The sequence below is a fragment of the Chryseobacterium sp. HNCC26DJ238 genome, from assembly GCF_057180465.1.
Map to the genome: position 1 here is coordinate 115343 of NZ_JBXUGI010000001.1, position 115343 is coordinate 230685.

107 protein-coding genes (2 of these 107 running past the window's edge) are annotated in these 115343 nt (G+C 36.6%); 62 read left to right on the top strand and 45 right to left on the bottom strand.

Going from position 1 to position 115343, the window contains the following annotated elements:
* The 4 genes in view from AC2A07_RS00505 to AC2A07_RS00520 are tightly spaced (at most 28 nt apart) and all read left to right on the top strand, a layout consistent with a single transcriptional unit that may run on beyond the window.
* On the top strand, window positions 1-636 hold the final stretch of the coding sequence (locus AC2A07_RS00505; protein WP_484048732.1) for an exopolysaccharide biosynthesis polyprenyl glycosylphosphotransferase. The gene continues 735 nt to the left of window position 1, outside the view; only the last 636 of its 1371 coding nucleotides appear in the window; its start codon lies beyond the left edge, outside the window; it ends in the stop codon at window positions 634-636.
* 28 nt (window positions 637-664) lie between these two features.
* The gene (locus AC2A07_RS00510; RefSeq protein WP_484048733.1) at window positions 665-1417 is read left to right on the top strand and encodes an MlaE family ABC transporter permease; all 753 of its coding nucleotides are present in this window, start codon (window positions 665-667) and stop codon (window positions 1415-1417) included.
* The gene (locus AC2A07_RS00515) at window positions 1417-2235 is read left to right on the top strand and encodes an ABC transporter ATP-binding protein (protein ID WP_162088067.1); all 819 of its coding nucleotides are present in this window, start codon (window positions 1417-1419) and stop codon (window positions 2233-2235) included. The genes AC2A07_RS00510 and AC2A07_RS00515 overlap by 1 nt, the downstream gene beginning before the upstream one ends.
* Complete coding sequence (locus AC2A07_RS00520; RefSeq protein ID WP_484048734.1) at window positions 2219-2857, top strand: outer membrane beta-barrel protein; 639 nt, start codon at window positions 2219-2221, stop codon at window positions 2855-2857. Before AC2A07_RS00515 ends, AC2A07_RS00520 begins: the two co-directional genes overlap by 17 nt.
* 37 nt (window positions 2858-2894) lie before the next feature.
* Here the strand turns inward: AC2A07_RS00520 and AC2A07_RS00525 are convergent, their stop codons facing one another.
* Both AC2A07_RS00525 and AC2A07_RS00530 read right to left on the bottom strand, forming a co-directional pair.
* Window positions 2895-3209 (bottom strand): hypothetical protein, encoded by a 315-nt coding sequence (locus AC2A07_RS00525; RefSeq protein ID WP_484048735.1) that lies wholly within the window; start codon window positions 3207-3209, stop codon window positions 2895-2897.
* Window positions 3210-3263: 54 nt separating this feature from the next.
* Window positions 3264-4070: a M48 family metallopeptidase gene (locus AC2A07_RS00530; protein ID WP_484048736.1), complete on the bottom strand. Its 807-nt coding sequence runs from the start codon at window positions 4068-4070 to the stop codon at window positions 3264-3266.
* A 105-nt stretch (window positions 4071-4175) separates the two neighbouring features.
* Between AC2A07_RS00530 and AC2A07_RS00535 the strand changes: the two genes are divergently transcribed.
* On the top strand, window positions 4176-4724 hold the full coding sequence (locus tag AC2A07_RS00535; RefSeq protein ID WP_484048737.1) for a DUF4251 domain-containing protein: 549 nt from the start codon (window positions 4176-4178) through the stop codon (window positions 4722-4724).
* On the opposite strand, the gene meaB is transcribed toward AC2A07_RS00535, so the two are convergent.
* Window positions 4725-5708 carry a methylmalonyl Co-A mutase-associated GTPase MeaB gene (meaB, locus tag AC2A07_RS00540; RefSeq protein WP_484048738.1) on the bottom strand — a complete coding sequence of 328 codons (984 nt, stop codon included), beginning with the start codon at window positions 5706-5708 and terminating at the stop codon, window positions 4725-4727. It abuts the gene before it with no gap.
* A 180-nt stretch (window positions 5709-5888) separates the two neighbouring features.
* Between meaB and AC2A07_RS00545 the strand changes: the two genes are divergently transcribed.
* A complete protein-coding gene (locus AC2A07_RS00545) occupies window positions 5889-6182 on the top strand; it encodes a c-type cytochrome (RefSeq protein ID WP_484048739.1) in 294 nt (97 codons plus the stop codon).
* A 390-nt stretch (window positions 6183-6572) separates the two neighbouring features.
* Here the strand turns inward: AC2A07_RS00545 and AC2A07_RS00550 are convergent, their stop codons facing one another.
* From AC2A07_RS00550 to scpA, 5 genes are all read right to left on the bottom strand, one after another.
* On the bottom strand, window positions 6573-7085 hold the full coding sequence (locus AC2A07_RS00550; protein ID WP_484048740.1) for a hypothetical protein: 513 nt from the start codon (window positions 7083-7085) through the stop codon (window positions 6573-6575).
* Window positions 7072-7770 carry a peptide chain release factor H gene (prfH, locus tag AC2A07_RS00555; RefSeq protein WP_484048741.1) on the bottom strand — a complete coding sequence of 233 codons (699 nt, stop codon included), beginning with the start codon at window positions 7768-7770 and terminating at the stop codon, window positions 7072-7074. Before prfH ends, AC2A07_RS00550 begins: the two co-directional genes overlap by 14 nt.
* A 70-nt stretch (window positions 7771-7840) precedes the next feature.
* Window positions 7841-9232, bottom strand: a complete 1392-nt coding sequence (locus AC2A07_RS00560; RefSeq protein WP_484048742.1) for an RtcB family protein — start codon at window positions 9230-9232, stop codon at window positions 7841-7843.
* A gap of 553 nt (window positions 9233-9785) precedes the next feature.
* Window positions 9786-10295: a hypothetical protein gene (locus AC2A07_RS00565; protein ID WP_484048743.1), complete on the bottom strand. Its 510-nt coding sequence runs from the start codon at window positions 10293-10295 to the stop codon at window positions 9786-9788.
* A 107-nt stretch (window positions 10296-10402) separates the two neighbouring features.
* Window positions 10403-12532: a methylmalonyl-CoA mutase gene (scpA, locus tag AC2A07_RS00570; RefSeq protein ID WP_484048744.1), complete on the bottom strand. Its 2130-nt coding sequence runs from the start codon at window positions 12530-12532 to the stop codon at window positions 10403-10405.
* A 305-nt stretch (window positions 12533-12837) separates the two neighbouring features.
* Between scpA and AC2A07_RS00575 the strand changes: the two genes are divergently transcribed.
* The 3 genes from AC2A07_RS00575 to fabF all read left to right on the top strand — a co-directional run bounded on the left by AC2A07_RS00575 (window position 12838) and on the right by fabF (window position 15248).
* Complete coding sequence (locus AC2A07_RS00575) at window positions 12838-13443, top strand: TetR/AcrR family transcriptional regulator (RefSeq protein ID WP_484048745.1); 606 nt, start codon at window positions 12838-12840, stop codon at window positions 13441-13443.
* The gene (locus tag AC2A07_RS00580) at window positions 13440-13865 is read left to right on the top strand and encodes a PaaI family thioesterase (protein WP_484048746.1); all 426 of its coding nucleotides are present in this window, start codon (window positions 13440-13442) and stop codon (window positions 13863-13865) included. Before AC2A07_RS00575 ends, AC2A07_RS00580 begins: the two co-directional genes overlap by 4 nt.
* 141 nt (window positions 13866-14006) lie before the next feature.
* On the top strand, window positions 14007-15248 hold the full coding sequence (fabF, locus tag AC2A07_RS00585) for a beta-ketoacyl-ACP synthase II (RefSeq protein ID WP_484048747.1): 1242 nt from the start codon (window positions 14007-14009) through the stop codon (window positions 15246-15248).
* Window positions 15249-15332: 84 nt separating this feature from the next.
* On the opposite strand, the gene AC2A07_RS00590 is transcribed toward fabF, so the two are convergent.
* The 3 genes from AC2A07_RS00590 to msrB all read right to left on the bottom strand — a co-directional run bounded on the left by AC2A07_RS00590 (window position 15333) and on the right by msrB (window position 17100).
* Window positions 15333-15713, bottom strand: coding sequence for a cupin domain-containing protein (locus AC2A07_RS00590; RefSeq protein WP_484048748.1), 381 nt, complete (start codon window positions 15711-15713; stop codon window positions 15333-15335).
* 16 nt (window positions 15714-15729) lie between these two features.
* Entirely contained in the window at window positions 15730-16488 is a 759-nt protein-coding gene (locus AC2A07_RS00595; RefSeq protein WP_484048749.1) for a murein L,D-transpeptidase catalytic domain family protein, read from the bottom strand.
* Window positions 16489-16614: 126 nt separating this feature from the next.
* Window positions 16615-17100, bottom strand: a complete 486-nt coding sequence (gene msrB, locus AC2A07_RS00600) for a peptide-methionine (R)-S-oxide reductase MsrB (RefSeq protein ID WP_484048923.1) — start codon at window positions 17098-17100, stop codon at window positions 16615-16617.
* A 143-nt stretch (window positions 17101-17243) separates the two neighbouring features.
* Here msrB and AC2A07_RS00605 point away from each other — a divergent pair, with 143 nt between their 5' ends.
* Entirely contained in the window at window positions 17244-18488 is a 1245-nt protein-coding gene (locus AC2A07_RS00605) for a DUF445 domain-containing protein (protein ID WP_484048750.1), read from the top strand.
* A 70-nt stretch (window positions 18489-18558) separates the two neighbouring features.
* Here AC2A07_RS00605 and AC2A07_RS00610 read toward each other — a convergent pair whose 3' ends face one another.
* The 3 genes from AC2A07_RS00610 to AC2A07_RS00620 all read right to left on the bottom strand — a co-directional run bounded on the left by AC2A07_RS00610 (window position 18559) and on the right by AC2A07_RS00620 (window position 21462).
* Window positions 18559-19596 (bottom strand): quinone-dependent dihydroorotate dehydrogenase, encoded by a 1038-nt coding sequence (locus AC2A07_RS00610; protein WP_484048751.1) that lies wholly within the window; start codon window positions 19594-19596, stop codon window positions 18559-18561.
* A 93-nt stretch (window positions 19597-19689) separates the two neighbouring features.
* Entirely contained in the window at window positions 19690-20385 is a 696-nt protein-coding gene (locus AC2A07_RS00615; RefSeq protein WP_484048752.1) for a pseudouridine synthase, read from the bottom strand.
* Between the two features lie 75 nt (window positions 20386-20460).
* Window positions 20461-21462: an alpha/beta hydrolase gene (locus tag AC2A07_RS00620; RefSeq protein WP_484048753.1), complete on the bottom strand. Its 1002-nt coding sequence runs from the start codon at window positions 21460-21462 to the stop codon at window positions 20461-20463.
* A gap of 319 nt (window positions 21463-21781) precedes the next feature.
* On the opposite strand from AC2A07_RS00620, the gene AC2A07_RS00625 reads away from it, so the two are divergent.
* Together AC2A07_RS00625 and AC2A07_RS00630 are read left to right on the top strand one after the other, a co-directional pair.
* Entirely contained in the window at window positions 21782-23323 is a 1542-nt protein-coding gene (locus AC2A07_RS00625) for a glycine--tRNA ligase (RefSeq protein WP_314493104.1), read from the top strand.
* Between the two features lie 276 nt (window positions 23324-23599).
* Entirely contained in the window at window positions 23600-25129 is a 1530-nt protein-coding gene (locus AC2A07_RS00630; RefSeq protein ID WP_484048754.1) for a hypothetical protein, read from the top strand.
* 119 nt (window positions 25130-25248) lie between these two features.
* Here AC2A07_RS00630 and AC2A07_RS00635 read toward each other — a convergent pair whose 3' ends face one another.
* On the bottom strand, window positions 25249-26547 hold the full coding sequence (locus tag AC2A07_RS00635) for a M48 family metalloprotease (protein ID WP_484048755.1): 1299 nt from the start codon (window positions 26545-26547) through the stop codon (window positions 25249-25251).
* A 91-nt stretch (window positions 26548-26638) separates the two neighbouring features.
* On the opposite strand from AC2A07_RS00635, the gene AC2A07_RS00640 reads away from it, so the two are divergent.
* Window positions 26639-27772: a serine hydrolase domain-containing protein gene (locus AC2A07_RS00640; protein ID WP_484048756.1), complete on the top strand. Its 1134-nt coding sequence runs from the start codon at window positions 26639-26641 to the stop codon at window positions 27770-27772.
* Between the two features lie 16 nt (window positions 27773-27788).
* On the opposite strand, the gene AC2A07_RS00645 is transcribed toward AC2A07_RS00640, so the two are convergent.
* Window positions 27789-30854, bottom strand: a complete 3066-nt coding sequence (locus tag AC2A07_RS00645) for a DNA polymerase III subunit alpha (protein WP_484048757.1) — start codon at window positions 30852-30854, stop codon at window positions 27789-27791.
* Window positions 30855-30873: 19 nt separating this feature from the next.
* Complete coding sequence (gene dinB / locus AC2A07_RS00650; protein WP_314493117.1) at window positions 30874-32022, bottom strand: DNA polymerase IV; 1149 nt, start codon at window positions 32020-32022, stop codon at window positions 30874-30876.
* A gap of 61 nt (window positions 32023-32083) precedes the next feature.
* Between dinB and AC2A07_RS00655 the strand changes: the two genes are divergently transcribed.
* The 8 genes from AC2A07_RS00655 (at window position 32084) to AC2A07_RS00690 (ending at window position 39193) form a co-directional block, all read left to right on the top strand.
* Window positions 32084-32848 carry an XRE family transcriptional regulator gene (locus tag AC2A07_RS00655; protein ID WP_484048758.1) on the top strand — a complete coding sequence of 255 codons (765 nt, stop codon included), beginning with the start codon at window positions 32084-32086 and terminating at the stop codon, window positions 32846-32848.
* 569 nt (window positions 32849-33417) lie between these two features.
* Window positions 33418-33918, top strand: coding sequence for a M15 family metallopeptidase (locus AC2A07_RS00660; protein WP_484048759.1), 501 nt, complete (start codon window positions 33418-33420; stop codon window positions 33916-33918).
* 87 nt (window positions 33919-34005) lie between these two features.
* Window positions 34006-35043: a patatin-like phospholipase family protein gene (locus AC2A07_RS00665; RefSeq protein ID WP_484048760.1), complete on the top strand. Its 1038-nt coding sequence runs from the start codon at window positions 34006-34008 to the stop codon at window positions 35041-35043.
* Between the two features lie 232 nt (window positions 35044-35275).
* Complete coding sequence (locus AC2A07_RS00670) at window positions 35276-35446, top strand: hypothetical protein (protein WP_484048761.1); 171 nt, start codon at window positions 35276-35278, stop codon at window positions 35444-35446.
* A gap of 1059 nt (window positions 35447-36505) precedes the next feature.
* The gene (locus AC2A07_RS00675; protein ID WP_484048762.1) at window positions 36506-37444 is read left to right on the top strand and encodes a helix-turn-helix transcriptional regulator; all 939 of its coding nucleotides are present in this window, start codon (window positions 36506-36508) and stop codon (window positions 37442-37444) included.
* A 25-nt stretch (window positions 37445-37469) separates the two neighbouring features.
* The gene (locus tag AC2A07_RS00680) at window positions 37470-38084 is read left to right on the top strand and encodes an energy transducer TonB (protein WP_484048763.1); all 615 of its coding nucleotides are present in this window, start codon (window positions 37470-37472) and stop codon (window positions 38082-38084) included.
* A gap of 56 nt (window positions 38085-38140) precedes the next feature.
* Window positions 38141-38707, top strand: a complete 567-nt coding sequence (locus AC2A07_RS00685) for a hypothetical protein (RefSeq protein ID WP_484048764.1) — start codon at window positions 38141-38143, stop codon at window positions 38705-38707.
* 54 nt (window positions 38708-38761) lie between these two features.
* Window positions 38762-39193, top strand: a complete 432-nt coding sequence (locus AC2A07_RS00690; RefSeq protein ID WP_484048765.1) for a nucleoside deaminase — start codon at window positions 38762-38764, stop codon at window positions 39191-39193.
* 28 nt (window positions 39194-39221) lie between these two features.
* On the opposite strand, the gene AC2A07_RS00695 is transcribed toward AC2A07_RS00690, so the two are convergent.
* Window positions 39222-39980, bottom strand: a complete 759-nt coding sequence (locus tag AC2A07_RS00695; protein WP_314493150.1) for a type III pantothenate kinase — start codon at window positions 39978-39980, stop codon at window positions 39222-39224.
* Window positions 39981-40346, bottom strand: coding sequence for a helix-turn-helix domain-containing protein (locus AC2A07_RS00700; RefSeq protein ID WP_484048766.1), 366 nt, complete (start codon window positions 40344-40346; stop codon window positions 39981-39983).
* Between the two features lie 122 nt (window positions 40347-40468).
* Between AC2A07_RS00700 and AC2A07_RS00705 the strand changes: the two genes are divergently transcribed.
* From AC2A07_RS00705 to AC2A07_RS00720, 4 genes are all read left to right on the top strand, one after another.
* Complete coding sequence (locus AC2A07_RS00705) at window positions 40469-42403, top strand: hypothetical protein (protein ID WP_484048767.1); 1935 nt, start codon at window positions 40469-40471, stop codon at window positions 42401-42403.
* 438 nt (window positions 42404-42841) lie between these two features.
* Window positions 42842-43582, top strand: coding sequence for a hypothetical protein (locus tag AC2A07_RS00710; RefSeq protein ID WP_484048768.1), 741 nt, complete (start codon window positions 42842-42844; stop codon window positions 43580-43582).
* 467 nt (window positions 43583-44049) lie between these two features.
* Window positions 44050-44322: a hypothetical protein gene (locus AC2A07_RS00715; RefSeq protein WP_484048769.1), complete on the top strand. Its 273-nt coding sequence runs from the start codon at window positions 44050-44052 to the stop codon at window positions 44320-44322.
* Between the two features lie 241 nt (window positions 44323-44563).
* On the top strand, window positions 44564-45334 hold the full coding sequence (locus AC2A07_RS00720; RefSeq protein WP_484048770.1) for a M23 family metallopeptidase: 771 nt from the start codon (window positions 44564-44566) through the stop codon (window positions 45332-45334).
* A gap of 220 nt (window positions 45335-45554) precedes the next feature.
* On the opposite strand, the gene AC2A07_RS00725 is transcribed toward AC2A07_RS00720, so the two are convergent.
* Window positions 45555-47396 (bottom strand): M1 family metallopeptidase, encoded by a 1842-nt coding sequence (locus tag AC2A07_RS00725; protein WP_484048771.1) that lies wholly within the window; start codon window positions 47394-47396, stop codon window positions 45555-45557.
* Window positions 47397-47578: 182 nt separating this feature from the next.
* On the opposite strand from AC2A07_RS00725, the gene AC2A07_RS00730 reads away from it, so the two are divergent.
* On the top strand, window positions 47579-48247 hold the full coding sequence (locus AC2A07_RS00730) for a hypothetical protein (RefSeq protein ID WP_484048772.1): 669 nt from the start codon (window positions 47579-47581) through the stop codon (window positions 48245-48247).
* Window positions 48248-48306: 59 nt separating this feature from the next.
* On the opposite strand, the gene AC2A07_RS00735 is transcribed toward AC2A07_RS00730, so the two are convergent.
* From AC2A07_RS00735 to AC2A07_RS00745, 3 genes are all read right to left on the bottom strand, one after another.
* Window positions 48307-48789, bottom strand: a complete 483-nt coding sequence (locus AC2A07_RS00735; RefSeq protein ID WP_484048773.1) for a DUF1572 domain-containing protein — start codon at window positions 48787-48789, stop codon at window positions 48307-48309.
* Between the two features lie 156 nt (window positions 48790-48945).
* Window positions 48946-50637 (bottom strand): DUF6909 family protein, encoded by a 1692-nt coding sequence (locus AC2A07_RS00740; protein WP_484048774.1) that lies wholly within the window; start codon window positions 50635-50637, stop codon window positions 48946-48948.
* A 244-nt stretch (window positions 50638-50881) separates the two neighbouring features.
* On the bottom strand, window positions 50882-53290 hold the full coding sequence (locus AC2A07_RS00745) for a toxin-antitoxin system YwqK family antitoxin (protein WP_484048775.1): 2409 nt from the start codon (window positions 53288-53290) through the stop codon (window positions 50882-50884).
* A gap of 216 nt (window positions 53291-53506) precedes the next feature.
* Between AC2A07_RS00745 and AC2A07_RS00750 the strand changes: the two genes are divergently transcribed.
* Both AC2A07_RS00750 and AC2A07_RS00755 read left to right on the top strand, forming a co-directional pair.
* Window positions 53507-55702, top strand: coding sequence for a glutamine synthetase III family protein (locus AC2A07_RS00750; protein ID WP_484048776.1), 2196 nt, complete (start codon window positions 53507-53509; stop codon window positions 55700-55702).
* A gap of 336 nt (window positions 55703-56038) precedes the next feature.
* A complete protein-coding gene (locus tag AC2A07_RS00755; protein ID WP_314493170.1) occupies window positions 56039-56728 on the top strand; it encodes a C40 family peptidase in 690 nt (229 codons plus the stop codon).
* A gap of 293 nt (window positions 56729-57021) precedes the next feature.
* Here AC2A07_RS00755 and AC2A07_RS00760 read toward each other — a convergent pair whose 3' ends face one another.
* The 6 genes from AC2A07_RS00760 to AC2A07_RS00785 form a co-directional block, all read right to left on the bottom strand.
* On the bottom strand, window positions 57022-57603 hold the full coding sequence (locus tag AC2A07_RS00760; RefSeq protein ID WP_484048777.1) for a pentapeptide repeat-containing protein: 582 nt from the start codon (window positions 57601-57603) through the stop codon (window positions 57022-57024).
* Window positions 57604-57730: 127 nt separating this feature from the next.
* Window positions 57731-58978: a rod shape-determining protein RodA gene (rodA, locus tag AC2A07_RS00765; protein WP_484048778.1), complete on the bottom strand. Its 1248-nt coding sequence runs from the start codon at window positions 58976-58978 to the stop codon at window positions 57731-57733.
* The gene (locus AC2A07_RS00770; protein ID WP_484048779.1) at window positions 58975-60999 is read right to left on the bottom strand and encodes a penicillin-binding transpeptidase domain-containing protein; all 2025 of its coding nucleotides are present in this window, start codon (window positions 60997-60999) and stop codon (window positions 58975-58977) included. The genes rodA and AC2A07_RS00770 overlap by 4 nt, the downstream gene beginning before the upstream one ends.
* Window positions 60996-61502, bottom strand: coding sequence for a rod shape-determining protein MreD (locus tag AC2A07_RS00775; RefSeq protein WP_314493178.1), 507 nt, complete (start codon window positions 61500-61502; stop codon window positions 60996-60998). The genes AC2A07_RS00770 and AC2A07_RS00775 overlap by 4 nt, the downstream gene beginning before the upstream one ends.
* Window positions 61495-62349 carry a rod shape-determining protein MreC gene (gene mreC, locus AC2A07_RS00780; protein ID WP_314493180.1) on the bottom strand — a complete coding sequence of 285 codons (855 nt, stop codon included), beginning with the start codon at window positions 62347-62349 and terminating at the stop codon, window positions 61495-61497. Before mreC ends, AC2A07_RS00775 begins: the two co-directional genes overlap by 8 nt.
* 28 nt (window positions 62350-62377) lie before the next feature.
* On the bottom strand, window positions 62378-63403 hold the full coding sequence (locus tag AC2A07_RS00785; RefSeq protein WP_314493182.1) for a rod shape-determining protein MreB: 1026 nt from the start codon (window positions 63401-63403) through the stop codon (window positions 62378-62380).
* A gap of 226 nt (window positions 63404-63629) precedes the next feature.
* Between AC2A07_RS00785 and hemA the strand changes: the two genes are divergently transcribed.
* From hemA to hemE, 6 genes are read left to right on the top strand one after another with little or no spacing between them, the layout of a single operon-like run.
* Window positions 63630-64904, top strand: coding sequence for a glutamyl-tRNA reductase (gene hemA, locus AC2A07_RS00790; protein ID WP_484048780.1), 1275 nt, complete (start codon window positions 63630-63632; stop codon window positions 64902-64904).
* Entirely contained in the window at window positions 64891-65799 is a 909-nt protein-coding gene (hemC, locus tag AC2A07_RS00795; RefSeq protein WP_314493186.1) for a hydroxymethylbilane synthase, read from the top strand. The genes hemA and hemC overlap by 14 nt, the downstream gene beginning before the upstream one ends.
* A gap of 44 nt (window positions 65800-65843) precedes the next feature.
* The gene (locus tag AC2A07_RS00800; RefSeq protein WP_314493189.1) at window positions 65844-66425 is read left to right on the top strand and encodes a DUF1287 domain-containing protein; all 582 of its coding nucleotides are present in this window, start codon (window positions 65844-65846) and stop codon (window positions 66423-66425) included.
* A 6-nt stretch (window positions 66426-66431) separates the two neighbouring features.
* On the top strand, window positions 66432-67094 hold the full coding sequence (locus AC2A07_RS00805) for a peptidoglycan recognition protein family protein (RefSeq protein WP_484048781.1): 663 nt from the start codon (window positions 66432-66434) through the stop codon (window positions 67092-67094).
* 53 nt (window positions 67095-67147) lie between these two features.
* Window positions 67148-67828: a uroporphyrinogen-III synthase gene (locus tag AC2A07_RS00810; protein WP_484048782.1), complete on the top strand. Its 681-nt coding sequence runs from the start codon at window positions 67148-67150 to the stop codon at window positions 67826-67828.
* A gap of 46 nt (window positions 67829-67874) precedes the next feature.
* Complete coding sequence (gene hemE, locus AC2A07_RS00815; protein ID WP_484048783.1) at window positions 67875-68906, top strand: uroporphyrinogen decarboxylase; 1032 nt, start codon at window positions 67875-67877, stop codon at window positions 68904-68906.
* 140 nt (window positions 68907-69046) lie between these two features.
* Here hemE and AC2A07_RS00820 read toward each other — a convergent pair whose 3' ends face one another.
* The 6 genes from AC2A07_RS00820 to AC2A07_RS00845 form a co-directional block, all read right to left on the bottom strand.
* Entirely contained in the window at window positions 69047-69679 is a 633-nt protein-coding gene (locus tag AC2A07_RS00820) for a nitroreductase family protein (protein WP_314493202.1), read from the bottom strand.
* Between the two features lie 115 nt (window positions 69680-69794).
* A complete protein-coding gene (locus AC2A07_RS00825; RefSeq protein ID WP_314493205.1) occupies window positions 69795-71015 on the bottom strand; it encodes a SufS family cysteine desulfurase in 1221 nt (406 codons plus the stop codon).
* 217 nt (window positions 71016-71232) lie between these two features.
* Window positions 71233-71874, bottom strand: a complete 642-nt coding sequence (locus AC2A07_RS00830; protein ID WP_314493208.1) for a 50S ribosomal protein L25/general stress protein Ctc — start codon at window positions 71872-71874, stop codon at window positions 71233-71235.
* Between the two features lie 55 nt (window positions 71875-71929).
* Complete coding sequence (locus tag AC2A07_RS00835) at window positions 71930-72868, bottom strand: ribose-phosphate diphosphokinase (protein WP_314493210.1); 939 nt, start codon at window positions 72866-72868, stop codon at window positions 71930-71932.
* 84 nt (window positions 72869-72952) lie between these two features.
* Window positions 72953-74389: a G-D-S-L family lipolytic protein gene (locus AC2A07_RS00840; protein WP_484048784.1), complete on the bottom strand. Its 1437-nt coding sequence runs from the start codon at window positions 74387-74389 to the stop codon at window positions 72953-72955.
* 10 nt (window positions 74390-74399) lie between these two features.
* Window positions 74400-75638: an OmpP1/FadL family transporter gene (locus AC2A07_RS00845; protein WP_314493215.1), complete on the bottom strand. Its 1239-nt coding sequence runs from the start codon at window positions 75636-75638 to the stop codon at window positions 74400-74402.
* A 360-nt stretch (window positions 75639-75998) separates the two neighbouring features.
* On the opposite strand from AC2A07_RS00845, the gene AC2A07_RS00850 reads away from it, so the two are divergent.
* From AC2A07_RS00850 to AC2A07_RS00875, 6 genes are all read left to right on the top strand, one after another.
* On the top strand, window positions 75999-77432 hold the full coding sequence (locus tag AC2A07_RS00850) for a PSP1 domain-containing protein (protein WP_484048785.1): 1434 nt from the start codon (window positions 75999-76001) through the stop codon (window positions 77430-77432).
* Window positions 77425-77886: a gliding motility lipoprotein GldH gene (locus tag AC2A07_RS00855; protein ID WP_484048786.1), complete on the top strand. Its 462-nt coding sequence runs from the start codon at window positions 77425-77427 to the stop codon at window positions 77884-77886. The genes AC2A07_RS00850 and AC2A07_RS00855 overlap by 8 nt, the downstream gene beginning before the upstream one ends.
* A gap of 6 nt (window positions 77887-77892) precedes the next feature.
* Window positions 77893-80274, top strand: a complete 2382-nt coding sequence (locus tag AC2A07_RS00860) for a penicillin-binding protein 1A (protein ID WP_484048787.1) — start codon at window positions 77893-77895, stop codon at window positions 80272-80274.
* A 75-nt stretch (window positions 80275-80349) separates the two neighbouring features.
* A complete protein-coding gene (locus tag AC2A07_RS00865; RefSeq protein WP_484048788.1) occupies window positions 80350-81891 on the top strand; it encodes a protein adenylyltransferase SelO in 1542 nt (513 codons plus the stop codon).
* An 89-nt stretch (window positions 81892-81980) separates the two neighbouring features.
* On the top strand, window positions 81981-83279 hold the full coding sequence (locus AC2A07_RS00870) for a T9SS type A sorting domain-containing protein (protein ID WP_484048789.1): 1299 nt from the start codon (window positions 81981-81983) through the stop codon (window positions 83277-83279).
* A 78-nt stretch (window positions 83280-83357) separates the two neighbouring features.
* Entirely contained in the window at window positions 83358-84632 is a 1275-nt protein-coding gene (locus AC2A07_RS00875; protein ID WP_484048790.1) for a DUF6080 domain-containing protein, read from the top strand.
* Window positions 84633-84688: 56 nt separating this feature from the next.
* Here AC2A07_RS00875 and AC2A07_RS00880 read toward each other — a convergent pair whose 3' ends face one another.
* Window positions 84689-85219 carry an SPOR domain-containing protein gene (locus tag AC2A07_RS00880; RefSeq protein ID WP_484048791.1) on the bottom strand — a complete coding sequence of 177 codons (531 nt, stop codon included), beginning with the start codon at window positions 85217-85219 and terminating at the stop codon, window positions 84689-84691.
* Between the two features lie 183 nt (window positions 85220-85402).
* On the opposite strand from AC2A07_RS00880, the gene AC2A07_RS00885 reads away from it, so the two are divergent.
* The 11 genes from AC2A07_RS00885 to ribH all read left to right on the top strand — a co-directional run bounded on the left by AC2A07_RS00885 (window position 85403) and on the right by ribH (window position 98059).
* On the top strand, window positions 85403-86758 hold the full coding sequence (locus tag AC2A07_RS00885) for a c-type cytochrome (RefSeq protein WP_484048792.1): 1356 nt from the start codon (window positions 85403-85405) through the stop codon (window positions 86756-86758).
* 23 nt (window positions 86759-86781) lie between these two features.
* Window positions 86782-89826 carry a TAT-variant-translocated molybdopterin oxidoreductase gene (locus AC2A07_RS00890; protein ID WP_484048793.1) on the top strand — a complete coding sequence of 1015 codons (3045 nt, stop codon included), beginning with the start codon at window positions 86782-86784 and terminating at the stop codon, window positions 89824-89826.
* Between the two features lie 25 nt (window positions 89827-89851).
* Entirely contained in the window at window positions 89852-91249 is a 1398-nt protein-coding gene (nrfD, locus tag AC2A07_RS00895) for an NrfD/PsrC family molybdoenzyme membrane anchor subunit (RefSeq protein WP_314493241.1), read from the top strand.
* Window positions 91236-91757 (top strand): DUF3341 domain-containing protein, encoded by a 522-nt coding sequence (locus tag AC2A07_RS00900; RefSeq protein ID WP_047443227.1) that lies wholly within the window; start codon window positions 91236-91238, stop codon window positions 91755-91757. Before nrfD ends, AC2A07_RS00900 begins: the two co-directional genes overlap by 14 nt.
* Complete coding sequence (locus AC2A07_RS00905; protein WP_484048794.1) at window positions 91750-92436, top strand: c-type cytochrome; 687 nt, start codon at window positions 91750-91752, stop codon at window positions 92434-92436. Before AC2A07_RS00900 ends, AC2A07_RS00905 begins: the two co-directional genes overlap by 8 nt.
* 8 nt (window positions 92437-92444) lie before the next feature.
* Window positions 92445-93776 (top strand): quinol:cytochrome C oxidoreductase, encoded by a 1332-nt coding sequence (locus AC2A07_RS00910; RefSeq protein WP_484048795.1) that lies wholly within the window; start codon window positions 92445-92447, stop codon window positions 93774-93776.
* Between the two features lie 118 nt (window positions 93777-93894).
* Window positions 93895-94911, top strand: coding sequence for a hypothetical protein (locus AC2A07_RS00915; protein ID WP_484048796.1), 1017 nt, complete (start codon window positions 93895-93897; stop codon window positions 94909-94911).
* A gap of 51 nt (window positions 94912-94962) precedes the next feature.
* Window positions 94963-96156: a hypothetical protein gene (locus tag AC2A07_RS00920; protein WP_484048797.1), complete on the top strand. Its 1194-nt coding sequence runs from the start codon at window positions 94963-94965 to the stop codon at window positions 96154-96156.
* A gap of 3 nt (window positions 96157-96159) precedes the next feature.
* Complete coding sequence (locus AC2A07_RS00925; RefSeq protein WP_484048798.1) at window positions 96160-96696, top strand: adenine phosphoribosyltransferase; 537 nt, start codon at window positions 96160-96162, stop codon at window positions 96694-96696.
* Between the two features lie 135 nt (window positions 96697-96831).
* Window positions 96832-97539, top strand: coding sequence for a tetratricopeptide repeat protein (locus AC2A07_RS00930; RefSeq protein ID WP_314493257.1), 708 nt, complete (start codon window positions 96832-96834; stop codon window positions 97537-97539).
* A gap of 4 nt (window positions 97540-97543) precedes the next feature.
* A complete protein-coding gene (gene ribH, locus AC2A07_RS00935) occupies window positions 97544-98059 on the top strand; it encodes a 6,7-dimethyl-8-ribityllumazine synthase (protein ID WP_484048799.1) in 516 nt (171 codons plus the stop codon).
* 31 nt (window positions 98060-98090) lie between these two features.
* Here the strand turns inward: ribH and AC2A07_RS00940 are convergent, their stop codons facing one another.
* The 3 genes from AC2A07_RS00940 to AC2A07_RS00950 all read right to left on the bottom strand — a co-directional run bounded on the left by AC2A07_RS00940 (window position 98091) and on the right by AC2A07_RS00950 (window position 100020).
* Window positions 98091-99251 (bottom strand): glutathionylspermidine synthase family protein, encoded by a 1161-nt coding sequence (locus AC2A07_RS00940; protein ID WP_484048800.1) that lies wholly within the window; start codon window positions 99249-99251, stop codon window positions 98091-98093.
* A gap of 110 nt (window positions 99252-99361) precedes the next feature.
* Window positions 99362-99694, bottom strand: coding sequence for a hypothetical protein (locus AC2A07_RS00945; protein WP_484048801.1), 333 nt, complete (start codon window positions 99692-99694; stop codon window positions 99362-99364).
* Window positions 99694-100020, bottom strand: coding sequence for a hypothetical protein (locus AC2A07_RS00950; protein WP_484048802.1), 327 nt, complete (start codon window positions 100018-100020; stop codon window positions 99694-99696). Before AC2A07_RS00950 ends, AC2A07_RS00945 begins: the two co-directional genes overlap by 1 nt.
* A gap of 66 nt (window positions 100021-100086) precedes the next feature.
* Between AC2A07_RS00950 and ypfJ the strand changes: the two genes are divergently transcribed.
* Complete coding sequence (gene ypfJ, locus AC2A07_RS00955; protein WP_484048803.1) at window positions 100087-100941, top strand: KPN_02809 family neutral zinc metallopeptidase; 855 nt, start codon at window positions 100087-100089, stop codon at window positions 100939-100941.
* Between the two features lie 43 nt (window positions 100942-100984).
* Here ypfJ and AC2A07_RS00960 read toward each other — a convergent pair whose 3' ends face one another.
* On the bottom strand, window positions 100985-101818 hold the full coding sequence (locus AC2A07_RS00960; RefSeq protein ID WP_484048804.1) for a GLPGLI family protein: 834 nt from the start codon (window positions 101816-101818) through the stop codon (window positions 100985-100987).
* A 144-nt stretch (window positions 101819-101962) separates the two neighbouring features.
* On the opposite strand from AC2A07_RS00960, the gene AC2A07_RS00965 reads away from it, so the two are divergent.
* The 6 genes from AC2A07_RS00965 (at window position 101963) to sufD (ending at window position 106822) form a co-directional block, all read left to right on the top strand.
* Window positions 101963-102292, top strand: a complete 330-nt coding sequence (locus tag AC2A07_RS00965; RefSeq protein WP_314493271.1) for an iron-sulfur cluster assembly accessory protein — start codon at window positions 101963-101965, stop codon at window positions 102290-102292.
* Between the two features lie 433 nt (window positions 102293-102725).
* Complete coding sequence (sufB, locus tag AC2A07_RS00970) at window positions 102726-104174, top strand: Fe-S cluster assembly protein SufB (protein ID WP_314493273.1); 1449 nt, start codon at window positions 102726-102728, stop codon at window positions 104172-104174.
* Window positions 104175-104204: 30 nt separating this feature from the next.
* On the top strand, window positions 104205-104402 hold the full coding sequence (locus AC2A07_RS00975; protein WP_484048805.1) for a DUF2683 family protein: 198 nt from the start codon (window positions 104205-104207) through the stop codon (window positions 104400-104402).
* Window positions 104393-104665: a Txe/YoeB family addiction module toxin gene (locus AC2A07_RS00980; protein WP_484048806.1), complete on the top strand. Its 273-nt coding sequence runs from the start codon at window positions 104393-104395 to the stop codon at window positions 104663-104665. The genes AC2A07_RS00975 and AC2A07_RS00980 overlap by 10 nt, the downstream gene beginning before the upstream one ends.
* A gap of 4 nt (window positions 104666-104669) precedes the next feature.
* Window positions 104670-105413: a Fe-S cluster assembly ATPase SufC gene (gene sufC, locus AC2A07_RS00985; RefSeq protein ID WP_314493277.1), complete on the top strand. Its 744-nt coding sequence runs from the start codon at window positions 104670-104672 to the stop codon at window positions 105411-105413.
* Between the two features lie 101 nt (window positions 105414-105514).
* Window positions 105515-106822 carry a Fe-S cluster assembly protein SufD gene (sufD, locus tag AC2A07_RS00990; protein ID WP_314493279.1) on the top strand — a complete coding sequence of 436 codons (1308 nt, stop codon included), beginning with the start codon at window positions 105515-105517 and terminating at the stop codon, window positions 106820-106822.
* A gap of 71 nt (window positions 106823-106893) precedes the next feature.
* Here sufD and AC2A07_RS00995 read toward each other — a convergent pair whose 3' ends face one another.
* Window positions 106894-107826 (bottom strand): DUF3078 domain-containing protein, encoded by a 933-nt coding sequence (locus tag AC2A07_RS00995; protein WP_484048807.1) that lies wholly within the window; start codon window positions 107824-107826, stop codon window positions 106894-106896.
* Window positions 107827-108041: 215 nt separating this feature from the next.
* Here AC2A07_RS00995 and AC2A07_RS01000 point away from each other — a divergent pair, with 215 nt between their 5' ends.
* The 3 genes from AC2A07_RS01000 to gdhA all read left to right on the top strand — a co-directional run bounded on the left by AC2A07_RS01000 (window position 108042) and on the right by gdhA (window position 111505).
* Window positions 108042-108815: a rhomboid family intramembrane serine protease gene (locus AC2A07_RS01000; protein ID WP_484048808.1), complete on the top strand. Its 774-nt coding sequence runs from the start codon at window positions 108042-108044 to the stop codon at window positions 108813-108815.
* A gap of 29 nt (window positions 108816-108844) precedes the next feature.
* The gene (gene dprA / locus AC2A07_RS01005; protein ID WP_484048809.1) at window positions 108845-109954 is read left to right on the top strand and encodes a DNA-processing protein DprA; all 1110 of its coding nucleotides are present in this window, start codon (window positions 108845-108847) and stop codon (window positions 109952-109954) included.
* Window positions 109955-110146: 192 nt separating this feature from the next.
* Complete coding sequence (gene gdhA / locus AC2A07_RS01010) at window positions 110147-111505, top strand: NADP-specific glutamate dehydrogenase (protein ID WP_484048810.1); 1359 nt, start codon at window positions 110147-110149, stop codon at window positions 111503-111505.
* A 346-nt stretch (window positions 111506-111851) separates the two neighbouring features.
* Here gdhA and AC2A07_RS01015 read toward each other — a convergent pair whose 3' ends face one another.
* The gene (locus AC2A07_RS01015) at window positions 111852-112346 is read right to left on the bottom strand and encodes a YkgJ family cysteine cluster protein (protein ID WP_484048811.1); all 495 of its coding nucleotides are present in this window, start codon (window positions 112344-112346) and stop codon (window positions 111852-111854) included.
* Between the two features lie 248 nt (window positions 112347-112594).
* On the opposite strand from AC2A07_RS01015, the gene AC2A07_RS01020 reads away from it, so the two are divergent.
* The gene (locus AC2A07_RS01020) at window positions 112595-112975 is read left to right on the top strand and encodes a globin domain-containing protein (RefSeq protein WP_314493287.1); all 381 of its coding nucleotides are present in this window, start codon (window positions 112595-112597) and stop codon (window positions 112973-112975) included.
* 39 nt (window positions 112976-113014) lie between these two features.
* On the opposite strand, the gene AC2A07_RS01025 is transcribed toward AC2A07_RS01020, so the two are convergent.
* The 3 genes from AC2A07_RS01025 to AC2A07_RS01035 all read right to left on the bottom strand — a co-directional run.
* Complete coding sequence (locus AC2A07_RS01025; protein WP_484048812.1) at window positions 113015-114085, bottom strand: calcium:cation antiporter; 1071 nt, start codon at window positions 114083-114085, stop codon at window positions 113015-113017.
* 65 nt (window positions 114086-114150) lie between these two features.
* Window positions 114151-114489 (bottom strand): DUF6122 family protein, encoded by a 339-nt coding sequence (locus AC2A07_RS01030; RefSeq protein ID WP_484048813.1) that lies wholly within the window; start codon window positions 114487-114489, stop codon window positions 114151-114153.
* Between the two features lie 4 nt (window positions 114490-114493).
* A protein-coding gene (locus AC2A07_RS01035; RefSeq protein WP_484048814.1) for a hypothetical protein crosses the window boundary here: on the bottom strand, window positions 114494-115343 show its 3' portion. 386 nt of this gene lie beyond the right edge of the window; the window shows 850 of its 1236 coding nt (coding positions 387-1236); its start codon lies off the right edge, out of view — the gene reads right to left on this strand; its stop codon occupies window positions 114494-114496.

Genomic DNA, 115343 nt, shown 5'->3' on the forward strand with positions numbered 1-115343 from the left:
CTTGTCTTAAACCAGACAAGATATCCTTTAGATCATTATTCAAATTTTTTAGTGAAAAGAACTTTTGATATCATATTTTCAATATTGGTCTTAGTTTTGATTTGTTCATGGTTGTTTCCACTCATTGCATTTTTTATTAAAAAAGATTCAAAAGGGCCTGTTTTTTTTATTCAGAAAAGATATGGATTTCATGAAGAGGTTTTTAGCTGCATTAAATTCAGAACCATGGTTGTCAATGATGATTCAGCCATAAAAACGACTAGTGACAATGATCAACGTATCACCAAGATAGGAAAATTCCTGAGGAGAACAAGCCTTGATGAATTGCCACAGTTTATAAACGTTTTGAAAGGCGAAATGTCAGTAGCAGGACCCCGTCCTCACATGCTGGCAGTAGACAACTATTATAAACCGAAAATCGGGAGATATACATTGAGAAGCCTTGTCAATCCGGGCATTACGGGTTTGGCACAAATAAACGGTCTGCGTGGAGATGCCGGTAACGTAGAAGTGGAGATGAACAAAAGAATACTGGCTGATGCCTTTTATGTGAGAAACTGGAGTTTTTCAATGGACATCGTAATCATTTTAAAAACCATTATCCTGATAATTGGTGGCGATAAAAACGCCAGATAAATAAATAAAAATAGTCTAATTTAGCAGCATGTTAAAAAAGTTTTTTACAGCCATAGGAGAATACATGATTCTTATTGGTAAATCTCTTCAAAAACCTCAGAAAATGAGAGTTTTCTGGAAGCTTTTCATGAGAGAAATCAATGATCTGGGCGTCAATTCATTTGGTTTGGTGATCTTCACTTCTATCTTTGTAGGTGCTGTAGTGGCCATTCAGATGTTTAATAATTTCGACGCTTCTTCCTTTCCAATTCCAACCTCATTTGTAGGATATGCAACAAAAGCAGTGTTGGTTCTTGAGTTTGCCCCTACGATTATCAGTTTGATTCTTGCAGGAAAAGTAGGCTCATACATTGCATCAACAATTGGAACCATGCGGGTTTCCGAACAAATTGATGCTTTGGATATTATGGGGGTTAACTCACCTAATTTTTTGATTTTACCTAAGATTATCGCATGTCTTATTTTCAACCCTATATTGATAGCACTCAGTATTGTTTTTGGCATCGGTGGTGGCTACATTGCAGGAATCCTTACCGGTAACTGGACTACTGCAGACTATATTACCGGTATACAGATGTATATGCCCAACCTTTTCATCTATTATGCATTTGCCAAAACTATTGTTTTTGCATTTGTTATCGCTACCGTCCCTTCATATTTCGGATATTTTGTCAATGGAGGTTCACTGGAAGTGGGTAGAGCAAGTACACAGGCAGTGGTTTGGACGATGGTATTTATTATTATTTCTGAATTAATTTTAACACAATTAATATTAAGCTGATGATTGAGGTAAAAGATCTTAAAAAAAGTTTTGGTGATGTTGAAGTGCTTAAAGGAATTTCAACAACTTTTGAAAAAGGAAAAACAAATCTTATCATCGGACAGAGTGGATCAGGTAAAACCGTTTTCCTGAAAAGTTTATTAAATGTATACCAGCCCTCTTCAGGTGAGATTCTGTTTGACGGAAGGGATATCAATGTAATGAACCGTGAAGAAAAGCAGCAGTTACGTTCAGAAATCGGCACTTTATTCCAGGGAAGTGCATTATTTGATTCACTGACTGTAGAAGAGAATATCATGTTCCCGCTTGATATGTTTACCAATTTAACCTTCAGAGAAAAGAAGCGAAGAGTCTTTGAGGTAATCGGCCGGGTACATCTGGATAAAGCCAACAGAAAGTTTCCTTCAGAAATTTCAGGTGGTATGCAGAAACGTGTTGCGATTGCCAGAGCTATTGTTAACCATCCGAAGTATCTTTTCTGTGATGAGCCCAACTCAGGGTTGGACCCCTATACTTCCAATGTAATCGACGACCTTTTACTTGAAATCACTAAGGAATATAATACAACAACTATTATCAACACCCATGATATGAATTCTGTGATGACGATCGGAGAAAAAATTGTTTATTTAAGATTGGGAATCAAAGAGTGGGAAGGAAATAAAGACATTCTGATTACAGCAGGCAATAAAAATTTGATTGATTTCGTTTATTCATCAGAATTATTCAAGGAACTAAGGGAGTATTTGCTTGAAAATAATAAAACAACAATAGAAAATACAATTACTAAAATTGACGACAATGAAAAAGATAATTAGTATCGCATTATTAAGTTTTTCAGTTATTGCTTCAGCACAAATTTCTCTTGCAGCCAAAGCTAATGTTCTGATCCCTACAAGCTCAGCATCATGGAAAAACCTTAGGACTGCTGCTACGAATGCTGTAGAGCAAAAAGGCAAGAATATTACAGGTTTCAATGCAGGTCTTTCTTTGAAAATTGATTTGCCTACGAGGCTATTCCTGATGCCTGAAATCTATTATACCAATTTCAGCAATGAAGTAACGGTGGCTAACGACATCAATGCAAACCAGACGACCATCAAGGCAAAGAGCAGCAGGGTTGACATTCCTGTTTTGGTAGGGGTAAGTCTTTTAGGTGATTTATTAAGTGCGTATGCCGGACCTGTTGGAAGTTTTAACCTTTCCAAAAGTGATAATTTTGGCAGTTTTGTGCAAAAAGTTGATGCAAAAGAATTTACGGTAGGATATCAGCTGGGTTTCCAGAGTGAAATTAAGAAAGTAATTATTTCTGCAAAATATGAAGGTGCTTTTTCCAAAGACCAGAGAAAATTCATTAACAGTGTTGCAGGATCTGATCAGCAAATTGATTATGATAACAGATCAAGCTTATTTATGCTTGGTTTAGGATATAAATTTTAATAACATCTTTCTTTCAATACAACAAAAAATCCTCAAATTAAATTTGAGGATTTTTATTTTGATATTCTCCGGGTTCTGTCTGTCTTTGTGCCAGAACTGCGGCCTGCTTTTCTAATTCTTCTTTATCTTTCTGAAGCTGTTTAAGCTCTTTTCTCTGCTGTTCCGCCTTGATAGCAGAACCTTTGCTTACGTAACCTATCATTCCACCGATAATCAGTCCGATTCCAATTCCTGCCATTACTCCCATTACGTGAGAGATTGTAATTCTTTCAACCGTAAAATCAGTTGTAAGATAAAATAGCAATGCTGATACTGCCAAAAGTATAAGTCCGGTTATTGAGATACCTTTCATAAGAGTCAATTTTTGATTACTGATTGTTATTTAAAATAGATACAAAGATCTGAATTAGATCTTTCCTCCTGCAGCTCTGTAATATTCTAAAGCCTTTGGTAAGTCTTTCTGAATATCAGCAATTCTTGTTCCCGGGCTTGGGTGGGTAGATAAAAATTCCGGCTGTCTTGCTCCTGAAGAACTTGCTTCCATTCTGCTCCAGAAAGGTATTGCCTGTCTTGGGTCATATCCGGCCATTGCCATCAGGTTTAATCCCATTTCATCAGCTTCAGATTCCTGAGTTCTTCCGTACTTAAGCAATGCTACCTGAGATCCGATAGGATATACTTTCTGAAAAACACTAGCCCATTGAGCATTGGAGATAGAACTTCCTAAAATCGCCCCTCCATATTGTGCTACCATAGACTGAGAAATCCTCTCATTCCCATGACCCGCTAAAGCGTGAGAAACTTCATGCCCCATTACTACGGCAAGACCTGTCTGGTCTTTGGTAATAGGCAAAATTCCGGTATAAACAGCTACTTTTCCTCCCGGCATACACCATGCATTGATTTGGCTATCCTGCAACAGGTTAAATTCCCATTGATAATTAGCTAAATCAGCACCTCTTCCTATACTGGTATAGTATCTTTCCGCAGCACTCTTAATTTTCTGACCAACACTTTTAACCATTTGTGCCTGAGAACCGGTAACCACTTTAGATTCTTTCAAAGTCTGCTGATATTGCTGTAAAGATGATGTCTGTATCTGAGAATTTAATGAGCCTATCTGAAAAGACTGTCTTCCCGTCATTGGATTTGTTGTACAGGCTACTAAAGCTATTGCTGTTGCCCCTATTCCAAAAAATTGTATAATTTTCATTGTTGTGCGTATTATAGATTCAACATTACAATTTCTATTCCAAAACAATACCGGTCTAAAGATTTGCATAGATTTTGCTTCACTATAAGACTAATATAAAGTGTAATGCAAAATTATCTTAAAATAATCTCCCTTCTTACTCTGGCCTTTATTTTCCAGAACTGTTCCGCTCAAAGTTCTAATGATTCTCAAATAGTGAATGCTTTGGTAAACTCTGAAGAATTTACCTTTCACGCTCAGAGAGCTAACCCAATGAACTATGATGTCATCAATACGCTGAATTCAATTCCCAATAATCCTTCTACAAGAATTTTGCAACTGGACAGTGAGGGCTATGTGATAGAATTACGAAAAGGAAAACTAGAAGTTGTACTTCCCTATTTCGGAAGAGCATTTACTTCCACTTATGGAAGTAATGATAACAGTTACAGATTTACCTCTAAAGATTATACTGTTACCAAATCTCAAAGTAAAAAGGGGAACTGGATATTTCTGATTAAGCCGAATGATGTAAAAAATGTGTCAGATATCAATATTGAAGTTTACAAAAATGGAAAAGCATTTACTTCCATAAGAAGTAATGACAGACAGCCAATTACTTATGATGGATATATTTCGAAGAATGATGCGCTGAAAGAAAAAAATGCTGAATAATCAGTCTTTATAAAAAAACTTCTCAACAAATAACTTTGCTTCAGTACTTGGATTGGAAATCAGGTCTGAAGCATTTTTTTTGTGACGGAAATAGGCTTCTTCTAGAGATTGATCTCGTTTCATCATATTCAGAATATACTCCTGAACCCAATACTCATATCGTTTTTCTGACTGTTGTTTTCTTATCAGATCAAAGCGTTCAGTCTTTTGCTTCAATTCAATAAAATCTTTGATCTTTTGATATACCTCATCCAGGCCCTGATTTTTAAGTGCAGATCCCAGTAATACGGGAACCTTCCAGTCTTTTTCTCTTGACGGCAGAAAATCTAAGGCACGTTTAAGTTCAAGCCTTGTATTTTTAGCTTTCTGCAGATTGTTTTCTTCCACTTTATTAATAAAAATCACATCAACCATTTCCATGATTCCTCGTTTTATTCCCTGAAGTTCATCACCGCCTCCGGTAATTTTCAGGAATACGAAAACGTCGGTAATATCCGAGACCAATACTTCGGACTGTCCTACCCCAACTGTTTCAATTAAAATATAATCATATCCCGCGGCTTCACAGATCATCATCGTTTCAAACGTAGTATTGGCGACCCCACCTAAAAATCCTGAACTGGGAGAAGGCCGGATAAACGCATTTTCTTCTTTTGCCAATTCCTCCATCCTTGTCTTATCACCTAAAATACTCCCCTTATTAATTGCAGAACTGGGATCGATTGCTAAAACCGCTACTTTTTTACCGTTTGCAATAACCATTCTTCCAAAATTTTCTATAAAGGTTGATTTTCCTGCTCCGGGGACACCGGTGATTCCGACACGGATAGATTTTCCGGTAAAGGGCATTACTTCTTTCAGTAAATCCTCAGCCTGATTGCGATGATCGGGTTTTTTACTTTCAACTAATGTAATCGCTTTTGCAATCAGACGTTTATCGCCTGATTTTATTCCGTTCATTAATGTTTCAGTTGAAAATCCCATCTGATTATTTCTTTTTTAAGGCCAGATATATCCGTTAAATTTCATTCATTCAAAAATATAAAAATAACCTGCAAAATCCATTACCGGGTGGTATTAATTTTAATGCTTCTAAATTAAAACGGATACGGCTGATCAGGTCTAAAAAGCATTATTTTTGTTTAAACAATTTTAAAAAATAATATGAAGAGTCTCTTTGCAGCAGCAACATTCATCCTGATTTCAGCAGTTTCCTGTGCTCCAAAATCTATTCCCACAGCAGAAACTCCGAAATCTGCAACGAGTACCGCTGAACAGATCGCTCAGGGAAAGACGATCTACGAAAGTTCCTGCAACAGATGTCACAAATTATATGATCCCACCCAGTTTACTTCTGTACAGTGGGTTGGAATCATGAATGCAATGGCTCCAAAAGCAAAACTTACTGATGAACAGCATCAATGGGTATATGATTATGTGGTTTCTGTTAAAAAATAATAACCCTTAAAAAAAACAAAATATTATGAAAGGTTTAGTTTTAAGTATGATCACAGGTTCAGTTTTTTTTAGTATCCTGCGGTCCAAAGAGTGTAGCAGTATCAGGACCTAAGTACACTACATCAGAACAACTGGCTCAGGGTCGCACGGTGTTCGAAAACTCCTGTAACAGATGTCACAAATTACCCGATCCGGAAAAACATGACGATCAGGAGTGGATTAAAACCCTGAGCAGAATGGCACCAAAGGCCAAACTGACTGACGAGCAGCATCAGATGGTCTATGATTATCTGATTTCGGTAAATAAAAAGTAAATTTTAAGCAAAGCCTGTATGATCGGAAGTGAGTACACTTCATTTATTCAATTATAACGTGAGTAAAAAAGGAGACTTAATCAGTCTCCTTTCTGCTTTTAGATTTCACCTTTGGCATCTTTGATTTTATAAATTTCCTCCGTTCTTTTACGATATCAAGGCTGTGCGATGTAAAGCAATATTTCTCTGCCTCTTTCAGAAAGTTTAAAGCATTGGAAAAACTTCTTCTTTTCTCGGAAAGCAGCGATCTGTAAAACCATATTGTCGCTTTATCAATACCCTTAATTTTCAGGGAATAGCTGATCAATTTTTCAGCTTCGTGAAAATCTTCATTATCCAGAAGACATTTGATATAATATTTGGGAGTATTGAGATTGGTTACATCACATTGCATGGCTTCCTCGAAATACAGTTTTGCTTTTTCATAATCGATAAGCATTTCACTGTAAATTCTTCCCATAAGACATAAACTGTCGGAATCTTCCGGGTCATAAGAAAGTGCATAATTCCAGGCTTCCAGACAATCCGGTAAGCTGTAGGGATAATTATCCAGAGCTTCAAAATAGTATTTACTTTTAGTTAGTGTCATTTTTGTAATTTTTTAATTCGTTTTTCAGTTGATTTCTCTCTTTCCTGAAAGATTTTTCCTGATAATTCTTTTTAAAATCTGTTCCTGAAAAGCTGCGAACAGTATTTCCTCTCTGCACATTCAGATGATTATTCCAGGTTTCCTGCATTCTCTTTTCTAATTGATGAATATAAAATTCCATCACTTTTTCTTTAAGTCTGGCTATTGAAAGTTTTTTATTCTCAAGCTGTGAACGAGTATCCTGTACGAAAACACTCTGTCCCGTTTTTAAATAAGTTGCGCGAACGGCAGTATTCACTTTATTTACATTTTGTCCGCCACTTCCCTGACTTCTTGCCGTCTTAAACTGGATTTCTTTTTCATTAAAATCGACTTTCTCCAAACCTTCAAGTTCGAAAATACCGATAAACCAATTACTTCTTTTGTGAAGTTTTCTGAATGTGCTTTTCCCTGTCCAGAGAATGCTTCCGACCCAGGTTTTCAAAAATTCACTGATATCTTTTCCTTTTAAAAGTAAAGTTGCAGATTTCAAAGTAAGGTTTTCATCACCATTTTCCCTGTGGATGATTTCGAAATCAATTTTATTCTGTTTCGCTTCCTCAAGGAAAACCTTCAGAACTTTGGCAACTACCCACTGACATTCTAAAGGCCCCTTTCCTGAGGTGATCTGTATTATTTTGTCCATTGTTTTATTTATTAATTGCTGACAGTTGATCGCTGCAAGAAAATCAAACAACGATAACCTGTCAATCATTTTATTTATCCATCCTTACAATCCGAGGCTGGAAAGTTCCGAGAATATCAACCAGTTCGCTTTGAGCACTCATCACTTCATTGATGTCTTTATATGCCATTGGTGCTTCTTCTGCATTTCCGCCCATCAGGATGACATTTTTTAATTTCAGTTCTTTCTTAATGTCATTTTGTGTAAATCGGTTTCTGCATTCTCCTCTTGAAAAGGCTCTGCCGGCTCCGTGTGAAGCTGAATGCAACGAATCAGGATTTCCTTTTCCACGGACGATGAAACCTTTTGCCGTCATCGAACCGGGGATTATACCTAATTCATTTTGATTGGCAGGCGTTGCACCCTTCCTGTGAACAATCATCTCTTTTCCATGATGTATTTCTTTCCAGGCAAAGTTGTGATGATTTTCAATGCTGGCTTTAACTCTTCCTCCAACTGCTTTAACCAGTCTTCGGTGAATATCGTCGTGACAGGCCGAAGCATAGTCACCAGCAAGATTCATTGCTGTCCAGTATTCTGATCCGAGGTGTGTATCCAAATCCAGCCACGCAAAGTTTTGAGCTTCTTTTGGCAAAGGGCACTGTGCGGTCGCCACTCTCGAATAGTACTGCGCGATTTCTGCGCCTAACCCACGGGATCCGCTGTGTGAAAGAATTCCGAGGTATTTGCCTTTTTGAAGTCCGATCTGCTGATCTTCTTCCGTAATTTCAACTTCACCGAATTCCACAAAATGATTTCCACCCCCGGAACTCCCCATCTGTTTAATCGCTTTTCCTTTTAATCTTCTCAACACCGGAATGAGATCGAATGTATCCCTGTCGAAAATTTCATGCCCGACGTGAGATTTATGCGTTTCGTACATTCCGAATTTTGTATGTTCGGCAAGCGCTTTTTCATATTTATCCTTTGCTCCGTCAAGATATGAAATCGGTGTATCCAATATACTGAGGCTCATTCTACAGCCAATATCCATTCCCACTCCGTACGGAATCACAGCATTTTCTACTGCTAAAACACCGCCGATCGGAAGTCCGTAACCGCTGTGTGCATCAGGCATCAGAGCTCCCTGTAATGAGATCGGAAGTTTCAAAGCCGTATACAGCTGATTTTTTGCTTCATCCGAAATAATACTTCCGAAAATCTGAAACGGTGCCCTGTTTGTGCTAAGCATTCTTTTTTCTGTTTTGCGGGATGAAAGCAGGGCTTCAGCAATTTGTCCGAAAGTCAGATCTTTCTCATAATTTTCCGGATTAACCTGAATATCCTTCAAGAGGGCTTTCACATAATGAATATTTTTAGTGGCAAAATTTCTCTTCATCACCTCCAAAGCAATATTAACGCTTTGATTATTCGGATATCCCAATTTTAATATATCTTTTCCTTTTAATTTTAAATTTCCCATTGTTTTTTAATAACATGTTAATTATCAGACACAGCATGTCAGACATTACTGCATCGAATGTTTTTTCAACTCATTTTAAGTTGTTTTTGTTGACATCACAGGTCTTAGAAACCTGTGAGCCGATTATAGAAGTTATCCCAGATGCGATTACAGCGTCTTCTTTTTTTACACAGTCCAGAAAGAGTGGTGACAAAAAAAGATACAGCACTGACTTTGCGCAATATATACTGCATGCCGGATGAAACTCCTAAAGAAAAGATTTCGGGAAAATTGTTTTGAGTTTAAGGTATTGTACAACAAAAAACCCGAAATCTTACGACTTCGGGTTTTGATATTTCATTATACTGTTATTCTAAGAATGTACCAAACCACGAAGCCTCGCCTTTGCAAAAGGCAAACCTACTGATGAATGTTGATTGTATCTGAACATTGCTTCGCTGTTTTTAATGGTTAAACTTGATCTGAGCTGCAAATATATAAAAAATTTCTTTTGAAATATTTTTTTTAAATAAAAAAGTCTGAGATAATATGCTCAGACTGTATGATATAGATTCTAATCCTTAGAACCAAGGCCGTCCATAGTGTCACCCATCCCTTTACTGGTAGGACTGTAGACTCTTTCATTATCTAAAAAGTAAACATCATGTTTGGCTTTAGCAATTATACCGTCGTAAACATCCTGAGGCAAGCCTGCTGCCTGTGCATCAGACTGTGATTCTGTATGCTCAGAAGTTTTTTTCTTAACCTCAACAGCACCTTTACTGTAAAGTATATTTTTCGCTTTTTGTGCATTATCTATATCCGAAGCATAAACCACTACGTTTGTCTTACCTGCGCTTTCTCTGCTGTAGGCGTCTAACATTTCATTGTCACTCACGAAAACATGATCCCAGAAACTTTTAGTTTTTTCGTCTTCAGTATAATCTCCGATTACTGAATCGTCTTCAAATTTTGAGGTTGAGATGATGATATCCGAACTATTGAATCCCTGATTCTGAAGTTCATTTTTGATTTCTTCTGTGTCTGTATTTGCCGGAAATACTGAAATTACTGTATATGCCATACTATTTTATTTTTGGTTTCCTTATACAGTACAAAAGCTGTGCAAAAATAAATTTCACTTTATATATTAACTTAAATTTAAATTAAGTTTTTTATAAAACATATTTTTTACTGTCCCATCCCGTTTAAAAATCTGTTTAATATATCTACTGCACATTTCGGAAGATTAGTTCCGGGACCGAAAATAAAATCTGCACCGTTTGCATACAGAAATTCGTAGTCCTGCTGTGGAATAACCCCTCCGACAACTATAGTAATATCTTCTGCTCCGAGTTTTTTTAATTCTTCAACAACCTGTGGAACCAGGGTTTTGTGACCTGCTGCCAGTGAAGATACTCCTAAAATATGGATATCATTTTCCACTGCCTGTTTTGCCACTTCTTCCGGAGTCTGGAACAGAGGGGCAACATCAACGTCAAATCCCATGTCAGCGAAAGCAGTTGCCACCACTTTTGCACCACGGTCATGCCCGTCCTGCCCCATTTTTGCCACCATAATCCTCGGTCGTCTGCCTTCTTCCTCCTCAAATTTCTGAGTGAGCTGAAGTGCCTTGCCAAAATATTCGTTTTTCCCTGCATTCATTGCGTAAACTCCCTGTATGGTTCTGATATTTGCCTTATAGCGTCCGAAGGTTTCTTCCATTGCATCACTCATTTCACCTAAAGTTACCCTTCTGCGGGCGGCTTCAATACATAATGCCAGTAGATTTCCGTTTCCTGTTTTTGCAGATTCCCGGATTTCATCAAGAACTTCTTCAACGGACGCGGCGTTTCTTTCAGACTTTATTTTTTCTAACCGTTCGATTTGTTTTCTCCGGACTTCTGTGTTATCAATATCTAAAATATCAATGGGAGTCTGCTTTAAACTTGATTTAAATGAATTAACTCCGATAATAAATTCTTCACCGCTGTCGATTTTAGCCTGTTTCTTTGCAGCCGCCTCTTCAATTCTCATTTTTGGAATTCCGGCTTCGATCGCTTTGGTCATTCCCCCTTCTTTTTCAACCTCATCGATGAATTTCATCGCTTCTTCGATCATCTGTTGAGTAAGACTTTCGACCAGAGTACTTCCTCCCATCGGATCCACAACGTCACATATTCCGCTTTCCTGTTGGAGAATAATCTGTGTGTTTCTGGCAATTTTTGCAGAATAATCAGTTGGAAGAGCAATGGCTTCATCCAATGCATTGGTATGTAAAGACTGTGTACCCCCTAAAGCTGAAGACAGTGCTTCAATGGCAGTTCTTGTAATATTATTAAAAGGCTCCTGCTCTGTCAATGACCATCCAGACGTCTGTGAGTGTGTTCTTAATGCCAGTGATTTCGGATTCTGAGGATCAAACTGTTTTAATAGTGTAGCCCAGATATATCTGGCAGCGCGCATTTTGGCGATTTCCATAAAATGATTCATCCCAATCGCCCAGAAAAATGATAATCTCGGCGCAAAGTCATCCACTTTCATCCCTGCTTTGATCCCTGTTCTTACATATTCAAGCCCATCCGCCAGGGTATAAGCCATTTCCAATACCGGTGTTGCTCCTGCTTCCTGCATATGGTAACCCGAAATAGAAATTGAATTGAATTTCGGGATATTTTCAGAAGTATATTCAAAAATATCGGCAATGATTTTCATAGAGGGCGTGGGCGGATAAATATAGGTATTCCGCACCATGAATTCTTTTAAAATATCATTCTGAATGGTTCCTGAAAGGAGATCCTGCGAAACTCCCTGTTCTTCTGCAGCAACAATATAAAATGACAGGATAGGAAGCACCGCTCCGTTCATCGTCATGGATACAGAAATCTGATCAAGAGGAATCTCATTGAATAAGATCTTCATATCCTCAACGGAATCAATAGCAACACCCGCTTTTCCTACATCACCTACTACTCTTGCATGATCAGAGTCATATCCCCGGTGTGTTGCCAGATCAAAAGCTACTGAAAGCCCTTTCTGTCCCGCTGCCAGATTTCTTCTGTAAAAGGCATTAGATTCTTCTGCGGTAGAAAATCCTGCATACTGACGGACAGTCCACGGCTTCTGAACGTACATTGTAGAATAAGGGCCTCTCAGGAAAGGTTCAATTCCCGGCGATCCGTTACTGATGTTCTTATCTTTAATATCTTCTGAGGAATATTTAGATTTCAGTTCGAGGCCGTCTTTCTCAAACTGATAGATCTCAAGATGTTTTTCGGATATGGTAAATTGGGGATTTTTATTTTTAATTTCCCTTCTCATGCTTTCTGATTTAAGATTTTAAAAATAAGCATTTTCAGAATAACAAGTAGAGGATAATTTTCACCAGTAAATTTTGTGTAATTAAAGTACAGAACCGAATATTCCAACCATTTGCTTAAGCCGGCTCATCACATTCTTCAATTTTAATTCAGGGAAAAGTATCTGATCGATTCTTTTGCTTAACGGATAATATGACCAAAAATTTTACATTCCAATATAAATCATGCAATTTTAATACTCTAATTTTAAATTAAAATATACCGATTGGTATATTTTTGTTATATTTGCAGACCTTTTTCTATCAGATGTCTAAAGCAGAAAAGACAAAACAGTTTATTATTGAGAAGACCGCAGCCCTGTTTAACAGCAAAGGCTACACGAGAACATCATTATCTGACATTTCGGAAGCGACCGGTCTGACCAAAGGAAGCATTTACGGGAATTTCGAAAACAGGGACGAACTGGCGCTTGAGGTTTATAAATTCAATTCCGGGCTGCTCAGAAAAAATCTTTCAAGATCCTTCAGTGAAGAATTTCCAAGTTCACTGGACAAGCTCCGGGCCTTTGTTGCATTTTACAGGAAGAACTGGCATTTTGTTTTCGCCAACGGCGGATGCCCCATCATGAATGCGGCAACAGAATCCGATGATACTTTTCCTAAACTTCAAAAGCAGGTGAAACTCTCATTCACCGTCTGGATGAAAAGCATTTCAACAATTATTTTAAAAGGTCAGGAAAATGGGGAGTTTAATCCGGAAATAAATCCCGCTGAATATGCATCCCTTTTTGTAATGATGGTTGAAGGTGGCATTCTCCTCTCCAAAACAACCTCCGATGAAAAGCATCTGAACCTTGCCCTGGACAGAGTTTTATCTATTATTAATTACGAGATTAAAAAGATTCCATCATGAATAAACTTGAAAAACTTCAGAGTTTTATCGGTAAAGAATTTTCCGAATCCCCTTCACCGTTCATGCGATGGCTTAATCCTGTGGTCATTTCAGCAGAAGAAGGACAGGTAGAATTTCAGTACACTGTAAGGCCGGAATGGCTCAATCCGATGGGCAATCTTCACGGTGGTGTCACTGCTGCGATCATGGATGACAGCATCGGTGCAACTATGTTTTCTTTAAATGAAAAGTCATTCATTACAACCATTAACAATACGATTGACTATTTCTCAACGGCAAAAGAAAATGACCGGATTATAGCTGAAACTAAAATTATCAAAAGAGGAAAACAATTTGTCAATGCACAGTGTGAGATCTGGAATTCCGATAAAACACGCCTGATTGCAAGAGGAACCTCTAATTTATTTAAAATCAATAATTAAATATAAAATCATCAATTTATTTCAGGCATAGTTTTGATACTATAATCTGAACTTAAAAAAGAATATCATTATTTATGAGACCGCTGCGTGTTTTAGGACAGAAGCAATTTCATAAACTTTAAAAAATAACATCGTAAACTTATGAAAAGAGTTGTCATCACAGGACTGGGTGCAGTAACACCTTTGGGAAACAATGTCGAAGATTTTTGGCAAAACAGCATTAATGGAAGAAGCGGAGCAGATTTGATCACGCACTTCGATACAGAAAAATTCAAGGTGCATTTTGCGTGTGAAGTGAAAAATTTTGAACCAAAAGTTCATCTGACGCACAACGAAATAAAGAGAAGTGATCTTTTTACTCAATATGCGATGTATTCATCTGCTGAAGCCATTCAGGATTCCGGGCTGGATTTTGAAAAGATGGATCCGTTCGATACCGGTGTGATCTGGGGAACCGGGCAGGGAGGAATGTGGACTTTCGAGCATGAAGTTATGGAATATGCTGCAGGGGACGGAAACCCGCGCTTCAATCCCTTTTTTGTTCCTAAGTTTATTGCCAACATGGCGTCAGGAATGATCTCTATGAAGTTTGGACTTCAGGGAATCAACTATACAACTGTTTCTGCATGTGCTACCGGTAATACTGCCATCATGGATGCATTCAATTATATCCGCCTCGGAAAGGCGAAAGTTATCATCAGCGGAGGCTCAGAAGCAGCAATCACACCTGCATCTGTCGGTGGATTCTCGATCATGAAAGCGATGTCAACAAGAAATGATGATTTTGCAACAGCCAGCCGACCATATGATGCTGACCGCGACGGTTTTGTAATGGGTGAAGGTGCAGGATCTTTAGTCCTTGAAGAATATGAACACGCCAAAGCGCGTGGTGCAAAAATATATGCTGAATTAGTAGGCGCAGCAATGACCGCTGACGCCTATCACATGACAGCACCTCATCCGGAAGGGGCAGGAGCCATAAAAGCGATGCAGCTTGCTTTGGAAGAAGCGGGCGCCAATGCTGAAGATATTAATTATATCAATCCACACGCAACCTCTACTCCTCTGGGAGACCTCATTGAACTGAATGCCATCACAAAGGTTTTCAAAGGAAATACCAATTTGGATATCAGTGCCACTAAATCGATGACCGGGCATTTACTGGGTGCTGCCGGAGCAGCAGAAGCAATTCTTTCCATTAAAGCAATCCAAAACGGAATTATACCACCAACAATCAATATGCATCAGGTAGACGAAAGAATACCGAGAGATATCAATATTGTATTCAATGAAGCGAAAGAAAAGGAAATTAACTTTGCATTAAGTAATGCCTTTGGTTTTGGCGGACACAATGCTACTCTGGTCTTTAAAAAGTTTAAATAAACTTATTATTCTATCCAACAAAAAAGCAGTCACATTATTGTGTGACTGCTTTTTGTTTTATTGTAAGTTGGATATCTATCTTAATCAAACAGTATCCGGAACAAAAAGAGCTTCAGAACTTTCTTCCATTGGAATATAAACCCGTTCCCACTGATCTCCTTCTTCCATTGTCCAACTGTGTCCCTCACCTTCAGTATCTTCAGCTAAAAGAATGATCCCGGGTTCAATCAGAAATGTGGAATCATCACTTACTTTAAATTTTATTTTCCCTCTTAAGGTGATGACAAACTGCTTTCGCGGAGCGGGATGAATATCTTTCTCCCAATCTTCAGTCTGTCTGCTTATCCAGAATGATGAAGCCGTAACTGACTGTAAAGAAGGCAATTTACCTTTTTCATATGTACTGCTTCCATCAGGGTTGCTTTTTAAACGTACCGCTGGAATAAAATCTGAATTGGCGTCCATGATTCTGAAATGTGAATTATGCTTTCAGCCATTCTGAAGATGAAAGATAATTCTCATCAGGATAATAAATAAAAAGACAGTTTTTTCCTTTGATGGTATTGATGATCGGTTCGGTCAAGTTTCTTGGTATTGCAGGACACCCCCAGCTTCTTCCGATCCTTTTATGCGTTGCTGCAAATTCCTCACTTACATAATCTGCTCCGTGCATCACGACAGCTCTTCTGTATGCTGCATCATTAAAACCCTTATCCATCCCCAAAAGTTTCAGAGAATATCCGTTATCACCATTGTAGGTTGATTCTGTAACATAAAATCCCATACTGCTCTGCAGTGAACTTTCGGTATTGGAAAAGTTTGTTGCAAACTCTTCTCCTGTATTTTTCCCGTGGGCAACCAATGAATTAAAAAGAACTTTTCTTTCATTTATATCAATGACCCAAAGCCTTTTGGTATTGGAAGACATGGAAAAATCACAAATTGTTAACAAATGTGCTTCTTCACTGAGCTTACCCGCTTTTTTAAGGTTTTCGAATCCTAATAAAGCTTTGGAAAATACATCGAAATTGAGTTTGTGATCGGTATCAAAAATTATTGAATTATAAAGTTCTTCTGAAGAACTCACGCTGTTTGTAGTTTTGAGAGATTTTGTATCAACTATAGTTTCTGTCCTGTTTAATCTTTTTTCAGCTTCTTTATGATTTTTTCTATCAGGAGAAAGATAAAATGAAGTTGAGATCAGGTAAACAATGCCTAATAAGCTATAAAATCCTTTCATTAAATATTATGTTAATTAAAATTTGTGGGACAAAATTATAAAAACACAACAAGACATCAGTCAAAAACCGTAAAGTTTAACTGAATTTAAGAAAGTTTAACGCAATGATTATCTGACAGTAAGCAATTATTTTTGAGAATACGGTACGAACTCAAGGCTGACAGAATTCATACAATAACGGGTTCCTGTAGGAGCCGGACCGTCATTGAAAACGTGACCTAAATGAGAATCGCAACGCTTGCAAACGACTTCAATTCTTTCCATTCCGTGAGAAGAATCCCTGTTGTAAGCAGTACCCTGTTTATCGGCTTCAAAAAAACTTGGCCAGCCACAGGTAGACGAAAACTTTGAATCTGATCTGAATAAATGATTGCCGCAAACAGCACAGTAGTATTCTCCCAATTCGTCAAATTCATTATATTTCCCCGTAAAAGGTCTTTCTGTGGCGGCTTCTCTTGCAATAGCATATAAATCCGGTGACAGAATTTTTTTCCATTCTTCATTTGAGACGTTCAGTTTTGTGCGGTCTGTTCTTGAATAATATGGATTGTTTTTTGCTTCAGTATTTTCCATAGGAGTCGTTTTAACGGGTTTTTGGGTCTGCGAACACATCTGCAGAACGGTTAATAATAAAAGGGGAATCAAAAATTTCATGATTGATTTTACAACGGAAAAGTCTATGCAAATTTTAATCCGTAATTTGTTTTTGATCATTTTATTTTTCTTCCCAATTCCAATTCACTAAATTTGAGACTATGAATGATGAACTAAAAAGAAAACAGCTCAATAAGTACAAAGCTATTGCTACAGGACTTTTTGTTTTGATGGCGGTTATTTTCGTGATAACGACCATTCTTCAGAAAACCCATGAATCCCATTGGATCGGTTATGTACGTGCATTTTCTGAAGCAGCGATGGTAGGTGCCCTGGCAGACTGGTTTGCGGTAACAGCTCTGTTCCGCCATCCCCTTGGACTCCCGATTCCGCATACGAACCTGATAGAAAACAGCAAAGAAAAACTGGGTGACAACCTGGGAACCTTTGTGGTTTCAAATTTTCTTTCACCCGAAACCATCCGCCCTTATATTCAAAAAATTAAGATATCAAATTTTGTAGGTGAATGGCTGACAAAGGAAAGAAACCAGGATGTCCTGATTAAAAATCTTTCAGATATTATTTTGGATATCCTCAACAAGCTGGATGATTCTGAGGTAAGCCGCTTTATAAGCAAAAAAGTCAGCGAAATGACCGATGATGTACAGCTGAATAAAATTTTAGGCCATGGAATCATCTATCTTTTAGATAAAAACGATCATCAGAAAATCGTAACCAATCTTTCAAAACAGATTAAAGAATATCTCATTGAAAATGACAGCATGATCCAGGAAAGAGTAAGAAAGGGAAGCTATACTTTTATTCCCTCTTTTGTCGACAATAAAATTGCTGAAAAAATTGCCGGCGGACTTTCTGATTTCTTCAGAGAAATTGAAGAAGATACCCATCACGAAATCAGGGATCTGATCACCAAAAAAATCTATGAGTTTTCTGTTGACCTGAAAGAAGATCCTAAATGGAACGATGAGTTTAAAACCATTAAAAACGACTTCCTAAACAATGACAAGCTGGATGAATATTCGAATGACATCTGGATCTCCATAAAGAAAACACTGAGTACAGAGTTGCAGGAAACTGAATCATCTCTAAAAAAATACATTACAAAAAATCTGAATGAATTTTCTCAAAATTTAAAAACCGACGAAAAACTACAGAATAAAATAGATCAATGGGTACGGGTAACTGCATACAAATATATTCTGAAAAACACCCATCAGGCCGGAAACCTCATCAGTTCAACGGTTGGAAACTGGCAGGGGAAAGAGCTGAGTGAAAAAATGGAACTGGAAGTGGGAAAAGATCTACAGTTCATCCGTGTGAACGGAACTCTGGTTGGAGGATTGGTAGGATTGATTATCTATACTATTTCGCACTTTTTTCTATAAAACTAAATTTATAAGCATAAAAAAAGCAAAGTCCTTAGTCTTTGCTTTTTTTATATATTTTATTCAGAACTTACCTTGAAATTCTACCTGCTCTTGTTAAAAGTTCCTGATTAATATCGTTGATCAATTGGGGTCCTTCATAGATAAATCCGGTGTATAACTGGACTAAAGTTGCGCCTGCATTCAGTTTTTCAATAGCATCTTTAGCAGAATGAATTCCGCCAACTCCAATAATCGGAAATGCTCTGTTGCTTTTATCTGAAAGATATTGGATCATTTTTGTACTACGCTCACGAATAGGTTTACCACTTAAACCACCGTTTCCAATTTCTGCCAAAACTTCAGGCGAAGTTTTTAAGCCTTCTCTATTAACTGATGTATTTGAAACCACAATTCCGTCAATCTTTGTATCTGCAATCAGTTCAATAATTTCATCCAATTGCTGATTGTTTAAATCGGGAGCAATCTTTAGTAAAATCGGTTTTTGTTTTGGCTTGGTCTGATTGATTTTTTTAACTTCTGTAATCAATTCTCTGAGATATTCTACATCTTCGAGTTTTGCGTGACTTCCAACATTCGGACAGCTCACATTGAGTACAAAATAGTCTACATAAGGATGCAAACCTTCAAAACAGTCAAGATAATCCTGCGTATAATTTTCAGGGGTTGTATTCGTATTTTTACCGATATTGCCTCCTATGATGATTTTGCCTTTATTCCCTTTCAGTTTTTCAATAGCTGCTCCAAGACCATCATTGTTGAACCCCATCCTGTTGATGATCCCTCCATCTTCAATGAGGCGGAAGAGTCTTTTTTTAGGATTTCCGGCCTGCGACTTCGGAGTTACGGTTCCAATTTCCACAAATCCGAATCCTAAATCTCCCAACTCATTAAAGAGAACTGCATTCTTATCAAAACCGGCTGCCAATCCTACAGGATTTTTGAATTTCAATCCGAAAACCTCTCTTTCCAGACGTTTGTCAACAATGGGTTTTGGAAGGAACAGTTTAGTCAGAAAACCGAAATTTTTAATCATCGAAAAAGTAAAATGGTGAACTTCTTCGGGATCGAATTTGAAAAGAATTGGGCGGATGATCGATTTGTACATTGGAAAAAAAGTTTTACAAAAATAATCATTTTAAAATTAATGTTTTGTTGACCTGTGATATTTAATCAGATTATAGGTAAATGATAAGAATGGTCAACTGTATAAACTTAAGTCGAAACCCAAAACATCCCCTACTTTTTTGAACTCATCGTCTATCGTAGCATTTAATGTAATTCTCTGGCTGGAAATCGGATGGTTAAATATGAGTTGGTGGGCATGAAGGGTCATTTTACTGATTCCGAATGTCTGAAGCCATAATTTATTCTGCTTATTGCAACCATGTTTGCGACAGCCTAAAATGGGATGTAAAATATGCTTAAAATGTTTTCTCAGCTGATGAAAACGTCCCGTTTCGGGAATTGCTTCTACCAGGCAATATCTGGAAGTCTGATGTTTTAAAAATGGCAAATCTATTTCCGAACTCTGCAGCCGACGATAAAAGGTTATTGCATTTTGTTTAACTTCATTTTCATTAACCAAATCGTAATCAATCGTTTCTTCTTCTTTTGTCCAGCCACGCAGAATTGCCAAATATTTCTTTTCTACCTGTCGAGCGGCAAACTGATCACTCATGATCCTGAGGGTTTCTTTATCTAAAGTAAACAGCAGGATGCCCGAAGTTTTACGGTCTAAGCGATGAACGGGATAAACTTTTTGCCCGATCTGCTGTCTTAACTCCCGAATGGCATACGTATCTGCCTCTCCTGAATAAAAAGATTTATGAACCAATAATCCACTGGGCTTATTGATGGCAATAAGATGTTCATCACGATAAAGAATTTCTAACATAGAACAAAAATAGATGTTTTTAGATATATGGCCCTGATCCTGTTTGAAATCCTGTATTAAATTTCAGAGCATGCATTATTCTTCAAACTTAAGGTGATGATTGAAGAACGGCAGCATCTGATTTTCGATACGACCGTTTTCTTTACTGACTTCGCTTCCGTGCGTTCCGATATACTCTTCAGCTTCATGTTTTATTTTTAGCATCTCAAGGTTTTTGCTTAAGCTCATACAGCTTGGGAGAATGTGTATCAGTTCGTCATTTCTTCCCCAGTCGAATTTTATCGCTTTCAGTTTTTTGATGTTTTCATATTGAGAAAAGACCAATTCGGACGTTGAATTTTTCTTAAGCTCTTCTATAACGGAAGCATCTACTTTCAGGATATCTCCCTGAAAAGAAAAAGGCAGATCTGCAAAAAAAGGAGGTTTATTTTCATTTCCGTTATATGCTCTTGCAATGGCAAAAATAATATTGAGTCCTGCATTTTCAGGTTTTGAAAGATCCTTTACCTCTCTCACATTTATCCCATTTTTATATGAATCAATTTCGCTTAATGCAAAGTATCCCGCATCTAAAATTCCCGGGGATAAGGCATAAACAGACGAAAAAAATTCAGGATGAAGAAATGCATTTCGCAATGCTCCGTTTCCGCCCATCGAATGTCCTGAAATTCCGCGACTGTCTTTATTGGCTATTGTTCTGTACTTTTTATCAATAAAATCTACCAGTTCGACCGACGTAAAATCTGACCATTTTCCTGAAGATTTTGAATTGGCATAAAAACTTCCTTTGAAAACCGTGCTTTCATCCGGCATCACCACAATTACAGGCTTTATCTTTTCTGAGCTGATTGCACGATCAATAATATGGTTGATCTTATCATTGGCTATCAATAAGCTGTCATTCCAGAAAAAGCCATGTAAGTAATAAATAACAGGATATCTTTTCGTTGATTTTTCATAATCCGGCGGAAGATAAACCGAAACCCTTCGCTCAGGATTTTCTCCTGCTTTGTTTTTTAAAGTTTTTGCGGTGATGGACGTGGTAATCACTTTTCCTTCCGGGATTTTCTGAGCCATAAAAACTGAGCAGATAAAACAAAGCTTACAATTAAAAAAACAGATTTTTTCATTTAGGAAATTTTCAGATAAAACAAATCTCGGCAAATTGTCTCAAAATAAGACAATAATAATTAAATTTATTTATTTCTTTTTAGCCATGATTGCAGCGGCATCCTTTTGCGGAACGGAGTGAAGCAAAAGATACAGCGGAAAGCAGGTTCCCAGCTCCTGAAGATTAAAAATAGAAATATTGCCTGTTTATTAACAGCTTTTTTATTTGAATTTCATGGAATTGGGATTCAAATTCATATTTTTGCACTTCAGACGTTAAAAAATTATGGCAAAGCAAGAAGATGTTTTCAAGAAAGTGATTTCTCATGCTAAGGAATATGGTTTTATTTTCCCTTCAAGTGAGATCTATGACGGTTTATCCGCAGTTTATGATTATGGACAAAACGGTGCCGAATTAAAAAACAATATCAAACAATATTGGTGGAAAGCAATGGTACAGCTTAACGAAAATATTGTAGGTATTGACTCGGCAATCCTTATGCACCCCACCACGTGGAAAGCATCAGGACACGTAGATGCTTTTAACGATCCACTGATTGACAACAAGGATTCTAAAAAGCGTTTCAGAGCTGATGTTCTGGTAGAAGATTACTGTGCTAAAATTGAGGATAAGGAAAATAAGGAAATTGAAAAAGCAGCCAAAAGATTTGGTGAATCTTTTGATAAGGCTCAGTTTGAAGCAACGAATCCTAAAATTTTAGAATATCGAGCAAAAAGAACTGAAATCCTTTCAAGACTTGCAAAATCTTTAGAAAATGAAGACCTTGCTGATGTAAAAGCTTTAATCGAAGAACTGGAAATTGCCGATCCGGATACCGGATCCCGAAACTGGACGGAAGTAAGACAGTTTAACCTGATGTTCGGAACTAAACTGGGAGCTTCTGCTGATTCTGCAATGGATCTTTATTTAAGACCTGAAACAGCACAGGGTATTTTTGTAAATTTCCTGAACGTACAGAAAACTTCACGTCACAGACTTCCTTTTGGTATTGCCCAGATTGGTAAGGCTTTCAGAAATGAGATTGTTGCAAGACAGTTCATTTTCAGGATGCGTGAATTTGAACAGATGGAAATGCAGTTCTTCGTTGCTCCGGGAACCGAACTGGAATTCTACCAACAGTGGAAAACAAAACGTCTGAACTGGCATCTGGCTTTAGGATTAGGAAATGAGAACTACAGATTCCATGATCACGAAAAGCTTGCTCACTACGCAAATGCAGCAGCAGACATTGAGTTTAATTTTCCTTTTGGATTTAAAGAACTTGAAGGTATCCACTCTAGAACAGATTTCGATTTAAAGGCTCACGAAAAACATTCCGGCAGAAAATTACAGTTTTTTGACCCTGAAAGAAACGAAAATTATGTTCCTTATGTTGTAGAAACCTCTGTAGGTCTTGACCGCTTATTCCTCTCTATATTTTCCCACTGCTTAAAAGATGAAGTGCTGGAAGACGGTTCGGAAAGAACAGTTCTATCGCTGCCTCCGGCTCTGGCTCCTGTGAAGGCTGCCATTCTTCCTTTAATGAAAAAAGATGGTCTTGCAGAATATGCTGAGAATATCTTCAACGATCTGAAATATGATTTCAACTTATTCTACGAAGAAAAAGATGCTATCGGAAAGCGATACAGAAGACAGGATGCTATCGGAACACCTTACTGTATTACCATTGATCATGATTCACTGACAGACCATACTGTAACGATCAGAGACAGGGATACGATGAAGCAGGAAAGAGTGCCGGTCTCTGAACTGAGACGCATCATTGATGAGAAAACAAACTTCAGAAATTTACTTTCGAAACTATAAATGAAAAGCCTTGAGAAATCAGGGCTTTTTTGTTGAAATTATATTTAAGTACATTACTAACGAAGTGTTTTATCTTTTTCATCTGTGAAAAGACCACATTAGATTTTGAAAATCTTGACTTTCGACTTATGTGGTCTAAGCATTTTAAATTAAATCAATTGTGATTTTGGGTGATGTTTTTAAAAATTTCACAACAATAGTTTCACATAAAAATATTTTCTTCAGTGTATTTGAAATATCCTTGAATTCATTACTTTTGGATTTGAAATAATAACTATGAAGAAAATTTATATACTGCTATTTGGACTGACCCAAACTTTCTCCTATTCGCAAACCAGAGATCTGGCATCTTTGGCTTCGGGGCAAAATATCGGCATGAATGCCCTTTTCGATACCAAAGATAATTTGTACGGATATGTTTCTATGTATTCTTTGGGCAAAACAGATAAAAAAAGCCAGAAATTTGAATATGTCATCCTGGATAAAAACCTCAACCCTGTTGCCAATAAGGAATTTGAGGCCGGCCTTTTGGTTTCTAATTATTTCGGGTATGTGGATTTTAAAGGACAGATTATCTTACGGCCATCTGACTTTAATTATCTACAGGCATTTTCAAGAGACGCCGCCTTACCGGTATCCATGGTAATTAATCCTAAAACAAATACCGTCGCTCCAAAAGTATATTATGACTATCTGGAGAACGGAACTTTCGTGGAAATCAATCAGCCCAAAAGCTTCAAGGAAGAGCGGAAAGAAAACCGTGCTGAAAAAAAAGACAAAGGCTACAACTACGTTTCATCTGTAGGAGAAATCAAAGAGGGCGGCTTTATCGCTGTAGAATACAATGATTACGGTAAGTATGTCAATAAAAACAGCCTGATCAAATTTGATGACAGCAAAAAAGAAATATGGAGATACAGTTACAATACCAATGGTGACAAAAAAGTGTTCTCTGATCTTACAATTTTAGATAAAGATGAAAAAAGTCTCTATGGAATTTTAAGGAAAGTCAATGATGATGAAAAAACATTTACTCTTCTGGTGATTGATATGAAAACAGGAAAGGAACTTTCAAACAAACCTGTTACAGGGCTTTCACCAGAAACCATTGATTATATTGACGACCTGTATTCCAGCGGCAGAAAAATGGCGAATGACAAAACCTTTGATGACAGAGTGATTCTTTTAGGACGGAACTATATTTCAAAAAAAGACAAGGGTTTTGCCAGATTGATGCTGGATAAAAAAAATTACAGTGTAGACCTCAAGGAATTAAACTACAAACCGGATCTCTCTAACCATATTCCCAAATTAAGCGCAGACGGAGGTGTGGAAAACGGCTACTTCCTTCAAACCAAAGATGTTTATTTCCTGAGTGACGGCAGTGTAGGAATCCTGTCAGAAAAGTTTAAACCTGAAGGAAACTACAGTGCTCCGAAAACTACAGATTTAGTATATATCAATACCGATAAGGATTTTAAGGTAAAAGATGTACAGGTTTTTGAAAAAGAAAAAACAAGATGGTCAAACAATGATTATCTTTTTTCGCAGTATCTGAATGACAGCAAAGATGTGGTTTTCTTCTACAGGGATTACCAGAAAGACCAGGTCACCAAAGAGAAGAAATGGAACCTTTTTATCAACACTGTGATCAACGGAAAATTCAAGCAGGAAGTTATTCCGATTTCTGAAAAAGATAATTATGTTGTGACCCCTTATATTGCAAAGGAAGGTTATATCCTTCTCCGTGAACTCAATGAGAAAGAGAAGTTTAATCAGATCCGTCTGGAAAGACTGAATTATTAATAATCCGGTTTAAATTTCAGCTGAACACTTCCTGATTTTTTCTGTATTAAAAAAAGAACAGCCGGATAAACAGCTGTCATTACAATACTGAGATATTTCATTAAAATCCTGACCGCTGGTCAGGATTCTTTTGTCTGATAGTAATCCGCAATATTTTTTATTTCATCTAAACTCAGATTCCACATAAAATTCAGGAACTGCTGGTAACTTTCGCTTTGATTTTTTGGGTCTACACGGTCTAGATACCGGTTGAGTTTGTAATTTTTCCGGGCTTCATAGATTTTGCTGAAACATTTTCCCAGCCAGCTTTTATAATACTTTTCTTCTTCGCCGTCCTGCAAAAACTGGAGACTTGTGTAAATTCCAACCCCGTAATCTTCTGAGTGATAAAAATTGGGCAGTGCTTCCATTCCTGCAATTTTTTCAAGAACTGCGTAAGATTCAGATGCTTTTTCGTCTGCAACCTCAACTTTCAGTTCCGGGAATATTTTCTTGAGATTATTAATTCGCAGGGTAACCTCAGGATGAGACTTTAAGGAATCTTTATTCAGTTTCTGATTAAAGTGATCATAGTTATAGAAGGAAAAATCTTCCTTTTTCAGCCATTTTTCCTGAAATTCCTGTTTTGGGAGATTAAAAAACTTTTTATACGTTTCTATTTTCAATTCTTTTGGTGAAATCGTGTCAAAATCTTCCAGTCTTTTCAGTGCATTGATAAATTCATTTTTTCTGAAGTCACTGTTTTTAAAAATAACATATCCCAAGGAATCAGCCTGCATTTCCTGTTTCCTGTTTTCTGCACCTTTCCGGTAAATCCTGTTTTTCAAAACATCAAAAGCTCTCTGGCTTCGGTTGATTTTATCTGATTTGATATTCTGAACCACCGTTTTGTCCATTTGGTCCTGGTTAATCATCTTGAGAATCGATTTTAAAGTATGTTCTGTGATTTTATGTCCTAATTCGTGGGAAATTACCGATGCCAATTGATCATCATTATTTAACCAGTTGAAAAGTCCCATATTGATTACGAACGTTCCTTCTGCAAAACAATATGCATTGGGTGTATTGTTTTTTGCAATAAGAATTTTCAGATTTTGCGGAATCTGAGGACTGTTTTTTCTCAAACGTTCAATCAGATTTTTTACTTTTGTATCAAATACAGAATTGAAAACAAAATCTTTATTTCTCACCTGTGCTTCAAAATCCTTCCCAAGTTCTTTATAGATTTTAGTCAACTCACTTCCTGCTTTCCCGGAATATTTTGTTTTCAGATCTTTAATGAGACTTTCATTGTTGGCAAGATAATTTTCAGCAAATTCTTTTCTTTGGATATAATCTGCGGTATCAAGCGGTTTGTACGTTTGCGCAAAACAAATCCCGGAAAAAGAAAACAACAAAAAGAGTATATGTTTCATCATAATCATCGATAATCACAAAAATAATTCATTTACCTATACATTTATTATTTTCCTCTCAAAATTATTTTAAATTTGTTACAGATCGTTTACCATGACAATTTTACTATATCTCATTGCTTTTATCGCTGTTGCGACCCTTTTAGTTTATTTATCCGGCTACGCCTATCTGTTCAGTGGAATCTCCAAAACCTATCTTCGCGGGAAATCAAGCGCCAATATTGATGACGGAAAATTTTTCACGAAAAATATCATCCACACCACAAATCCTGTTCTTTGGGACGAGCATCCTGATTACAATAAAGAAATACTACCGAAAAGTATCGTTGATGATTTGATTCATTCAAATACTGCATCTTTTTTGGTAATAAAAGATAGAAAATTATTGCATGAGCAGTATTGGAACGGCTATCATGAACTTTCGAAAACCAACTCATTTTCTATGGCAAAAGCAGTTACGGTAATGCTTTATGGAAAAGCTCTGGAAGAAGGAAAAATTAAAAATACTGATCAGAATTTCTCTGAGTTTTATGATGAATTTAAATTAAAACCCTTCGGTAAGGATTTAACTTTAAAACATCTTGCCCAAATGGAATCGGGACTGAACTGGGATGAGAACTACAAAAATCCTTTTCTTCCGAATGCCCGGGCTTATTACGGAAAAAGTCTGATGAAAGCTACATTTTCAAGAAAGTTTAAAGAAAAACCAGGCGAAAGATTTGAATATCAAAGTGGCTCAACGCAGCTGCTGGGATTTGCAGTAAAGAAAGCCATCGGTCAGTCACTTTCAAGTTACCTGTCTGAAAAATTCTGGATCCCTCTGGGAATGGAACAGAATGCAGAATGGAGCATTGACGAAAGCGGAATGGAAAAAACATATTGCTGCATCCATTCCAACGCAAGAGATTTTGCCAAACTGGGACAGCTGTTCCTGGATGACGGAAAAGCAGGCAGCCAACAGATTTTAAATAAGGATTTTGTTGAGCAGATGAGAACTCCTACTGAAAAATCCAAAGGCATTTACGGGATGGGGTTTTGGATCAATCATGACAATCCTGTTAAACATTACTACTTCCTCGGACTTCAGGGACAATACATCATTATGGTTCCTGAACACAAAATGGTAATTGTAAGAACCGGAAGTTATAATAATTTACCTAAAACTGACCGTGGAAGACCGGATCAGGTGAGATTTCTTGTGAATGAAACAGCAAAATTTTTCCGGTAAAAGTTCAGTAGTTTAACTAAAACTTCTGTCTTGGCAAACCTATTTCATGAGCCTGTGGATAAGGCTTCCGGGAGGTCATACTTACATCTTCCCGAACGAGGCGATGCGCATCATATTTTTTCTGTTCGTCATACGCATAACGGGGATCCGGAATCATCGGCATTTTTGCCATTTTATGGATGGTTACTGTCGGGAAATGATAATCAACCTCTACGGTTCCCAGTAAGAGGTAACATCCGCCTCCCTGAAAATCATACTGTTTTAAACAGTCGGGAAAGTGAGCCGTATCAAAATAATCCCCGCTGGCATCGATCCAAGTTCCGAAGAACATCGCTCCTTTTTTAGTGGGAACATGCTTTCTCGAAATGAGATAGGCCAGCATCTTCACCTGTCTTTTATGAAATTTCAATAAATCTTTTACGAGAACAGAACCTCTGTATTTGGTTTCCAGAAGATCAAACGGGCTGTAGGATACGGGAAATCCTATAATTTCCAATTCATCAAATGCATCTTCGAACCTTTCTCTTTTGAGCTCAGGAAGCTTGTATTCCTGAACGGGTTCTTCAATAAGCATTAAATTCCGGTTTTCAGGTTTAAAATTAATCAGCAGAAGCCTTGCTTCTATCAGCAGTTCATTTTTCTGCTTACCTGTAAATCTGAAAGCGCCGATGAAAACAAGAATCTGGATGGTCTCAATACCGATCGGAATACGCCTGATAAAGTCTTCCAACGATCTGTAGTTTCCGTTTTCCGCACGTTCTTCAGAAATCAACTGGGCAATTTTATTTTCGAGCGACTGTAAAAGCATAAATCCCAGATAAATTTCTTTTCCCTGTAAGGTGGTTTGAAATTCACTTGTATTGACACAGGGATTCTGAATAACAGCCCCCGACATCCTGGCTTCGTGAATATAAACTTCCGTCCGGTAAAAACCACCCTGATTATTGATCACCGAAACCATAAATTCCAAAGGGTAATACACTTTCAGGTATAAACTCTGGTAACTTTCCACCGCATAAGAAGCCGAATGTGCTTTACAAAAAGAATATCCTGCAAAAGACTCGATCTGCCTGAATGCTTCCGCGGTCATCTGTTCCGAATGCCCTTTAGTTTCAATACAGGATTTAAAAAAGTTAGCTTTCACTTCGTTAAGCTTTTGAATAGATCTTTCTTTCCCGCTCATGGCACGCCTTAGAATGTCACCATCCGCATGGGTAAGACCACCAAAATACTGTGCGATCTTGATGACATCTTCCTGATAGACCATGATTCCGTAAGTTTCCTTTAAATTTTCTTCAAAAACAGGATGAAAATATTCGAACTGATCAGGATGGTTGTGCCTGAAAATATATTCCCGCATCATCCCGCTCTGGGCAACTCCCGGTCTGATAATGGAAGATGCAGCGACCAAAATTCTATAATTATCACATTTGAGCCTTCTCAATAAACCGCGCATGGCAGGAGATTCTATGTAAAAACAGCCGATTGTTTTTCCGATGGCTAAATATTCATTGCAGGTATTTTCATCTTTTGAAATTGAAGTATCACGAATATCAACTTCAATTCCTCTGGTTTTTTTGATGAGCCTTACCGTATCGTTGATTGTTCCGAGCCCTCTCTGAGAAAGAATATCAAATTTTTCAAGTCCTATATCTTCTGCCACATTCATATCAATCTGAGCGAGTGGAAATCCTTTAGGAGGCATTTCCAGGGCGGTATAATTGGTAATAGGTTCTTCAGAGATCAGAATTCCACAGGCGTGCATGCTTCTCTGGTTGGGAAACTTTTCTAAAAGCTTACCATATTCATAGACCTGCTTTACGATTTTATCTGAATGATGATGCTCTGTTTTTTGAACCGCAAGAATATCCAGCTCTTCCTTGGGAAGGCCAAAAGCTTTACCCACTTCCCGAAATATCGAACGGTATTTGAATTCTACATTGGTTCCGCAGAAAGCCACATGATCTTTTCCGTATTTACAGAAGATATATTGTAGAATCGCATCTCTGTTCTGCCAGCTCCAGTCGAGATCAAAATCCGGTGGAGAGGTACGGTTTAAGTTTAAAAAACGTTCAAAATAAAGATCCAGTTCTATAGGACAAATATCCGTGATTCCCAGACAGTAGCTGATAATACTGTTGGCTCCGCTTCCCCTTCCTACATGCATGAATCCCATCTTATTGCTGTACCGGACAATATCCCAGGTGATCAGAAAATAGGCAGAGAACCTGAGTTCTTCAATAACGGCTAACTCTTTTTCAACTCTTATCCGGGCGGTTTTGTTCTCACCATATCTGTTTTTTAATCCCACATACGCCAGTCTGGTCAAAAGTTTTATATCTTCTTTCTCAGATTTTTTAAAATACTTTTTGTTTTTATTTTCAGTACTTCCCGGTTCTTTGTAATTAAATTCAAAACTGCACCCGGCGAGAATTTTCCTGGTATTCCTTATGATTTCAGGATAGCGCTCAAATGATTTCAATAAATCGGATTCAGACCTTACATATTCTGATTTGCCGCAGACATCCTCTTCCGAAAGCTTGGAAAGCAATGTATTTCCATCAATTGCTCTCAGGATCCGATGAAGGTTGTATTCTTTTTTTGTACTGAACGTAATGGGTTGCAGTACCACCATCTGATGAATTTTATCTTTAAATTCAGGGCGAATCAGCAGGTTAAGCTCTTCTTCCCTAATTCCTATAAATTCGTTTTCTTTTAAATTTTCCGGGATATTATTCAAAGGATAAATGACAAAGACCTGATCAAATCCGGGAGCCGTTTCAGAAAGCTCAGCCCCGTCACAGTTATGGGCAGTCAGGATTTTATTCACCTCCCCTACTCCGCTGAATTCTTTGGCAACAGCAATGTAAAGTAACTTTCCCTCCTTTCTTATTTCCATTCCGGCAACAGGTTTAATGCCAACGTCTTCACATGCTTTTTTAAAATCATAAATCGCTGTCACGGTGTTGATATCCGTGAGCACCAGTTCTTTAATTCCGAGTTCATTGGCCTGGTTTACCAGTTCTTTAACTGATAAGGTTCCGTAACGGAGGCTGTGAAAGGAATGACAGTTAAGAAACATTGTAATTTATATTTTAAAATTATTTTCCGAAATCAAATCCTGAAGCCCGTCCTACAGCATCTGCCCCAAAGCGATTTTTAATAGAATCCATGGTTTGATAGAGGCTCATCTGTTCTTCGGTATCTTCAAATAAATTCATCTGATGGTTTCCGTGTACCAGATCGGTAAAACGCAGACCCACCAGCCTGAGCCGCATTCTTCTGGTGTAAACTTTATTAAACAGTTCCAAAGCTATTCGTGACAGGGTGTGGTCGGCAGAAGTATAAGCCACTCTGTGCTGTTTGGTTTCGGTATCGAAATTGGCATACCTTATTTTAATAACCACTGTAGAGGTCAGCCATTTTTCCTGCCTCAACTGGTAGGCTAACTTTTCTGCCATTCCGGATATCAGTCTTCTCAGCTCTACCATATCCATCATATCTGCATTAAAGGTTTTTTCTGTGGAAATAGATTTTCTTTCAGAATAAGGAACAACAAGACTTTCATCAATCCCATTGGCTTTTTTCCACAGTTCTTTCCCGTTGATGCCGATCATCTGCTGAAGCACCAAAACAGGGACTTCTGACAGGGTCTGAATGGTTCTGATTCCTATTCTGGACAAAAGCTGAAAAGTCTTGTCCCCCACCATCGGAATCTTTTTCACTGACAGTGGATTCAGAAAAGATTTGGTTTGTTTTTCGATGATCTGCAGTTTTCCATCAGGTTTAGATTCTCCGGTTCCTATTTTTGACACTGTTTTATTAGCAGACAGCGCAAAACTCATCGGCAGACCGGTTTCTTTGGTTACTGCAGCAGAAATTTCCTGCGTCCATTGATAACATCCGAAAAACTGATCCATTCCGGAAAGATCGAGGTAAAATTCATCGATACTTGCTTTCTCAACCACCGGAACCCTTTCCTGAATAACTTCTGTAACGAGATGTGAGAGGTTGGAATACAGCTCATAATCACCTTTGATCACCTTTGCATCGGGGCACAGCCTCAATGCCATCCTGATCGGCATGGCAGAACGTACACCGAATTTCCTGGCTTCGTATGAGCATGAAGCAACCACTCCCCGGTTACCTCCCCCGATAATCAGGGGAATTCCGTTGAGCTGGGAGTTATTAAGCCTTTCACAGGATACAAAAAAGGTGTCCATATCCATATGAACAATTGCACGATTCATTTTACAAAATTAGATTCATTTTGTATCATTTTTATTATATTTGCAGATACAATTTGTATCAATGTCAGTTTTTTCAGATAACATCAGGTTTTTAAGAAGTAAAAAGAACTTATCCCAGCAGAGTTTTGCAGAAAATCTCGGGATGAGCAGAGTGCGTTATTCAAAATACGAAGACGGCCGGTCAGAACCGCCTTACGAAATTCTGATCGGTATGTCAAAATTTTTTAATGTAAGCATAGATCTGCTCCTTACTTTAGACATCCGCAAATATCCGCTGGAACAAATGATCAATCTGCCGGATAACAGGATTATCCTGCCCGTAGTCGTTGATCAGTTGGGAAACAACAGTATTGAAATTATTCCTCAGAAAGCATCAATGGGATATTTATCCGGCTATAGTGATCCTGAATATATCGAAAATCTGCAGAGAATTTCGCTACCGTTCTTAACCCATGGAAAATACAGAGCATTTCCCGCACAGGGAGACTCCATGCCTCCCTTTAAAGACGGCTCTTATATTGTGGGAAAATATATTGAGAATATTGATGACCTGAAATCTGACAGAAGTTATGTATTTGTTACACTGAATGATGGGATCACCTACAAGCGTTTCACTGCGAAGAAAGAAAATGCCATAACGGTAAAAGCTGACAACTCGTTCTATGATCCGTATGATATTCCTTTAGGGGAACTTGTAGAAATATGGCAATATGCATCAGGAATTTTCCCGGAAGACTTTGAACCGGACCGTGTTGACCGCTACGACCTGAAAGAGATGTTTTTTGAACTGAGAAAAGATATCCGGAAAATCAACAGTAAACTGTAAATTCTCAAGCTGTCACAAGGCAGCATATCCTATCTATCCTGAATCCGAAAGCACTATAAATCTACTGATGAGATCCAACTGGTTTTCCGGAAATATCTCTGGAAAATTATCAATCCTGTTTTCAAAGCAGCAGATTGATCAGTTTATAAATTCAAAGCTTCAATGCAGGTCTGTAATGAGTGCTCCCCATCTGCTATATTGTTCTTCAGAAATAGGTACTCTTCTACTGAATGCAATCATCAGACTTATATTTCATATATCCAACGGAATTTCCAAAAATACTTCTCTCCCTAATAGCATAAACATCACCAGGAAACCCCAACAGTTTCTTGATATGTAAATTTTCCTCTGCAAATATAAAAATCACTTTAACCCGCTAAGGGTAAACGTCTGACCAAGAGCTTTCATCTACAAAATCTAATTTTCAAAAGAAAACATCATGTTTACCCTACACTTTAATATTATATTTATCATACTGAAAACCAAATAATTAATATTTTTAAAACACGTCAAGTTCTGTCGTATCCCGCGTCTATATTTGCTTTCAGAAAACAATAAAATTTATGAATATGGATAAAGTAAGCTTACAAAGAATTGAAAAACTGCATCCCTCTGTCAGAGAGGAAGTGAAACAGATCATTGCTGAATGTGACAAAGCGCTTACGGGAAAAGCAAAAGTTAGAATCACGCAGGGATTACGAAGTTTCGAGGAGCAGGAAAAATTATATGCGATCGGAAGAATTACTTCAGGGAAGAAAGTAACAAATGCAAAGGCCGGACAAAGCATTCACAACTACGGTTTAGCCGTTGACATCTGTTTAATCATCGATGGAAAAACAGCAAGCTGGGATACAGCCAGAGACTGGGACAATGACGGCATTGCCGATTGGTATGAATGTGTGAAAATTTTTGCAAAATACGGTTGGGACTGGGGTGGAAACTGGAAAACTTTTAAAGATCTTCCTCACTTTGAAAAAAAGAACATTTTGACCAAAAAAGGCCTGATCAAAACGAGTTGGAGAACGCTTTTAAAGATGGAAAGGGATGAAAACGGATATGTGGTTTTATAATGTAATTTATTTCATAATTACTCTAAATACGTCAAGTTCTGTCGCTTCCCGCTCCTACCTTTACTTTACCAAACAACAGCAGAAAAAATGAAAAAGACAACCATTCTTTCTTTGGACGGCGGCGGAATAAGAGGTATCATTACCTGCATTATTTTACGCTACATAGAAGAACAGCTACAGATCCAGGATAAGCCAGGCGCAAAGCTTGGAGACTATTTTGACCTGGTTGCAGGAAGCAGCACCGGAGCCCTTATCGCATGCATTATCCTCTGTCCCAATGAGTCACGGAAAGCAAAATATTCGATTCAGAAAGGACTGGAACTGTATGCCGAAAAAGGCGGTGACATATTCCAGGTTTCTTTTTGGGAGAGACTTGTTAATCCTTTTGGATTATTGAATGAAAAAATATCCCAGGAAGCTCTTGAGAAAAACCTGAATGACTTTTTTGGAAATTTAGAATTAAAGGAACTGATCAAGCCCTGTTTAGTTACCAGCTATGATATAGAAAACAGGCGGGCCAAATTATTCAACTCATGGAAAGCCAATCTAAGCACTGACAATTTTTATGTTAAAGACATCTGCAGAGCAACTTCAGCAGCCCCTACTTATTTCAGCCCGGTTCAGATCAGGTCGATGTACGGACAGATCTTCAGTCTGATCGACGGCGGAATGTTTGCCAATAATCCTGCACTCTGTGCATATGCAGAAGCCAGAAAAACTCCGTTTGCAGAAGTCCTGAAGAATCATCAAAAAGCCAATCATCCTACGATGAACGATATGATTATCATATCCATAGGAACGGGGATAGAATCAAAAAGCTATTCTTTTAAAAAGATGGAAAAAGCTGGAAAAATAGGCTGGGTAAACCCTATCATCGATATATTAATGTCTGCCAATGCAGAAACTGTAGACTATCAGCTTTGTCAGATGTTTCAGACTTTAGGCCAGAGAAACCAGAAAAATTATTACCGTCTTAATCCTTCATTAAAAAATGCTTCTCCGGCAATGGATAATGTTTCAAGATTCAACATAGAAAATCTGATACAGGCGGGATTAAGTTATATTGATGATCACAGGGAAAATCTGAATCAGATTGTTCAGAAATTAATCAGAAATAAAATATAAGCTTATTTACTTATACTTATCTCATATAAGCAAATACGCTTATAATTAAAATTACAGAAATAATTTTAAAATACGTCAGGTTTTGACGCTTCTCAAAATTACTTTTACCGTATTAATAGGAACACACAGAAAATAATCAACCCATTTCTAAAAACTGAATTCAACATTTAAAAAATGATGAACAGCCGGAAATATATCAAAAACGAAATTTATCACTAAAAACATAACCCTTATGGAAACACCTAATTACAGCACAGAATCATTGTCTGATGAGGAACTCTACACCATTAGCTGGAACGACATCGAAAATACAGAACCCGATTATGACAATTATCTCAACGAAATTGAAAATTTTTTCAGAGAGGATTTTGAAAATGATGTTATTGAAGAAGATATTTTTTAAAATAAAATTTTAAAATACGTCAAGTTTTGTCGTTTCTCACTATTATTTTTGGAATGTAAATAAAGCACAAAAAAATCCTCTTTCAATTTATCAAAACCTTTGAATTCACCATTCACAAAATGCTGAACAGCCAGAGGTGTGCTTAAAAACGAACAGCTAAAAATTACTGAAAAATGAACCGTTAAAAACTACGGGAGAAATCCTTTGCAGGAAACCACTGGATGTACTAATTTAATGTTCAGTAAAAGTTAAGCAGAAAACCTTAATTTTAATTTATGAAACGATAGCAAAAAATCTATGATGCTGCTTTTAAACCAAGGCCCTTCAACTAAGCAATGTGCGAACTAATATCTCGGAAATCGCGCGAGAACTCGGAATTTTAATCGCACTACTTACAAATGGTACTATAAGTATGAAGAATTTGGGGAAGTCATTTTAGAAAAGCAAATTACTTTAGACTTGGTCACACAAGTGTAAATTCCAGAACTTTTTATATTTATCGAATCATAATAGAAGAGATAATGGATTTGGAAAAATGGAAGTTTATGAAGTAAAAAAATAAATATTAGAAATTTAATCTTTCAACCGCAGTTTACCGTTGCGGTTTTTTGTACAAAATTGTTACTAAATCTGAGCAGTTTTCTTGACAACGGACAATCGGATTTATAGAAATTAGATGGCTACATCTAAAACTTTTAAATATCATCCCACAGAAAATACTTTGATTAAAGATTATGGAATATAGTCCCGCTGCAGCACGATTTTGTCGTATCACTTTTTCTTTAAGTACTTCTCAATTTATTCTTTTTATAAAAAGAATCACAAGTAAAAATTTCACAATACCAAAGGATCATACTTTATAAGTTTTTGCTACAGTAGGTTGGCTAAATGTATTTTCTATTGTTTAAAAACTTTCCCAAAAACTTATCCACAAAAATAAAACACGACACCTTTTGTCGTATTAACCGTATATATTTGTAATAGAAACTTTAACAATGAAATGCCTGAGTTTCATTCGGCCAAATCTAATGTATCTCGGGTGATAACGTAAATACTATAATGAAAAAAGACTTTTACCTTACCAGATATGCCTTAATCATTAAGAAATTAGAGAGTGCTCCGGCTACCTATTCGCAGTTGGAAGACTATCTGTTAAATTCTTTCGAATTCCAGGATGCGGGAATCAAGAGCTACTCGATCCGTACTTTGCAGAGAGATATCCGTGAAATTTCAGGTCTTTTTAATCTTTCTATTCATAACAAAAAGAAAGGTGACAACCGGTATTACATTGAAAGCAGACCCATGATGGAGGTAGATGAGTACAATCAGAAATTATTGGAATCTTTTCAGGTAAGCAATGCCCTGAATGTTCATCCCGATTTTGCTGATTTTATCTTTTTCGAAAGCAGAAAACCGACCGGTGTCGAGCATTTTTATGATCTCTTCTTTGCGATCCGTAATAAAAGAGTGGTAACTTTCGAACATTACAATTATAAAAATAAGCTGATGACTTCCAGGAAAGTTCATCCTTTGGCATTAAAAGAATCAAAAGACCGTTGGTATCTGATTGCCATTGATACTAAAGACAAAGCGCTGAAATCATTCGGTGTAGACCGGATTAATTATCTGGATGTGACCAAAAATAAGTTCAGGGAAAAATATAAATACAATTTCCGCGAGCACTTTAAAAATGCCTTCGGTGTAATGAACCTGACGCAACAGAATCCTCAGAAAATAGTTCTGAAATGCAGCAGGCATCAGGGAGAATACATCAGGAGTTTTGCCCTTCATCAATCTCAAAAAGAAACAAGGGAAACACAGGACGAGATTTATTTTGAATTTTTTCTACATCCTACCTATGACTTCATGCAGGAAATTCTGTCCTATGGAAAAGAGGTAACGGTATTAGAACCTAAAATTTTAGTTGACAACATCAAAAAACATTTGAAAGAATCACTTAATAATTATTCTGATGATAATTTTTTGCATCCTTTTTGATTACATTTACAAAAATAACCATCGCTTGAAAGTTTTATTCTTTTTTTTCATGCTTCTTTCCACACTTTGTTTTTCTCAGCAGACCGAGGAATTCAAAAGAGTAAAAGAGTACTACAACCAGCACAGAAGCATGCTCAGCCAGGAATTCAGGAAAAAATTTGACGCAGAAAACAACAGCATTGCTAAAATTGCTGTAAGACAGGATTTTCTGTTTTTTATGAAAAAGATGGACAGTATTGAAAATGTTGCCCTAACGGGAGCCTTGGTTAAAGTTAAAAATCTTGAAGATCTTAAGAAAATCAGTATTTCCTTTACAACAGAATCGGCGGTCATTTCTCATACAACCGATCAGTCAGCAGTTTATCCCGGAGGTATTGATACACTCAGAAAGCATGTCGCCCATCTATTCTACGGAGAAGGGGTTCATGCCGAAAACGGAAACAGCAAAGCAGTCGTTGCCTTTATTGTCGAAAAAGATGGAAGCATCAGTAACGTAAAGGCAGAAGGTGATAATTTTACATTTAACCGTCAGGCTGAGATAGCATTATACTCAATTCCCGATAAATTTTCACCTGCTTCTGTTAATGGAAATCCTGTAAGGTATAGCTTCAGACTGCCTTTAGCAATGAATCCTGAGTGATTACAAAATTTTTCTCGGCCGTCTCATTATAAATATTATTTTTGAGAAAAAATTCCATGAAAAAATTCTTTACTGTTTTAACGGTTTTTATAACCTTATTTTCCCTGCGTGCACAAGAACTCAATTCTAATCAGGAAAATGGCTCTGAAAGAAAAAATGACATCCTGCTTGATCCATTCCTGCTGATTGCCGTTCCCTTGATTAATGTTTCTTATGAAAGGCTGATTAATAAAGATATGGGTATCGGGGTAAATGCCATGATTACTTTAAGTGACGAAGTAGACGATTTCAAACAATTTTCACCTTACTTCAGATATTATTTAGGAAAAAAATATGCTTCAGGATTATTTTTTGAAGGCTTTGTACCTGTAACAATACAGCGAGACGGTTTTTATCACACTGATTATGACAGCCCTACAAATACTTATTACTATAATTACGGAGGAGAAAAAACAGTAACAACCGTAGGAGTCGGTTTTGGTATCGGAGGGAAATGGGTGATCAAAAACAGATTGGTGATAGAAGCAAGCGGAGGGATTGCCAGAAGGTTTGGAGACTTTGATAAATATGATTTAGGACCCGTTACAGGAAAAATAATGGGAGGTATCGGATATCGATTCTGATTTGTTCAAAAATATTTGATGAAAAGCTTAGTTTTGCACTAAGCTTTTATTTTTATGTTTACCGATGAATATTTTATGAAGATGGCTTTTCAGGAAGCCGAAATTGCATTTGAAAAAGATGAGGTTCCCATTGGATGTGTGGTCGTCTCCAATAATCGCGTTATTGCCAGGGCACATAATCTTACTGAAACTTTAAACGATGTGACAGCACATGCCGAAATGCAGGCAATCACCTCTGCAGCGAACTTTTTGGGCGGAAAATATCTCATTAACTGCACCCTGTATGTAACTTTAGAACCTTGCGTAATGTGTTCAGGTGCTTTATCCTGGTCACAGATTTCAAAAGTGGTGATCGGGGCAAGAGACGAACAGCGTGGATTTATCAATAAAAAGCTGGGTCTTCATCCCAAAACAGAAGTAATCACAGGAATCATGGAGAATGAATGTTCTTCTATTGTCAAAGAGTTTTTTAGATCAAAAAGGTAAAGTATTCTTACTTACATCTTATTTCATATTAGAAATCTTTACCCAAAAAATAAAGTCCTTTTAATGTATGAAGCCTGTCAGCAACGTGTATTTTATCGGTAAGCGGTTTGTAAACATGAGAAACGCCGCCGGTTGCTATGACAAAACATTCGTCTTTGACCTCATCATTAATACGGTCAATAAAACCTTCCACCATTCCCAGGAAACCGTATACCATACCGCTCTGCATACAGCTGATGGTATCCAGACCTAATACAGATTTCGGCTTTATCAGTTCAATTTCAGGAAGCTGAGCTGTCTGGCTGATAAGGGAATTTAATGACGTAACGATTCCCGGAGCGATAATTACGCCTAATGTTTCACCATTTTCTGCCACACAGCTAGCTGTGAGCGCAGTACCAAAGTCCAGTACAATCTTCTTTCTGTCAGGGTACATATTATGTGCAGCTACCAGATTGGCATAAATATCCGTTCCCATCTGCTTAGACTTGGCGATGACCTCTGAAGGAGTCGTCCGGTCTACCATAACAGGAACGATTCCATGAATTTTTCGTATGGCAGAAGTTATTTCTCTTGTCAATTGAGGGACTACAGAGCCGATGATGATTTTCTCAATTTTCCGGGGATCGATTTTATATGTCTGGTATAGGATCAGCATCTGACCGTGCAGCTCATCAGCAGTTCTGTACGGCTTTGTGTTGATTACCCAGGAGATCTCACAGTTGTCATCATCAAAAAGACCAAATCTGATATTGCTGTTTCCAACATTGATTACGATAGAATTCATTTATTTGCTTTTCAATTGTTCAATTTCGGCTTTCAGTTCTTTGATCTGCTGCTCGTAGTGAGCAATAAGTTTTTTTGAAACTTCCGAATATTCATTAAAAATATTATCATTAAATCCTTGAAAACCGTGAGCATTATCCTTATTTTCTTGATTAAAATTTTTTTGAGAATCCGTTTCTAAGATTTCATTTAACGGAGTTTCCAGGATTTTAGAAATATCAACCAGTCTTTCAACCGTCAGTTTGGTTTCCCCGGTTTCTATTTTACGGTATGCCGACGTACTCAGGTCAAGATCCTGCGCCATATTCTCATAAGAAAACCCCTTCTTACTGCGGATCTCTGCGATCTTTTTGATGATCTTTTCCATAAGAGCGAAAATTATTTTCGTAAAAGTAATAATTTTTCCGCAAAAGTGTATTGAGTGTTAATGAATTTATTTTAATATTGCACAAACATAATTAACATACGATGAAAATAAATTACTTTATAATGCTCTTAGCATTAGCTTTAATAGTATCAGGCTGCCGACAGTTAGATATTATTCAGGAAAATGACCTTCAAAATAATCATGTTAAAGTTTCAGTGATTAAAAATAATGAAATTTTAAAAAACGCTCTCCTTTTTGACAAGGTTTCAACGATTCAAAATAAAAACTTTTCCCGTTCTCTAATCTCTAAAACCATTCAGGATTCTGTTTTAGAAGGAGCTATTATTTCAATGGAAAGTGCAATGCTTGTAGAGAACGGAGAAAACAAAACTTATACTTTTTCCGTTATCAGATCTTCCAATCAATCAATAATTGAAAACTTAGTACTGAAGCAAAAGCAAGACAATACTTTTTCAGGCGTACTGATACAGTATAACATTTCTCTAAAAGAAAAAGAACTTTTTATTTCGGGTCACAATATTGATCTTAAAAATAAAATAAGGATTTTTGACATCAGTAACCTGAATATCAATCTGAACGCAAGGGTGCAGACTGATGCCATAGGATGTTATGCTATAACATGGGAAACAGGATGGTGCTCAGAAGGAATACATTCTTCAGGAAATGATGCGGGATGTATTGTAGGCGGAGCACCTAATCCTACAATCATATCTATTGTAAACACATGTGCTGGCGGCCCAGGATCAATTAATGACAGCGGCTTACCATCTAATCCCGGAGGCACCCAAGGTGATAGTGGGTCAGGGGGTTATGACACGACTCCTTATGTTGAAAGTGAAGCTGAATTGATAGAAATGAACAGAGTTTTCAGATTAAAACTAAATCCTTCTCAGCTTTCATGGTATGACTCTCATCTTGTATTAGGAATGGATCTTGCCAGATTGTATAACACTGACCAAACAATACAACACCTTAATTTTCTAAAATCTGTTATAGAGTATATTAAGACATCTACTAATGTACAAGATACATTACTGTATGCTTCCATAATAAGTTTTCTAAAAGAAGAAGGAAGCTACCAGGAAAACTGGACTTTAATAAATAATATATTTACTGAGCACAATACCACTTTAGGAATTGCTGTTTTAAATTTTATTAAGGAAAATCCTGATACATTAAACAAAACTGAACTAATCAACAGGCTTAAAGCATTGGACAATGCCTTAGCTCAAAACCCTAATTTATTGTTAGATATTCCTTGTGGAGAATTATCTAAATGGCAAGATGTCGCAACTCATCAAGTTCCTCAATCAATTAAAAATAAATTATTTCAAATTAATGGATCCACACATTGGTATCAAGACGATTTCGCAATACAAAATTTAGACTTTGCATCCGGACCAGGAATAAATATGGATTTATTTTCTGTTAGAGTTACTAATATGCCTTTTAAACCAGGAACTAATCAAAAATATACTCCTGCAGAATTTTTTGATTTCTTTAGAAGAAATATTAATCAATTTGCAGAGAGTTTTACTCCAATTGTAAGTAGCTCTTATGGAATTGACGATACTGCTCTCTGGTTTTCAAATAATCCGTTAGGAGCATTGATACATATAGAAATACCAGGTGATAACGGAACAGTTGTGTGTTCAGGTTATAATACACAAGCATGGATCTTTACTACTATTAAGGCACCTATTACTTTGGATGGTTTACATCCTGTAAGTGGAAATAGACTTTTTGGTTATTCTGTAGACTCAAACGGTTTTATGTATCTTTATATTAGAGGAGTTGACAGATTTACAAAACCAATAGGTAATTCAACGCTTGCTTATTTAACTGAAAATTTTGCATTCTCAAAAGCAGATGAGCTTTGGGAAAGCATGCAAACTAAATTAGAAAACTATATTAACTCTATTCCAAATGGAGGTTTAGCAAATAAGTTAGAACCGAAAACATATCGCCCAGCTTATTCAAAAATTAAAAATTATTTAAAAAATAAAGCTCCACTGTCAAGCTTAGGATGTAATTAATTTGCTTATTCATGAAATTTTTAGAAAACTTCCCTAAATTAATATTAACAATTATAACTTTTGTTTGTGTTAAAAACATCCTCCAAATTTTTTTTGGAATTATTAGTAACTCCCCTAATAAACAGTATGATAGTTTAATTTTAATAAATCCATTAAATTTTACAGGCTCATCATTAAAGTTTTATATCTTTTATTTCTTGCTCTATGAAATTATAATTATTGGTTCAAGCGCTTACTTGTTATTATATATTTGCTTATTTCTTTTGATTAAAAGATTCGGAAATAAATTAATAATACAGATTTTATATTTATTAATCATGTCTAATATTGCTGTTATATTTTTTAATACTCAAATAAATTTCTTCTCTGTATTAATAGCTATAATTTTAGGAATATTGAACTGGTATATCTTTAAAAAGTACATTAAATAATTCACTTATGAGAAAAAAAAACTTACTTATACTTCTTTTAATCTTATCTAATTATATAAGCGCACAGATATTTAAACAACCTTATTATTTCGTTGGGCAAGATGAAATGCATGTTTTCAAACAGTCTAATGATACATTATATGCTTCAACAACATTTTCTTTAAAGCCTTTCAATACAGAAAAATATAAAAATCATTACAAAATATGGTCTATAGATGAAAAGCGATCTGATTTTATCATAATAAAGTTAGAGAGTCTTGACAGTACTCCCTTAACAACAGATCCTTACCCGAAAGACCGATTTAAAATTTCTGTATATAAAAAAAAGAATGAAAAAGAGCTTCTGCTGATAAAAGATATTCTACATTTGACGAAAGAAGGGATGGCAGAGTATAATACAGATACAATACAATCTAACAGTAATTTAGGAATGAACCTATATAGCCTATCTTATATGAAAGAGTTATTAAACCTTAAAAAGGTTAAGAGTAAAAAAGACACGGATAAAATCAATCAGGAACTAAACCATCCTAAGTACTTGGAATTTGTAAAAAATTATATAAAGCAAGGTAGACTGTCTGATCCATATGCTTCTATTTTAAATGCAAATTTAATTAATTCTGCATGCTTGAATCTTGGATACAGCCCTATCGGCGCAAGTTTTATAATGGGTATTATCAAATCTAACAAGAGCAGTAAAGAAAAGGAAATAATTATTAATGAGTTTTATAGAAAAGTCAATCCATAAGTTAATCTGTAAATATTTTGAAATTCAATTAATGCATCAGATAAGAGACCTCCATGAAAAATATTTATGATCTGGAATATTGTAAGGACATTATTCAATCATAAGTTGGGCTCCTATTAAACAATTAATTATAGAAGCTTCTAAACCATTTTCATGAAAAAATGGCCTTATTATTTTACGTCTAAGTATTCTTGTATTTTCTAAGGCAGCCGCAGCGGCCAAAGAAGTATTTGAAAAAATAAAAAAGGAAGCAAAGATTGACGGGAATTATAAAACCGTCAATAATCTTGTGAATGAATTTTATGCGCAAAACCTCCTGGCGGACACTGATGACATGAAGCCCGAAACCATAGAAAAAGTTCAAAATCTGGCTTTTTAATCTCACCCCTCTTAGGCACACTCAAAAGTAGAGTTTTTGATTAATTTGACCTCCCCCCGATATATGGAACAGTCTAAATTAGAGAAATTTGATTTTTCTGACTGTTATTGATGGAGTAGATTGGTATGTACCTAGTAAATATAATATCATAGGAGAATTTATAGATTTAAACATTCGATTTAAAATAATTAAAACTTTAAAATGTGATTTTAGAGACGTCAAGAATTGTGATTTGAAATATAAAATTTTGACCTATGATGAGGATACGGGTAGCTTTGAAGAAAGACAATGTGAAATTTATATTCGACACCCTAATTTTCCTGAAATTAGTTGTGATGCAACAACATTTGAAAAAGAATAAAAAAAATTTTTAGATATAAAAGGATCACCAGTATGCAAAAAATAAAAGAAATACTAAAGTTGCTTTATTATCTATACAGCTATCTAAGTATCAAAGATGAAGCCCTTAAAAAATGATTTAGTTAAAAACTATTCTGGTCAATGGATGGTAAAAACAGTTTCAAATTAAATAATAGATGATGAAAAAAATTACAATCCTATTTCTCATAATACAGTCTATAATAGCCTTTTCCCAAAAACCTGTGAGATTATATACGGAAATAAACAAAGATACTGTTTCCTATTATGCCGACAATATTGAAATCTTTCCTGTCACTCTTTCTTTTACCGGTCAGCCTCAACTGGAGAATCTGCGGATGCAAATGAAATTTGAACTGGTAAAAGTACTGCCGTCATTATCAAAGAAAAACCGGGTAGCCACCTTTTTGGTAATTGACAGAAAGAAAGGCTGGAAAATCAAAAAAATTCCTAATTATCACACTTTGGCCGGAAACGCCACCATAAAAGCCTACGATGTCCACTACCTCTATGATCTTCCCTATAATAAAGGAAAATCATTCCCGGTATATCAGGGATACAACGGCAAGCTCTCGCATCAGAATGAAAACTCATTGGATTTTACTATGCCGGAAGGTACAGAAGTATTAGCATCCAGAGAAGGTTTAGTCATAGATATCGTGCAGAACAACAACAAAAGCTGTCCGACCAGAAGCTGTGCTCCATTTGGAAATTATATCTCTATACTGCATTCGGACGGGACGATTGCACAATATTATCATTTACAGCAAAACGGAGCCCAGGTAAAGATTGGAGATGAGGTTACAAAAGGACAATTCATTGCTTACAGCGGAAATACCGGCTGGAGCAGCGGACCTCATCTTCATTTTAATGTGTATATTTCAAGTGCGACAGCTGATAAAAACAGGATTACATTAAAGACCCTTTTCAGGACAGGAAACGGAAGCAGAACAGAGTTTTTGGAGGAGAAAAAATCGTACTCGAGAGCATATTAGCATTTCCATTCACAATTATTTTTCTGAAATAACAACTTTGAAGCCCTGAAACAAACAAGATTTGCCGCTTATTGAGTACAGTCATATTATTTTGAATTTCAAATACATCTTAATTTCGTGATATAATTTTTATGCTGGAAGGGTTGAGTACGGGTGCATTACAAGATATTCTGCATAAAAAAGGCTGCCTTTTTCAGGCAGCCTCACTCTATTTTACACTCTATTTCACTTCAACAAAATTATCTGCAGGATTCACATCAGCCATTCTCTGGCTGAAATCGATTCCCAACAATGACAATTGAGATTTTGTATAAGGAATTGTCAGTGTATATTCTTTCTGTGTCCATGGCCAGTATTTTTCAGTTGTAAAATCACCATAGCCGTCTTTCTGTTTCCAGGTGTGGGTCATATTCATCGGGATCTGATACGTAATGATTTTTTTATCCGTTGTCATCACACTAAAGTCAATAGGCATCGGAATCTGACTGTTATTGACCAACGTGATCACCGTTGATTTAGTTCCGTATTTCACATCTTTAATTCCATAATCGATGGTTTTAATCGTATTGATCCAGTAATGATGAAACCATTTAAGATCCATCCCGGAAACTTTCTGTGCGATATGCAGGAAATCTCTGTCTGTAGGATGTTTCATACTCCACTGTCTGAAATATTCGGTCATGATTTTTTCTAAATTCTGCTCACCAACAATGTAACCAAGCTGAACCAGATACAATTCGCCTTTTACATAACTTGCAAAACTGTATGCCGTACCATTGTCATGGTGGTCACCCAGCCAAACGGCAGGCTCCTCAATTCCTCTTTTTACAATTCCTCTGTAAGCATTTATTTTATCTACAAACGGATTAGGGCGCTCATCTTTCGGAGGAAACAACTGATGCATTACAATACTTTCTGCATAACTTGTAAATCCTTCATCCATCCAGGGTCTTGTAGGCTCATTCGTTGCAAGCATTTGTTGGTACCACGAGTGCGAACCTTCATGAACCATCAGTCCCATCAAATCTTCAACTGTTCCTGATTCTCCCAAAATCATGGTACACATACCATATTCCATTCCGCCGTCACCACCCTGAATAAAAGCATAGGAAGGATAGGCATATTTTCCGAAACGGGAATTCATGATCTGGAAATATTTTGTGACATAAGGTTTAGCTTCGCCCCAAACTTTAGTCTTATCATTTTTCTGATAGACGAAGAAAACTTTCGGTCCCTGGGGAACCTCGAAACTTTCCACCGAATAATCCCTGTCTGCAGCCCAGGCAAAGTCAAGCATATTTTTTGCCGTCCATTTCCATGTCGCCTTATTTTTATCCGCTGTAATCTTCGCTGAAGGATCATATCCTTTTACTTCACTTGGATTCAGAAGCGTTCCGCCTGCACCTATAACATAGTCTTTATTAATTTTAATAGTTACATCAAAATCTGCAAACGGTGCATGAAACTCTCTTCCAACATAATCAAATGTAGCCCAACCATCATAATCGTATTCAGCGATTTTCGGATACCACTGCGTCATCGTCATATCAATCCCTTCCCTGTTATTTCTTCCGCTTCTTCTGATCTGCTGAGGGATTACAGCATCCCATTCCATGGTAAAAGTGGTTTTAGAATTGGGTTTGATGGATTCATTCAGATAAACTTTCATTACCGTTTCCTGAATTTCAAACTTCACATCTTTACCGTTTTGTTTAATCCAGTGAATATTCTGTGCCCCTTCCTCATCTTTCGGAATGGAAGCTAATCGTGAAACCCCATCTTTCTGCAATCTAGAATCACCGTTTTTTCCCTGTCCGGCAACTCTCTGATCCATCATCGAATTGGGTTTAAAAGCATTCCAGTATAAATGAAAATACACAACATTGAGCTCGTCCGGTGAGTTGTTGGAGTAATTTAAAGTCTGTGTTCCCTGATAGGTAAATTTTTCTGCATTGACGTCAATATCCATTTTGTATTGGGCAGCCTGCTGATAATAAGCATTTTGCTGCGCCTGAAATTGTGAAAGGATCAAAGCAAAAAGAATTGCAAAAGATTTTTTCATTGAAGATTTTATTTTTTTTAAAGGTAAGTAATTTTTGAAAGAGCCTCAAATTTGATATTCAGGCCCGATTGCATTTTCTGATTGTTTCATATTGTTGAGGTTAAACTTTCTTTCGCAGATTTGATTAATTTTTATTCCAGAAGATCCAGAAGATCAGCACAAGTCATTGCATTAAAGAATCTATGGGATTTGATAAATTTATATCTTTGAGTAATAAATCTATTACTCAGTTGAAAAAATTTATTCCTTCTACATTTATTTTTCTTGTGTGCATTTATTGCACGCCCACAAAGCATATTTCGTACTCAGAGGATTCAAACATCAAATCCATCATAGAAAACGAAAAACTTAATATTGTATATAGAGGAATAAAAAATCTTGTAACAATTTATGTTCCCAAATCGGATAGTATTAAAGTTATCGGAGTGGGAGTTTATAAGGAGCGAGAAGATAAATATTATATTGTTCCTTCTACAGGGAATACATTGCAAATCAAAATTATTAGTTTTATTAAAGGTAAAGAAACAGTTGAAAAAAGAGAATTCAGAATATTAAATATTGGAAAACCTTTCGCAAGTATTAACAACAAAACAGAAAAAATCACTTTATCCAAGGATGAGCTTGCTAGCTCTACAGTAGAATATTTCATTCCTCAATTTGTTATGAAATTAGGAAAAGTGGGGAAATTTCGCTATCAAATTAATGATGACGAACCAATGGTTAATTATGGAAATGAATTTAATAAACCTGTCAAGGAAAAAATTTGCAATATGAAATCTGGTGATGTTATGATTATTGACGAATTAAATTATAACCCGGAATTACAAAGTTTTGACCTAAAAAAAGTGTAGAATTAGTAGTCTACATTGAATAGAAATATATTCGTTTTATTCCTGGAAAAGTATTTATGCTATTTGTCTCTAAGCAAAATCATTTTTTTAATCAAAGTAATCTGTCCCAAATGATAATAAGCATGTTCCATCATTCCATCAATATTTCTTAAATAAGTTCCGTACTTTTCATCAACAAAAACTTCATTTAATTTAGAATCAGCCATCTGTTCCAATAATGTTGCGAACTTTTCAGAATCGTTCCATAGTTTATTTAAAAGCAATTCCCATTGCTCCTGAGATTCAACAGGAGGAAAATTAAAACTGAATTGATCTTTTATTTCAAGATCTCCACCCTCAAAAACATTAAGAATTCCAGCGATGTAGTAATCAGTATGAAAAGTGAGCATAGCAAGGGTGTTTAAGTCGGCAATCTTCGTTGTTGCCTGTTCCCAGGTGACGTCTGAAAGCTGATCTTTAAAATTGGTATTGGCAATCCAAAAACCGTCAAGCGTTACTTCTCTGAATCTTTTTGCTAACTGTGATGTTGTTACTGTACTCATCTCTTTTGGTTTTAATTGTTTTAAAGATAATATTTTTTTGAGTTTTCAACAGATCATACGGATTTTTACAGATGACTGAATTTAGAGCTATGTGAAATGAAAAATCCTTCAGGGTTTTCAAAACCTTGAAGGATTACATATTCTGAATAATCATATTTATTTTACAGAAGAAATTTCTTTCTTTCCGCTTTGTAAGATCTTTTCAAGAATCCTTAAAGTAATCAGATAAGTCGGTTTTACACCGGTCAGTCCCAAACCTCCGGAAGAAAGTGTTGCCCCTGTTTCCAAAGGATTATCTGAAGCATAGTAAGCGTAACTTACAAAAAGATCTGGCGCAATATGATGTCTTATTTTAGAAGCCACCTGAATGGCTTTCTGGTAATGAGCACCCTCCATTTCCAGTCCGATCGCTTTCCATGAAGTATTCATAAAATAAGAAAGAATATCCCTGTTCTGAAGCGAGGTTCCTAGAACAGTAATCATTGGGCCTTCAAAAGCCTGTAACTCATCATCCGGAAAGTCATCCAGTTTTAAAGCATTTTCAAAAGGATAATTGTCTGCTGTTCCTTCAAAAATATGAGACGTCGGTATCATGATATCTCCCTTTCCACCGGATAAAATTCCTGCTTTCCCCATGATGGAGACAGATTTTACTTTCATCATATATACTTCTCCTTTTTGTTCGAAAGGTCTCAGCAATTCGTCCATTACCTCAAAAGCCTGTTCGCCGAATGCATAATCAAAAACCATAATCACATCATCCCCATCATATTTCAGATGTCCGAAAGGAGTGTTTTTCAGGTTTGTTTTGCTTAAATCAATAATCTGAACATCAATATTACTTCCGCTTTTATCATTGATATAAATCAGGCCTTCCTCCAAAGCATATTTTGAAACTTTGTCACGAAGGTCTTTTTTATCTGAAATATCTCCGTAAAGCTTATAATCTACTTCTTTGGTATCTTTTTTCTTTAAAGCATCGTTTCCATACAGCATATTTTTCACAGAATGCATATTGGCAGAAATAATGTGTAAAGGACGCATGTGAAGATTATTTTCAAACAAAACCTCCTTCACTTTGTGAGCCCACTTTTCACCAAAATAATGATGCCCTACCCTTTCTTTAAGGATTGCACTGAAGTAGATCTCTCTTTCACGGCTCTGCTTGGCATCTTCCAGGCTTACTTTGCCTAAGTGGTAAATTATTTTAAACAACCTGTCCGGATTCTCATCATCGCCGAAAGTATTGTAAGCATTTAAGGTTTCATCAAAAGTTCTTCCGATCAGAGAAGACAGATGAATCAATGCCACTTCTTTTTCCCTTCTGTTGAATTTTTTCTCGCCTTTTACCACTTCTTCGATGATCTTAAAAGCTCTGGTCGGCTTCCAGTTTTCATCCTGAATAAATGCCAGATTACGGATTTTATCGGCTTCTATAAATAAGAACGTTAAATGCGTAAGGATATCGTAGATTTCTGAACGTCCTAAAAGAACTTCGATATTCATCTGGTGTTCGTCTATCCGGTAACAGTTTCTTCTTCTCTTTTTAGGAACGATCGGCTCAAAACTTCCTTTATCGAAACCTTCGTCTGAGGTTAGATGAATGAAAGCACATTCTTCAATTCCTTCCGGAAGTCTGTCTAAAACATACATCAAACCATCCAGTTCCAACTTGCTTGGAACGCTCATGGTACCGTAAATTTCGGGATTGATCGTTTTCAACAAACTTCTAATGCTTTCTCCGGAAACTCCGCTTGGCTTGAAAAAACCTCTATAAAACAGGTGTCTCATAGAAATGTATAGTCTTTCAATTGCCTCGGTGGTTTCTCTTGCTCTAGAATTTGTCATATATTAAATTTTTTATAAAAAGTCTGCTAAGTTACGAAATTTAATTTTAGCAACCTTAAATACTGGCCCTCAATAGATTAAACAATTAACCTTATCAACTATCAGCACATTAATTAATTTTTAAAATTAATCTTTCTGATAAAGACAGAGAACAATTTCAGAATAAGTTTTCTTCATATTACATGAATCTTATACAATTGGTTTTAATGAAAAAACATTCAATACCTGAAAGGAAATTCAAACATTATTTTTCTAATTTCCTTATTTCTTCTTCTATTCTATCGAAAGAAACATTCTCAATCGTTTGAGTCAGGTTTCCATGGAGATATGATTTTAAAGTATAATTGTTATTCTGAATGGGAGTAATTAAAATTCCATCTTTTGGTTTTCCCGAAGAATCAGTCCTCAATCCTGTGATAATCGCGTTTGTTTCAGCTGCTTCGGTAATCTTATTATTGAGAATCTTTTCTGATATCTGATTGAAGATTTCCTGAACCGTAGGGCATTCAGTTATGGAAAGATAAACATTGTAAAACAGTTTCATCCCTTCTGCAGGTTCTATGGACTGCTTCACAGTTTCCTGTATTTTGGATATGATTTTTCCGTCTTTTACAAAATAAAGAATGACTCCTCCACTGTATTTTGATTTAAAAAAATCACTCCTTTTACTATCAATAATTTTTCCATCCACAAGAAGTTGCTTTTTAAACTCTTTTGGTGATACATCGATTTTAATTACCGCAGACTGCTTCTTCTGCAAATCACTAATCATAATATCATCATTTTTAATTTCGAAGTGAATTCTGTTAAAATAATTCATACCAAACAGATCCCAATCAAAACTCTGCAAAACTCCACCTTTCCAATATTTTGAAACAAACTGCTCCTCATTCAACACATATTGAACACCTTCGTATATTTTGCCGTCTTTATAGACTGACCTGATATTATAGGACTGACGCCTGAAATGATCCATATTCTTAAGATAATCGTTTGAATACTGAAATTTTGGCATCCCGTTTTCGTAGTAATCAACCTGCTTAAACTCTCTGCTGACATCATTTTCAAAATATCCCGAGTAGGGTTTTCCATTTTTCAGAAAGCCCTCATAATAATTTTGCGGCTTTTCTGCAATCACAAAAGAGTAATCTTTCAATTTTGAAAAAATCCCGTTCTCATATACTTTTACTTTTTGAATATTATCTTCTTTTTTACTGTAAGCATCTTGATAATAAGTCTCTTCTGCAATCTTCCCATCCCTGTACAATGAAGTCTTCTCCGGATCTATCAACATACCGCTATAGGGCTCGTCATCTTTATATTCCAAAACTGCCACCGGCTGACCTTCTTCATAAAAAGTAGTCAACCCATTGAGTTTCCCGTTCTGAACCGTATATGTTTTATCCGGACTTTCCAACCGATGACTGAACACTTTCTGCAGTCCGGTTTTTTTGAAATTTTCGACAGTTATTAGCTCTTTCCTGTCATCCCCTGTTGAGACGACAAAAGTTCCGCTGTAAGGTTCTCCTTTTTTATAGATGCCTTTCGCAACAACCTTCTGTTCTTCATTTTTCGCAACAGCTTCTCCTTCTTTCAAACCGTTGAGGTAATTTATATTAACAGAAACATTACCCTCATTTTCTTCAAAATTTCCATTGAAGGGTTCATTATTTATGTAGGTTCTTTTGCTTTTAACATCCCCATCCGCAGAAAACACAATCTCTTCACCTTCTTTCACGCCATCAAGATAATGGGTCTCATAAGAGATCCCTCCTTTCGGAAAATAAGAAATCTGCTTTCCTGATTTTTCCCCATTGACAAAAAGGACAGAGGAGCTGACTCCTGTCGCAAAATTATTTTGGAGATAATAGAGGTATTCGGTTCCATTCAGAATATTTCCATTATATTCTCCGAAATCTTTCTCTAAAATCGTTTGAATCAGCTTTCCTGACGGATCGAAATTTTTCTGTTGAATCAGCTTCAGACTATATTCACTGATTGCATATACTTTCTCCTGAGCTGTATTTCGTGAATTTCTCCAGAATGTTTTTTGCGTAATTGTCTTTCTTGTTTTCTTTTCCCTGGTTTTAGAAGGTTCCTGATAGACCACTGTTGGTTCTACTACAACAACAGCGGCTTCTGTATGATCAGAAATGCTATTTTCATACTCATCTTTTAAAGTTTCAAAATCTCCGCTTTCAGGTTTACCATTCACATAAACACCCTTCATTAAAACTTTTCCATTCTCATCAAAAATTGCAGTTTCACCGTTTTTAACCCCGTCTTTATAATGAACCCTTTTTCTGATTTTACCATTCCGGTGATAATACGTCAGGATCAAATTTTCTGTTTCATTACGGTATTGGGAAAAATTACTGTCGTTCCCATTTTTATCATACCATACAATATCACCTACATAAGCATCTTCATTACTTTTTAAAGTATATCCTTCAAATTGCGGAGTTCCATCGATGTAAAAATCCTGAAGCAGAATCAATTCACCAACTTCCTTTACAGGCATTGACCGATAATAAGATGCATTTGCTTTCCCTGTTATTTTCCAGTCTTCATCATAATAGACAGAATCAGATTTTTGACAAAGCAATGTTTTAAATAACAGAAAAGCCGAGAGAAGAACAATCTTTTTGATCATTTAAAATGAATTTATTCAAAAATAGGAATTCCCAGTCTTATTATTTCACATTTTTTTGAGATTAAAAAATATATAAATTTGCAATCTCCACCCATAAAAAAAAAAGGGTGATTTCAAATTTTTGCCAACCAAACATTAAATGTTGTTAAAAATAAAGGGGCATTTTAATTTCAATTCATTTTTTTTGTAAATTTGCCCCATAAAATTCAACACTATATGTCAACTTTAAGATTTAAAGCTTTAGAAACTTTACCATTCAAGGACTTTAGAAAAGATAATTCAGTAGAAATCCCTGCTAAATTATCAGAATTATTTTGTGAAAATGTATTCTCTGAAAATACCATGAGAGAATACCTGACAAAAGAGGCATTCCAATCTATTATGGATGCAATCAAAAAAGGAAGTAAAATCCAGAGATTAATTGCAGACCAGGTAGCAGTAGCTATGAAAGACTGGGCAATGAGCAAAGGCGTTACTCATTATACGCACTGGTTTCAGCCTTTAACAGGAAGCACTGCAGAAAAGCATGACTCATTCTTCACCCCAATCGAAGGCGGAAGAGCAATCGAAAGATTCAGCGGGAACTTATTGATCCAGCAGGAACCGGATGCTTCTTCTTTCCCGAACGGTGGAATCAGAAATACATTCGAGGCAAGAGGTTATACAGCATGGGATCCTACATCTCCGGCATTCATTATGGGAACTACTCTTTGTATTCCTTCAATCTTTATCTCTTATACAGGAGAAACTTTAGATTATAAAGCACCTTTACTGAGAGCTTTGCACGCTGTAGATGAAGCTGCAACCGACGTAATGCAGTATTTCGACAAAAACGTAACGAAAGTAACTCCTACTTTAGGCTGGGAGCAAGAATATTTCCTGGTTGATTCAGCATTGTATCAGTCTCGCCCGGATCTGGTGCTAACAGGTAAAACTTTATTAGGACACTCTCCTGCAAAAGGACAGCAATTGGATGACCACTATTTCGGTTCAATTCCTACAAGAGTCATGAACTTCATGAAAGAATTGGAAGTTGAGTGTATGAAACTGGGAATTCCTGTAACAACAAGACACAACGAGGTAGCCCCAAATCAATTTGAGCTGGCTCCAATGTTTGAAGAAGTAAACGTTGCGGTAGATCACAACTCTTTGTTGATGGACGTAATGGCAAGAATTGCTCACAGACACCATTTTCATATTTTATTCCACGAAAAACCATTCGCAGGAGTAAATGGAAGCGGAAAGCACAACAACTGGTCATTAGCGACAGATACAGGCGAAAACCTTTTAAGCCCGGGAAGAAACCCTAAGAAAAATTTACAGTTTTTAACATTCTTCGTAAACACTATCAAAGCGGTTCACGAGTACGCGGATCTTTTAAGAGCAAGTATCGCTTCTGCAAGCAATGACCACAGATTAGGTGCAAACGAAGCTCCGCCGGCAATTATTTCTGTATTTATTGGAAGTCAGTTATTCAGAGTTCTGGAAGAGCTTGAAAAGGTAACTGAAGGAAAACTTTCACCGGATGAAAAAACAGATTTAAAATTAAACGTAGTTGGAAAAATTCCTGAAATTTTACTGGACAATACGGACAGAAACAGAACGTCTCCATTTGCATTTACAGGAAATAAATTTGAAATCAGAGCGGTAGGTTCTTCTGCAAACTGTGCAGAGTCTATGACCGTAATGAATACTATTGCTGCAAAACAATTAAGCGACTTCAAAAAAGAGGTTGATGCACTAATTGAAACAGGTCTTAAAAAAGACGAAGCTATCTTTAATGTATTAAGAGAATACATCAAGCAATGTAAAAGCATTATGTTCGAAGGAGACGGATACTCTGACGACTGGGCAGTAGAAGCTGAGAAAAGAGGTTTAAACAACTGGAAAACCACTCCTGAAGCATTAAAGCAGGAAATGAACCAGAAATTTCTTGACTTATATGAAGAAATAGGAATTTTCAACCACAGAGAAGTTGAAGCGAGAAACGAAATCAAGTTAGAAAAATACTCTACCGTTATTGATATCGAAGCAAGGGTATTGAGCGACATCGCAAGAAATCATATCATTCCTTCTGCTCTTAATTATCAGAATAGATTGATTGAAAATGTTAGAGGTCTTAAAGATATTTTCGGAGAAAAAGAATTCAAAACATTGGCAAAAGAGCAAATTAGCTTGATTACGAATATCTCAGAAAACATTTCTAAAATTAAATTAGGTGTTGAAGATCTGATGAAAGCCAGAGAAACCGCAAAAGCAGTAACAGAAAGCCAGATACAGGCAGAAGATTACTGTAACAAAGTAAAGCCATTATTTGACATCATTAGAGACGCATCTGATGATCTTGAAATGATGGTTGATGATGAGCTTTGGCCAATGACAAAATACAGAGAAATGTTATTCACAAGATAACATCCCTGAAGTTCCATATTAGTGAAGATTCCCTGTTCTACAGGGAATTTTTTTTATACTTAATAATAAAGAAATTAGAGTGTTTGAATTTGATATGCAAATACAACTAATGAAAACAAATACACTATGTTAAAAAACCTTAATAAAAAAAAGCAAACGAACATCATAGAAGGTATCTGATAGCCTGTTTTTATTTAACATATCATTATTGGATGTTAAAATATGTTAAAACACAAACATGATAATAATCATATCGAGGTTGTTTTAAGTGGAATATCTACTTTTGTAGGGCTTTAGAGAAATAAATATTTCTTTTTTAACCGGAAATTAAAAAATATGAAGAGAAGAGTTTTGTTTTATTTAGTTGCTTTTGTTTCTACAATATCACTACAGTCATGCGTTACGAACTACGTAGTTTCAAAACCGGCAACTTACACTAAAGAATACAAAACAGATGCCAAACTAGCTGCAATTGACACTAAGATGGAGAATGATAAGAAGTTGTTAATCAACTCTTTCATATCTGAAAAAGCAGTGGCTATCGCAAACGCAAAAAATTCTTTAAAAAATTCTGAAATCGCAAAAGCGATCAAACACAATAAGACCATTGACAACATCCTGACAGAAGCTCAGACTTACCTTGGAACTCCTTACAGATACGGAGGAACAACAAGAAACGGGATTGACTGTTCAGCATTTGTATTATCTGTTTTTGGAGCAGCAGCCGGTCTTACTTTACCAAGAGTGGCAGCATCTCAGTCTCAGGAAGGAGAAGCTATTGATAAAGAAAACCTTCAGAAAGGAGATTTGATTTTCTTTTCTCACGGCAGAAGAATTTCTCATGTAGGAATTGTAGAAAGCGTAACTGAAGAAGGAGAAGTGAAATTCATCCATGCAGCAACTTCGAAGGGGGTGATGATCTCATCACTGAATGATTCTTACTGGGGACCAAAATTCAGGTTTGCCAAAAGAGTAATCAATGAAAACGGAGAAAACTACAACAACCTTGCCTCTGCTAAATTTTAGTCTTAAATAATTGATTCATATAAATAAAGCCATCAAAATTTTGATGGCTTTCATTTTATAACAGATGCAGTTAAATTATTTGAGAATAGCTATAGCTGCGAATATGCTTAAACATAAATTCTTATTCCTTTTATAATAAAGTCAATCTTCTCCGGACAGCATTTAGTGTTCTTCGGTAAAGTTGACTTTAAGGTTAAACTTATCAATCCGTATAAAGTATATTTTGATTCAGATTATTGTAAACAATGCATTCTATGCAAGCGATACATATCTTATTGATCCTAAAAATTTAATCAGCTGTTTTTATCAATCTCTATATCAAACCTACGTAAGAGTCCATGGACTTCTGAAAGTGAAAATTTAGCCTTCTTAAGCCTGTTAGATTCAGGATTGATGGTATAACTGAAAGATGTTCTCAGATCAGCCTTTTCCAGATTGGTTCTTTCAAATGTGGCTCCGCTGAAATCACAGTTGGAGAATACAGCATTCGAAAGGTCACATTCTGCAAAATCCACTTCGATCAGTTTACAATTTCTGAATAAAGTTCTCTTAATACTCGTTTTATAGAAAACAGAATTATTCAAAGCGCATCCCTCAAACCGGAAAGACATTCCAAATTCATTACAGTCATCGAAATGCATCCCAAACATTTTACAGTGTTTAAAAGCAACATCGCGAAAAGCAGTTCCACTAAGCTTAGTCATGCTCAAATTACAGCCTGTGAATTCACAGTTTGTAAATTTAAACTGAGAAAGATCACCGTATTCAAAATTGCAATCTTGAAATGTACAGTTTTCGTACTCGCCAATCTGCAAAGGTGATTCAGCAAAATTTAAATGATTATAATTTTGATCTAAGACGTAAGCTTCGTTCATCGACTTTTATGGTTTAACTAAAAGAAAAATTTAATAAAGTTTTATCTCACTGATTGTTGCACAGATTTATTTTTGAAAATTTGCAGAATGACTTTAAACTCCATCATCCAGATTCTAAATCCAAGCTTTACACCAGACTGTTTTTATCAGCGTAATTCAATTTAAAGAAAATAAAAGTCATCATAGAAAAGGCAAGCAGTGAACTTCCTCCATAACTGAAATACGGCAAAGGAATACCAACCGTTGGAAACAGCCCCATAACCATCCCTAAATTAATTGAAAAGTGCATCAACAGGATGGAAGCAAAGGAATAGCCAAAAACTCTGTTAAATGTGGATTTCTGCTTTTCTGAGAGATAGTAAATCCGTCCTATATAAATCATATACGAAAGGACTAAAATGGTACTCCCAAGAAAACCCCATTCCTCACCCACCGTACAAAAAATGTAGTCGGTTTCCTGCTCGGGAACGAACTTCCCCTGTGTTACCGAACCCTGACGGTAACCTTTACCTAAAAAACCACCTGACCCAATTGCTGTTTTTGAATATAACAAATTGTATCCCGAAGTATCCCGAAACTCTCTCTCTCCTTTATACAATACTTCAACCCTTTCCTGCTGGTGCTTGGGAAGTTTTTCGAAAATAATCGGTGAGATCACAGACAATCCTGCCAACAGTAAAATGATCCCCGCAGCGGGCAGCAGCGTGTAAATATTTTTACGGAGCATCAGGGCATTAAATGCAAACCACAAGCCTCCGACCACAATGATAAACACCGTAAAATACCATAAACTCCACTGAAGCGGATCGTTAAGATAATTTGCAATAAGAAATACGCCTCCAAAAAGTGCTCCCACCAAAAAGAGCTTTCCGCTCAGACCTTCACGGTACAGAGCAATAAAAAATGCGGTAAAAACCAGCAGTGAACCTACATCAGGAATAGAAAGCACAACGACCGCAGGAATGCCGATAATTGCCAAAACCGTTATTAATGATTTGGTATTTTTTAAATTAAATTCTGAACCCGACACATAGTTAGCAAGCATCAGTGCTACCCCAATCTTTGAAAATTCCACCGGCTGCATGGTAAAACTCCCGAATTTATACCAGTTTTTCTGACCGAGAATCTCTGTTCCGAAAACATGAAGACCGGCAAGCATGAGCACTCCGCCTACATAAATGATGCCTGACATATTTTCAAAAAACTTACTTCTGCTGAAAAAAATGATCAAGCCCACAAACAGAGAAATCCCGAAGAACAAAAGCTGCTTTTTACCCAGCCCCTCATCCACACTGTAAATGTTGGCAATAGCAAAAATGCAGAGCAAAATATAAAGACCAAGACCTAATTTATCTATTCCCTCTGTCCACTTCATGGCTTTACTGTTTTTTTGGATTCCGCTTTCTTTGCATTCAGTTTTTCTTTTGCCTTTTTAACCAGGTTTAAACTGTCCTGTATTTTTTTAAGCTTTACAGAATCAGGTTTCGGTTCCTTGTAAAGTCCTTTTCTTTTGAGGTCGGCAATCCATTGTCTTTTGTATTCAGGCATAAAACTCGCCGTAACCATCTTCTTGTAGAGATGCTCTCTTTTAAGATCTCCTGTAATATATTTTTCAGCAATTACTGTCGAAGCAGGGCCTGCCCAGGTTGCGCCGAATCCTGCATGCTCCATAATAGCCACTACGACAATCTTTGGTTTCTCTGCCGGGGCAATCAAAACGAAAATAGAATTATCTTTACCCTGCGGCACCTGTGCCGTTCCTGTTTTTGCCAACTGGGTAAAATCATTGGACTTCAGCCCTCTTGCAGTACCTCTTAAAACAACAGCTTCCATCCCTTTAAGAACAGGCTCGAAATGTTTAGGATCAACCAAAGTTTTATGTTTCACTTTGAATCTTGGATCAGGATTAGGTTTTCCATCAATAGATTTTACAATGTGAGGTGTATAGTACCAGCCTCTGTTGGCAATTGCAGAAACATAATTTGCCAGCTGCAGAGGCGTAACCATGACATCACCCTGTCCCATTCCGTTGTAAATAGCTCCGGTCGACATCTCGTCCCAGTTTTTGTAATCCTGCTTCTTGGAACCGTTGGCCTTAATGATCGCTTTAAATCTTCTTTCATAAAAATCTCCTGATGGTATTCGTCCCTTTGCTCCTACCGCAAAATCATTATTCAGAAATTCTCCAACACCAAAACTGCTCATGATCTTCTTCCATTCATCAACACCTTTTGATGGATTGCCGGGATACTTTTTAATAATAGCAATAAATGCATAAGTAAAGAAACAGTTACTCGAAACCTGAATAGAAGGGATCAACGGATCAGCTCCTCCATGACCTTTAATCCTTTTCCCTTTATAGTAAAAACCTCCGCCACAGGGAAAAATAGTTTTCTCATCCATCACCCCCATCTGCATTGCAGCTAGAGCGGTAAGCAACTTAAATGTAGAACCCGGTGGATAACCTGCCTGTAAAGACCTGTCAAACGTGGGTTTATTTTCATAAATGGTATCTCTTGATAAAGCGTATAAATTTTTTGATTTATTAGGTCCTGTGAAGAGATTCGGGTCAATATCGGGTCCCGTTGCCGCAACGAGCACTTCTCCATTATTGGGATCAATAGCCACAATGGCACCATGTTTATTCACCAGCATTTCTTCTGCGATTCTCTGCAGATCATAATCAATAGTCAGGGTAATATCTTTTCCGGTTATAACATCTGTATCCAGAGATCCGTTTTTGTAGGGGCCTACATTTCTCAGTTTAATATCTTTCTGAATATATTTGATCCCTTTCACTCCCCGCAATTCCTTTTCATAAGACTTTTCGATACCTGTCTTTCCGATGAGGTCACCCGGAAGATAATACATTGAATCTTTTTTAATCTCCCTGTCATTCACTTCACTGGTATATCCCAAAAGATTTCCGGAAGTGGATACTTCATATTGCCGTTGCGGGCGCTGAACGATACTGAAAGCCGGATATTTGAAAATAATTTCCTGAACCCTGGCAATTTCCTCCCTGCTGAGATCTTTAATAAAAGTCATCGGAGTCAGTTTAGAATAATATTTTTCGCTTTTTATTACCTTAATTCTTTTAATGAAATTGTTTTTATCGATTTTCATCAGATTACAGAAAGAAACCGTGTCAAAATCTGGCTTCATCAAAGCCTGGATGAAAGAAATTTCATAAGCGGGCTGATTGCCCACCATGATCTTACCATTCCTGTCAAAAATAACTCCCCGTTGTGGAATTACATATTCGGTTTTAATGGAAGTATTGGCTGCATTTAATGCATATCTATCTGTAAATAACTGTAAATAAGAAAGCCTTGCCACAAAGATGAGAGCAAGTGCAATGAGAACAGTTAAGATTTTTATATGGCGTGTGTTCAAACTTTCTGTTTGATTTTAAATATGAGTGCGTAAACAATGATAAATATAAAAGAAATTACACTAGTTACCAAGACATTAACCAATATTTCAAAAACTCTGCTGAATTTAAAAAATTCGATATACTGTACCAAAAGCTGATGTAAAAATATACTTGAGAAAAGGAAAAGCAAAAACTGAGTCCACTGTAAAGACTGAAATGAGAAGAAATCGGTAGAGGTATCGGTAGAAGTCCTGAATATCAAAGTCCTGAAATAAGCAACTAAAGTAGTTGCAAGAGCGTTAATTCCCCAGGAATAAAGGAAAGCATCGATAGAAAGACCAATGAGAAAACTTAAAGCTAAAAACTGAAATTTATTCCTGAAAAAAGGATAAAACATGACAAAGACAGGATACAGAACAGGAGTATACTTCCCAAACAGTGTAATTCTGTTCAAAACAAATATCTGTAATGCCACAAGAAAAATCATGATCAAAAGATCTGTAAATAATGTCCTGCTAATCATTTTCTTTTTTTATTACAGCCTGCATGCTGTCATTTATCTTCTGAACTTCGGCTTTTTTAAGATTTTTAACAACAAAAACCTTATTTAAAGACCCCATCTTTTCACTCAGTTCTACTGATATATCCCAAAAACCTGTTTGATTATCAACGGTATATCCTGCAACCGTACCAATCATAACCCCTTTAGGGAAAATTGCAGACTTACCGTCTGTTACGATTGTATCTCCAATTTTCAGGGACACATATTTAGGCACATCCGAAAGGTGCATTACCCGCGAATTATCTCCTTTCCAGGTCAAAGTTCCGAAATAACCGGACTTTTTGAGAGCAGCATTGATTCTGATTTTATTTACGCTTAAAACAGACTGTACCAAAGCATAACTGTCCGTAGAATTAATAACGATTCCTGCAATTCCTTTTGGTGCCATAACGCCCATTTGAGGAAGAACTCCGTCCCGCTTTCCACGGTTGATGGTAAAGTAGTTGTTTCGTCGGTTGATACTGTTGAAAACAATTTCCCCGTCAACGAATGTATAGATTTGCCCGCCGCCTAAGGTATCATGAACTTTTCTGAACACAGGATTTTTAGCGCCCTGTTTTCCATAAAGTTCAAGCATCAAAGATTTGTTTTGAGCGACAAGATCTTCGTTAGTCTGTTTTAGTTTTAGATAAGAAACTCCTTCATCTATATATCCCGATACCCAAGAATTAAACGCAGCCGTCTGACCTGCAAGCCATGATTGCTGCATCGCATTTTTAGAGAATATCAGAACAAGAGCAATGATTTGCAGGAAAATAAAGAAGACAAGAAGAGCATTCTTTGAAAATAATCTCAGCAAAAATCCCATTCAGATAAAGAGTCGTAAAAAGTTAAAATTATTTGATTAAGAAATTGAATTTATCCATATTCTTAAGTGCGATGCCTGTCCCCCGTACAACAGCTCTTAACGGATCTTCAGCAACAAAAACCGGAAGACCTGTTTTTTTGTGAAGCCTGTCTGCCAAACCTCTCAGTAAAGCACCACCACCAGCCAGGTAAATCCCTGTTTTATAAATATCCGCTGACAATTCAGGAGGAGTAAGGGAAAGAGTTTCCATTACAGCATCTTCTATTCTGATAATTGACTTATCAAGAGCGCGAGCAATTTCTTTATACCCAACCATAATCTCTTTTGGCTTCCCTGTAATCAAATCTCTACCCTGCACCGGAATATCTTCAATATCAACATCAAGATCTTCAACAGCAGAACCTACTTCGATTTTCACTCTTTCAGCAGTTCTTTCACCAATATATAAATTATGATGTGTTCTTAAGAAATAAGCAATATCATTGGTAAATACATCACCTGCAATTTTCACAGACTTATCACAAACAATACCACCCAGTGCAACTACAGCAATTTCTGTTGTACCACCACCTATATCGATAATCATGTTTCCTTCGGGTTTCTGTACATCAATACCTACTCCGATAGCAGCAGCCATTGGTTCATAGATCAACCTTACATCTTTGGCATTTACTTTCTGAGCAGAATCTCGTACAGCTCTTTTTTCAACTTCCGTAATTCCGGAAGGAATACAGATTACAATTCTTAAGGCAGGCTGTATAAATCTTCCTTTGATTCCCGGGATTTTTTTGATAAATTCCTTGATCATATGTTCAGAAGCATGGAAATCTGCAATGACACCATCTTTCAGGGGACGGATGGTTTTGATGTCCTCATGAGTTTTACCCTGCATATGTTTAGCCTGCTCACCTACCGCTATTGGCTTACCCGTAGAACGTTCAATTGCAACAATTGAAGGCTGGTCTATAACAATTTTGTTATTGTGGATAATAAGCGTGTTGGCTGTTCCAAGGTCTATCGCAATATCCTGCGTAAACATATCGAATAAACTCATAATTATGTCCTGATTTAAGTTTACAAAGATATAAATTTAAGACTACTAATGAATAATATAGTAAATTTAATTAGGTTAAAATTTTATTAAAATTTAAAATTTACAGTAACCTTTTGTTTATCTATTTCTTATACGTTAACAAGCATAGTTTATAGGTTTTCACGATATTTATCATATATAATATCAGAAGCCTTTTAATTTTAAAATCCTTAAATTTGCAGAGCTTATGATACAGTATTCCAATATACATCAGACGTCAAATTTTGCTGTACTTTCAGTGAGTTATGAGAAGGCAGATGTAGAAACGAGAGGGAAATTTGCATTTTTCGATGAAAATATCAAAAACTTTGTTACCCGAATTCACGATGAAAATTTAGGGGACGCTTTTGTAGTTTCTACCTGCAACAGAACGGAGATTTATACAACGACCTCCAATTATCTTTTTGTAGCGGAAGAGTACTGCAAAACCATCGGGGTTAATCTTTCAGATTTTCTGCCGTTTGCCAATATTTTAACAAAAGAGGAAGCCCTGAAACATCTGTTCAGAGTGGCAGCTGGTTTAGAAAGTCAGATTATTGGTGATTTTGAAATTATCGGACAGATCAAAAAAGCCTATGCCCGATTTAAGAAAGAGAAACAGAATTCCAATCCCTATCTTGAGCGATCGATCAATTCTGCAATACAAATTTCCAAAAGAATTAAAAATGAGACCGGGATCTCTAACGGAGCAGCTTCCGTTTCCTATGCCGCCGTACACTATATTCTGAACAATCAGAAAAAACTGAACGAAAAGAACATCTTACTCCTCGGAGTTGGTGAAATAGGTCAAAATACGGTAGAAAATTTAGTAAAGCATATTTACCAACCGAAAATAAAAATTGCTAACCGTACGCAGGAAACAGCAGAGAAAATTTCTGAAAAATACAATATTCCACACATCGATTATGTAGACATTGACAGAGAAATTGCCAATACAGACATTCTTATTGTTGCAACCGGAGCAAAAACACCTATCATCAACAATTCACACTTTCAAAATGAAAGAGAGACCCTGGTCATCGATCTTTCAATCCCTCATAATGTTGATAAAAATGTATCTGAGCTCAGTCATGTAACTTTGATTGATGTTGATGAACTTTCAAAACAGATTCAGCAGACCATTCAGCAGAGGGAGAAAGAAATTCCGAAAGCTGAACAGATCATCAGGGAAATGACCAAAGATTTCCTTGAATGGGAGAAAAAAAGGAAGCTGGCACCTAATATTCACCATTTCAAAGCAGTTCTCAAAAACATGGAACGAAACGAAATGCATAATTTCTACCGAAAAAATAAGTACATCAATATCAATGACATGGAGCTTTCTGAGAAAATGATTCAGAAAATCACCAACCGTTTTGCAAAATACATCATTGATAATCCACTTAAAGCCGAAGAAATTAGTAAATTAATGCACGAAATATTAGTTGAGCAACCCAATAACGAATTCAATGAAAAGCATTAGGATAGGAACCAGAAATTCAGCACTTGCACTTTGGCAGGCCAGAGAAGTAGCCAGGCATTTACAAAACAACAATTACCTGACCGAGATCACTCCCATTGTATCTTCCGGCGACAAAAACCTGAATCAGCCCCTATATTCCCTGGGAATTACAGGCGTATTTACAAGAGATCTGGATACAGCTCTTTTAAATGATGAAATCGATATCGCCGTACACTCTCTTAAAGATGTACCAACACAGCTTCCTGAAAATATAGAGCTGATCGCTCATCTGGAAAGAGATTTCCCACAGGATGTACTGATCAGAAGAAAATCAGCAAAAGATAAAGAATTTCATGAACTGAAACTGGCGACAAGCAGTTTGAGAAGACGTGCATTCTGGTTAAGGCATTATCCGGATACACAGTTTTTCGATATCCGTGGAAATATTCAGACCAGATTGCAGAAGCTTGAAGAGCAGGATTTTGATGCCACAATATTATCACTGGCAGGAATTAAAAGAATGAACATGGACATCAATTACGAAATGCTTCCCGTAATGATTCCTGCTGCTTCACAAGGTGTCATTGCGATCGCAGGACACTCAGGAAAGCCTGAAATCAATGAGATTTTACAATCCATCAATCACCGGCAGACCCAGATATGCGTGGAGATGGAAAGAAAGTTTCTAAGCACGCTGGAAGGAGGATGTACCGCCCCGATTGGTGCTTTTGCAGAGAAAATTGAAAATCAGATTCGTTTTAAAGGGGCGCTTTGCTCGCTCGACGGCAAAAATTACATCGGCATCGACGAAAGTTTTGAATATAATGAAGAAGAGAATTTCGGAGAAAAGTTTGCCCAAACTGTCTTGGAAAACGGGGGAAAAGAACTGATGGCCGAGATTAAAAATCAGTTGTAGCTGATGTGAATTTGCTGTATCCAAAATCCGGATTTAAATCATCTATGAAAAAGTATCTATCCATACTTCTCGTCCTGCTTTTTGTTTTCAACCTGAAGGCTCAGACTCAATTTGCCCAAAAATTATCTGATGCTGCTATAAGTCTGACCAGGAACAGGGTAACGTATGATCCTGCTTATTTTTCGATCAGCTATCCAAACGGAGATATTCCCGCAGACAAAGGAGTCTGTACGGATGTGATCATCAGAGCATACCGAAAAATGGGAATTGACCTGCAAAAGGAAGTACATGAAGATATGACGAAAAACTTTTCTCAGTATCCCAAAAACTGGGGCTTAAAGAAGACTGATACGAATATAGATCACAGAAGAGTACCCAACCTGAGAGTTTTCTTTGCAAAATTCGGGAAGACAAAACCTACCGGACTCAATCCTGCTTTGTACCTCCCTGGAGACATTGTTACTTGGGTTCTCCCGGGGAACCTGACCCATATAGGAATAGTAGTGAATAAAAGATCTGCTGACGGAAAAAGATTTCTGATCGTGCACAATATTGGCAGCGGGCAGGTTATTGAAGATTGCCTTTTTAAATTTACAATAACCGGACATTACCAATATTCAAAGTGATTGATCATGAAAAAGATAATTTTAATCCTGTTTTTATTCATTTTAAACTTTAACTCAGCTCAAAATTCAGTTTTGAAAATAATTGACAAACCGATTAATTATTCTGCTGAAAGAGTTCGCCTGAGCATGGAATACCTCAGAGACCATCATGGCCTCAGTCAAAAATCACCAACAATTGTCCCTAAAATGATTGTTCTGCACTACACAGCCGGTGGAAGTGTCGAAAGCAATTTTAAATACTTCAGCAAAACCCATCTTGAAAGTGCCAGAAATATGCTGAAAAAACAAAGTACACTGAATGTTTCATCTCAATATATTGTTGACAGAGATGGAACTGTTTATCAGCTGATGGAACCCAATATGTTTGCAAGACATACCATAGGACTTAATTACTGCGCCATTGGAATTGAAAATATAGGAAGCAAAAAGCAACCGCTTACTGAAAAACAGGTTGAAGCAAATGCAAATCTGGTAAGATATTTAACTAAAAAATATAAGATAGAATATCTAATTGGCCACTCGGAATACGGAGTTTTCAGAAATTCTAAACTTTGGAAAGAATCTGACCCGAAATATTTCACTGAAAAAGAAGACCCCGGAAAAGATTTTATGAATAAAGTAAGACTTCAGGTCGCAGATTTAAAATTAAAGGATAAACCATTTAATTAATCCTTTTTTAAAACTTAGCTGACTTTGCGCTTAAAAATTTCCCGAAAACAAAAATGAACATTTTATTCACCAAAAATATCGATTCAGAATTACTTTCCAAAGAATTAGGAAATGACATTTCGGCTGAATGTGTTAGGGTAATTAAAATAAAAAACCTGCAAGTCGAAGCGTTTGACTTGAAAAACAGCTCACTAATTTTTACAAGTTTAAATGGAGTAAAATCTTTTTTTGAGAATCAATTTAAAGCAAACGAAGATTTTGCTGCGAAAAACTTCAATAAAATTTACTGTGTAGGTGAGAAAACAAAAAAAGAGCTCCGGAAAAACGGTTTCGGAACCTTCAAGGTTGTAAAAAATGCAGATACCCTTTCAAAATTTATCATTGATCACTGTGTATATGAAAAATTTATTCATTTCTGCGGAAATCTTGCCATTGATGTTTTGGACAAAAAACTTCCTCTTCAAAATATTAGCTACAAAAAAGTCACTGTATATACGACAGAAGAACTGAATCCTACGATACCTGAAAAATATCATGCAATAGTTTTTTTTAGCCCAAGCGGAGTTCGTAGTTTTGCGAAAAATAATTCTTTGGATAATTCGCTTCTCTTTTCAATCGGAGAAACGACATCGAAAGAGTTAAGAAAACATACAGAATCAGAGATTTTTACAAGTAAAAAAAATACTTTATCAAACCTGCTGCTGGTGATCAAAGATAATTTAAAGAACAATTAATTTTAAAACTATCAACTAAAAGCCAGCAACTACCAACTAAAAAGATATGATTAAAAACGACCTATATTTAAAAGCACTTCGTGGAGAAACCGTAGAAAGACCGCCGGTTTGGATGATGAGACAGGCAGGAAGATATTTGCCGGAATTCATCGCACTTCGTGATAAATACGACTTCTTTACGAGATGTCAGACTCCGGAATTGGCTTCTGAAATCACCGTGCAGCCGATTAGAAGATTTCCTTTGGATGCAGCAATTTTATTTTCAGACATTTTGGTAGTTCCTCAGGCGATGGGAATTGATTTTAAAATGAAGGAGAATGTTGGTCCGTGGTTGGATAATCCGATCAGAACCATGGAAGATGTACAGAATGTGATTGTTCCGGATGTGAACGACACTTTAGGATATGTTTTTGATGCGATAGAACTGACCTTAATCAAATTAGATAATGAAATTCCATTAATCGGTTTTGCGGGTTCGCCTTGGACGCTTCTTTGTTATTGCGTGGAAGGAAAAGGAAGTAAGGATTTCAATATTGCAAAATCTTTCTGCTTCCTTCAACCGGAAGCTGCCCACTTATTGCTTCAGAAAATCACAGATACTACGATCGCTTATCTGAAAAGAAAAGTGGAAAAAGGAGTTTCTGCAGTTCAGATTTTCGATTCCTGGGGTGGAATGCTTTCTCCTGCAGATTATCAGGAGTTTTCCTGGAAATATATCAGCCAGATTGTTGAAGCCCTTGCTCCGCTGACACACGTTGTCGTGTTTGGAAAAGGATGTTGGTTTGCACTTGAGGATATGACCTTATCTCCGGTATCAGCATTGGGGGTTGACTGGACAATCAAACCTGAATTAGCAAGAACACTGACCAATCACACGATGACGCTTCAGGGAAATTTTGACCCTGCAAGATTACATTCAACTCCTGAAACGATTAAAAAAATGGTAAATGAAATGATCAACCGTTTCGGTAAAGACCGGTATATAGCCAACTTGGGTCATGGAATTTTACCTAATATTCCTTTGGAAAATGCAGAAGCATTTATCAGGGCAGTTGTTGACTGGAAGCCAAATGTTTAAATTTTATTATATAAATCCACTGTGTTACTATTCCTGCTGAATAATAAACCTGCTATAAAATTTCAGGCAAGATATTGAATGAAATATAAAATTAGAAAAGCCCTTTCAATTTTTTGAAAGGGCTTTTCTATGAAAAAATATTATTTGATTTCAGTGATGAAATCTTCTTTAGACTTTCTAACTTTTGTAAGGTTGACCAACCAGTCATTTTCTTCATTTCTATAGCCTAAAGGTAAAAGCAAAACACTTTTCAGACCTTTTTCTCTTAAGTTTAAAATCTTATCTACGTCGTCCGGTGAAAAACCTTCCATTGGTGTAGAATCAACGTTTTCAAAAGCCGCTGCAATTATTGCTGCGCTGAAAGAAATATAAGCCTGCTTAGATGCATGAGTGAAGTTTTCTTCCGCAGATCTCTGAGGATATGTATCTAACAGCATTTTTCTGTAATTTTCCCACCCTTCATTTTTGAAACCTCTGATTTCATTGGTCAAATCAAACATTCTGTTGATTCTTTCTTCAGTATAATTATCCCATGCTGCAAATACTAACAGATGCGAAGAGTCAGTCACCTGCGGCTGCCCCCAGGCATGGGTCTTGATTTGTTCTTTAATTTCCATATTGGTAATAACGAAAATTTCAAAAGGCTGTAAACCGCTTGATGTAGGTGCCAGTCTTGCGGCTTCTAAAATCTTATCTATTTTTTCCTGAGGGACTTTTTGTCCGTTCATTGCTTTTGTTGCAAATCTCCAGTTTAATTTTTCTAACAATTCCATAATTAAATTTAAAGGGACAAAATTAATTTAAATCAAAAGAAAAAAAGAGTTAAAAATACGATCAGAAATATTGCCTCCATCTATAATGTAACAATTCTTATTACAGTTCAAGCTTTTAAGCCAACATTTTATGTGCTTTTTTCACACCTTCTACCAACAGATCAATTTCCTCAAACGTGTTGTAGACTGCGAAACTTGCTCTTACGGTTCCTGCAATATCAAAAAAATCCATTATTGGCTGGGTACAGTGATGCCCGGTTCTTACAGCAACGCCCATTTTATCAAGGATCATTCCGACATCTGAAGAAATACCTACTCCTACGAGATTAAAAGAAACCACTCCTGTTCTATTGGCATTTTCACCGTAAACTTTTAAACCTTCAATTTCGAGAAGATGTTTCTGAGCATATTCAAGTAAAGCATTTTCGTGCTGCTGAATAGTTGAATGGCCAACTTTATTGATAAAGTCAACGGCTGCACCAAGAGCGATATTTCCGCCAACATTCGGAGTTCCAGCTTCGTATTTAAAAGGTAAACCGGCATAGGTAGTCCTGTCAAATGAGCAGACCGCAATCATTTCTCCACCTCCGTGAAATGGCGGCAGATCTTCAAGAATCCTCTGCTTACCGTACAAAATACCGGTTCCCATCGGAGCATACATTTTATGACCTGAAAACACAAAGAAATCACAATCTAATGCCTGAACATCAATTTTAAAATGCGGAGCTGACTGCGCACCATCAATGACAATATATGCATCTGAATTTGCTCTTGTTTTCCTAATAATTTCTTCTATTGGATTCACAATGCCCAAAGCATTGGACACCTGATTGACTGAAACAATTTTCGTTTTTTCACTTAAAAATTCATCTAAATAATCAAGCTGGAGAATTCCGTTTTCATCGATTGGAATAACCCGAAGTTTAGCTCCTGTTCTTTCACAAAGCAATTGCCATGGAACGATGTTAGAATGGTGCTCAAGATAAGAAATAATGATCTCATCATCCTTTTTAATCTTTTGGGTCAAAATATAAGCGATGAGGTTGATCCCTTCAGTTGTTCCTTTTGTAAAAATAACTTCAAAATCATTTTTGGCATTAATGAACTTCTGGATTTTTCTTCTCGAAAGTTCCATTTCCTCAGTAGCCAGCTGGCTTAAAGTGTGAATTCCTCTATGCACATTGGCATTAAGTTCCGTATAATATTGATTCCAGACTTCTAAAACAGAATTCGGTTTTTGTGATGTTGCGGCATTGTCTAAGTACACCAGCGGCTTACCGTTCACGTGTTGGTTTAATATAGAGAATTGATTTCTTATTTCCTGAATGTCAAACATTTATTATAATTTTATTATTAAACGTCCTTATTTAGAACACCTCAAATTTACGACTTTTTAATTTGGTGGGTCATTGATTCTTGTCAGGAATTGAATCAATGTCTAATGCTTAATGCATGATGAAAGTCACATAAATGTAATGCTTTTTATCTTCCGTTTGACCACAAAAAAACCTGTCAATAAATTGACAGGTCCTGTATTGTGATTAAGAATTTTCTTATTCAGCTGCTGCTTCTTCAGTTGCAGGAGCAGCTCCTTCACCTTCAGTTGCAACTTCTTCATCGTCATCATCAGCCAATGCACCACCTTTTGCTGCATTTCTAGACATCTTAACAGCAACGACAACTGCATTGTCAGGGTGTACAAATGAAAACCCTTCTGCCTTAAGACCACCTACATAAAGCTTGTTACCAATCTTTAATGAAGTGATGTCAACAACTACCTCATCCGGCAAGTTTGCAGGAATAGCTTTTACTTTCAACTTTCTGAAAGACTGACGTAAAACACCACCAGCTACAACACCTTTAGAACGACCTGTCAATCTTACAGGAACTTCCATAATTACCGGTTTATCATCAGATAACCTGTAGAAGTCTGCATGAATGATCTTGTCTGTAATTGGGTGGAACTGAATATCCTGAAGAACAGCAGGAATTACCTGTCCGTCAACTTCAATAGATACCGTGTGTGCTTCAGGAGTATATACCAACCCTTTGAACGCTTTCTCCAATGCAGAGAAGTTCAATGGCTCGCCACCTCCGTAAACAACACAAGGAACTAATTCAGCATCACGTAAAGCTTTTGTAGACTTTTTGCCCACGCTTTCTCTTTTTGTACCTTGAATTGTAATAGATTTCATTTATAAAAATTTAAAAAATTGTTTTGATTTTAATCCGCAACTGACTATTTGTCAATTAGATAATAAATTTACTGCTTATCGACTGATGCTCGTGCACCATCTTCATAACATCAGCAAATAATGGGGCGCAAGATAGCACTTTTATTTTAGATGACAAATTAGTTTTTACAGGAATTGAGTCAGTTACAATTACTTCCAGCAGTTGCGAGTTCTCAATATTCTCATAAGCCTTCCCTGAAAGCACTCCGTGAGTTGCCATTGCTCTTACAGATTTTGCTCCTTTTTCCATCAAAATGCCAGCCGCTTTACAAAGTGTTCCTGCCGTATCGATCATGTCATCAATAAGAATTACGTTCTTACCTTCAACATCACCGATGAGGAACATTTCTTCAATTACATTTGCTTTTTTTCTTTCTTTATAAGCAATTACAACATCTGCACCCAGATGACCTGCATAATTTTTAGCTCTCTTAGCACCTCCCATATCCGGAGAGGCAATGGTAAGATGATCAAGGTTCATGTCTCTGATATAATCTACAAATATTGTAGAGGCATACAGATGATCTACAGGAATTTCAAAGAATCCCTGAATCTGATCTGCATGCAGATCCATTGTCATAATTCTCGTTGCTCCGGCCGCTGTTAACAGATTTGCCACCAGCTTCGCTCCGATAGGTGCTCTCGGCTTGTCTTTTCTGTCTTGTCTCGCAAGCCCGAAATAAGGAAGTACCACGGTAATACTTTTTGCAGAGGCCCTTTTTGCCGCATCAATCATCAGAAGCAATTCTAAAAGATTGTCTGCAGGCGGAAATGTGGATCCTATAAGAAAAACCCTTCCTCCTCTTACAGATTCATCTAAAACAGGCTCAAATTCACCATCGCTAAACTCCTGAAAGTTGATTTTCCCTAATGCTTTCCCATAATATTGGGCAATTTTTTCTGCCAGCTCCTTACTGGTTCTTGTCGAAAATAGATAACTTTGTTGCTCGGCCATTTTTACTTTTTAAAAGATTTTGCAAATTTAAAAAAAAACCACAAGAATAAGTCTTGTGGTTTCCATTTTTTATTTTTCTTCCTTTTATGGGAATGTAACTCCTGAATATTTATTCACATCGACCTGTGGTAACGTGGATTTATATTTAGTATTAATAGATTTAATAAACTCATTAGCTACAATTGCATACCCTCTTCCGGTAAGATGAATACCATCTAGAGAGAACGCTCCTCCTGTTACAAAAGTCGCCGTATATCTGACGCCATCCCATGAAATTCCTGATTTAGAATTCAGTTCAGCCATTTTTGCATTCATATCTACAAATGCAAGACCTTTAGATTCTGCTAAAGCTTTGATTGTCGTATTATAAGAAGCAGTTGCCGTCAAAACTCTTGCAGCTTCCATTTCCGTAAGTACTAATTTGTCCTCCAAAGGGACAGAAGTACCACCGCCCGCCTGAGGGGTAAGTACAGCACTTGCAGTTAATAAGATGTAATCTTTTACAGTAGTTTGTCTGTATTTGGGAAGTGCACCTGCGGTAGAAAGATCTTTATCAACAATTACAGCTCCATTGACAACAGCTCCGGCTGTAAATTTGATCAATCTTTTTTGATATTCTGCATCATTTATTAATCCTAAAGCTTTTACCTGAGCTAATCCTGCATTATATGATGCATAACCACCGTTTAACTGAGTAACCTGAGCAGCAGTAAGATTCGTCAGTGGCATTGCAGGCACTCTTGTAAAGAAAGGAACATTAGTTACGTTTGGAATGTTTGCAACTACTCCTTTTCTTGCAGTACCGGAAGGAAATACTGTGCCTACCAAAGTTGTATATGTATTGGTAAATCCTACGCCAACAGCACCATCAGCAGGAGTGATGGGATTAGATCCGTCCCCACCTGTAGTTGCGTACCCCAATACATCATTATTTCCAATCCATAACGAAACAAATGTAGGGTTTTGTGCTAAAGCGTCTCCAACAACTGATGCAGTAGAGGAAGAAGCAAACCTTACAAAATAAGGATTGGCCAATCCTAAAGACAGTCCGGCAGGATTCCCATATCCCGGAGCTAACAAATGAGAAACTTTTGCACCAGGAACCCCCATATTCTGATAGGGTCTTCCTGCAATCACATTATCTAAAGCAGCGGCAGGACTATTTGCCACAGGACTTAGTGTACCATTAACCATTTTAAGCTCAAGTTTTCCCGGGAAACCTGGCAGCCCAATAAATCCTCCGACATTATTCGGCATTAAAGGCTGTTTAAAATCTCCTCCTCCTGCAAGTTTCATCTGCATAGCCATCATGCTTGGAAAGGATTCGTTCTGTCCTCCGGAATAAAGAGCACCATCCCTGTAGCCTGAGGTCAGAGAATTACCTAGAGAAATGAATTTAGAGAAATCAGCTTCACCATTCGTGACAGCGATATCTTTTACATCTGTATCAAAATCTGTTTCACAACCCGTCATCAAAAACATTGCAGAGACAGCAAGTGTAGATATTATTATTTTTTTCATAATTTAAAGATTAAAAAGGATTGTAAGATAAGCCTAAACCAAAATAAAATGCTCTCGCTTTCGCCTGTCCATAGAATCCTAAGTATTTATTATTTACATCTCTGCTCTGCGGCATTACATATCCTCCTGCGGCATCAATCCCGAATTGTTTAAATTTAAATCCTAAACCTCCCGTTACTACAAAAGAATCGAATGAAGGCGTTTCAGGAATGAAGTTTTCATCAGAATAAGGAGATTCATCATAATAAGCACCCAGTCTTCCAAATATCATACTGTTGAACATGTATTGAGTCCCCAGCCTGAATGTTTTAGAATTTTTAAAGTTTTTTGGAGCAACAAGAACAGTAGGATCTGCCTGATTTCCGATCGGAGCATTTGCAAAATCCAATGTCAGACTGCTGTATCTTTCCCAACCGTGATAGTTGAAATCTGCTGAAATCAACCATTTTGGCGTCACTTTATAGGTTAAACCAACAGTATATTCCTCAACCAATGGCAAAACCGCCGTGAAGCTGTCCTGACCGGATGCATTGAGTCCCAGCAATCCGTTAACTGTATTCTGTGCAGGAAACTTAAATGTTGCTGTTCCTTCTTTAGCTTTCATATCGACCGCAGAACGGTAAGCGACACTTATATCAAGTTTTGGATCAGGCCTGAAATAAAAGCCAAAACCAAAACCGTGACCACTTGCTTTTTCATCGTTAATATTAACCGTCCCTCCAAATTGAGTTACCGCTTTATCCCAGTTTACTTTCCCGGAAGCATAAATATAACTGGCTCCGAAAGACAACCAGTCAGCCATTTTCACAGAAACCATTGGCTGAAAATAAAAACTTTTAAGTTCAAGTTTTTGTACCATTTCTCTTCCTTCCCAATCATAAGGATATTGAATAGTACTTCCGAAAGGGGTTGAAAAACTGAAACCCACTGAAAGATTTTCGATAGGCTTGTAAGCTACTGCAGCATAAATAGGCGTTCCGATAGGATTATCTGTTTCTGTACTCTGCAGAGTATTTAAATTCTGAAAAGTAACTTTATTACTCGCCCCAAAACCTCCGGCGGCAATACTTAATTTTGAAGGGATGAATGACATCCCAGCTGGATTAAAGAATGCAACACTTGCATCTTCGGCATGGGCACTGGTATGTGCCATTGCCAATTGCTTTACCCCCTGCAGAGAAACCCTGAATCCCCCGGCATAAGATAAAACCCCAGCCAACAAAGCAGTTGATACTAATATTTTTTTCATATAAAGATTTTATTAATTTTATGCTATATATTATCACTTATGCATTAGTGTTTAAGAACAAAAAACAGCCAAGCGATTCATAGACATTGATTATATAAGTCAAATATAAAATTATTTTAACTACACTTGTTAAATAATCTTAATATTTTAAACAAACTCACAAAAGAAAATTATGTTTAAAATAACACTTTATGAAAAAATATCTTTAATCAACTATATATAAACAGATTACAAAATAAATGGACAGTAATTTTAGTCCCTGTTTAATTTTAAACATTTTCAAAAACGAATATTTATTATTTTTGGAATTATGTAAAGATAAAAATCAATAAATTTGCAAGATCAAATAAATTATAATATATGAGTTGTGGATGCAAAACATCCGGCGATTCTGCACATTCTTGCGGAACAAAATCTGCGAATGGCTGTGAAAGTGTAAATACCTGTGGTAATAGTTATAAATTAAGTGTTTTCGATTGGTTATCTAACGTACAAAACCCTGCATCTAACCGATGTGATTTTGTGGAAGTTAGATTTAAAAATGACAGAAAATCGTTTTATAAAAATGTAAACAATATCCCTTTACATATAGGTAGCGTAGTAACAGTAGAATCAAGCCCCGGACACGATGTGGGAGTAGTAAGTCTCTCTGGAGAATTGGTAAAAATTCAGATGAAAAAGAAAAGATTTTCAACTGATGCCCCACTTAAAATATACAGATTAGCTAACCAAAAAGACATTGAAGTCTGGCAGGAAGCAAGAAAAAAAGAAGAAACCGTAAAGGTTGATGCACGAAAAATATCTCACAGATTAGGTCTTGAAATGAAGATCACAGATGTGGAATATCAGGGTGATGCCTCTAAAGTAACCTTTTATTACACGGCTGATAATCGTGTAGATTTCAGAATGTTGATTAAAGAATTTGCAGGCACCTTCAGAACTAAAATTGATATGAAGCAGATCGGCTTCAGACAGGAAGCTGCAAAAATCGGAGGAATCGGATCATGTGGGAGGGAGCTATGCTGCTCAACATGGCTGACAGATTTCAGATCAGTTAATACGAACGTGGCAAGATATCAGCAGTTAAGTATTAATCCTCAAAAATTAGCAGGACAATGTGGAAAGCTGAAATGCTGTCTGAATTACGAACTGGACAGTTATCTGGATGCTTTGAGTCATTTCCCATCATCATCAACCATGCTGGATACCGAAAAAGGAAGAGCATTTTGTATTAAAATTGATGTTTTTAAAAAGAAAATGTGGTTTGCCTACGTTGACAGTTCAATGGCGTGGTATGATTTTGATATTGATTTGATTAAAAAACTGATTGCACAAAACAAAAAAGGAGAAAAAACACTTCCGCTCGAAGATTTAAAAGTACCTGATATCGCTTTACCAAGCGTTGATCTTATTCAGGAAAACAGCGTTGACCGATTCGAGAAGAAGAACAGAGGTGGTTTTAATAAAAGCAGAAACCAGAATCAAAACTCAAATCAGAACAGATCTGGCAATAATCAAGGACCGAAAAAAGATCGACCGGAAAGGAATGACAGGCCTCAGAAAACTGAACGGCCAACACCAGAAAGACCTGCAAATTCTGAAAGACAAAAAAATATAAACCCTAACGCAAAACCTAATCAGAACCAAAGACCGCAGAAGCAACAACAGCAACAGCAGCCAAAGGTTCAGTTAGAAAAGACGGAGGCTAACGTAAGTGCTGAACAGAAACCACAGCAACCTCCAAAAAAGAAATTCAAAAAGAAATTTCCGCCCAAAAAAGACAACAATGCATAGAATTTTAGGGGCTATAACACTTATTTTTTTTGTAGGATGCAGCACTTCGGGCGAAGATGTTACAATGAATCCTATTAATAATAAATGGAATAAAAAAGCCGAACAGAAATTTAAAATTGAAATTACAGATCCGCAAAATCCTAAAAATATTATATTTGTTGTAAGGAATAATAATGAATACCCTTACAGCAATATCAGGTTTATTGTAAATTTTAAAAATCCAAAAAGCAAAACTGCTCAGGTTGACACTTTAAATTACATTTTAGCAAAACCAAACGGGGAATGGCTGGGTACAGGATTTGGGGAAACAAAAGAAACTTTGTTTCAATACAGAACGAATTATAAATTTCCGGAAAAAGGAAGTTATGAGATTGGCGTATTACAGGCCATGAGAAACGACAATCTTCCGGGAATTGAAGACTTAGGTATAAAAGTAGAAACGGCTAAACCGTAATTATACATGGAAGACAATAAACAAAATACAGGAAACAGGGGGAAAACCTTCCCTCTCCCTCCTAAAAAAAACAGTAAAAGTACTGCATGGAAAAGATGGGTCAGATTCATATGGATCGCACTTATTGCAGTAGTTTTAGGAATTTCAGGAATTTTCTTTTCGGTATCACAAGGTTTTCTGGGTGAGATGCCTGACGTAAAAGAACTTGAAAATCCCGACATCTACGTAGCTTCACAGATTTTTTCTGCGGACGGAGTGCTTTTAGGTAAATTTGAGAAAGAAAAAACGCAGCCCATCACCTATCAGGATCTTCCACCCTTTATGATTTATGCTTTACAGGCTAAAGAAGACGAGCGTTTTAAAGAACACTCAGGTGTTGATCTTCAATCTGTTGCAAGAGCAGTGGCATACGGTGGAAAAAGAGGAGGAGGATCTACGATTACACAACAGCTTGCAAAGTTGTTGTTTACAGGAGGCGCATCACAAAACAAAATATCGAGAGCTTTCCAAAAGCTTAAAGAATGGGTAGTTGCCGTGAGTCTTGAAAAAAGATATACTAAAGAAGAAATCATCACTTTATACTTTAATAAATTTGACTTCCTTTATAATGCCAATGGCGTAGAAATGGCGTCTAAAATTTATTTTAATAAAACAACAAAAGACCTTACACTTCCAGAAGCTGCAATGTTTGTAGCCATGCTTGAAAATCCGGTTAAAAATAACCCGATGAGAAACATGGAAAGAGCAAAAACGAGAAGAGACGTTGTTTTGGATCAAATGCTGAAGACAGGATATATTGATCAGACTACTTATGAAAAAGCGATAGCAACTCCCATTGATTTAGATTATCATCCAATCAAAAATATTAATGATAATCATTCAGCTTACTTTAAATTTTATTTAAAGAAAGAGATTGATAAATACCTGGAAGATTATGAGAAAGAAAAGGGTAAAAAACTTAATCTTTATAAGGACGGTTTAAAAATCTATGTTACTCTTGATTCTAAAATGCAGAAATACGCAGAAGAATCAATTAAAGAACATTTAACAGATCTTCAGAAAAGATTTGACGCAGAACAGAGAGGAAGAAAAAACAGACCGTTTTATTACCTTAATGATAAACAGGCCAAAGCTGTAATGATGCAGGCTGTAAAAAGAACCGGACGTTACAAACAGCTTGTAAGAGCAGGAGTATCAGAAGATTCTATCATGATGGAATTTCACAAACCCATAAAAACATCACGTTTCACCTGGTCTGGTGAGGAAGAAGTTGAGATGTCACCCTGGGATTCTATCAGATACCATAAGCAGATTGCACAGGCAGGACTGATGTCGATGGTTCCCGGCACCGGTGAAATCAAAGCTTGGGTTGGGGGAATTGATTGGGAGCATTTTCAGTATGATCATATCAAACAGGGGAAAAGACAGGTTGGATCCACATTTAAACCTTTTGTATATGCTACGGCAATTATGAAATTAGGTCTAACACCCTGCTCAACTGTTTCAAACGGTACCTACAGTCATAACGGCTGGAATGTTCCCGGAAGAGGAGGAATGCTAACCCTAAAAGATGCTTTAGCACATTCTCAAAACCCTGTTGCTGCGCGTCTGATTGAAATGACAGGAGTTGATGCAGTGATACAGACCGCAAGGGATCTGGGTGTAACAGAAGAAATTCCAAGAAACAATACAATTGCATTAGGATCATCCGACATTACTATCTACGAGATGTTAGGAGCATACAGCACATTCGCCAACTACGGGAACTACAATAAACCGGAAATGATCTGGAGAATTGAGGATGCCAATAACCGTGTGATAAAAGAGATCAATTCTGAACCTAAAGAGGTGATGAATCCAAATTATGCCTATACCATGATCGAATTGATGAAAGGGGTAGCACAGTTTGGTACAGCTTCAGGAGAACTCGGAAGAAGAGGAATTTCTAAAGATGTCGAAATAGCAGGAAAAACAGGTACAACTCAAAATAACTCTGACGGATGGTTTATGGGGATTACTCCTAAATTAGCAACCGGCGCCTGGGTAGGCTGGGAAGACAGAGCAACCCATTTTTGGGGAACCGGCGAAGGTCAGGGTGCGAAAATGGCATTACCGATCTGGGCGATCTATATGAAAAAAGTGTGGGCAGATAAATCCCTTAAGATTTCTCCGGATGATAAATTCGTGAAGCCAAGCGACTGGAAAGACGGATGTACTAATCTTCAGGGGCTCGGAAGCGGCTATGGCGACGATGGTGGATTACAGACGATCGATCAGATTAAAAACCCGAAGCCGGCTGAACCAACCACCAAAAACAATTCAGGCAAAAAGGATGAAAATGTCAACGAAAATCTGAATACCGGTGAAGACATAGACTTCAACAAATAAAGTTCAATAATCATAATAAGACCTTTCAATCAATGAAAGGTCTTTTTTTTGACCTTGTTTCCATACATTTGAATTATGAATCTTAAGAATATCAAACAGCCATTCCTGGAAAAATTTCCGGGCGATTTCTCTACAAATCCCATTCAGAGAAACACTCCTAAAGTTTTATTTTCTCTAGTAAACCCTGTTGGATTTGCTCAACCTGAATTGATTGTTTTAAACGGGGAACTTTCAGAAGAAATAGGTTTGGGAAAATTTGATGACAATGATCTTGATTTTCTTATAGGAAACAATTTGCCTGAAAATATAAAAACTTACGCCACCGCTTATGCAGGACATCAGTTTGGAAACTGGGCAGGACAGCTTGGTGATGGAAGAGCAATTTTAGCAGGAGAAATAGAAAACCACAAAGGACAGAAAAATGAAATTCAGTGGAAAGGTGCAGGAGCAACTCCTTATTCCAGACATGCAGACGGAAGGGCGGTTTTACGATCATCGGTAAGGGAATATCTAATGAGTGAAGCGATGTATCATCTCGGGATTCCGACAACGAGAGGATTAAGTTTATGCCTTACAGGAGAAAATGTTGTACGTGATATGATGTACAATGGAAATCCGCAGGAAGAGAAAGGCGCAGTCGTTGTAAGAACAGCAGAAAGTTTTCTACGTTTCGGACATTTTGAACTGATGTCCGCACAGAAGGAAACCGATACTTTACAAAAGCTTACCGATTTTACGATAAAAAATTATTTTCCTGAAATAACTTCCGGGGGTGAACAGAAGTATAAAGACTTTTTTCGGTCAGTCTGCACTAAAACAGCTGACCTGATGGTCGAATGGTTCAGAGTCGGTTTTGTACATGGTGTGATGAATACAGATAACATGTCTATTCTGGGATTAACGATTGACTATGGTCCGTTTTCAATGATGGACGAGTATGATTTGAATTTCACGCCAAACACGACTGATTTACCAGGAAGAAGATATGCGTTCGGAAAGCAGGGACAAATTTCCCAGTGGAATCTCTGGCAGCTTGCGAATGCTCTTTTTGCTCTGATTAAAGATGAAGAATTCCTTGAAGAAACCTTGAATTCATACGGAACTTATTTCTGGGAAGCTCATGATCAGATGTTGTGTAGAAAATTTGGATTTGATGGATTAAAAAAATCTGATGAAGAATTTTTCACCAATTGGCAGGGGTTGATGCAGGAACTCCAGCTCGATTATACTTTATTTTTTAATATACTGGAAAAGATAGTTTCCGTTTCAGATCTAAAAACAGAGTTTCAAAAAATATCTTATTCCGTTTTAGATGAAATTAAATTAAGAAAGCTGGAAAGTTTCATTAAACAATATCAACTGCGACTTAATGATAATATGATTTCAAAAGAAGAGTCATTAAATTTAATGAAGAAGGCAAATCCTAAATTTCTCTTAAGAAATTATCTTTTGTTTGAATGCATTGAAGAAATCAATGAAGGGAAAATGGAAATGCTTGATAAGTTGACAAAAGCTTTAAAAAATCCTTACGAAGAACTATTTCCTGAATTTTCCGTAAAAAGACCTTTTTATTACAATGATATTAACGGATGTTCGATGCTTTCCTGTAGTTCTTAATTACATATACATATAATAAATTGAAAATTTAACATAAATATTTTACCATTATATCATTTTTATTATTATTTTTATAAAAATAAATTTTTATGAAAAAAATTCTACTATCTGCATTTGCAATAACCTTAAGTGTAACTGCATATTCACAAGTAAGTTGGACACAACAAAATTCTGCTTTTAGCAATGTGAGCACCGGGATAAGCACTTTTGCAACTGTTGATAACAATACAGTATGGGCATTAGGCTATGACGGAACCCAATCTGGTAATTATCAAACGTTTACCAGAACAACTAATGGAGGTACATCTTGGTCTGCAGGAACTATTAATGTCGGTAATTCAGCATATTTGGTCAGCGATTTGACAGCAGTTTCCGGAACTACTGCATGGGTTACTGCTACTCCTAATGCAGGTGGAAATGGTGGCGGAGTATGGAAAACTACTAACAGTGGAACTTCTTGGACAAAGCAGCCTACAGCTTCTTTTAATTCAACTGCATCATTTGCAAATACAATTTATTTTTGGGATGAAAATAACGGTGTTGCAATGGGAGACCCTACAGGGACTTTATTTGAAATTTACACGACAACCAACGGAGGAACAACTTGGACAAAACTGACTAGCGCATCTGTTGCTCCTGCTGTAGCAAACGAATATGGTTATGTTCATCTAAAAGAAGTTGCTGGAGATAATATTTGGTTTGGCACTTCTGCAGGCAGAATTTTCAAGTCAGCTAATAAAGGCGCTACATGGACCGTTGTTTCAACCCCATTAACAGATTTCGGAGGCACTCTATCAAGCGGAAAAATGGCTTTAAAAGATGCTAACAATGCATGGATTTTAAGTGATACAGGAACAGTTTATTCAACCACCAATGGAGGAAGTACATGGAACACATTACCAACTGTTCTTGCACAGACATCAGATATTGTATATATTCCTGGCACTACTTCGACATTAATAGCAGTAGGCAATGGTTCGGGATCTGTCAGAAGCGGAAATGGAGGAACCAGTTGGACAACAATTGAAAACTCAAACAGCTTTGTAAGTGTTGCAGCTCTAAATACATCAACTGTTTTAGGAGGAAGTTTTAACTTGAGCTCTACCATAGGGGGAATATACAAATTGTCAGGATCTCTAGGTGTTAATAATGCAGCAATCGAAAAAAATAATTCATTAACTGTTTATCCTAATCCAACAAGAGGAGAGATCAATATCAAAACAGATAAAAAGATAAAATCTTCTTCAGTTTTTGATCTTTCCGGAAAGGTATTACTACAAACAAGTTCAGAAAAAATAAACATCAGTTCTTTCACAAAAGGAACCTATTTATTAAAAGTTGAATTTGTTGATGGGACATCAAAAACAGAAAAAGTTATTAAAGATTAATTTAAATATTCTTTCTAAAATAAAAAACTCACCCTCACCGGTGAGTTTTTTATTTTATTTTTGCAAAAATTTAAACCCGTGTCTATCAAATTAAAATTTATCAGCTTTTTTAAAATTGCTCTCCCTTCTACGTTTGTTGAGTTGGGAATCTTCATCTTCTTTCTATCAGCCTATGGAATACTGGGCACATACATCGCTGTTAATTACAGAATTATTTTCGACAGTCGGATTCCATGGGATGCTTATTTCAGTTTTGACAATAAAGCGATTATCATGACCGGCGGCAGCTTTGAAAGACATCCACTGTCCTATTATTTCTTTAACTGGATACGTCATTCTATACTATTTTTCACGAATGGAAAAACCGACATGAGTTTCAGATTGATTTTAGCCTGGATCAGTAATTTCACCATCAGTTTGAGCTTGGTTCAAGTATATAAATATTTGAAAAACATCGTCAGAATTCCAGTACTGACAAGCATACTGATTGTTGTATTTTTCAGTCTTTTTTCAACAAATATCCTTCTGTCATTTACGCCGGAAACTTACACTTACACGCTTTTTTTACTACTTTTATTTAATCATTACACGGCTATTAAATTTAAAAAAGATGGTAAAATAGCAGGTTCTGCACTATTGCTTGCCGGAGTAACGATTGGCGGATTAACAGTAACAAATATTGTAAAAATATTCATTCCGGTTATTTTTGAAAAAGGCTTATTCAGAAGCTGGAGAAGATTTGGAAATGCTGCATTCAGAGTACTGCTATCTTGCGGAGTTTTTATTGTTTTGTACCTGAACCGAATTGATTTCAAATATCAAAACATCCTGTCAAAATCAGGAGAACAATATGAGAAGTTCTCGAATGTAAATTCAACACCCATCTGGGATATGATTTACTCTTATTTCTTTGGCGGAAACATTCTTTTCCCAAGTTTTTTCATCCGTGAAAAACATAACATGAAAGGTTTTTATTTTAAAGCCATTTTCATGGAGACCTACTCCTCCATATTTGCATACATTTTCATCGGAGTGATTTTAGGATTTGTTTTATGGAGTTATTTTAAGAATTTTAAAAATAGGCTGGTTCAGATTCTCATTCTTTCGTTGATGGTTGACATCATTATACACTGCATCTTCAGATTTGGACTTCATACCTCATATATCTACGGCGGACACTTTGTTTTTGTATATCCTTTATTATTAGGATGGCTGTTCTCTGCCTATCGTAAATCGTCCAGGACACTTTCTTTGCTGACAACATCCACCGGTATTTTAACCGTTTATTTACTGCTTAATAATTACCATCGGATGATTGATTTGTTTGCGTTTCTAAACCAATACTATCAATAAAAAAAAGCGCAGAGAAAGATTTTTTCTCTGCACTTTTTTTACTGTAGAATCTTTATTTACTTTGCTTCAGCACAGAAGATTCTATACTGAACAGCAACCGCTGATTTGAAGTACTCTCTAACCCTTGAAAGGTCGGCTGCGGCACTTTGTTTAGTAAAAAAGCTTCCTGCTAAAATCTTATAATTTGGTCTTAAAGAAGCATCCGTTTCCACTTTCAGATTGGGAAATCTCTTTCTGAAATAAGCCTTAACTTCATTAGCCTCCTCATTACTTTTCACTGTTGTAATCTGAATTTTAAATCCTAAAATTCTTGGATTTTTCCTGCAAACTTCAGCATTCGTCAGCTCCCTGCTTGGAACAAAAACCTTTGGCGTTTTTACGGGAATATCATAATCTACCGGAGAATTATTAATAGCAACTCTTGTACATTTTTCTTCCAAAGCAGCAATTCCTTCACTCACCCGCGAATCCATCGTCATCACCAATTCCGTTCCGGATATAGTATCTCTCTTTACAACCTGTTGGGCGTCAAAGGTATAAAAACCAAAGAATGAAAGTACTGAAAATATTTTTATGAAATTTCTCATTTAAACTTGTTTCTGCAAATTTAGAATAATTTGAAAATACAGCAACCATAGTTATTTAGAATAGTTACAAATTAAACGTTAATGACATTTTCCCCTTTGTATATGCCGTTAAATTCATGTTAAAAATATTATTTTTGCGGGATTGATTACACATTCAATATTTACTAACATAAGACAATTTAAATGATTAGTTGGAGAAAGCATTATAAAAAAGGGCTGATTGCGATAGGTTTATTGCTATCAACAAGTGCTTCAATTTACGGGCAAGACGGCGATCCTGCAAACGGTGAAAAACTTTTTAAGGCAAACTGTACGGCATGTCATGCTTTAGACAAACAAGTTGTAGGACCAGCGCTGAAAGGTGTGGTAGAAAGACTTAAGTCTGAGCAGGGATTGGACACAGATTGGCTTCACAAGTGGATTAAAGACAACAAAGCGCTTAGAGCTTCCGGTGATAAGTATGCAAATGAAGTTTTTGAAAAGTACAACAAAACTGAAATGCAGGTATTTCCTAATCTTACCGATAAGGATATTGACGATATTTTAGCATACACCACTAATCCTCCGGCAGCACCTGCCGCCGATGAAAAGAAAACCGACACTCAGGCAACTGCAAATCCTGCACCGGCAAACAATACAACATCAAGCATTGTAATCATTTCACTATTGGCAATTGCCGGTTTACTTGTTTGGATCTTAATCAAACTAAGACAGTTGGTTAAACTGGGTCAGTCGGATGATCTGGCAGGACTTAATGAGACAAGAGTAAAATCTTTCAGTGAAATCTACGAAAAATACCACTACATCGGTAAAGGTCTCTTAGCTATTTTAGCAATACTGGCAACTTATGGGGTCTGGAACTGGATTATGTGGATCGGGGTTTACAAGGGATATAAGCCTGAACAACCAATCTACTTCTCTCACAAAATTCATGCTGGAGAAAATAAAATCGACTGTCAATTGTGTCACTCAAGTGCCAAATACGGTAAAGTTTCTGAAATACCTTCTATGAACGTTTGTATGAACTGTCACAGAACAATTTCTGAATACAACGGTAAATATCTTGAGCCAGGAAAAGACAAAGCCTTCTACGACGGAGAAATCAAGAAGATTTACGAACATACAGGATGGGATTCTGAAAAACAGCAGTATACAGGTAAAACTTCTCCGGTAGAATGGACCAGAATTCACAACATGCCTGATTTCGTTTACTTCAACCACTCTCAACACGTAGTAGCAGGTGAACAGGCGATTATCAACTCATTCAACAAGAAAAATCCAGATAACAAGATTGATGTTGTATGTAAAGCATGTCACGGAAAAATTGATACAATGAATGTAGTACAAATGGCTAACGATTTCACCATGGGATGGTGTATCGAATGTCACAGAACTACTGAAGTTGATATGAACAACGGTTATAATAAAGAATACTTCAAAAATCTACACGAAAAGCTTAAAAAGCAATACCCTCAGGATGGCGGTAAGATTACGGTAGATGCAATTGGAGGTCTTGAGTGTGGTAAATGTCATTATTAATAACTAAAAAATCAGAAGTATAAATGGCTTCAAACAAAATACAATTTAGAAGTATTCACGAACTTAAAGACCCTTCCCTAAACGGTAAGCTGGCTCTGAAAGAGTTCCAAGAAGAAATTCCGGTAGAAGATTTCTTAGGAGATGCTGAGAAAAGCGATGCTAGTACAACGAGAAGAGATTTCTTAAAGTTATTAGGTTTTTCTACCGCAGCAGTTACTTTAGCTGCCTGTGAAGCTCCGGTAATCAAAACAATTCCTTATGTGGTAAAGCCACATGATATTATTCCCGGAGTTCCAAACTATTACGCTTCAACCTATTTTGACGGTTTCGACTTCGCAAGTGTTTTAGTAAAAACCAGAGAAGGAAGACCTATCAAGATTGATCCTAACCCAGCAGCTGGTGATTTAGGTAAAACAAACGCAAGAGCTCAGGCTAGTGTATTATCTCTTTATGATAATGATAAAGTAAAACAGCCTAAGTTTGAAGGTAAAGATGAAACTTTTGATAAAGTAGATGATTTTGTAATCAAAGGACTGGAAGAAGCAAAAGCTTCAGGTAAAAGAATCGTTCTATTATCCCATTCTTTTGCTTCACCTACATTCAAAAAATTATTTGCTGAATTTAAAGCAAAATATCCTACTGCTGAATTGGTGACCTACGATGCAATTCCTTATGCTGCTTCATTGGATGCTGCACAGGAAGTATTCGGACAGAGAGCATTACCTGTTTATGACCTTAAAGGTTCTGAGTTGGTTCTTGCTTTTCAGGCAGATTTCTTAGGAGAATACAACGCAGCAAGTTTAGAAACTTCTTATGCTGCTGCGAGAAAACCGGGAACAAACATGTTGAGACACATTCAGGTGGAATCAAACATGTCTTTAACCGGTGCGAATGCAGATTCAAGATACAGATTAAAGCCAAGTGCTGTAAACAAAACGTTAGTTGAGGTTTACAACGCAATCGTTGGAGGTGGCTCTTCTGATAAATTAGCTAACGAGCTTGCTAAAGAATTATCAGCAAAAGGCAGCAAAGCTGTAGTTTTCGCTGACGGTTCTAAAGCTTCTCAGGTTTTAGCTCACCTGATCAACCAAAAATTAGGTTCGGTCGCTTTCACTGGTAAGGCTAACTTCCTGAAAGAATTTGACAAAGCAAGATTCCAGGAATTTTTAGGATGGGTAAATGGCGGACAGGTTGGAGTATTGATCACCAACAATGTGGATCCGATTTATTCTCACCAAAAAGGTCAGGATTTCAAAAAATCTTTAGCTAAAGTTCCTTACGTAATTGCTGTTGCAGATAAGAAAAACGAAATGTATAAAGCAGCGAAAGCTGTAATTCCGGTAGCCAACTGGCTGGAATCCTGGGGTGATATCGAGCCTCAGTCCGGAGTTTATTCATTAATGCAGCCAACAATCCAGAAAATCTACAAATCAAGACAGATCGAAGAATCTCTATTGGTTTGGAAAAACGGAAAGAATAATGCGGCTAACAATTACTACGATTATTTAAAAGCGAGTTCAGCTTCTTTATTAGGAGCAACTTCTTTTAACAAAGCCTTATATAATGGTATTATTGCTTCCAATAATGCAACAACTTTATCTTACAGCGGTGGAAATGCTGCGCAGGCTGTTGCTGAATTAGGAAACTTCAAAGCTTCAGATTTAGAATTAGTTCTATATACAAAGACTTCAATCGGTGACGGAACTCAGGCAAACAACCCTTGGTTGCAGGAATTACCTGATCCATTGACAAGAATGTCATGGGATAACTACCTGACAATTTCTCCGAAAGATGCACAAAGATTAGAAATAGAAAACGACCTGAATGCAAGAATGCAGTTAGACGGTTCTATTGTTAATCTTACCGTAAACGGGGTAACTATAAAAGACGTTCCTGTATTCATTCAACCGGGGCAGGCAGACGGATCAGTAGGTCTTGCGCTTGGTTACGGTAAAAAAGACTCCGGAGCTACGGCTGATACAGGAGTTAATGCATATCCTTTATTTGACGGCTCTAACCTTGCAGTTTCTAATGTTAAAATAGAAAAAACGGGTGAAAGCCATGAGTTTGCAGGTATCCAGCTTCAAAACACCCTAATGGGCCGTTATGATATTGCCAAAGAAGTTCCGTTAACGGAATATTTAAATGTAGCATTTGATGACGAACATCATGGATGGAACAAGCCATTGGAATATCACACGATCAGTGGTGCATTGCCAGCAGGAAAGATTGACCTTTGGGATGCATTCGATGATACAGACGGGCCTCACTTCAATTTGTCAGTTGACCTTAACTCCTGTACTGGTTGTGGAGCATGTATTATTGCCTGTCAGGCAGAAAACAACGTTCCTGTTGTCGGCAAGGAAGAGATCAGAATGTCAAGAGATATGTATTGGTTAAGAATTGACCGTTACTATTCTGCAAAAGAAAAAATTGAAACTAAAGAAGGTGTAGAAAGAGGCTTGAATGTTCCTCAGCTGTACGACATCTTAATCGAACCTAATGAAAGTCCTGATGTAATTTTCCAGCCGGTAATGTGTCAGCACTGTAACCACGCTCCTTGTGAAACGGTATGTCCGGTAGCGGCGACTTCACACGGGAAGCAAGGTCAAAACCACATGGCTTATAACAGATGTATCGGTACAAGATATTGTGCAAACAACTGTCCATACAAAGTGAGACGTTTCAACTGGTTTACTTATAACTTAAATGACCGTTTTGATTTCAATCAGAATAACGATTTAGGAAGAATGGTGCTTAACCCGGATGTTGTTGTAAGAACAAGAGGGGTAATGGAAAAATGTTCATTGTGTATCCAGGAAACTCAGGCTACCATCTTAAATGCTAAAAGAGAGAACAGAAAAGTAACAGACAACGAATTTAAAAATTCTTGTGCCTGTGCGGCTGCTTGTTCTACAGGAGCAATGACATTTGGAGATATGAATGACAAGGAATCTGAAGTGAGAGAATTATACTCCAGCAACAGAAGATATTATTTACTGGAAGAGATCGGAACAAAACCAAATGTGTTCTATCATACTAAAGTAAGAAACAGAGTAGAAAAATAAAGTTTAAATAATAAATAGGTAAAAAATGTCAGGACATTACGAAGCTCCGATAAGGGAACCTCTGATTATTGGTCACAAAACTTATCACGATATCACGGAAGATATTGCACGACCTATAGAAGAAAGAGCAGGAAAATTATGGTGGGTATCACTATATGCGGCCTTAGTTCTATTCATCTACGGATTCGGCTGTATCGCCTACACTATCGGGACAGGTATTGGAGCATGGGGGCTTAATAGAACTATTAACTGGGGTTGGGATATTACCAACTTCGTATGGTGGGTAGGTATTGGTCACGCCGGAACCTTAATCTCAGCAGTATTATTATTATTTAGACAGCGTTGGAGAATGTCTGTAAACCGTTCTGCGGAAGCGATGACGATCTTCGCAGTTGTACAGGCAGCGATCTTCCCAGTAATTCACATGGGTAGAGTTTGGGTAGGATATTGGGTATTCCCACTTCCTAACCAGTTTGGTTCTCTTTGGGGGAACTTTAACTCTCCTCTACTTTGGGACGTATTTGCAATCTCCACCTATTTCTCAGTATCAACAGTATTCTGGTTTATGGGATTGATTCCCGATTTTGCAATGATCAGAGACAGAGCAAAAACTCCGTGGACTAAGAAAATTTATACATTTCTTGCTTTTGGCTGGGGTGGTAAAGCAAAACACTGGCAGAGATTCGAAGAATTGTCTTTGGTATTGGCAGGTTTGGCAACTCCATTGGTATTCTCAGTACACACTACTGTATCTTTTGACTTTGCTACGTCAGTAATTAAAGGATGGCACTCAACGATTTATCCACCTTACTTTGTTGCAGGAGCAATCTTCTCAGGATTTGCAATGGTACAGACCCTATTGTTGATCGCAAGAAAAGTTTGTCACTTAGAAGATTATATCACGATGTATCATATAGAAATTATGAACATTGTAATTATTTTGACAGGGGGTATGGTAACTGTAGCGTATGCTACTGAATATTTCATCGGATGGTACTCAGGTTCCAGATATGAAGATTTTACTTATCTTTCTCCAGGTGCAGCAACCGGACCTTACTGGTGGGCCTTTTGGGCATTGATTACCTGTAACCTTATTATCCCTGCATTATTCTGGTTTAAAAGAATAAGAACAAATATCATTGCAACATTTATTATTGCTTTGATCATCAACATCGGGATGTGGTTTGAGCGTTTTGACATCATCGTTATCAACCTTTCAAGAGATTATCTTCCTGGGTCTTGGACGATGTTTAAACCAACCATTATCGACGTAGGTGTATATTTAGGAACAATCGGATTCTTTTCTGTATTATTCTTATTGTATGCAAGAACATTCCCTGTAATTGCACAGGCAGAATTAAAATCGATTTTGAAAATCTCAGGTGAAACTTATAAAGCAAAAGAAGGAGATGAGCACCACTAAAATTGTATACGGACTTTATGCTGATGACGACGATCTAATGAACGGAGTTAAGGCATTTAACGATAAAGGAATCGCAATAAATGAAGTTTATACTCCATTCCCGGTTCACGGACTGGATAAAGCTTTAGGTTTAAAAAAGACCAGAATTTCAGACGCTGCATTTATTTACGCTTTATATGGTGTAAGCATAGGCGCAACAGTTACCTGGTATGTGATGAATCATGACTGGCCTCAGAATATCGGTGGTAAGCCTGCTTTTGACTGGGCTCACAATATGCCGGCATTCGTAGTTCCCATGTTTGAATTAATGGTCTTCTGTGCTGCACACATGATGTCTTTGACTTTTTTGGTTAGAAACAAAATGTATCCTGGTGCTCCTGCTCAGAATCCTGATCCAAGAACTACAGATGATAAATTCATGATGGAGTTTATTACTGAAGATGTAGAATCTATTAAGCAGCTGCTTGTTGATACGGGAGTTGAAGAAATAACTGTTAAAGATGCTTAAAATGAAAAAGAATATACTAAAAATTATAGCGGTTTTAGGTTTAACTTCAGTTTTACTTAATTCTTGCGGACCAAAAGAAAACACACCGTTGGTATATTTCCCTGATATGTACTTTCCGGTAGCTTATGATCCGTTGATGAAAGCTCAGGATGCTTATTCAGATCATGAAAATGAAATTCCTGCATTTGTTAAAAATAATGGTGCTACAGGTCTTGCCCCGGTAGAGGGTTCTGTTGCTCAGAATAAAGACGGTGTTTTTGAGGAAGGAAAACTTCCAAAAAATCCCGATGAGTATAATGCTGGTTATGATGCTTCAAAATCATTGACTTTTTCTCCTTTGAATCCGGCGAATGCTGCCAAAGATATTGAAAGAGGTAAAATGTTATTTGACCGTACCTGCTCAGCCTGCCACGGAACTGGAGGTGACGGTCAGGGTCCAATTGTACAAAGCGGAGCATATTCTGGCGTACCAAATTATGCAGACAGAGAAATCACTGTAGGTTCTGTTCATTATGTATTAACTAACGGTAGAAATGCAATGGGCTCTTATGCAGGACAATTAAACGCTGGAGACCGATGGAGAGTTGCAATGTACGTGATCAATGCTTTCAAAAAAAGCGCACCGGCAGCAACTACAGCTACAGCAGCAAAAACAGATTCTACCGCAACTAAAAAATAAGAAAAGAAATGTATAGTTTTTCACCAAAATTAAAATCAACTTCTATCATACTTCTTGTTGTAGGTTTAGTTCTATTTGGTATTGGATTTTTCCTGAATAAAGGAATCAGTACAGAAAAGATCGAACACATGATGGAGGCAGTACACTCTGCAGGTCATGATGCTCCTACTCATTCAAGTGAGATGATAGGTCCTCAGGATCATGCTTCTCATTTGGAACATGCGACAATGCAAATTCATAATTCGCCTCTGGCTTCCATTCATTTTGTAGCTGTATTTTTCTTCGGAGTAAGCTGTGCGGTATTGTTTTTCTACTGTATCCAGCACGCAGCTCATGCAGGATGGCCAATTATTATTACCAGAGTAATGGAAGCAATTGCTTCTTACATCCCTTATGGCGGTGCGATCCTTGTAATCATTATGTTACTCAACATTTTACACCAAGGTCACCTGTTTCACTGGATGGATCCTGATTTAACAGATCCAAACTCTGCACATTTCGATGTGATCTTATTTGAAAAGAAAAGATTTTTAAATATTCCTTTCTATGCGATCAGAACTTTGATCTATGTGATCGGAGCATCTTTCTTCGCATGGAAACTGAAAGCTCAGTCTAAAAAAGTAGATGACACGAAATCTTTGGTTGAGTATCAGTTCCTTTACAGATGGGCAGTTGGATATATTGCATTCTTCGGATTTGCATCTGCTGCATGGGCTTGGGACTGGTTAATGTCTATTGACCCTCACTGGTATTCTACGATGTATATCTGGTACTCTATGGTGAGTTGTCTTTCAAGTGGTATCGCTGTAATTATTTTACTAAGCGTTTACCTTAAGAAAAACGGATTTTTGCCACAGTTCAATGACAATCACCTGCATGATTTAGGAGTTTTCCTTTTTGCTACAAGTATGCTTTGGACGTACACATGGTTTGCTCAGTTTATGTTGTATTGGTATGCAAACGTACCGGAAGAGGTTAATTACTTCTTCGGAAGATTCCAACACTACGGAGTTACTTTCTTACCAATGTTGATCATCAACTTCTTATTACCTTTATTGGTATTGGTAAGTTCAAGCATCAAGAGAAATTACAAAGTGGTTACTGTTATGGCAGTCGTTGTAATCTTAGGTCACCTTTTAGATTATTTCAACATGGTGATGCCGGGAACAGTTGGTCCATATTGGAACACTCCTGAAGTACTTTTATTAGTATTGGGTGCTGTATTATTTGTGGCAGGTTTATTTATCTTCACAGTGATGTCTGCATTATCTAAATTAAAGCTTATTCCAACAGGAAATCCATTCCTTCACGAATCTGAAATTTACGAGTATCCTTTCTAAGAACTTGTAACAAAATAAAATTCTAAAAGACTGATTTATCATAAATCAGTCTTTTTTTGTTCTGTGAGGCAACCTTCTTTTGAATTTGCTGTCTTATTAATAATTAACATTAACAACCATGAAAAAACCCCAACTTATTTATTTAATGTTTGTATTGATGCTCAACTTTTTCAATGCACAGACGACTACTTTTCTTTCGGAAAAAACAAACCAACCACTTCCGAAGGTTTCTGTATTCGGAAATGATGGAAGCATCCTTGCCTATTCTGACATTGACGGAAAAATAGAACGAAAATCTCTTACTCCTTCTCAGGAAAAATTCCAGCTGGTGTATGACAATGTATCCCTCGGAACATTTTCCTTTTCAGACTTAAACAAAGATATAGTTAAACTAAATGACAGGGTCAGAGATATCGAAACAGTTGTTATCAAAAATAACAAACCGGCAAAATATGCTTTGGTAAAAGGGAATTTTAACGCTTATGTGACACTCAACAGTAAATTAAATTGCTATGTCGATGGCATCGTTACCTATGTTTTTGACAATAAAACAAAAAAGGTGAAAAGCTTAAATATTGAGCAATACAGAATTTTCAGATTAGAAGGTGCAAAAAATGAAAAAAATGAAATGTCTTCCTGGGACTACAATTCTTTTCTGGAACTTCCAAAATTAAAAACGGTAGGAAATGTTGAAGAATACAGACAGAAAAATACTAAAGTAAAAGAATTGAAAAGTGCAGTTAAGGATGAAATTGAAATTAGCGGCGAAGCTCTTCAGGAAAAAGAACTGGCCCTTTTTGGTTATCGCTTATTTGATATCAGAGGTATCGTTAACATTTCGTATGAGAAAGATTCAAAAAAAACATTAAGAGATCTATTGGAATCAAACGAGATTGCATTTATTAAATTAAAACATAAAAGTGAAGCAGATTATAATCAGGTGATTATTTACAGAAATTTTTATCCTACAGAAATAGATTTTACAGACAGTAACGATATAATGAAAGTAAGATTTGACAAAAATATAAGTCAGTATAAAACCAACTACTGGCAAGATGATTCATTTCCTGATATGCAGACTGTTTTCAGTTCATTTTTCAAAGAAGATTTAAAGGAAAGAGAAAACAAAAAATAAAAAATCTTTATTCCTAAAGGTTTTACTAAATTTGCATCAAACCATAATTAAATGAAAAAGCTCACTTTTATTCTCATTTTTAGTTTGCTTCTTTTTACAGCGTGTAAAAAAGATCATGCTGATGCTTCCACGACTCAGACTTTACAGTCCAGTATTAACGATATGGCTTCCAGCCTGACAACGATTAAACAGATTAAATTTAATGAAGCGCTGTACATTCTGAAAACATTTGGAGTAGAAGCCGACGGAGATGTGAATGAACTGAAGGCTTTGGGTCAGCTTATCAATGGTAAAAAAGTGCCTGAAATTCTTTCAATGGCAGATCAGGTGGCTCAGAAAAACAATATTGATTGGGCAAGTACAGCTCCTCCATCATTAGGAGAAATGAATATTTTTGGTGACGAAACGGCGAAAGAAAGCGATCCGAATGATGTAAAAGCAAACTCTCTGAACATAGCCACACAGTTATCCGGTGATACAGGAAATGGGGCCACTTCAATGCAGATTATTCCAAGATTGGTCGATACTTCCGGAAAGCCTATTACATTTACCGGTGCAGCATTGGAAACAACGCTGGAAGTTTTCAGCAATGGAGTAAAACTTTCAACTGCTAAGAATTTAATGTTAGATAATAACTTTAGAGGATTTAATCTTAAGTTTTCCTCTTTACTGGCTTCTAAAATTGTTGATAACAAAATAGATGTTACCGTTTCTGTCAAGACTACAGCGAAAACTTTTAAAATGTCTAAAATAGGTTTAGATGTCAACCCATATGCTTTAAAAGTGCCGGAAATCCCGAAAACAGATTCTACAATGATTGTTCCGGATCCAAATGCGGTGATTGATCCCGCTAATCCGACAGGAACAGCACCGGGAACAGTGACTGATCCAAATGCTCCAGTTCCTGCTCAGCCTAAACAACCGACTACAGATCCGAAAAATACAGTAAGCAAATTTTTAAATAATGTAAGCTCACAAAATTTAAAAGCAGCATTTGATGCATCCAGCAACCCAAGCTGGGGAAGCTATGAGTCTTTTTCAAATCCTACTTCCGGTTTTGGAGCCGTTAAGAATGTGAGTGTGAAAAATATAACAACCAATGCTACCAATCCAAATGTATCAAGTGTAAGTGCCACTTATGATGTTACTGATAAAAATGGAAAAACAACTTCTTTGAGAGCGACTTTCGGTCTTAAAAGCGTCAACGGAGAGTGGAAAATTTCAAGCTATAAAATTAATCCCTAACCGATGGCATCTCAGGAACTGATAAAAAAACTGGAAGATACGATTGAAAATATTGCAGATTTTCCAATTCCCGGAATTCAGTTCAAAGATATTTCTCCTATTTTTTCAGATCCTCAACTATATAGAGAGGCCGTTGAAGATATGGTGAATTTCAGCAGAGGAAAGATAGATGCCGTATGTGGTATTGAAAGTCGAGGATATCTTTTTGGGATCGCTATTGCAGTTGCTTTAGATGTTCCGTTTATTCTGATAAGAAAAAAAGGAAAACTTCCACCTCCTGTCATTTCAGAAAAATATGACCTGGAATACGGAAGTGCTGAAATAGAAACCAGAGAAGGACAGATAAAAAAAAATCAAAGAATTTTAATTCACGATGATCTTTTAGCTACCGGAGGTACTACTGAAGCCGCTGCAAAATTAGTGGAAAAACAAGGTGCAAAAGTTGTCCAGTTCAGTTTTCTTATTGGTTTAAAAGATTTAAAGGGAATCGAAAAGCTCAATAAATTTAATGCGGAAATCTATCAGACGTTAGAATATTAATACTTCTGTTTGCGATTTATATTAACTTCATTGACCAAAAAACAAAGAAATTATAATTCATTTAATAATACCTGCAAAGTATTTTGTAAATCACTCAGAAACAATTAAATTTGCAGTTCAATTTTTTAAGAATTTATGGCAAAATTGGGTAAGAATGCTCCAAATGAGCAAGAAGGTAAGGAAACGGTAGAATTTTTTAAGGATCTTGACAGAGAGGCTTTAAATACTGAAAGATTCCTTGAAAGATATCAGAAACCATTAAGCATTGCTTTTGGAGTTTTAGTTTTGGGAGTTTTAGGCTTTTTCGGATACCAGCAATTTGTGGTAGCTCCAAAAAATGCTGAAGCGGTAAAAACCTATTTGGCTGCCCAGAAAAACCTTACAGAGGGTAAAGATAAAGAAGCTTTGGGTGGTAAATCAGCAGCTAATCCAGGTTATTTAGGAACTTATAACGAATATTCTTCAACCAAAATCGGGAAACTTTCTGCATACAATGCAGGTTTGTTGAAATTTAAAGAAGGAAAATTCCAGGAAGCTTATGATCTTTTGGATAAATTTTCATCTGACAACAAAACATTGATGGCCATGAAATATGGTGCAATGGCAGATGCAAAGTCCGGTCTTAACAAAAATGATGAAGCCTTGTCTTTATTAGATAAAGCAGCTTCAGCATCAGATGATCCTTATACTTCTTATTTCTTTACAAGAAAAGCAGGTATTGTTGCATTAGGAATGAAAAAAAATGCAGAAGCTAAAAAATATTTTGCGTCTATTGACGAAAAATATCAGGACTACGATAACGGGATGTCTGATTCTTATATTGAAATGACTAAATATTACTAGACATATGGCAACAGTTAATCTTTCAGATTACAAGCCACTTCATATTAGCAATGCCGAGGATTTTTCTATCGGCATTGTTTTTTCTGAGTGGAATGACTTTGTAACTTACAATCTTCGTGACGCAGCTCTAGACATTCTTGAAAAAGAAGGGGTAAAGTCTGAAAACATCAGATTATTTTCCGTTCCAGGAGCTTTTGAACTTAACTACGCAAGCATGCAGCTTTGCAAGGAGCGAAAATTTGATGCAGTAATTGCTATCGGATGCGTTATCAGAGGCGAAACACCTCATTTTGATTTTGTATGCCAGGCCGTAGCTCAGGGAATTAAAGACTGTAATGTTTTAACCGACACTCCCACCATTTTCTGTGTTCTGACAGATGACACCAAAGAACAGTCTATTGCAAGAAGCGGTGGTGATCTTGGGAATAAAGGTGTAGAAGCAGCAGTTACCGCTTTAAGTATGATTAATTTTAAAAGAAATCTTTCTGATAAAAAAGGAAACATTGGTTTTGGGAAATAAAAACCTAATCAATTAGACAGAAAGGAGCTTTTCAGAGCTCCTTTTCTTTGATGTATATTTTATTGGCATCAATCAGATGAGGAATAAACCGGCTTTGATTATTGGTGATTAAATGTATACTTTCCCTAATTCCAATTCCGGCAGATTCCTGGCCAATAACCCAGCTTCCAATAACCGGATAATTTCCCTCAAAATCAGGAAGATCAAACAACTGTTGATAGATGAATCCCTCTTTTCCGTAATCGCCGCTGTTTTCTTCTATTGTAACATTATTTTTATATAAGGTGACGTTGGCTCCCTCTCTTGAATAGACAGGCTTCTTAACGTAATCTGTCAGATGTTTCGGTTCAAAATAGCATTCTAACAAATAAGGATGATCAGGAAACATTTCCCACAGAACAGGTAAAATTGCTTTGGAGGAAAGCAAAATTTTCCAGGCCGGTTCTATCCATTGAGATCTGAAATTGTTACTGACCAGTTTATCACCAAAGCCGTCTTCGAGAATCCATTCATAAGGATATAATTTGAAAATATAATCCATAATTATCTGGTCTCCTGCAATAAATTCATTAATATCCTCTGCCCATCCGATATCCTGAATAGGAATAAATTCAGTCTCAAAACCGGCCTGAGCTGCACAGTCTCTCAGATATTCCACATTCGTTACGTCTTCAATATTCGTTAATGATGCAAAATAAATATAATGTGGATTCATGTATTTTTTAAGATATTTCCAATAATCAATTAATTTCTCATGAATAGAGTTGAACTGATCCTTGTAAGGAAACATCTCCTGCAGCCAATACCATTGAATAACAGACGCTTCATACAGAGAAGTTGGCGTATCAGCATTAAATTCAAGTAGCTTTAAATTTTCACCATCAAAGCCAAAATCAAATCTCCCGTAAATGGAAGGATGATCTTCTTCCCAGCTTGTCACAATATGGTTTCTGAACGATTCGGGTATATTAAATGCTTCCCACCTATTTTTTTCAATAATATAGTCAACCGCCTGAAGACACATCTGCCACAATTCGGAAGTTGCTCTTTCAATTTTGTTGATTTCTTCCATCGAAAATTCATAATAATGGCTTTCATCCCAATAGAGCCCTTCAAGAGAATGATAACCAAAACCTAAATTTTCAAGTTTATGTTGCCAGTTTTTTCTGAACTGTGACTGTATTCTTTTCATCTGAAGATTTATTACATCCGGTCATCTGTTAACCGGCAAAGAAGTTTAATTTTGTTTACTATCATGACTCCAGCAGACATCCGAGTTTCCAAATCGCAGCAGGTTTAAACTTATGATGACGCTCTGAAGCCACTTTTCCCCAATCCTCCTCTCACTACATTTCCTTTATATGAACTTCTTCCTATATTAGATTTTGCGCTGATGGCATCACTGTAGTACCCTGCTCTTTGATAAGCACCATTACTGTAAGCCCCATAAGGACGAAATGCATGATATAACAGGAACCCGCTTAAAAAACCGTGCGATCTTGTATAAGAAGCGGTTGTATCTGACCTCATGTACACCTTTTTCTCTTTACCCCATTGATCATTGGGCGTTTCCTGAGCACAGGCAGCAAGAATTCCTGTGACAAAAAGCAATTTTACAGAACTTGATCTTTTCATTACTGCACGGTTATATAAAATTCATAATCTTTTTTCACGTTGGTACGGTGCTCGTTTCCTGCTTCATCATTAACAACCTGCAATGTATCTCCCAGTGCCGGTATCGTATCTCTTTTAACAATTTCTCTAAAAAGTTTATTGTTCTTCCATATTTTATGTCTGGTAATTAAGACATCGGCAGTATCGATATGCTGAACAGAAAGTTCTGTTTCTATTGCTGACTTTTTATCGATATTTTCGACTTCATCTTCTTTAGAATCACCACCGGTGCAGGACATAATGCTTACAAATCCCAAAAACATAAGAGCAATTTGAATTTTTCTCACTTTACTTACAATTTTTGACAAAAATATTATTTAATATTTTAAATTTACACATAAATATAACAAAGAATGAAATGGACAGACGACAGAAGTGGTAACGTTGATGACAGAAGAGGATCAGGCGGAGGCGGTGGAGCAATTGTAGGTGGTGGTTTAGGAACAATCATCATCGCCGCGATCATATTTTTCTTAGGAGGAGATCCTTCTGCAATCCTTTCTTCCGGTGGGAATTCATTACCTCAGACAGAACAGCGTCAGTTAAATGAAAGTGAGTTGCATGTCAGAGAATTCATAAAAATGATTACGGCAGAAAACGAAGAAACCTGGACGAAAATTTTTGCTGATAACGGTATGCAATACAAACCGGCAAGAGTAGTCCTTTTTGAAGAAGCTACAAATTCCGGTTGTGGACAGGCTCAATCTGCAATGGGACCGTTTTATTGCCCGACCGATCAATCTGTTTATATGGATATGAGTTTCTTTAAAGAACTCGAGTCAAATTTCGGTGCAAAGGTAACAGAGTTTACCATTGCATATGTCATGGCTCACGAAATGGGACATCACGTACAGAATCTTTTAGGAACTTTAGATAAGACGGACCAATTAAGAAAAAGCGGCAGGTATTCTGAAGCGCAGCTTAATCAGGTTTCTGTAGCTACTGAACTTCAGGCAGATTTTTATGCCGGACTTTGGGCCAGATATTCTAACGAAAGAGAAAAATTTCTTGAACCAGGCGATTTAGAATCTGCCGTTGAGGCTGCAGAAGCCGTAGGTGACGATAATATTCAGAAGCGATCACAAGGATACGTGAATCAGGAAAGTTTCACTCATGGCTCATCAGCACAGCGTAAAGAATGGTTTATGAAAGGTTATAATTCAGGTGACATCAAACAGGGAGACACTTTTGATCAACTTTTAAAATAACAGAAAGACCTGAAGAAGTTTCTTCAGGTCTTTCTTATTTCACTTATTTCAGTTCAATAGGATTGCTGTTTCGTTTTGCTTCATCCTTTGCTCTCTCCTCCATTCGTTTTCTCATATCTGCAGGATTTGGATTTCCGCCACCTCCGGTTCTTATTGGAGGAGAAATTCCACCGCCACGCTGACTATTCATAAAAGACATAGGATCAGTTTTAAATTTCTCTTGCTGCTTTACATAATCTGTTCTTTTTACTTTAATCACATTACCGAATGTAGCCATTTCAGGAAAGTCAGAAATTTTATAGTTTTTCATTAAATCAAATGAATAATCGCCTGATGCATCTTCAGCTTTGACCACCAGACCCGGAAGTCCGCTGAATTTATAAGGTCCGTCCTGATAAGGTAAATCAGTAGTAAACCATGCAGTCCATTTTCTTCCGCCAAAATCAGTTTCTGCTTTTTGAACTTTATACTCACCTATTTTCGTTGTCTCAGAAAGAATTTTCCAGTCCAAAGGTCTGTCTTCTTCGTAAGAATACAGATCTCTTCCTAACCTGTCCCTGTATAAAGTTTTTTGATTTTTCTTGTCCTTTTCAATCGAATAATTAATATTTGATCTTAAACTTTCCATCTGATCCCTGTTAAACCCTCTTGCTCCTCCACTCTGAAAGTTAGCTTTCATCACAGAATCCCTTTTAATGCGGTTCTCGGAATAGAACATTGATTTTTCAGCTGAGATGTCCAGATAGGCATTCTCAGTTTTAACATCTGCTTTATCGGAGGCATCAGATTTCATCGTCACCTGATATACAAATCTGTTGGTTTGTGCAAAAGAAGCCTGCATCAATAATACAACAGCTAAAATGCCTAATTTTTTCATTATATCCTGATTTATAGTTTTGATTTTAATTATTCATCAAAGTTAAACCATCGATGATAAAAATTGATAAAATAAAAACGTCGATTTTTATATACTGATTATTGTTCGTATTTTTGCACCATTAAATCATTCTAAATAAATACAATGATAAAAGTTTCAGATCATGCTAAGGAAAAAGCCATTCAACTGATGACAGAAGATGGTTTTAATCCTGCAGAAGATTATATAAGAGTAGGCGTTAAAAGCGGAGGTTGTTCTGGTTTGGAATATGTTTTAGGTTTTGACAACAAAAAAACAGATACTGATCAGGTTTTCGAGGACAATAATATTAAAATTGTTGTAGAAAAAAAATCAATTCTCTACCTGGCCGGTACGGTCCTGGAATATTCAGGAGGATTGAATGGAAAAGGATTTGTTTTCAACAATCCTAATGCAGCCAGAACATGTGGTTGTGGTGAGAGTTTTTCTTTGTAAAATATAGATAATTAACATTAAAAGATTATTGGTGGCTGTAGATTTGAAAATTTTGAAGTTATAGACAGGCAACTCATCTAACAAAAAAATGTTTTTAATCTTTTAAACAAAGAAAAATTAAAAAAAGAATTTGAATTGACAAATCAAATTAAAAAAGCCGTTTTGTCAATTACAATAACATCGCAGAAGGCAGCGAATACAGCAACAATACACAATTCATCAGATACTTAAAACATTCTAATGGGAGCTGTGGTAAAGTAAAAAATTGTTAAACCTTTGTTTGATGTTATATGAAGAAGATACAAGCGATTTAATTAATGATTGTAAAATAATTTCAAAACAATTGTCAAAATTTATTGATTATCTGTCTAAAAACTGATAATAAAAAGCGAAACTAATTTTTAATCATTTAATTTTTTAATCATTTAAATAAATGTCAAAATACACTGAAGACGACTTACGCGTCGATTTAGAGAATAAAAAATACGAATTCGGCTGGGAAACCGATATCGACTACGAAGATTTCCCGATTGGTTTAAACGAAGACATCGTCCGTGCTATTTCTGCTAAAAAAGAAGAACCGGAATGGATGACAGAATGGCGTTTGGAATCTTTCAAAATCTGGTTGAAAATGACGGAACCTGAATGGGCAAATATCAAGTATCAAAAACCGGATTTTCAGGCGATAAAATATTACGCTGCACCAAAAGCGAAGCCGGAATTGGCAAGCTTAGATGAAGTGGATCCTGAATTATTGGCAACTTTCGCCAAGTTAGGAATCAATATTGAAGAACAGAAAAGGCTTTCAAATGTTGCGGTAGATATTGTCATTGATTCTATCTCTGTAAAAACAACGTTTCAGGATACCTTAGCTGAAAAAGGAATTATTTTCTGCTCAATCTCCGAGGCCATTAAAAACCATCCGGATCTTGTGAAAAAATATCTTGGAAAAGTTGTTCCGAGAGGTGATAACTTTTATGCAGCATTGAATTCCGCAGTTTTTTCTGACGGAAGTTTCTGCTATATTCCAAAAGGCGTGCGATGCCCGATGGAGTTATCAACCTATTTCCGTATCAATCAGTCCGGAACAGGTCAGTTTGAGAGAACCCTTGTTATCGCTGATGAAGGAAGTTATGTTTCTTATCTTGAAGGGTGTACAGCTCCCTCAAGAGATGAAAACCAGCTTCATGCCGCAGTCGTGGAACTGATCGCAATGGACAATGCTGAAATTAAATATTCTACAGTACAAAACTGGTATCCGGGAAATGAAGAAGGAAAAGGCGGTGTTTTCAATTTTGTGACCAAGAGAGGGCTTTGCGAAACCAGAGCAAAAATCTCATGGACACAGGTGGAAACGGGCTCTGCGGTAACGTGGAAATATCCATCTTGTATCTTAAAGGGTGACGGTTCAATCGGTGAGTTCTACTCTATCGCTGTAACCAACAACCATCAGTATGCCGACACCGGGACAAAAATGATTCATATCGGTAAGAATACAAAATCAACTATTATTTCCAAAGGAATTTCTGCAGGAAAATCACAAAATTCCTACAGAGGGCTGGTCAAAGTAATGCCTTCTGCAAAAGGAGCCAGAAACTTCTCACAATGTGATTCCTTACTGATGGGTAATGAATGTGGAGCGCATACTTTTCCCTATATTGAAATCAAAGATCCCACTGCACAGCTGGAACACGAAGCGACCACTTCAAAAATCGGTGAAGACCAGATTTTCTACTGTAACCAGAGAGGAATCGATACCGAAAGAGCAATCGCTCTGATTGTCAATGGTTTCAGTAAAGAAGTTTTAAATAAACTTCCAATGGAATTTGCTATTGAAGCCCAGAAATTACTGGAGATTTCTTTAGAAGGTTCTGTAGGATAGAATTTTGTAATTTTAAACAAAGTTTAATTTATGGAAGTGATTCTTAAAAATTTAAAGAAAAAAGACTTTGAGGTGATTAAGTCACTTGCAAAAGCATTAGGCTTTGAAATTGAAGAAAAAGAAGAAAACACATACAATCCTGAATTTGTGAAAGAAATTTTGGAAGCTCAGAAGGAATTAAAAGAAGGTAAAGGTATCAAAATAGAAACTGCAGATTTGTGGAAGTAATCTATTCTGAAAAGGCACAACGTGACATTGCATTTTGGAAGAAATCCGGCAACAAATCCGTAATGAAAAAGATAACTGTTTTAATTGAGGATATTGTAGCACATCCGTATGAAGGTTTGGGAAAACCTGAAGCATTAAAATTTAATCTTACAGGATTGTGGTCAAGGAGAATTGACAGAGAACACAGAATCATCTATCAGGTTACTGAAGAGAATACAATAGAAATATTAAATATTTTGTCTTTAAAAGGACACTACGAATAAAAATATGTTAAACATTAAAAACTTACATGCCAGAATTGAAGATGGCGCACAGATATTAAAAGGTATCAATCTTGAAATAAAACCCGGTGAGGTTCATGCGATCATGGGACCGAACGGAGCTGGAAAATCAACCCTTTCCTCTGTCATTGCAGGAAAAGAAGATTACGAAGTGACTGAAGGAGAAATACTTTTTCAGGGTGAAAATATTATTGAAGATGCTCCTGAAGAAAGAGCTCACAAAGGGATTTTTCTTTCATTTCAATATCCTGTAGAAATTCCAGGAGTTTCTGTGACTAACTTCATCAAAGCAGCTTTGAATGAAAATAGGAAAGCCAATAACTTAGAAGATATGCCTGCCAAAGAAATGTTGGCTATGATTCGTGAGAAATCGGAGAAATTGGGAATTAAGAAAGATTTCCTTTCAAGATCATTGAACGAAGGTTTTTCCGGAGGTGAAAAGAAGAGAAATGAAATCTTTCAGATGATGATGCTGAATCCTAAACTGGCTATTCTTGACGAAACAGATTCAGGACTGGATATTGATGCTTTAAGAATTGTTGCAGATGGCGTTAATCAATTTAAAAATGAAGGAAATGCTGTACTTCTGATTACCCATTACCAGAGATTGCTTAATTATATTGAGCCTGATTATGTACATGTTTTGGCGAATGGAAAAATTATTAAGACAGGAGATAAATCTTTAGCCCTTGAATTGGAAAGCAAAGGGTATGATTGGCTTCTGAATTAATTAATATTAAAGGCATCTAAAAATTTAATAAATAAAAACGCAATCTTTGTCACTCGGTTAGGATTCAAACATCTGATCACTGGCAAATAAACGTTCAAATAATGAGTTTAAACGAACAAATTTTAACAAATCATCCAGAGTTTCTCAATACACTTCGCCACCGTTTTTTGGACGAAAACAGGATTGAAGCTTTGACAAAATTTGCTGAATTAGGATTTCCCACGAGGAGAGACGAAGAATATAAGTATACCAGCATAAAAGAAATTACGGAGAAAGATTATAATTTTTTCCCGAAAGAAAATCATAACATCACAAAAGAGCAGCTTGAGCAACTCCATTTGGGAGAAGACAATTTCGACTGGATCGTCTTTATCAATGGTAAACTGCACAAAGAGCTTTCAAATATCTCTATAGAAAATGCAGAATTTTTGTCTTTTAACTATGCTTTGAATGATGAGAATCACAAGGAGGTTTTCGATAAATATTTCAATACCATTGCAGCAAAAAATTTAGCCTTCACCAACTTAAATCAGGCATACTGTAAATATGGCTTCTTCCTTAAAGTTCCAAAGAATGTGATTATCGAAAAACCAATTCATGTTTTTTATTTATCTCAAAATCAGGAAGAAAATACGTTTTACAATACCCGCAACCTATTGATTGTTGAAGAAGGAGCGAAAGTCGAGATCATTGAAAGCCATCATAATTTTGACAACAGTTTCGTATTTACCAATTCGGTTACTGAGATTTTCACCTATCAGAACGCAAAAGCAGACTGGCATAAAATCCAAAATGACAGCGATACTTCTTACCTTGTAGATCATACTTTTGCAAAACAGGAAAGAGATAGCCTGACTACGGTTAATACGTTTACATTCGGAGGAAAGATCATCAGAAATAATCTGGATTTTATTCATAACGGTGAAAATATCAATTCTTTCATGAATGGGATTACCATCATAGGAAAAGATCAGTTGGTAGATCATCACACCGCAGTTCATCATAATACGCCTAACTGTGAAAGTTATCAGAACTACAAAGGAATTTTCAAAGATAAATCTCACGGAGTTTTCAATGGAAAGGTATTTGTTAACAAGATTGCACAGAAAACCAATGCATATCAGCAAAATAACAATGTATTACTGAGCGAAGGTGCAACGATTGACACGAAACCTCAATTAGAGATTTTCGCAGATGATGTGAAATGTTCTCATGGATGTACTGTTGGTCAGCTGAATAAAGATGCTTTATTCTATTTGAGAGCAAGAGGAATTTCCAAAAAAGAAGCACAGGCTCTGCTATTGTACGCTTTCGCAAATGACGCAATGCAGAATATAGACATTGAACCTTTAAAGATAAAAATTGAGCAACTTTTGGCTGAAAAGCTCGAAGTAGGAATGGAATTCTGACGATACCATTGATGAATAACAAAAAAGCACTTCTCTGTTGAAGTGCTTTTTTGTTATTCATCAATAAGATCTTATTTTTTAAGCCACCATTGACTGTCTTTACGCCCCGAACGTTTTACTCCATTATCAATATTGTATGCAAACCCTATCCCTAAAGTCTGCTTCAGCTGAGTTTTCTGAATCTGATTATGATCATACATCAGATCTAAAGTTACAATAGATGAGACAAACCTGTTAATCTTCATATTCAAAAGCATATTATAGGATAATACCATATGGTCAGGATTTTCCAGATAATTAGAAAATATAGATCCGGTATTTGTCATTTCGATATTTTCCATCAGCTTAACTTTATAGATTGCAGAAGTAAGGAAACCCATCTGCATCAGGAAAAAATCACCATCTGTTTTTAAACCGTAATTTCCGGCAAGCTGTAATTCTTTATCAAGAACAAACGTAAATCTTCCGTTGGCAGGCCTTAAAGTAACGGTAAGGTTTTCGTTAGGCCTGTACGTAATTCCGACCCCGGCGTTGACATATCCCGGTGCCATAAAATTAGAAATCTTTTTTGCCTGTGGGTTATTTCCATCTTCAAATCCTCCGGAGAATTGTGAAAGCAAACTCGCTCCCGTAGAAACGTACCAGCTTTTTGAAAACTGAAGCCCATAGTTGGTTGAAACATTCAATACATCCTGGGTTTTTCTTGTACCTACGCCTTTGGTTGTATTCTGTCCATAATTCAGTATAATTATATTTTCCCAAAGGTTTCGTCCGTTCTCATAAACGAGATTGTAATTTGCACTTGCAAGCCAGCCTACATTATTGGCGCCTCCACCAACCCAATTTGAGAAGGCTGCCTGATTAAACATGACGCTGTTTTTTGCATTAACAGACCAATGTCTTTGCTTTTTGATTGTATCGACTGCTGCAGAATCACTGATAACAACCTGAGCAAAAGAATAAGCACTAAGATACATACAAAGCAAAACGAAAATCTTTTTCATAAATCTTAATTTTTCCAACTGCAAAAATACTGATATAAAGTTAAATGGAAAACTTATCCATTTTCAAGAGTTGATAGTAAACTGTTCCTGCTCATAAATTTAAAATACTTAAAACATAAAAACATTACCTTTTGTCTCAAATAGATTTTTAAAATTAAAATCATCGACAAATTTTCCGAAATTTATATTTGGCTTTTGATTTGACAGTTTTAGGTATGTTTAAAAATGTAATTTACAAAAACGCAATCATCAATCCTCTGCTCATGCTGGGTGCCATGTGGTTCGGATACTTTTTACAGATGCAGGGCTTTTTTGCAAGTTGCTTTGGTGCCATTATCCCGCTTTTGCCTGAAGGTTTACTGGGAATCCTTACTGCACCATTACTCCATGGGAGTATTGACCATATTGTGGGAAACTCTATTCCTATTGCTATTTTGATGGGGCTGCTTTACCAGTTTTATCCTTCGGTCGCTAATAAAGTTTTTTTATCCGGATGGCTTTCGGCAGGCTTTCTCCTTTGGATGCTACCGCCGATTGATATCCACACCGGAGAATATATCTATACTTGTACAATCGGAGCAAGCGGTATTGTTTATGTACTTGCATTTTTCTTATTTTTCAGCGGTGTCTTTAAATGGAATATGACGCTGCTTACTGTATCACTCCTTGTTGTGCTTTATTACGGAAGTTTGATCTGGGGAATGTTTCCCGAAGAACTTTTCTATACGATGCAGGAACCAAGTAAAATTTCATGGCAGGCTCATTTATCAGGCGCCATTGTAGGAAGTATTTTAGCATTTGTTTTTAGAAATATGGGGGATAAAAAGAAAAGATTCATCTGGGAGTTCCCTAACTATTACAGTGAAAAAGATGATAAACTCTGGCAGGAATATAAAGAAAATCATCCTGAAGACTTTTTGGAGCTTCCCTATAAAAAAAACGAAGATATCTGGGATCGTCTTGATGAAATACGGAAAAATAAATTCTAATTTATTATATTTGGTTTAAATAAACACAAATGTATTCTGAAGAACATCTATATTCCATTGCACTTCGTGAGTGCAATTTTATCGGTGACATCAATTTTTTCAAACTTGTCCGAAATTTTGGAAGCGCAAAAAAAGTCTGGGAATCCTCGAAAAAGGAACTCAGCAAAACTGATGGAATAGGAATTAAAACTATTTCCGATATCGGGAATCCTGATCATCTGAAATTCGCAGAAAAGGAACTTTTATTCTGTGAAAAAAATTCAATAAAAATAAAGTTACGTCATCAGAACGAGCTTCCGTTTTTACTTAAAGAATGTGATGATGCACCTGCCGTTTTATATCAAAAGGGAGATATTGACGTCCAACTTAAAACAGTCAGTCTTGTGGGAACGCGAAATATGACTGCTTACGGCAGAAGGTTCATTGAAGATTTCTTTGAAGAATCACAATCACATCCTTATATTTCGGTAAGCGGCCTGGCATTGGGTGTTGACAGGGAGGTTCATGAACAATCCATAAAATATCAAATCCCTACGATTGCAGTTTTAGCCCACGGGCATCATACCCTATACCCTGCCAAAAACAGAAAACTTTCTGAAAAAATACTTGAAGAAGGTGGAGTTTTACTGACAGAATTTAATTCTTCTCAAAAACCGGACAGAGAAAATTTTATTCAGCGAAACAGAATTGTTGCCGGAATTTCTCCTTCTACCATTGTGGTGGAAACTGCATTCGGAGGAGGCTCAGTAAGTACAGCTACATTTGCCAATATCTATAACAGAGACGTCTTTGCATTACCCGGAAAAATAACTGACAAATACAGCCAGGGATGTAATCAACTTATTTTACTAAATAAGGCCACCGCCATTTCCACTTTGAAAGATTTGTTTGATCTGATAGGATTTAATAAAACAAATTACAGAATGGAAGAACTTTTTCCTCACAGCGAGATCACAGTTCAACTATCTGAAATTCAAGAATTAATATATCACTCAATAGTAGAGAACCCACACATTACGTTAGATGATTTGGCAGAAAAAACAAATATTATTTCCCATAAAATACTTCCTGTACTTTTAGAATTGGAGCTTTTGGGAAAAATAAAATCATTTTCCGGGAGACAATTTATAGCAATATAAGAATTAATGATTTCTTAATATTTCATTATTTCATGTATAACATTTAATTTTTAACAATCATTAGTTTAAAATTATCAATTTAATAATATTCCTTTGCATTAATATTGAATTTTCAGCAAATATCAAATAAGCTATTGTGAATCTTGAAAAAAAAATTAAATTTGTTGATATAATATTCAACCCTACCCTAATATGGAACAATATAATATTGACCAGAAAATACAGGAGTTTATTGCTAAAATAGAGGCAAAGAATCCTAACGAACCGGAATTTTTACAGGCAGTTAAAGAAGTTGCCGTAACTGTAATTCCGTTTATCCTGACAAGAAAAGAATATACCGGCATGAAGCTTCTTGAAAGAATGGCCGAAGCTGAAAGAATTATTATCTTCAGAGTTCCATGGGTTGACGACAAAGGTGAGATCCAGGTAAACAGAGGGTTCAGAATTCAGATGAACTCTGCCATTGGACCTTACAAAGGTGGTATCCGTTTCCATCCAACTGTAAATCTTTCTGTACTTAAATTCTTAGCATTTGAGCAGGTTTTCAAAAACTCATTGACAACACTTCCGATGGGAGGTGGTAAAGGAGGTTCAGACTTTGATCCACAGGGAAAAACAGACATGGAAGTAATGCGTTTCTGCCAGGCTTTCATGACAGAGTTATGCAAACATATTGGTCCTGAAACTGACGTCCCTGCGGGAGACATCGGTGTGGGAGCAAGAGAAATCGGATACCTATTCGGTCAGTACAAGAAGATAAGAAACGAATTTACAGGAGTTCTTACAGGAAAAGGTCTTGCGTACGGTGGTTCACTGATCCGCCCTGAAGCAACAGGATATGGTGTCGTTTACTTTGCCGAGCAGATGTTAAAAACCATCGGACAAACCTTTAAAGATAAAACAGTAACTGTCTCAGGTTTCGGAAATGTTGCGTGGGGAGTTATCAAAAAAGTACACGAATTGGGAGGGAAAGTAGTTACACTTTCAGGTCCTGACGGCTATGTATATGATAAAGACGGTATTGACGGAGAAAAAATAGATTTCTTATTAGAATTAAGATCTTCAGGAAATAACAGGGCTGAAGATTATGCTAAAAAATATCCATCAGCTATATTTCATGCTGGAAAACGTCCTTGGGAGGTTAAATGTGATGTAGCAATCCCTTCTGCAACTCAGAATGAACTTGATCTGGAAGATGCAAGATTATTAGTAGAAAATGGTTGTTTATGCGTAACAGAAGCTGCTAATATGCCTTCTACATTAGATGCTATCAATTATTTCCTTGAAAACAAAGTTTTGTTTTCTCCCGGAAAAGCATCTAACGCAGGTGGAGTTGCCACTTCAGGATTGGAAATGACCCAGAACTCAATCAGATTAAACTGGACTTCAGAAGAGGTTGATGCAAGACTGAAAGAGATCATGATCGGAATCCATAAAGCTTGCAGAGACTATGGTAAAGAGGAAGACGGCTATGTGAACTATGTAAAAGGTGCCAACATTGCAGGATTCGTAAAAGTAGCAGAAGCAATGCTTGCTCAGGGAGTCGTATAAAATACAAAGGTTGGGACGTTTCCCGACCTTTTTTGTAACAACCTGTCCCGGGACTATAAATGGGAAAATAGTAATAGTGAAAGAGGAAAGCGTTGAATTTATTCAGCGCTTTTTTATTTTGTTAATAACGGTTATCTAATAGTACAATCTACTATATTTGGGCAGATGAAAACCAGTCATTAAAAATCCTGAAACAATATATTTCAGGATTCCACTTTTACATATCTAAAAACTACTTCTGATTGTCAATCAATTGGGGATTGATTTGTTTATCAAACGTCCTTACTTAAGTAAAATTATACACGACTTGGTGTTTTAACTAAATTTTATAAGACTTTACCAGTATTTAAGAATTCTTACTTAAATTCTTCATCATCTTTTCTACAAACTCAAAAGCAGCAGGACAGATTACTGTATTTTTTATCATTAAATGATTAATCTGAGAAATCTTTTTACGGTCGGTATGTGGATATTCCCTACATGCTTTTGGACGTACTTCATAGATTGAACAGGTATTATCACTGTTCAGAAAAAAGCAGGGAAGATGCTGCAATACTTTATCATTATCTTCATCTACTCTAAGAAACTTGGCTTCAAAGTCTGCAGACTTCATGCGGAGATGCTTGGCAATACGTTCAACGTCCTTTTCAGTATACAACGGACCTGTTGTTTTGCAGCAATTGGCACATTGTAAACAGTCTATTTCATCAAAAACTTCCTCATGAGTTTCCTGAACCGTATAATCTAAATTTTTTGGAGGTTTTTTCTTTAAACCGTCCAGAAATTTTTTGTGCTCCTTCTGTTTCTGTAAAGCCTGGGTTTTATAAAAGTCTAAATTCAATTTTTAATGTTTTTAAAAGCAATATAAAAAGCTTTGTTATACTATTATTCTGCTTCCTCCCGTTAATGGTCTCCGACAGCTCGAATGCAAAAATGCTCAATTCACTGAATTGTTAATGGGAAACGCAGGAATTATATGCAAAGATAAAATATTGTTTTTATGAATTTTATCAATCTCGTGATCTTCTTTTAGATTTAGAATTGAACTACATTTGAAATACTATTAACTGATTATAGAATAATATTACAATGAAAAATTTAGAATCAAGAGATGATATAGAGTTACTCGTTAATTCCTTTTATGCGAAGGTCGTTAAAGATGAAACGATTGGTTTTTTCTTCTTAGATATCATCAAAGTCGACTGGGATCAGCACTTACCTAAAATGTACACTTTTTGGGAGACGATTTTATTTGGGCAGATGAGCTACAAAGGTAATCCGATGGCAGTACATTTTCCCATCAACCGACTGGAAGCAATGGAAAAGAAACATTTCGAAAAATGGCTCGGATTATGGAGAGAGACCATTGAAGAAAATTTTATTGGTTTTAATGCCTCTATGGCTATTACAAAATCTGAAAATATTGCCAACCTTATGGCTTATAAAATGGAAAACGCAAGAAAACCCTAAAATAATTCTGTTTTCAAAACCAGCTCAATTGAATTTTAGTTAAGGTACGATCACAGTGAATATATAGGCAGCTAAATTGACCAGCAAAACGGTTCCATACAGAACATTTGTTTTACCACGGCTTAATGACAGCATAACGATGAAAACCGATAATGTCAACAGGATAATATCTTTCTTATCTAATCCTAAAACCAAGGGAATATCATACATGATACTTACTGCCGATATTGCAGGAATACTCAGACCGATACTCGCCAATGCTGATCCTAAAGCCAGGTTTAAGCTCGACTGTATCTGGTTATTCCTTGCTGCCCGAATTGCTGCCACACCTTCAGGAAGCAATACTACTGCCGCAATGATAACCCCAACTAAAGACTTTGGAGCACCCATACTCTGTACCATATCTTCAATTGTTCCGGAAAGACCTTTCGCAAGAAGTACAACAATAACAAGGCAAACAACCAGAAAAACAAAGCTTATAATAGCCTGCATTCTATTGGGAATATAATATTCTTCAGCCGTTCCGTCTTCAGGAACAAAGTAACTCCTGTGACGTACCGTCTGCACCATTAAAAAGACTCCGTAAATAACGAGACAGGCAATGGATACAAAGACCAATTGTGCATTATTATAATAAGGTCCGTTAATGCTGGATGTAAAATTAGGAAGAACCAAAGTAATAACAAGAATTGAAACAATGCTTACCAGATAGGTGGTTGCTGAGGTTCTGGCAAAATACTGTTCGAAGTATTTTACTCCTCCAACCAATACACAAATACCTATAATACCATTCAGAATGATCATTACGGCAGCAAAAACAGTATCTCTAGCGAGTGTAATGGCTTGGTCACCACCTGCAACCATCAGAGAAACAATCAATGCAACCTCGATAATAGTAATACATAGCGCAAGAATAATAGTTCCGTAAGGCTCACCTACTTTGTGTGCTACAACTTCTGCATGATGTACTGCAGACAAAACACTGCCTGTTAATAAAATACCCGCAACAATATCTGAAAATGTGCCGGTTCCCATCAGTCCCGTGAAGTAATAAATTACTGCCAGGACGGGAAAAACATACGTGTAGTGTAAAAATTCTTTAAGCTTCATAAGTGTCTCTAAAATACAAAAAATCTATTCAAGTAGCAATCCTGAAAGAAAATATTAATAATAATTTAATGGTTCCAAAGTACATAGTCCTGAAAATCAGTCAGCATATGAAACAGAAGACCGATGCCGATTACCCTAAAATTCCCTCTAAAGAACAAAAGCAAAAAATACACCGCAATAGCATAGTAAGAATGTAAAAAATGAAAACCTACACTCATTCTGTCAGGATCAAATACAGGATCTGCAAAAAGATGATCAAGATCTACTAGCATCGTTGCTAGAAGAATGAGATAAACTTTCTTCCAGTTTTTCCTGTAAAAGATAAGCGCAATAAACACAGGAAATACCAGGTGAAGAAAATAATGGGTCAATGTTTTTAATAAGGCAATATCTGATGTATCCATAGTTCTATCTTAGAATTAAAGGAAGCTTTTGTTTTTTGAATTTAATCTGAATATAATAATCACGATTGAGGTTACCATAAAAAATATATTCAATTTCCCTCAAATATTTATGATCCTGACTCACAAAATTTTTCAGGGAGGCACTCAAAAGTGGATTGTTTTTGACGAAAATATAATTATATTTTCCTGTTTCATCCGGAGCCTTAACTTTTCCGACAGATGTTATCAAAATCTCATTTTTACCCTTAGTAATTATATTGGGCTGAAAAGGAATTCGTGTGAATTGATTTTTAGCATTAATCCAATTCTTACTTAAGAAATAGTTCCAGGTTTTTTGTGAATCAGCAGTTCTGAATCTAATACTGTAATCAGGCTGAATAATCTTCTGATAAGTTACTTTTTCGATTTCATTGAAATTTTCATCATAACCATAACTGATGATGGTATCTTTTACTTCCTTAAGATCAGCCGACATTTTCACAGACTGAATGCTCAGTCCCTGTTTAAAATCACCACCATACAACTGAATAAATTTTTCAATATTTTCAGTATCCAGCTCAGCTTCTAAAAACTGAGCTTTACTATTTAGTTCAGTAATCAATGGTATAGAAAATTCTGACTTTGGATTATTTTTTATTTCTACGTTATCATGGTTCAGATCAATGGAAAAATTCTTTGTATGCTGTTCTGAAATTAATGAAATGCTTCCAATACCATCACTGATATAAGAATCAGCATTTAAAAATTTATTTCCGGCTTGATCATGCAATAAACTGTTGATACGACCGAAATTTTTACCGGATGTACCGAAAATACATTTTTCATCCTCTATTTTAACAGAAAAATAAGCATTC

What these genes read in the sequence shown, in the direction of transcription:
- AC2A07_RS00925 (WP_484048798.1), top strand. Translation starts at nt 96,160, where the DNA reads ATGGCATCTCAGGAACTGATAAAAAAACTGGAAGATACGATTGAAAAT.
- AC2A07_RS00735 (WP_484048773.1), bottom strand. Translation starts at nt 48,789, where the DNA reads ATGAGTACAGTAACAACATCACAGTTAGCAAAAAGATTCAGAGAAGTA.
- AC2A07_RS00590 (WP_484048748.1), bottom strand. Translation starts at nt 15,713, where the DNA reads ATGGACGCCAATTCAGATTTTATTCCAGCGGTACGTTTAAAAAGCAAC.
- AC2A07_RS00705 (WP_484048767.1), top strand. Translation starts at nt 40,469, where the DNA reads ATGCTCTTAGCATTAGCTTTAATAGTATCAGGCTGCCGACAGTTAGAT.
- AC2A07_RS00965 (WP_314493271.1), top strand. Translation starts at nt 101,963, where the DNA reads ATGATAAAAGTTTCAGATCATGCTAAGGAAAAAGCCATTCAACTGATG.
- AC2A07_RS00550 (WP_484048740.1), bottom strand. Translation starts at nt 7,085, where the DNA reads ATGACACTAACTAAAAGTAAATACTATTTTGAAGCTCTGGATAATTAT.
- sufB (WP_314493273.1), top strand. Translation starts at nt 102,726, where the DNA reads ATGTCAAAATACACTGAAGACGACTTACGCGTCGATTTAGAGAATAAA.
- AC2A07_RS00905 (WP_484048794.1), top strand. Translation starts at nt 91,750, where the DNA reads ATGCTTAAAATGAAAAAGAATATACTAAAAATTATAGCGGTTTTAGGT.
- AC2A07_RS00910 (WP_484048795.1), top strand. Translation starts at nt 92,445, where the DNA reads ATGTATAGTTTTTCACCAAAATTAAAATCAACTTCTATCATACTTCTT.
- scpA (WP_484048744.1), bottom strand. Translation starts at nt 12,532, where the DNA reads ATGAGAAGGGAAATTAAAAATAAAAATCCCCAATTTACCATATCCGAA.
- AC2A07_RS00805 (WP_484048781.1), top strand. Translation starts at nt 66,432, where the DNA reads ATGAAAAAGATAATTTTAATCCTGTTTTTATTCATTTTAAACTTTAAC.
- AC2A07_RS00525 (WP_484048735.1), bottom strand. Translation starts at nt 3,209, where the DNA reads ATGAAAGGTATCTCAATAACCGGACTTATACTTTTGGCAGTATCAGCA.
- AC2A07_RS01030 (WP_484048813.1), bottom strand. Translation starts at nt 114,489, where the DNA reads ATGGATACATCAGATATTGCCTTATTAAAAACATTGACCCATTATTTT.
- AC2A07_RS00830 (WP_314493208.1), bottom strand. Translation starts at nt 71,874, where the DNA reads ATGAAATCTATTACAATTCAAGGTACAAAAAGAGAAAGCGTGGGCAAA.
- AC2A07_RS00510 (WP_484048733.1), top strand. Translation starts at nt 665, where the DNA reads ATGTTAAAAAAGTTTTTTACAGCCATAGGAGAATACATGATTCTTATT.
- AC2A07_RS00775 (WP_314493178.1), bottom strand. Translation starts at nt 61,502, where the DNA reads ATGATTAGCAGGACATTATTTACAGATCTTTTGATCATGATTTTTCTT.
- AC2A07_RS00670 (WP_484048761.1), top strand. Translation starts at nt 35,276, where the DNA reads ATGGAAACACCTAATTACAGCACAGAATCATTGTCTGATGAGGAACTC.
- AC2A07_RS00675 (WP_484048762.1), top strand. Translation starts at nt 36,506, where the DNA reads ATGAAAAAAGACTTTTACCTTACCAGATATGCCTTAATCATTAAGAAA.
- AC2A07_RS00560 (WP_484048742.1), bottom strand. Translation starts at nt 9,232, where the DNA reads ATGGGAAATTTAAAATTAAAAGGAAAAGATATATTAAAATTGGGATAT.
- AC2A07_RS00615 (WP_484048752.1), bottom strand. Translation starts at nt 20,385, where the DNA reads ATGTTAGAAATTCTTTATCGTGATGAACATCTTATTGCCATCAATAAG.
- AC2A07_RS00800 (WP_314493189.1), top strand. Translation starts at nt 65,844, where the DNA reads ATGAAAAAGTATCTATCCATACTTCTCGTCCTGCTTTTTGTTTTCAAC.
- AC2A07_RS00645 (WP_484048757.1), bottom strand. Translation starts at nt 30,854, where the DNA reads ATGTTTCTTAACTGTCATTCCTTTCACAGCCTCCGTTACGGAACCTTA.
- AC2A07_RS00565 (WP_484048743.1), bottom strand. Translation starts at nt 10,295, where the DNA reads ATGGCATATACAGTAATTTCAGTATTTCCGGCAAATACAGACACAGAA.
- AC2A07_RS00915 (WP_484048796.1), top strand. Translation starts at nt 93,895, where the DNA reads ATGAAAAAACCCCAACTTATTTATTTAATGTTTGTATTGATGCTCAAC.
- AC2A07_RS00605 (WP_484048750.1), top strand. Translation starts at nt 17,244, where the DNA reads ATGAATGATGAACTAAAAAGAAAACAGCTCAATAAGTACAAAGCTATT.
- AC2A07_RS00665 (WP_484048760.1), top strand. Translation starts at nt 34,006, where the DNA reads ATGAAAAAGACAACCATTCTTTCTTTGGACGGCGGCGGAATAAGAGGT.
- AC2A07_RS00515 (WP_162088067.1), top strand. Translation starts at nt 1,417, where the DNA reads ATGATTGAGGTAAAAGATCTTAAAAAAAGTTTTGGTGATGTTGAAGTG.
- AC2A07_RS00845 (WP_314493215.1), bottom strand. Translation starts at nt 75,638, where the DNA reads ATGAAAAAAATATTAGTATCAACTGCTTTGTTGGCTGGGGTTTTATCT.
- AC2A07_RS00880 (WP_484048791.1), bottom strand. Translation starts at nt 85,219, where the DNA reads ATGAGAAATTTCATAAAAATATTTTCAGTACTTTCATTCTTTGGTTTT.
- AC2A07_RS00660 (WP_484048759.1), top strand. Translation starts at nt 33,418, where the DNA reads ATGGATAAAGTAAGCTTACAAAGAATTGAAAAACTGCATCCCTCTGTC.
- AC2A07_RS00695 (WP_314493150.1), bottom strand. Translation starts at nt 39,980, where the DNA reads ATGAATTCTATCGTAATCAATGTTGGAAACAGCAATATCAGATTTGGT.
- AC2A07_RS00635 (WP_484048755.1), bottom strand. Translation starts at nt 26,547, where the DNA reads ATGATGAAACATATACTCTTTTTGTTGTTTTCTTTTTCCGGGATTTGT.
- AC2A07_RS00920 (WP_484048797.1), top strand. Translation starts at nt 94,963, where the DNA reads ATGAAAAAGCTCACTTTTATTCTCATTTTTAGTTTGCTTCTTTTTACA.
- AC2A07_RS00865 (WP_484048788.1), top strand. Translation starts at nt 80,350, where the DNA reads ATGAATCTTAAGAATATCAAACAGCCATTCCTGGAAAAATTTCCGGGC.
- AC2A07_RS00820 (WP_314493202.1), bottom strand. Translation starts at nt 69,679, where the DNA reads ATGGAATTGTTAGAAAAATTAAACTGGAGATTTGCAACAAAAGCAATG.
- gdhA (WP_484048810.1), top strand. Translation starts at nt 110,147, where the DNA reads ATGGAACAATATAATATTGACCAGAAAATACAGGAGTTTATTGCTAAA.
- AC2A07_RS00755 (WP_314493170.1), top strand. Translation starts at nt 56,039, where the DNA reads ATGAAGAGAAGAGTTTTGTTTTATTTAGTTGCTTTTGTTTCTACAATA.
- AC2A07_RS00890 (WP_484048793.1), top strand. Translation starts at nt 86,782, where the DNA reads ATGGCTTCAAACAAAATACAATTTAGAAGTATTCACGAACTTAAAGAC.
- AC2A07_RS00850 (WP_484048785.1), top strand. Translation starts at nt 75,999, where the DNA reads ATGAGTTGTGGATGCAAAACATCCGGCGATTCTGCACATTCTTGCGGA.
- AC2A07_RS00610 (WP_484048751.1), bottom strand. Translation starts at nt 19,596, where the DNA reads ATGTACAAATCGATCATCCGCCCAATTCTTTTCAAATTCGATCCCGAA.
- AC2A07_RS00900 (WP_047443227.1), top strand. Translation starts at nt 91,236, where the DNA reads ATGAGCACCACTAAAATTGTATACGGACTTTATGCTGATGACGACGAT.
- AC2A07_RS00725 (WP_484048771.1), bottom strand. Translation starts at nt 47,396, where the DNA reads ATGAAAAAATCTTTTGCAATTCTTTTTGCTTTGATCCTTTCACAATTT.
- AC2A07_RS00835 (WP_314493210.1), bottom strand. Translation starts at nt 72,868, where the DNA reads ATGGCCGAGCAACAAAGTTATCTATTTTCGACAAGAACCAGTAAGGAG.
- dinB (WP_314493117.1), bottom strand. Translation starts at nt 32,022, where the DNA reads ATGAATCGTGCAATTGTTCATATGGATATGGACACCTTTTTTGTATCC.
- AC2A07_RS00940 (WP_484048800.1), bottom strand. Translation starts at nt 99,251, where the DNA reads ATGAAAAGAATACAGTCACAGTTCAGAAAAAACTGGCAACATAAACTT.
- AC2A07_RS01000 (WP_484048808.1), top strand. Translation starts at nt 108,042, where the DNA reads ATGTTTAAAAATGTAATTTACAAAAACGCAATCATCAATCCTCTGCTC.
- msrB (WP_484048923.1), bottom strand. Translation starts at nt 17,100, where the DNA reads ATGTGTTCGCAGACCCAAAAACCCGTTAAAACGACTCCTATGGAAAAT.
- AC2A07_RS00580 (WP_484048746.1), top strand. Translation starts at nt 13,440, where the DNA reads ATGAATAAACTTGAAAAACTTCAGAGTTTTATCGGTAAAGAATTTTCC.
- AC2A07_RS00710 (WP_484048768.1), top strand. Translation starts at nt 42,842, where the DNA reads ATGAGAAAAAAAAACTTACTTATACTTCTTTTAATCTTATCTAATTAT.
- AC2A07_RS00930 (WP_314493257.1), top strand. Translation starts at nt 96,832, where the DNA reads ATGGCAAAATTGGGTAAGAATGCTCCAAATGAGCAAGAAGGTAAGGAA.
- AC2A07_RS00975 (WP_484048805.1), top strand. Translation starts at nt 104,205, where the DNA reads ATGGAAGTGATTCTTAAAAATTTAAAGAAAAAAGACTTTGAGGTGATT.
- AC2A07_RS00840 (WP_484048784.1), bottom strand. Translation starts at nt 74,389, where the DNA reads ATGAAAAAAATAATAATATCTACACTTGCTGTCTCTGCAATGTTTTTG.
- AC2A07_RS00960 (WP_484048804.1), bottom strand. Translation starts at nt 101,818, where the DNA reads ATGAAAAAATTAGGCATTTTAGCTGTTGTATTATTGATGCAGGCTTCT.
- AC2A07_RS00730 (WP_484048772.1), top strand. Translation starts at nt 47,579, where the DNA reads ATGGGATTTGATAAATTTATATCTTTGAGTAATAAATCTATTACTCAG.
- AC2A07_RS00860 (WP_484048787.1), top strand. Translation starts at nt 77,893, where the DNA reads ATGGAAGACAATAAACAAAATACAGGAAACAGGGGGAAAACCTTCCCT.
- AC2A07_RS00700 (WP_484048766.1), bottom strand. Translation starts at nt 40,346, where the DNA reads ATGGAAAAGATCATCAAAAAGATCGCAGAGATCCGCAGTAAGAAGGGG.
- AC2A07_RS00870 (WP_484048789.1), top strand. Translation starts at nt 81,981, where the DNA reads ATGAAAAAAATTCTACTATCTGCATTTGCAATAACCTTAAGTGTAACT.
- AC2A07_RS00685 (WP_484048764.1), top strand. Translation starts at nt 38,141, where the DNA reads ATGAAAAAATTCTTTACTGTTTTAACGGTTTTTATAACCTTATTTTCC.
- fabF (WP_484048747.1), top strand. Translation starts at nt 14,007, where the DNA reads ATGAAAAGAGTTGTCATCACAGGACTGGGTGCAGTAACACCTTTGGGA.
- AC2A07_RS01020 (WP_314493287.1), top strand. Translation starts at nt 112,595, where the DNA reads ATGAAAAATTTAGAATCAAGAGATGATATAGAGTTACTCGTTAATTCC.
- AC2A07_RS01025 (WP_484048812.1), bottom strand. Translation starts at nt 114,085, where the DNA reads ATGAAGCTTAAAGAATTTTTACACTACACGTATGTTTTTCCCGTCCTG.
- AC2A07_RS00620 (WP_484048753.1), bottom strand. Translation starts at nt 21,462, where the DNA reads ATGGCTCAGAAAATCCCGGAAGGAAAAGTGATTACCACGTCCATCACC.
- AC2A07_RS00945 (WP_484048801.1), bottom strand. Translation starts at nt 99,694, where the DNA reads ATGAAAAGATCAAGTTCTGTAAAATTGCTTTTTGTCACAGGAATTCTT.
- AC2A07_RS00630 (WP_484048754.1), top strand. Translation starts at nt 23,600, where the DNA reads ATGAAGAAAATTTATATACTGCTATTTGGACTGACCCAAACTTTCTCC.
- mreC (WP_314493180.1), bottom strand. Translation starts at nt 62,349, where the DNA reads ATGGGATTTTTGCTGAGATTATTTTCAAAGAATGCTCTTCTTGTCTTC.
- prfH (WP_484048741.1), bottom strand. Translation starts at nt 7,770, where the DNA reads ATGGACAAAATAATACAGATCACCTCAGGAAAGGGGCCTTTAGAATGT.
- AC2A07_RS00855 (WP_484048786.1), top strand. Translation starts at nt 77,425, where the DNA reads ATGCATAGAATTTTAGGGGCTATAACACTTATTTTTTTTGTAGGATGC.
- AC2A07_RS00750 (WP_484048776.1), top strand. Translation starts at nt 53,507, where the DNA reads ATGTCAACTTTAAGATTTAAAGCTTTAGAAACTTTACCATTCAAGGAC.
- rodA (WP_484048778.1), bottom strand. Translation starts at nt 58,978, where the DNA reads ATGAAGTGGACAGAGGGAATAGATAAATTAGGTCTTGGTCTTTATATT.
- AC2A07_RS00810 (WP_484048782.1), top strand. Translation starts at nt 67,148, where the DNA reads ATGAACATTTTATTCACCAAAAATATCGATTCAGAATTACTTTCCAAA.
- AC2A07_RS00640 (WP_484048756.1), top strand. Translation starts at nt 26,639, where the DNA reads ATGACAATTTTACTATATCTCATTGCTTTTATCGCTGTTGCGACCCTT.
- AC2A07_RS00625 (WP_314493104.1), top strand. Translation starts at nt 21,782, where the DNA reads ATGGCAAAGCAAGAAGATGTTTTCAAGAAAGTGATTTCTCATGCTAAG.
- sufC (WP_314493277.1), top strand. Translation starts at nt 104,670, where the DNA reads ATGTTAAACATTAAAAACTTACATGCCAGAATTGAAGATGGCGCACAG.
- AC2A07_RS00825 (WP_314493205.1), bottom strand. Translation starts at nt 71,015, where the DNA reads ATGTTTGACATTCAGGAAATAAGAAATCAATTCTCTATATTAAACCAA.
- AC2A07_RS00575 (WP_484048745.1), top strand. Translation starts at nt 12,838, where the DNA reads ATGTCTAAAGCAGAAAAGACAAAACAGTTTATTATTGAGAAGACCGCA.
- AC2A07_RS00655 (WP_484048758.1), top strand. Translation starts at nt 32,084, where the DNA reads ATGTCAGTTTTTTCAGATAACATCAGGTTTTTAAGAAGTAAAAAGAAC.
- AC2A07_RS00520 (WP_484048734.1), top strand. Translation starts at nt 2,219, where the DNA reads ATGAAAAAGATAATTAGTATCGCATTATTAAGTTTTTCAGTTATTGCT.
- hemA (WP_484048780.1), top strand. Translation starts at nt 63,630, where the DNA reads ATGATACAGTATTCCAATATACATCAGACGTCAAATTTTGCTGTACTT.
- AC2A07_RS00885 (WP_484048792.1), top strand. Translation starts at nt 85,403, where the DNA reads ATGATTAGTTGGAGAAAGCATTATAAAAAAGGGCTGATTGCGATAGGT.
- AC2A07_RS00760 (WP_484048777.1), bottom strand. Translation starts at nt 57,603, where the DNA reads ATGAACGAAGCTTACGTCTTAGATCAAAATTATAATCATTTAAATTTT.
- sufD (WP_314493279.1), top strand. Translation starts at nt 105,515, where the DNA reads ATGAGTTTAAACGAACAAATTTTAACAAATCATCCAGAGTTTCTCAAT.
- AC2A07_RS00690 (WP_484048765.1), top strand. Translation starts at nt 38,762, where the DNA reads ATGTTTACCGATGAATATTTTATGAAGATGGCTTTTCAGGAAGCCGAA.
- hemC (WP_314493186.1), top strand. Translation starts at nt 64,891, where the DNA reads ATGAAAAGCATTAGGATAGGAACCAGAAATTCAGCACTTGCACTTTGG.
- AC2A07_RS00740 (WP_484048774.1), bottom strand. Translation starts at nt 50,637, where the DNA reads ATGACAAATTCTAGAGCAAGAGAAACCACCGAGGCAATTGAAAGACTA.
- ypfJ (WP_484048803.1), top strand. Translation starts at nt 100,087, where the DNA reads ATGAAATGGACAGACGACAGAAGTGGTAACGTTGATGACAGAAGAGGA.
- AC2A07_RS00545 (WP_484048739.1), top strand. Translation starts at nt 5,889, where the DNA reads ATGAAGAGTCTCTTTGCAGCAGCAACATTCATCCTGATTTCAGCAGTT.
- AC2A07_RS00785 (WP_314493182.1), bottom strand. Translation starts at nt 63,403, where the DNA reads ATGAGTTTATTCGATATGTTTACGCAGGATATTGCGATAGACCTTGGA.
- nrfD (WP_314493241.1), top strand. Translation starts at nt 89,852, where the DNA reads ATGTCAGGACATTACGAAGCTCCGATAAGGGAACCTCTGATTATTGGT.
- AC2A07_RS00995 (WP_484048807.1), bottom strand. Translation starts at nt 107,826, where the DNA reads ATGAAAAAGATTTTCGTTTTGCTTTGTATGTATCTTAGTGCTTATTCT.
- dprA (WP_484048809.1), top strand. Translation starts at nt 108,845, where the DNA reads ATGTATTCTGAAGAACATCTATATTCCATTGCACTTCGTGAGTGCAAT.
- AC2A07_RS00595 (WP_484048749.1), bottom strand. Translation starts at nt 16,488, where the DNA reads ATGAAAGGATTTTATAGCTTATTAGGCATTGTTTACCTGATCTCAACT.
- AC2A07_RS00745 (WP_484048775.1), bottom strand. Translation starts at nt 53,290, where the DNA reads ATGATCAAAAAGATTGTTCTTCTCTCGGCTTTTCTGTTATTTAAAACA.
- AC2A07_RS00530 (WP_484048736.1), bottom strand. Translation starts at nt 4,070, where the DNA reads ATGAAAATTATACAATTTTTTGGAATAGGGGCAACAGCAATAGCTTTA.
- ribH (WP_484048799.1), top strand. Translation starts at nt 97,544, where the DNA reads ATGGCAACAGTTAATCTTTCAGATTACAAGCCACTTCATATTAGCAAT.
- hemE (WP_484048783.1), top strand. Translation starts at nt 67,875, where the DNA reads ATGATTAAAAACGACCTATATTTAAAAGCACTTCGTGGAGAAACCGTA.
- AC2A07_RS00535 (WP_484048737.1), top strand. Translation starts at nt 4,176, where the DNA reads ATGCAAAATTATCTTAAAATAATCTCCCTTCTTACTCTGGCCTTTATT.
- meaB (WP_484048738.1), bottom strand. Translation starts at nt 5,708, where the DNA reads ATGGGATTTTCAACTGAAACATTAATGAACGGAATAAAATCAGGCGAT.